This window comes from Tindallia texcoconensis (assembly GCF_055383815.1).
On sequence record NZ_AP042431.1, the window covers coordinates 980,124 to 1,095,466 of the forward strand.

Sequence of the window (115,343 nt, forward strand, 5' to 3'; positions counted from 1 at the left end):
TGGTAATTCCAAAATCCCGATTAATCTGTGTTAACAAGGCTAAGATAGATTCCGTGGTTTCTGGATCCAAAGCACTGGTTGCCTCGTCGCATAGCAATACTTTCGGCCGGAGAGACAAAGCTCTGGCAATGGCCACTCGCTGTTTTTGTCCACCAGATAGTTGGGCTGGATATGCCTTTTCTTTTTCCTCTAGACCCACTACAGATAGGTATTCCTTCACCCGTTTATTCATTTCTCTGAAATCCAGACCCGTTAGTTTTAATGGGATGGCAATATTTTCATACACGGTTGCAGTTTCCAGTAAATGAAATCCCTGAAAAATCATCCCCATATCCTGCCTTGTTTTTCTAAGATCCTTTGCTGAAAGAGAGGTTAAAGACATCCCGTTAAAAACAACCTGGCCCGACGTAGGCTTTTCCAGCAAATTCGCCACTCGAATTAAGGTGCTTTTTCCAGCGCCACTATGACCAATAATGCCATAGATTTCTCCTTGAGAAACCTTTAGGGATACTTGATCCAGGGCAATATTCCTTTGGGTCTCTGTTTTAAACTCTTTTGTGATATTTTGAAATTCAATCATTGGCCTTCTTCCCTCTCTTTACAAATGATTTCTGTTACCACCCAGGAACAATGGATCCCTGAAATCTCTCCTCAATAAACGCTTTAATATCTTCTTGATAATAGTATTCCATCAATTGTTGGATGGCTGGGTCCTCTTGATTCTCTGCTCTGGCAGCCACTACATTGACATAGGGAGAATCACTGGCTTCCATCAAAATAGAATCTTCCGTCGGTACAAATCCATATTCAATGGCAAAATTCGAGTTGATGACAGCCGCTGTTACCTCTCCTAATTGCCGTGGTAGTTGTGAGGCTTCTAGCTCAATGAATTCTAAATTCAGCGGGTTTTCTGCAATATGGTTGACGGTTGCTTCCACGCCTACGCCTTCTTCCAACCTAATAAGTCCAGCACTTTCCAATAAAATAAGGGATCTGGCTCCATTGGTCGGATCGTTGGGTATGGCTATTCCATCCCCTTCCTGTATTTCCTCAATGGATTCTAAGGATTCTGCATACACACCAATAGGAAAATTAATGGTATATCCTACATCCACAAGATCAAGGTTTCTTTCTTCCCTGAACTTTTCTAAATATGGTTTATGCTGAAACATATTTAAGTCCAATTCACCTTCTGCCAATGCAATATTAGGCATTACATACTCTGTAAACACTTGGAGTTCGATAACCATTCCATCTTCTGCAGCCTTTTTTTTCACCTGCTCCATAACTTCTTCATGGGGTCCTGGTGTCACCCCAATAGTTAAGTGAGCCGGATCCAAGGTGGTTGTTTCTTTCGATGAGCCACAACCACTGACCAATAAAATCAATATAACCAACCATACGCCACTTAATTTTTTCATTTTTATCATCCTTTTCCATTTAAATTTTTTCTGAAACCCTAGCCATGTCCTACCCTTTTCTCTCATCCCCCTTTTGAACAATAAAAAAACTCTCTGTATAAGACAGAGAGACAATTTAGTAAGTATATTGACTCTCTCATCTTCCGGAAATTCCGCAGGATTTAGCACCTTTAGCTGTTATCCTTGGGATAAACAGTTATGGTTGCCGGGTTTCATCGGGCCAGTCCCTCCACCACTCTTGATAAGAGTTTGATATTATTCGATTGTTGGTATTGCTCTTAAAACGCTTTCTATTTGGAAATTTTTAAATCTGTATAGAATAATAATACGGATTTTCTGCTTTGTCAACTATTTTTTAAATTTTTCTTTTTAGAATTTTATCCTTTTTGAAAATAGGCCCTTAGATTTTCATCTGAAAGAGGGCGGCTCACGAAATAGCCTTGAACCATATCGCATTCATAGGATTTTATCCTATCAAGCTGTTTTTCGGTTTCGATGCCTTCTGCAATCACATCTAAATCCATTTTATGAGCCATGGCTATAATGGATTGAATCATGACTTTTGTGTTCTGATCTTTTTCCATTCCTTGGACAAAAGCTTTATCGATTTTCAAGGTGTTGATGGGCAAATTTTTCAAATAGGATAAGGAAGAAAAGCCCGTACCAAAATCGTCTAGAGATGTTTTCACTCCTAGAGTTCTTAATTTCTTTAGGATGGTCACTGCTTCATCAAAAGAATGAATAAAGACACTCTCCGTTATTTCCAGTTCTAGCAAGGCTGGGTTAACCCCAGATCCCTTTAATTGCTGTTTCACCATCTCAACAAATCCACGACTTCGCAACTGCAATGTAGAGACATTAACCGAAACCACTAAATCACGGAGATGGGACTCTTGAAAAGACGCTATTTTCTCACAAGCTTTAGATATCACCCATTCTCCAATAGGGATAATGAGTCCAGATTCTTCTGCCACAGGAATAAACTCATAAGGAGATACCGCCCCCAACACCGGATGTTCCCAGCGTAAAAGACCTTCGATGCCTCTTGTTTTCAATGGATGCGTAAAGACTTGAGGTTGGTAGTTAAGTGTCATTTCGTTATTTTCCAAAGCCCTTCTCAAGCCTTTTTCCAGTTCCATTTTTTTCATCAAATCAAATTTCATGGATTCTTGAAAAAATGTATGCCGATTGTTTCCTTGCTTTTTAGAAGCACAAATGGCTGTATCCGCATGTTGAAGCAAGGCTTCCACCGTATGGCCGTGATCTGGGTACACCGCAATACCAAAACTTGTATTTATATATACTTCTGTTTCTCTACAGGAAAAAGGATATTCAAAAATATGGCGAATCCGATTGATTTCTTCCAACACCATTTCAGGATTTGTCATTTCCGACAACACACTAACAAAGTCATCTCCGCTCATTCGAGCCAATAACCCGGTGTCTTTTTTTAAATAAGCCATTTTTTCACCAATCTGGGCTAAAATTTCATCTCCAAAACCATGACCATAGATATCATTAATGCGTTTAAACTGATCTAGATCAAAATAAATCACCGCTAGCTTCTTTTGCTTTTCCCTGTGGTTCTCCAGGGTTTTGCGTAAGGCTTCCTTCAAATAACTAACATTAGGAAGTTTTGTTACCTCATCATAGTAGGCTAATTCCTGCAATCGTTGGTCTCTTTCTTGAATTTTATCTACCATCCCATTAAAACTATCCGCTAGTTGATTAAATTCTTCAAAACTATCGGTTTTCACTCTTTCTTCATAATTACCCTTGGCAATTTCTCGAGTTTGAGCCAGCAACTCTTGAAAAGAACGGGTAATTCTACGGATATTCCTTCGAGTGATGCTGGTTGACATCAAGAAAAAGAGGAGTAAAATGACAAAACTAAAGACCACCATTCGTTTCACTGTATCATAAAGAATATCAACAGATTGATAGACAATGGTATACCAGCCTGCGTTTTCAATGGGATATGCTGTTACCCATTCTCCTTGGATTCTCCCTGTATAATAATCTTTTTCCTGAAGGGTTTCTTTGATGGTATCTACATTAGGATCCAGCTCCCGTTGATACACTTTTTCTAATTCTTTGTATGAAATATAGACCCCTCGACGGTCGGTTACTGCCACCATCATGTCGTTGCCATAGCTATGGCTTAATTGTGCCGATAACATGCTAATTTGCTCTAAATCCAAATATGCCACCAAAACAGAGGATTCATGTTTCATCGCAACGCTTAAAGCTGGACCTCCTGTTTGTTGAGAAATAAAACTAGTAGAAAAAAAGGGATCCTCTTGATTTTTAGCCGCTTGATAATGGCCTTGATTCACTCGACTAATGCCCAGCAAATTGGGATTCGCTGGTGCTATATACTGGACTCGCCCGTCTTCATTAATTATTTCTAATCCTTCTAGATAATCCGCATGAGTCACCACGGTTTGTAAATAAGCGGGGATTTTTTCTGCTTCCAAGGTCTGCTGCTCCAACAGGGCTGCGATCTCCTTTAGATCTGCCACGGGTTTATCCAACATTTGGGTAATTCGCTGTGCAATGGTAGAGGCAATAATATGATTTTTTTGCTGCATATCCTGCTCATTGTAGTATAAAATCATGGAGACCACCAACAGTCCCACCATCAAAATAGGAAATAATACGGCCATGGCATTGCTTCGAATAATGTAATCACGCAATCTTTGGCTTTTTTTCATGGCTTTTCCACCTTCACAAATTCCCCATGGATAATGGTATATTCGTAGAGTTCACGGCGGGCATCGCCATACTGGTCTATTTCAATGTCGCTTTGCAATCCCCGAAAAGTGCCTATGGAAATTATTTTATCCTTCACCTCCTGAGGCGTATGGTGTTCAGCCTCTAATGCCAACAAACTTTCAAATAAAACCGTAGCGGCATCATGGGCAAAAATCGCAGAAAAAGAAGGTTCTTCTTCATAACGATCTTGATATTCTGCTGCGAATTCCAGATAAGCCTTGTCTTGACTATCTCGATTCATCAAGCTAACCATATGAACCCCTTCCACAGCCGTTCCACCATGAGTAATTAAATCCCTGGTCATGGACCAAGCGGATAGCAACACTGGTAAATCGACTTGAGCTTGCTCCAATTGCTGGCAAAACATGGCTGCATCGAAGGCAGAAGACAGAATCATCAGCCCATCTGGTTCTGTTTCCACGACCTTGCCAATCCACTCCCCATAATCCATGATTTCACTGGAATGAAAGGCCAAGGAAACAACCTCTTTCCCTAAATCCCCTTGGAAAGACTCTGTAAAAAAATCCCGTATTACCTGGGTATAGGCCGCATTGGATTCATCATAGAGAATTGTCACTCGCTGAATTTCAGGATTTTTTTTGTAAATCTCAGCCATAAAAACAGCTTCTTCCTTGTTGGAAGAAACCACACGAATTAAATGATCGTCCTTGCCTGTCAGATCATGAGAACTCATGGTTGGCGTAATCATTAATAGGTTGTTTTGGTTGATAAATGGAAGGGTTTTTTCTGCCATATTACTGGTCATATGGCCAATGATAAATTGAATCCCTTGTTGATAGTGGGCTTTATCTACTTCCAAGGCTTTTCCCACATGGTTTTCATCATCCCGAACTACCAATTGCACCTCTCTGCCATGGATGCCACCTGCCTCATTGATGCTTCCTACGGCCATCATCAATCCATTCCGACCACTAACCCCCAGTTCCGAAGCCGTACCTGTCAATCCAGCAGAAAATCCTATTTTCAAAGGTTCCGTAGTCCAAGTAATGCCCTGCCAAATCAACCCCAGAATCAGCACAAGGCTAATGACTCCTAGCATTTTCCATTTTTGCTTTTTCATCCTTAGCCCCCCTACAGTTTTCCACCTACCATCGATCCTTTATTGATAAGTACCCTTTCAAAAGATCTATAAACCTTTGCCCATCACCAAATAACAATCTCCGTCTTGGTTTCAATGCATTTTTCTAGGCACAGATTTCTTCAATTTCCTTTAGGATAAAACAAGATAAATCTTTCATTAAATCCACTTCCCCCACAGGCTGATTTTCTGTATTTAAAACTCGAACCAAGGGCCTTGCTGGATATTCTCGATTGTTTTTTACCACCATGGCTTTGTCCCCAGTAGATAATTGAACCAATTGGCCTGGAGGATATAAGTCCACATTTTGGATAAACGCCCGAAATACCTTTTCCTCATATCCTCGATGGACCTGAGCGGTTATGATTTCCACAGCTTCATAGGCTGGTACCGCTCTTCGGTAGCAACGATGACTCGTCACCGCATCAAAAACATCTGTCATGGAGACGATTTGGGTCAGCAGATGAATTTTATCTCCTTGAAAACCATTGGGATATCCGCTTCCATCTATTCTTTCATGATGAGACAAAATTATGGCTTTTGTATAGGCACTAATGGCTAAATTATCTTTTACCATTTTATACCCTTCTTCTGGATGTTCCTTCATCTTAACCCATTCCGCTTCCGTTAATTTTCCTTGTTTATTGAGAATCTCATCCGATATAGCCATCTTGCCAATATCGTGGAGTAAGGCTCCTACTCCCAATTCTTTTATTAATCCTTGAGACAACCCTAAAGACTGTGCCGTTAACACAGAAAGCACCGCCACATTCAAACTATGGGTATAGGTATATAAATCCGTAGACATGAGCTCCGCCATATTCATGGTGGCTCCTTTATTGTTTTGGAGATTTTTCATAATCTCATCAAAGGTTCCTTTTACTTGTTCATAATGATGATCACTGATATAGCGAGTGGCCATTTTCTTTTTTTGATCTCTTACCTCTTCAAAAATATCTTTTATCTGCAAAACCGCTTTCATACGCACTTCATGATCAATGACATTGGGCGCCTCAATACCTCGGGACAATTCATCATCCACATAAACCGCTGGTATATTTTTCTGTATCAACTGAAGAATATAGGCATTGGTTAGGCATACCCCTTGTCGCAACAAGGCCAACCCTTGTTCGTCGTATACGGTTTTTCCCAATTTCATTCCTGGAACTGCTCGATAAACATTTACTACCCTCATGACTACGTCTCCTTATTCACAACCCAACTTCTAATCGTTTCCTTTATATACCTGTAATTATATCATGGATTTCCTTGTTCAACCAAAAAAATCATATCTGCCAAGGCTTTCTTTGAAATTAGGCAAAATGTCATATGCTTATATCCTTTCAAGAAAAAGACCCTTTTAGAAAAATGCTTCTAAAAGGGCGTCTTATTTGTATATCTTATTTATCCATAGACAGCCGCAGGCTGATGGTTTGTAAAGGCACCTCCAATGGCTTCAGCACCTTGAACCAATTGATCTGCTGTGTAACGGACAGACTGGCCGATGTCTTGACCAATGCTAATGGCAGCAGATTTTATTTCACTGGCTTCCTCTCTTACAATTAAATAATTACCCTTAATCGCATCCATACGAGAACCAATTTCTTCTTTTCCAGTTTGGAAGGTTTCCGAAATATTGCTTAAAGGCTCAAAAGCCGTAGTCATGGTTTGAATTCCCTGGGATAAGTGACCTACTCGCTGCCCAAGGCTTTGGTCTTTTCCAAAGGCCCCACCAATTTGTCTAAGACCTTCTGCAATGTTGGCTCCAGTCTTTACTACATCCTGACCAATGGAAACCGCCGTACCCACCCCTTGGGAAACGATGGCCGTAGCATCCTTAACCATGCCAGCCGCCGCCGCTTTTAATTCTTCCAGACTTTCAGAGGCTTGCTGTGCTTTTTCCCCTACCTTGACAGCCGTTTCTTTCACATTAGAAGCAATGTTGGAAGCCGTTTGTTTCACGGCACCTGCCACCTCTTTTCCCATGGATACCACTGTTTCTGCTGCATGCTGAACACTTTCGCCAGCGGAAATGACTCGCTCTTTTACAGAACTGAAAAACCCTCTTAATCTCCCGTTCCCTGAAGCTTTACTATCTGAAGTTTCGGCTTCCTGACGAGACGCTTCTTGACTCTTTTTTGCCATATCGACTTTAATGCCGGTTCCTTGCTTATGGTTTTGATTGTGGACCCCTTCCTTCTGTGCTGGATGGTTGATGGGTTGATTTTGTTGCTGATTCAAATGAGAAACATTCAGCTGATTCATCCCAATTTTTGTCATGATGATGCCCCCTCTGCTTATACATTTACTTGTTAAATGGACCATAGACAGATTCTTCGTGGATCATAAAACTATCTTCCAGTATATAACGACCATCTATAAACAACCGCAAGGTCCACTTCCCTATGGATACCTCTCTTTCGGAACCTTTTAAATCCATCCAAAACCACAAATGTATCTTTTCGTCTTTGGTTTCAGGCTCCACTAAATACTGTTCTGAAAAACGGTCTAACGTGTTATCTGGCTTGTACCAGGCCACGGTAACACAATGAAGGCCTGTCACTTCCTTAAAAGTAAAACCAGCTGCCACTTTAGGGTCTATTCGCTTGTTAAAGACTTTTTTGCTCCTTCCTGAAGGAGTTTCGGATAAAAAGGAGCTTAACAGGTAGGCGTCAATATGCAACTGGTATTCTTGATTGTTATATAGCCGTTGTCCTGCTTCATCAATCAAGAGAACAGACCATATGGTTTCATGATCATCTGGTGCATACATATTTGCTTTCGGATCATTTAGCCTTAAGTTGCCATTAATTAAAAAAGCATAGCGATGCTCCCCAGGCGGCAGATTTTTTTCCAGCAACCAGTCCTGACCCTGCCTCTTCATAGGAATGGTTTCTTCCACGGCTTTCTCTTTACAAAGAATACAAGCAACTTCATGAACCGTTATTTTTTCTGGATTTTCATAACGCAACACAATCCCCATTTGTTTCTCCTTTGTCCTCTGATTGGATCTATACTCCATCAAAGAATATTCTTTATGATTCTTTTACCCTATAGAACAATATTATAACATATCCCGAAAAACTTTGGTAATTTTATAACAAAGTTTTTCCCTGTCTCCAAAAACAAGAACAGAGAAGGCATGGCCTTCTCTGTTCTTGCTTCCTATAATTTAAATCTAGCTACTTCATTTTGTAACCTAGTTGCAATTTCATTTAAAGACTCAGCACTTTCTGTAATGGCTTCCATTCTCGACAACTGATCTTGAGCAGATGCTGAAACTTCCTCTGTACTAGCAGATGTTTCTTCGGCTGAAGCAGAAATGTTCTCAATGGCTGCTACAATTTGATCTTTTCTTTCTCGCATGCTTTCTGATTTAGAGGTAGTTTCCCCTCCTTTTTGTGCAGCTTGATCCACTTGTTTTTTTATCTCATCGAATATCGCCTTGGTCTCAACGGCTACCTCTGAATTCTTTTCTACTACCTCCAAGGTATTTTTAATTTCTTCTACGGCTTCTTTGGAAATATCTTGGATGCTTCCTATTTTTTGTTTGATAAATTCTGTTGCTTCTCCAGTTTGTTCTGCCAGTTTTCTAATCTCCTCAGCTACTACGGCAAAACCTCTTCCCGCTTCACCTGCTCTCGCTGACTCAATAGAGGCATTTAATGCCAATAAATTGGTTTGGCTGGCAATATCGGTTATGGTATTAATGATCCCTGAGATTTCATCAACGCTTCCATCTACATCGGACACTATTTTAGACACATTTTCAGATGATTGTTTGTTTTTCTCTGCCCATTCTTCTAAGGTAGAAATAGTCGTAACGCCTTTATCGCTGTAGGATTCCACAGTTCTTGTCATCTCTACGATATCTTGGGTGCTGCACAATACTTCGTCTATATCCTTTGATAGTTCATTGACAAGCTGTGCTCCTTTTTCCGTATCTAATGCTTGTTCTTCGCTGGCTTTTGCCATTTCTTCTACAGCTTGTGTCACTTCATTGGTAGATTGATAGCCTTCTTTGGACACTTTGTCTAATCCACTAGAAGCTTGGAACAGGTTATGGGTTGTTACGTTCACTTCGTTCAAGGCTTTGGCCACGGTGGTATTCATAAATTGAATAGAGGTGGCCATTTCCCCTATTTCATCTTTGCTATTTCCTAACTCGTCCATGGACTCATCCATGGTAAAATCTAGGTTTCCAATTTTATCCACCACGGCGGATAATTTTCGTATTTTTTTGATGATAACGCCTACGATCATGTAAATCAATACGGCAATCAGGATAAAACTGGTGACTGCTATGATCACTTGCTGACGTAAAACAGATGACACCACTGACTCAACGCCACTTTCAGGCATACCAACGTCCAGCATACCAAAATATTCTCCGTTTAAGTAAATCGGTTCAAATATATCTATAGTCCAAATCCCTTCAGCATCTGCATACCAGCGGTCTTGCTGCCTTACGCCTGTAGAAGCACCCTCTACTGTATATTCATCTTCATAAACTCTTCCTATGCGATCAATGTTACTATGAGCAATAGCTTTCACTTCAGAACTAATAATAATTGCATAGGTTACATTCTCTTGGTTTGCTTTAGTCTCTACAAACTCCTGTAAATCTACTATTGGACGCTGCGATGTATTTAATATTAGTTCTGCATGTCTTGCCATTTCGTATACTTGCTCTCTTGATTGCTCAATCATTACTTCCTGCATGGTATTGCTAACAGTTCGATACGTCATGATATTGTTGACAACATAGGATAATAGCAGAACTCCCAGTAAGCTTAGTAACATAAATTGACGAATACTTCTTTTCGGCATAAAACCTCTCCCCTTTTTTATTCAATACAAATAGTATACCCTAGATACCCTGCCTGTTATAGGATATTCACTCTTTTTATAGAGGCGTCCATAAAAATAGGCATAATGACCTGGTAAGGGGCACGGCCTTCAAGGTATTGGTTTCTCTGCTTATAAGGGGTTTAAGGTTTTTTGCATCACAAAATCCGTATCTGTGATTTGGAATCCTTCCTTTTCGTAGAGGCGTAAGGCTGCCTTATTCTCTCCAGCCACCAATAAGGAGGCTTTTTTCATCCCAGCTTTTTCTAATTCAATCTTGGCTTGTTTCAGCAAATAACTTGCCAGTCCCTGTCCTCGATGCTCCTTCAATACGGCTACATCATAAATATACCCTAAAGACAGATTCCTTCTAAGTTGCATGGCTACGGATCCTATGATCTCTCCCTGATTCTCCAAGAGATATACGGCTATGGAAGGATCTTTCAGCAATCGTCTCAGTGAATCCTCTTCTACTGAGTCTCCGAAGCATTCATAAACTATAGATGCATAGGCTTTCCCATCGGATGCCTCTGTCCTTCGAAAGGCAACAGATTTCATTGTTTCATATGGCGTTCCTGTTTTTTTCAATGATAATTCCATTTGCCAAGAATAAAGCACTACCTGAAAGCCCTTTGTCAGAGCAAATCTCACAGCATTCTCTAATCGCTTCTTTACATAGGCTTCTACTGTCTGAACATGCTTTTGTCTCGCATATTCCAATAGGCCATGGTAAAGAGCCGTCCCAAAACCCTGATTCCTCATCTCAGGGTGAATTACCACATTAAAAGTGGCCTGATTACTGTCTTCAGGATTTATCATGCAGGTTCCTAGGCCTACCAGCAGGTCACCACGATACCCTACCATTAGGCCTTCTCCGGCTTCATCCATGACATAATCAAGCCACTCTTCTGTAATGGAGTAATGCAGCTTATCTCCTCGATTTACAGCGTCTATGAGCTTAAAAATTTCCTCTTTATCTTTTTTAGCCATTCTATTTATCTGTACCGACATCTTCGCTTTTCTCCCTCATTAAGCTTATAGTTTCACATCCAAACTTCCACCAATATGAGGGGCAAGGGATTGCTCCATCATTTTCTGACTTGCATCCATAGCCTCTAAGGATTCATTCATTAATTTTTCCATTCCACCACCTTGAGCATCCATAGCCATTTTCATAACCGAAGTGCTTACTTCATTTTGCAATTTCATTTGGCTTAGTCCCATTGATAATGCGGCAATATCCATAAATCATGCTCCTTTCTTCCATCTTTTATCCAAGTCTTCTAGTCTTTTATACACTCGTTTTTCAACTTCTTTTGTATCTAGCTATTATAAAACTACCCATTCTATTGGCAGTATACCATTTTCCTCTGTAAAAATCTGCCCTTTTAAAGCAAAAATTCGTTGACATTCGGATCTATGATTTCTATCATACTCCCTGGAAAACCTCTATATTTTCCAATGAGTTATAAGGAAGAGATTTTTATCTCCTATCATCCTATCATCGCCATAAGTTGACTCATATTAAAATAAAGGCCATGTTTTTTTATCAGCTCTTCCATTAAAGGCTTTAAAACTTCATAGTCTTTCTCATAATCAATGCTTAGTCTTATCTCTTTATGATTGAAGGGATAGGGGATTTCAAAGGCATTTATTATGTGAAGGCGTTTTTTAAAATAAGGTAACACGTGTTCCCTTTCTTGATGAGATGTAGACTCATTATTCGCCCTCTCAATCATGTCTCTTGTAAAGCACATGGTCCCTAACCCAAAAGGTAAGTTCCTTCCACTTAAAGACGGAGCTACAAAATCATTTTTATATAACCCTCTCAAAAGAAATGCTAAATCCAAAATTTCTGACATAACAAACGGATTATCCGCCGTTACCCTTGCAATGTTTTCTATATCAAATTCCTTTGCCGCTTGATAATACCTATTAATCAAATCACATTCCAAACCTCTAAAAACATGGATGTTATTCTCCAGACACCAATGAACGATCGTATCATCTTCTTTTTTCCTTGTAGTAGCAATCACTATTCTATCCGAATATTTCGCATGAGCGCTTCTTTTATATACATAATAAAGAATAGGCTTTCCCATTATTTCTTTCATTACTTTTCCTGGAAACCTGTTAGATCCCATTCTGGCTTGAATGATAACTCCATTCATTTTCACACCCCTGTATCAATACGATCCTTTACATTCTAAAATCCTATCTGCTATTTCCCTAAGAGCTCCCTTACCACCCTTCGCCCTCGTTATGATATCCGCTTCTTTTTTTAATAATTCCGCTCCATCCTGAACCGTTACGCTTAATCCTACTATTCTCAACGAAGCATAGTCATTAATATCATCTCCCACATAAGCGATTTCATCCAAGGATACATGATATTTTTGAGATAACTCTCTAACAATTGGTTCTTTATTCGCCACACCTAAATAAATCTCTTTAATCCCTAGTTTTTCACCTCTTCTTCTAACTAAATCAACGTTTTCTCCTGTAATAATCACCGTTTCTATTCCGTTTTTCCGAAGAAGCTTTATTCCCATTCCATCTCTTGTATTAAACTTTTTTAACTCGTCTCCACTTTCTGAATAGTACATGCCACCATCCGTTAAAACACCATCGCAATCTGTGATGACAAGTTTGATTCGTTTTAACTTTTCAATTAACTTATTCTCCGCTTGATGATTCTCTCTCTTTTTTAAGAGTTTCTCTACCATCATCCAATCTGACATCTCATCTATTTCTGCATATGTTTCTTCAGGCATTTCCACAATTCCTATTTTTCCAGATAGCCTATTTTTATGTTTTTCCAATCCTTCTTTGGTCGTTATATAAAAGGCCCCATTTTCTACCAAAAAACCCTCAAAATCTTGTCTCCGAGGTCGTTGATTGATATCATAGTTCAAAGCCACAGAGCCACCTTTTTTTTTCTCCCAAATAAACCTCTTTTGCCTAACAGCAGATAAGACGCTATCGTACTTTTCGCTTAGTAATAGCTTAAAGCCTTCGCTTATGTACTTTTCTTCTAATAATGGAGATGTGGCCTGCACTAAAACCATATGATCAAAATCATATTTGCTACTAAATTCAAGCATTACAGCTTCTGTTGGCGAGTGATCTCTGGCATTTTCTTCCGATCTGTCAATAACAGTAATTTTCTCTTCCCCATAGGCCTTGACCACTTTTCTAATTTCTTCGCAGTCAGTAGCCACATAGATTTCATCTAAGTACTTGCATTTCACTAACTGATCTAACACCCAATAAACTAGGGGCCTTTTATGAATCCTCTTTATATTTTTCTTTGGAATAGATTTACTTCCACCTCGTAAGGGGATGAAGGCTATATTTTTATGCTTTGTTTCTATGATTTTATTTGAATGTTTTAATGACTCAACGTACATTTTGTTATAATAATTAATATATTCACCAGATACAATCGTTTCTATCCAATGCCTATAATCCAAATACCACTGTATTGTTTCCTGTATTCCTTTTTCAAAAGAATACGCTGGTTTCCACCCAAGTTCTGTTGTTATTTTAGTATTATCGATTGCATATCTTCTATCGTGGCCTGGTCTATCTTGTACAAAGTCAATTAAACTTTCAGTCTTTCCAACCGCCTTAATAATCAATCTAACTACTTCAATATTTGTTTTTTCATTATTCCCACCAATATTATATACCGCTCCGTCTTCCCCTTTATGAAGCACTACATCAATAGCCCTACAGTGATCCTGTACATGCAACCAATCTCTTACTTGTAACCCATCTCCGTAAATAGGTAGTTTTTTTCCTTTTAAGGAATTATTGATCATAAGCGGAATGAGTTTTTCTGGAAATTGATATGGACCATAGTTATTGCTACACCTTGTTATATTTACGGGCAATCCATAGGTTTTGCCATATGCTCTAACAATCGTATCCGCACTTGCCTTCGATGAGGCATAAGGACTATTGGGCATTAATGGCGTTGTCTCTAGAAACTTTCCATTTGAACCAAGTGCTCCATATACTTCATCCGTAGATATTTGAACGAATTTTACACCATGTTTATACATTTTACAGTATTTATCTTCAGGATTAATCTTCCACCACTTCCTAGCCGCATCTAAAAGAATTTGAGTCCCAATAACATTAGTAGTTAAGAATACTTCTGGCTCCTCTATACTTCGATCAACATGAGACTCTGCTGCAAAATTAACAACACAATCGATTTTTTCTTTTTCAAAGATATTGTATACGTCTTCCCGATTTCTAATATCCCCTTTTATGAATTTATAGTTCGGTTCCGTTTCTATATCATGAAGGTTTTCTAGATTGCCCGCATAGGTTAAACAGTCCATATTAATGATTTTATAATCCGAATAGTGTTTTAGCATCATCTTAATGAAATTACTTCCAATAAATCCTGCTCCTCCTGTTACTAAAATCGTTTTCATGTTTGATGCTCCTCACATTAATAACTATTATTTTTTCCCACCTATCAGTCTCCATTAGTATCTTAGAAAATAATCATCAAACCTCCCACCCATAGAAACATAACCTACATTCATCTGCAGTGATCAAAACGTATCAGAAGTATGCATACTTATAGTCACCTTGCTTGCCCCCATAAATAGTGTGCTTAATAATAATTAAGCGTATGCCAAGATCAAGAGGATTATTTTGCGGAACAGAAATTAGACCGATCTACTAAAAATGAACTTATACGACTTTCTATCCATCAAAATATGCTTTTCAAAAGATTTAGACCGATTCCCCTCATTTTCTGATACTGAATCCGCGAAACATTTCTGCGTTTTGTCACTTTCAACTCCTTAATAATAGTAGCTATAACACACCGATGAGTGTTTTGCAATTCAATGTCAGTCTCAATAACCATGCCTTGATTCGCCATCTCCTTCACAATCCATCTCTGATTCTCTGCCATTACAAAAGAAATTATTGGCGTACCACAGGCACATAGCTCATACAAAGTGCTTCCGCCTGCCGAAATAGCTAGATCTGCTTTCAACATAATTTTTGACATACTCTTCACATTTTTATGTAAGATAACATTTTGATGTTGTTTTGACATCTTTTCCAACAAAAATGTTTCTCTAAAGCCCTGGCCAATAACTACGTGATAGGTTATCTCCATCAGCTCCTCATCATATAGGCAAGATGAGAGAATCTTTTCACTCATCTGATATGGATCTGAGCCTCCTGTGGTGATCATGATGTGTTCGATCTTTTCTTTAATGGTTCGTTCTGGAAGGTTGTGGAATTCATCCCTTAAAAGGTTATATGGTAGCCCTAAAAGTAGCTTGGTATGGGGATAGTATTTGGTGTAATGCATTTTTTCAGCTCCGATGTTACCGTTTAGCACCGCGTCCACTGGATAAGGGAAACGGTTTATATCATCGATGTAAACCAGCTTTTTGACGTGAGGTTTTATGGTCAGGAAGTATTCTTGATTCACATGATAGCTGTCAATAATCAGTATGTCGATGGCGTAATCTGAAAGTATCACCACAATTTCTGAGGCTTCTTTTTCCAAAAGTTCCTGGCTGTCATAGTCAAATCCTTCTTTATGCTCTCGTTCTGATAAAGCTGCTTCTGTATTTTTTTGAGTAGAGTCTAACGAAACTACTGAAAAACCTTCCTCTTGAATTTTTTGAATACCATTATCTTCTCTTGAAAGAAAAAGAATTTCATGACCCTCTTTGCGTAGCATCGAAGCAAGAGATAATGTTCGAATAATATGCCCCATTCCAATGGATGGTCCGCCATCAGTTCTCATTGCAATTCGTTTCATGATACCTATCTCCTAATCTACCATATTCCAAACAAGGGGTGTTCCACGAGCAATTGCCTTTGAAGCTTTTTTTCCCAGGACTTCATCTATGTGTTTCGGTGCCAAGCCATAACCCGGACGAATAATCCGTATGTTTTCTTCTGTAAATGTCTCTCCTGCATGGATTTCTTTCACGGCAAAAATGGATCGCCTAAACACATGACTGGATTTTTCTTTTTCCGAGACATCATAATTGATGCTCCCTATGGCTCTTTCTGCCGCACGGATTGCTTCAACCATTTCTTTAAATTCTTTCGGTTCCATTGAAAAGGATGCATCTGGATTCTTAATTTCCCTACTGATGCAAAAGTGTTTCTCAATGACTTTCGCTCCCATAACTACTGCCGTCAAAGCCGCTATGGAGCCTAAGGAGTGATCCGACAAGCCCGCTACTACACCAAATGTCTCCGAAAGATGTCCGATTGATTTCAGATTCATATCCTCCGGGATCGCTGGATAGGCACTAGAGCATTTTAACAGACACAACTGATGATTGCCCTGTGCTTTAACCGTTTTTACCGCTTCATCGATTTCGCCTAAAGTTGCCATTCCGGTGGACATAATAATTGGTTTTTGTTTAGAGGCAATATAGGTTACAAGCGGCAAATCTGTTATTTCAAAAGAGGCAATTTTATAGAAGTCTATATCCAAGGATTCCAGAAAATCAACAGCAGTTTTGTCAAAGGGTGTTGAAAGGAAATCCAGACCGATTTTTTCGGCTTCTTCTTTTAACTGTCCCTGCCATCCCCACGGTGTATAGGCTTTGCCATATAAACTATATAGGTTTTCACCTTCCCACGTGCCTTTTGTAATCTGAAACCATTCTTTGTCGCAGTCGATAGTCATGGTATCTGGTGTGTATGTCTGAATTTTGATGCAGTCGGCACCAGCATCTTTGGCAGCGTGGATAATTTCGATGGCTCGGTTAATGTCTCCTGCGTGGTTAGCGGACATTTCTGCAATCATATAAGCAGGATGATTTGAACCGATTGTTCTGCTGTTTAACTTTAATACTGGTTGATTCAATATTTTTTCACCCCTTTTTTATTTTCAGGATATACTTTTGTCCATTTTTCATAAAGTAAGCTGGGTATCGGTGGTTATCTACAACTCGAAGCAAGTTAAACTGTTCGTCGATGGTTTTACTAATATCAAGCTCACTATCCTCTGGCGTTCTCTTTGGATAGAAAGATTCTCTCCCTTGCTGTTTTGCTGGGTGAACATCAGGGTATTTCAGCAAGAATTCCAGTATTAATTCTTGTGTGATTTTAGCTTGAGCCTCCTTAACCTCCGTGTTCAGCTCTGTACCATTAAGCAACAATTCTTTTTGAATGTAGATATCACCCGCATCAACAGATTCATCAGCTTCAAGGAGAGTCACTACGATTCTATCTTTTCCTTCTAGAACCTGCCAAGTAACAGGACTCCATCCTTTTCCACTTGGGAGATCACTAGCGTGAACCACCAAATTCAAGTTATGCTTCTTTAGGTGATTTGAAGGAATGACTTTTTCATATGATAAAACAAACAAAACATCTCCGTAGCCCATTTCATTGTGATTAAATCCAATACTCACACGATTATCTCTGCATTCAATCTTTTTTTTTAACTCACTGGCATGAGGTAAATACCAGCCTTTTTTTTCAGTTAAAATTGTAATGTTCATTTAAGTTCATCCTTTTCAAGGTGCATTTGCTACTTTTTGATTGCTATTGCCCACATATGAGAAGACAATTTATTTTTTGCTAAAAAATCCTGAAATCCATCACCCAACTCATCCCATCGATCCACCAGTACATGATATGCAAAGGACCTATTATCAATGTGATGTTCTCCTTTCAGGATTTTATTTCTCACGATGTCCGCATCCAGTTTTCCTGGTGTGAAAATATTTTGAACATGGAATCCATGAGTTTCTAAAAAAAGTGAAATGGATTCTGGATTGAAATAGTTTAAGTGTTCTGGATCTACTGCATCTGACTTTTCACCCAGTTCTAAAATGTCAAACCCAAACCCATTTGGGCACGTTATTAACAACAACCCTCCCGGTCGAAGTACTCTGAAACATTTAGCAATAAATTCTTTAGGGTCAAACAGATGCTCCAATACTTCAAAACTTACAACAATATCTATTGCAAGGCCTATCTCCGACACTGATTCAATAGGCTTTTCCAAAACTTCAATACCTTTTTTCCGGCAAATCTCAGCTAATTCAGGTACTGGTTCCACAGCTGTTACCGAGCTAAAAAACTCTGATTTTTCTGCTAGTTCACAAAATGTACCAAACCCAGCTCCCACTTCCAACAAAGAGGGGTTTATCATATTATTTTCCTTGCAGATTCTTATTATTTCATTTACCCTTGGCTGAAACACTTTTTCTTTTCGTGTCAATTCTGTTGCAGGAAAAATATGTTTCGCCCAGAACTGGTAGTTCTCTGAGTGAGAATAATATTCTTCCAGCATGCATGGTGTCGGTCTCGGATCAGTGTACACTGTTTTACATGCTTTGCAAGCTTCGTAGGTAAACCCAAATTTTTCGTACACAGTTAGGCTGGTATTGCAACCACATGCCGGGCAGTTAACTCGCTTAAATTCATTTTTTTTAGAAATCAATTTTTCAATGTCCTTCAAATAATAACTTCGTTGCTCTTCCATCAATTCTTTAGGCCTAATTTCATTTTCGCTTAAACTCATCGTTTTTTTGTTCTCGTCATTAAAACCTCTTTTATTCTTAATCATAATCATACCCTACCTTAAACTTAGGGATCCACTTAATCTTACAGTCCCCTTTTCTGAATAATTTTTTGTTAACATAGTCCTCCGCAACTCTCCAAAATTCTTCAATGCTAATCTCAATATAGTCACAAAACTCTTCGATGTATCGATCTGCACACTTGCCATCATATTGTTCGACGAGCCAAACTGCATCCTTCCTAGAAATCCTACCTTCTCGAATATCATAACAAGCTTCATCCGTAGCAAATCCAAATCCAAATTTAAAATATTTTAGCATTTGATTAACCATCTGCATGTCAGAATCAAGGGCACTGTATCTTCTGTAGCGACCAATTTCATGAAGACTTTCTTCGGTCCTCCCCTTAAGTCCCTTAGAGATAGCAAAGTCTGCATTACTCACTTGGGACCATTCTTTTGCGTAATACTGCAAATAAATAGCCTTTAAGTTTTTCTGTTCAAATTCTTCTTCCAACGGAAACTGATACCAATATAGCTCTTTTTCAGTTATGCCGTCTATAAGTAAATCTTTGGCATTACCGCCCGCCAATGTATTGCCTTTGTTAACGTTTAGTGCATTTCCATCTGCCCCTAAACCATTTTCCAGCCCCAGGGTCAGTGCAGCGTTTTCACCTTGAATAATCAGCGGAATTCCAAATTTCAATGCAATTCGATAGGCCGACGTCCACAAGGGGTATTCAGATGGTTTGATGGGGTTTCCATATTTATAGAAGGCGTCTTTTGTTAATGCTTTAAGCACCTTCGGGTTCGGCCTTATTTTTATGATATCAAACCCGTGGTTGATCAGGTTTTCAATGTTGTGCTTCCCGATTTCCGTTATTTGATCAGGTTCACAGTTCACCAACAGAACATTCAACCCTAACTTTTCTTTTGCATAAAAAGCTTGAAACGTGCTGTCTTTTCCACCGCTTACCCCCACCACACAATCGTATTCAGCATACTGATCTTTCGCCCATTGTGCAATGCTCTGAATTTCTCTTTCTCGAATTGACCAATCAATTGTTTTCTTTTTATCTTCATAGAGACACGCATAGCAAACCCCCTTTTCATCAAAGCGGATATCTGGTCGTGTATCTGGCTGTAAGCATCTTTTACAGTATTTCATTTCTCGAGCCCCCTTATTCATTACTACTTGTCTAAACTTATAATACCATGATGCTATGTATGTTTTTCATAGCATCAAAGCTATAAAAGCGATTTGCCTTTGTTGTTTCATCAAAAACATGAATTCCACAGTTGATCTGTATATTGTGACTGATTCCAGCCATTCTATCTAAGTACCTGTGTTCGCTTTGACCAATATAAAAATACCTACCGTCATAGGCAATCCCACGTATAAATCCGTTGGATTCAAACAGTTTTTTCTTGCTTGTCTTAAACACAGTGCCCGTCATGCTTTCAGCATAAGTCAGCTCACCGTTGATAAACATAATGGAATGGGGCATCCATTTGTCCTCAACTGGATAACTTATGATTTTCTTTTTGTCCAGGTCCAGTTGTGCAATACCTCCATCATAACAACCTTTTTCCCACAGGCCGCTGAAGGAAAACATTGAGATGTATAGATGTTTTCCGTTTAAACACAAATCATTGATATGATGGCGATCAAGCTGATATTGACGCATGTCATCAGATACATGAATTTCTTCAATATGTGTGCCAGTTTCAGCATCCATCACTGTGATCGAATCAATTCCTGTGTTAGCAATGTAAAGAACCTTTTTTTCTTCATCTGCAGCTAGACCATGAGGAACTGCCCATGGAAGTATCTTGAATTTATTTACTACCTTAAACGTCGAATCCAATACAATGATACCCTCTATTTCGTCAACAATGTAATACTTATCACTCATTTTGACAAGCTCATGAAATTTCCCGTTGTACAGTTTTTCTAATTCTTTTGTTTCAAAGTTGAATTTGTAAAGACCTCCTCCGCTTGTATCGCTTCCCGGGTCCGGCGTGTCGCCGCAGGTAAAAAGGATTGTTTGGTTCACGGATTTTAGCTCATTTATCTTTTGAAAATTATTTAATGCCGGAGAGCAAAAATAATGTTTTCCCGCTTCAAACCCCATTTCATCCAGTTGTTTTGCCACGCTTTCAAAAAGGGGGGTTGTGATGAGTATGACGGAAGTTTCTTTATGGGGAAGTAACTCTTTGGGTTCTTTGATAATAACATCATAAAAAGTGGTGTTATGCTTGTCCTGGTTGTTATCTGCGATCATCAGGGGGGATTTACCGGTTTTGTTCAATGTGTAACGAACAGGGTGACCTGCTCCGAACAGGATTAGGTCTTTTTCTGCTAAAAGCCTATCCAATTCCTGCCATGATATCCATGCATTATCCATTTTATAACCTCCAAATAAGTAATGAAATTACTTTCTTTTCTCTAATAGAAACCAAGTTATGTCATCTTGTTTAAAATAGTTATCCCTATGATAAACAAATCCATAATCTATTAGCTGCAGATCGGGATATATGTCCAACATTTCTCCTGCAAAGTCTCTTTTGAAAAGCTTTCCAGTTTGTCCCCGGTAGGTAAGTTCTACCGGGCTAGGACTATAGTACTCCCCTATGCATATATACTTCTTTGTTGAGTTGTACATTTTCTCATAAACCTCCGTCAAATCATACGGAGATATATGTATAAGTACACCTTTTGTGAAAACAAAATCCCTTTGATAGTCAGGAATATAATCAAGAATAGACATATCATATACGTTCACTTCCTTCATGGCATAAAGACTCTTGACAGCTTCGTTATTGATCTCTACTGCAGATAATTCGATAGAAGGAATTAAGGACCTCAGCGCTCTTAAATTTAGACCCACGTTTGCACCAAATTCCAACGCAGAACATACTCCGTAAGTATTTCGCATTACTTTTGAAAACATGGCTATTCTAGAGCTAATTCGCTCCGAAGTAGAACTTCCATTTCTATCAGTATACTCATCCCCGAACTCACCTTCCCAGAAACGCTCTTGCTCATTCTTTCTTGACATGACTAACCTCTCCAATCCTATTCTATTCATTACAAACTAATCATTCTTTTGCTTAACGTTCTCATTCAACCTCATAATCCATGGTTCACGTATGCATACGTCTAGAATATCTGTAAGTGAAAATCTGGAGTTTGTCCGGTATAGTCTTTTATAGATTTCCCTTACCACCATTAAATCCTCTTCCACGTCCACTGTTAATCTCAAACTCGAGTAGTCTTTTTCGCAAAAAAAGTATTGCGGCGTTCGATTCTCATACATATAGGGTGTTACATGTTCTTTTTGGTATTCTGTCACAGACTTCTGAAAAGCTTCTGTGAGTAGTTCATTGGAAAACACTTCCACATCAAGACCTCTAGGGAAAGTTCTTTTTGTGCTAATAGGTCCAGCATTTGTGACAAAATCGCTGCGCGATGAACTGTAAATCCACAACATTTTCTCTATAACTTGCGGATCTATCAGAGGGCAATCTGATGTTATTCTAACGACAATATTTGCTTCATGTTCCTTAGCTGCTAAATAATACCTCTCCAGAACATTGTCCTCGCTGCCTCGGAACACTTTAACTCCAGTCTTTTTTCCTTCTGTTACAATCACATCATCCTGGCTGTTTGTTGTTGTGGCAATCACAATTTCATCAATTGACTGACTTTGGCTTACACGCCCAATCACATGGGCTAAGACAGTCTTACCGCACAATTTCATCATAACCTTACCCGGCAGCCGTGTGGAACCCATTCTAGCTTGAATAATAACTACAATTTTACCCATATGCATTCTCCTGTTCAAATCGCTACATAGCACTGGCATCCTAGAAAACATTCTTATTAAAAACACTTCCTATAAAAGCTAATTACTTTTTTGATTGCTTCCACTACATTCAGAACATCCTCATCTGACATTGCAGAAAAGAGTGGCAATGTGATGATTTGCTCATAGAGAGCTTCCGCCTTTGGACAAAGTCCTTTTTCGTATCCCAACTGCTGATAGTATGGATGCCAGTACACTGGAATATAATGGACATTGACGCCGATGTTTTCTGCCTGAAGGGCTTCGTAAATCACTTTGCGATCCGTTGCCAATTCTTCAAGGTTGAGCTTCAGAATATACAGATGCCAGGCTGAATCCTTCAGATTCTCGATTTGAGGAATGCTGACTCCTTCCATTGAACCGAAAGCGTCCTGATACTGAGCTACAATTTCATGCCTTCTTTTCAAATTTTCATCCATACGGCTTAATTGACTGATGCCCAGAGTACATTGAATGTCGGTAATCCGATAATTATATCCCAGGTCTAACTGTTGATAAAACCAAGGTCCTTGGTTTTCTGACATTTGAGATGGGTCACGGGTGATCCCATGAGTAACAAAACGCTTTAGTTTTTCATAAAGATCTTTTCGGTTAGTGGTAATCATTCCGCCTTCACCAGTAGTGATATGTTTTACTGGATGAAAGCTAAATTCCGTCATATCAGCGATGGATCCAACCTTTTGATTATTGTAAATGGCGCCCAATGCATGGGCAGAATCCTGTATCACTATGAGGCTGTGTTTTTTTGCTATTTCATTGATTTCATCCATTTCTACCGGCTTGCCTGTAAAATCCACAGGAATGATCGCCTTGGTTTTAGGTGTTATTTTTTTTTCTATTTCTATCGGGTCGATGTTCCAGGTGGTTTCGTCGATATCAGCGAATACCGGTACGCCTCTTTGATATAAAACACAATTGGCAGAAGCAGCAAAGGTCAACGGGGAAGTAATGACTTCATCTCCTGGTTGGATATCTGCTGCAAAACATGCTGCATGGAGGGCGGCGGTTCCATTCGCAAAAGCCACCGCATAGTTAGCACCAACGTAATCTGCCACGGCTTCTTCAAAGGCGACTACTGCCGGACCAGTCGTGAGTAAATCTGATTGTAACACCTGCACTACAGCATCGATATCTGCTTGTTCAATCTTCTGTTTCCCGTAGGGAAGTTTCGTGCTTCGTACTGGTTTTTCACCATGTATCGCCAGTTGACTCATCGTTTCCCTCCTGTCCTTTTCTATTCTTCTAAATTGAGCTTTAATAACTTTTCCTGAAGCTGTTGAGCGGATAACCATTGATCATTTTTATGGGAACTGTATTTAAATCCATTCTTAACTAACTTTCCTCCGTGAGTAAAATGCCGCTCACTCTTCCACCATTCGGTATGCGGATAAATAATATAATGATCCTCATATTCATAGGTGTGACGAGAATCGTCTCTAGAAACCATAACTTCATGAATTTTTTCCCCTTCACGGATTCCCACTTCTTTCAAGATAGCTTTTGGTGCCATAGCTTGGGCTAAATCTGCAATTCTAAAGGATGGTATCTTTGATATATAAGTTTCGCCTCCCTTAAATTCTTCGAGCGCTTTAAACACCAGATCTACGCCCTCTTCCAGAGTTATCCAAAAACGCGTCATTTCCATATGTGTGATTGGAAGCTCAGTACAGCCTTCCTCAATGAGCTTTTTAAAAAAAGGAATGACAGATCCACGACTACCAGCAACATTACCATAACGAACCACAGAAAAACGAGTTCCCTCCTGACCTGAATAAGCGTTAGCAGAAACAAACAATTTGTCCGATACTAATTTTGTGCCACCATATAGATTTACAGGACTGACGGCTTTATCTGTAGAGAGAGCTACTACTTTTTTTACTCCTCTGTCTAAAGCAGCATCAATTAAGTTTTGAGCTCCATGAATGTTAGTTTTAATGGCTTCAAAGGGATTATATTCGCAGGCCGGTACCTGCTTCATAGCAGCGGCATGGATCACATAATCTACAGTGCGCAGAGCACGATATAAACGATCCTTATCCCGAACATCACCAATAAAAAAGCGGAGCCGTTTAAATTGATCCAAAGTGAGTAGTGCAGAAAATTTCCGTTTCACAGCATCCTGCTTAAATTCATCTCGAGAATAGATAATTACTTTCTCTGGTGTATAATTTTCAAAAATCATTTCAATGAATTTTTTTCCAAAGGATCCAGTACCACCTGTAATAAGGATAGTTTTATTATTAAGCATCTTTATTCCTTCTTTCCATCCAGTTTATGTAAAACATGACTAGTATAAACCTCATTGCACCAATGAAAAGTAATGTATTCAACGCTAACCACTTTAACAGACGTCTTAAAGCGATATCTCTCAATTCTCCGTTCTGGCATGTTTATCGGATCGTTATGATTTTCATGGTTTCATTTTTATGAACTGCGAAAAGCCGAAACACATTTTATTTTTCCCATACTCAACCTATTTGAGACCATGAAAATAGCAAGAATCGAATTAATATAGATGGCCTAATAGTGGCTCATGCCACAACGCTTATCTTAATGGCTAAAGGGTTTTGGTTTTTCCTCTTAAGTGATGATCTCAAAGTTGTTTTAGTCACTTGGTTTCATAGGCTTAAATTGTTGCTTATCAGTCATTACACTTGTGATCCATCGTTGTAAAGCAATCTTTTTTTCAACGCTGGAATATTCGATACAGTCAATGATCTATATTTTTTTCCTTTCTTTTCACCATAATTAATTATATCTCCTAGGTATTCTTCATGCTTATCAAAATAGTTATATTTCATAGCCTCGCGTCCGTTTTCGTAGAAACTCTTTTGCATGTTTAAGCAAATTCTTTCTTGGTCTTTATAATTATAATAATCTAACCTCCTGTAGTGATTATTATTCCACTCCTTAGATTTAGTATTATTCGATCCATCACACCCAATTATATATACTTCCTCTGCAACTGAAGAGGCAACAGGAAGCATTATGTTCGTCAGTACATTATTGCTAACTATCGTCTTAGTATAAAAATTGCTCATTGTTGGAAAGTTTATTTCGGTAGCATCTTTTTTTTCTTCCAAGCCGATGACATAGTCTCCAATATCTGGATATCTATTTAGTATAACTGGTATGTTATGCAATCTTGTTATAAAGTAAAATTTATACTTGTTGAACATTTCTATTGCTTTTTCCATGAAAATAATATTATACTCATCATTATTGAAAAATTTATTATCTATCAAAGCTATGGCTTTTGGCTTTATATGGTCTAACGCTGCTTCATTGTTCGCAATTCCATTACAAACAATTGCAAAACCATCTTCATAATCAAAATCAAACGCCTTTTCTATTGACGGACCCGTTCCAAAAATATAGGCTATTTTCTTATCTGAATTTTCTTTCAGCATCCTGTTGTAGTTTTCTTTTGAAATATCTATAAAATGCTTTTTCCCATCTTTAGATAAACCTAAATAGCTAAGTTTAGACCATGCGCTGTCTCTAGCCCAAAAAAAATTCGGGTCAATACAATAAACTTTCATTTTGTTTTTAATTATGATTTCATCTGATAGTTTATCTTTATCCCAAACCAAAATCATATCGCTTCCTACTATGTGATCTTCCATGTCTTTGTCCAATACAGGAATTATATTAGCTTCTTTACTAGAGTATGCATAGTGATTAGAGCATATTTTTATTTTCACATTCATGAATTTTGTTTTGGGTAAATTCCACTTAATTTTTGTAATCAAGCTATTTAATTGACTATCGCTTTCAATTTTCGGATAAAAACAAATGCTCTTTATCTCGTTTAGTCCGTCTATGCTTTCATGTAACTTGAAATTGCAATCATCTTCATTGCGCGTTAATATGTTTCGCTTTTTTACTCCTTTAGAAACCAATGTATCAATCATTGCATTTTTACTTTCTTTCGAAGTGATCAAGTATTTATAATTATTTGCTTCATTTTTAGTTAAGTATTCAGGGTTGATTACTTTTCTCCCCATAAAGTGCTGTTGTTTAGGTTTGCTTTCCATAAAAAAAGAGATCGAATCATTTCCATGCTTTTCTTGAATTTGGAGGTAAAAATCTGACGCTGCTCTGCTTACTCCATAAATAATATATTTATCGCCTTCTTCGTGTCTTAATTCAGGTAGTTCATACAAGTACATATTCATGCCTCCCTATATATCCTTCGTTCTCTTTTTAAAAAATATCATTGAAAGTCCCACCTTTTTGACATTTCAAAAAACATGACTGTTTCGTTCCACAGCCCTTATGCACTTATTTTTTAGCGGTGCAGTTTATTTGATAATCAAATAGCTTCTCAATAAAGAATACCTTACCTTTATCAAAGAATATCTTTTACGTACTCACCCTTGGTACCCTTAAGCAAATATCGATGATGTAATTTCATTGTATATGTTATTTGATGCTGATGTGTTTTTATTAGATCTTAACACTTTAGAATAGAATTTTTTTCGTTCAAGTTTTTTTGAATCTTCATCATTACAAACGTTTTCAATAAAACTAATAATATCATTCGTGTTGAATCCATGATAATGATGTTTTAATGCCATTTTCCCGAAATCATTCAACTGCAGTATGATTTCATTGTAATTGTCGCTAAATGTAAAAAGAGAAGGCTTTCCTGTTGCCAAGTATTCTGCTGTAAATGACGCACTATCAAATATCAGGCCATCTGATGAATTAAATAAATCCGTATAATTATCATCATGTAAAAATGTATTAATTCCTTTATCCCATTTTTTATAATAATTGTCTGTCCGACTTTTCCCCCAATTCACATGATTGTACAGTTTAGACTTCAAAATAGGGTGTGGCTTAAATGCAAATAAAACTTTTTTATTAAACATTTCTGTTATTCTTAACATTTCTTCGCAATAATACAAAAAACTCGAAAAATCTAACCATCCCTTTTTTTCAATTGAATGATGCGGCGCCCAAATAACTCTTTTAAAAGATTTGTTTTCCCACAATTTGCCCTCTATTCTTGTTCCGTAAACGAGGTTATCTAATACCGGATATCCAGTGTTGATAACATTTTCCCCGCAATTTCTAGCTGTCTTTTTTGCAATTCTCACGTGGGTCTCCGTAGGATAAAATGCTTTCCACAGTAAATTATGGAACGTAAGATCATACATTTCTCTATTAATATTTACAACATATAGTCCATATGGCACATAACAAGTTAACCGGTCCAAAAAATTCATTATAAAATAACTATCATGAATTAATCCTTTATAGGGACTTGTGTAGAATATTATATCTGGATTCACTTTTTTATTTATGTCCAAGTACTCATCACGGTGTTGATCGTAGGTCCTTATTGTGTTGTAATGATTTTTTTTGAAGTACATATATGTTCTTTCCATTTCTTCCAACATGTTATCTCTACCACTGTTTTCAATCGGACATACCACTACAATAGGTTCAAATCTTTCATCCTTATCAAGAAGTCGATATACTCCTTCATACTTCCACACAGAGGCATGAGTCGCAAAAAATGCTACCTTAATCTTCAAACCATTTAAAGCTTTTTTCTTTACCTTTTCAAGAGCCCTCCTATGAAGTTCTGGTTGTTTTTTTATAAGTAAGAATTCTTTTATAGGATTTGTATATTCACTTGCAAAGTATTTTTTTGTATTGATTCTTTCCTTAATTTCAGCTCGATTTATCATATTTTTACAATTACTTACTATGTTTTTCAATTCATTCAAAGCGTGCTCCGGAATTGCTAGTCCTAATTTATTAAACTCCTCCTCTGCTATTATACATGTTTCTATATAAAACCTATATCTGTCCTTTAAGTCCTTGTTAAAATAAAACGGTGAATCGTATTGGAATTTTTCATACAAGTCAATGGTTCTGCAGTTATAGAAAACATCCTTTATCTCCGATGCTATTTCTCTTCTTTTATTATATGAGGAAATAATTATTGTATCAATCAATAACTCTTTAGCTTGTTTAGGAGAGTAAACATTTATATTATGATATTTTTTCCCGCACTTGCTTTTGTCAGAATCTATTATACCCTTTATGCTTATTATGTCTGTCTTAATCAACTTCAGTAAGTTATTTGTATGCTCTCCTGCCCCCCAAATCGCTATGTTTTCAGTTTTTTTCTTTAACTCATTCATTAAGTAATTACTTATATCTTTTTCTGTTACACCAACAAGGTTCTCAAGTGTTTTACATTTATTTATGAAATCATACACTACTGATATATGCTTCATCCAAATTATCCACCCCTATAGTAGCCTCTCTTATTAAATTACTTCGCCTTATCTAAGTAGGCTTAATATGTATTTGCCATATTCATTTTTATTATTACCAAAGGATTTTAGCTTATTTTTTGTAATCCATCTGTTTTTATAAGCTATTTCTTCTAAACATCCCACATATAAACCTGTACGCTTTTGTATTGTTCTAACAAAATCTGTCGCATCGGCTAATCCATCATGGGTTCCTGTGTCTAACCATGCGAATCCTCTTCCTAGCACTTCAACCTTTAGTTTGTTTTCTTCGAAATACATTTTATTCAAATCAGTTATTTCAATCTCACCTCTTTTAGAAGGTTCCAACCTTTTAGCTTTATCTATTACAGAATTATCATAGTAATAAAGGCCCGGAATAGCATAATTTGTTTTTGGCTCAATTGGCTTTTCTTCCAAGGATATGACTTTATAATGCTTATCAAACTCAACTACACCAAATTCTTCAGGATTACTTACATAATATCCAAATATTACTGCACCCTCTTTCACCTTCGATGCAGATTCTAACTTCGGAACAAATCCTTGTCCATAAAAAATATTGTCACCTAATACCAAGCATACATTATCCTTGCCTATAAATTTTTCTCCTAGAATAAACGCATCCGCAAGACCTCTAGGATTTGCCTGCTCTATATACTTTATCTCCATTCCCAAATCAGAACCGTCGCCTAATAAGTTCTTGTAAAGCTCTAAATATTCAGGATTCGTAATGATAAGCACCTCTTTGATTTTTGATAACATCAACACACTTAATGGGTAGTAAATCATTGGCTTATCGTATATTGGTATTAACTGTTTACTCATTCCTTTTGTAATTGGATATAGTCTAGAACCACTCCCACCCGCTAAAATTATTCCTTTCATCTTCCTGCCCCCCCTACTGAGGCACTATTAAATTTGCAATACCAATACAGATCTACAAACTCACCGTTTATAAAAAAGTGTTTTTTAAAAACACCCTCTTTTTCAAAACCATACTTTTCATAAAACTTATTCGCTCTTAAATTAATCGAAGGGACATTAAGGTAAACCTTATTTAAGTTTAATCTCTTAAAGGCATATTCGAGAATTTGATCTGTGGCAACACTGGCAAATCCCCTATTCCAATAATCTTTGTGTATGATGATAGCGTATTCAGCATTCCGATCAATATAGCATATATTTTTCAAGCTAATTGTCCCAAGATACTTATCATTAGCATCCGCAATAGTAAAATGTATGTTTTTTTCATCTTTACGACTCTTGGATATAAATTCATAAATACATTCAATTGATTTCGGATATCTACCTAGTGACAATAATCCTGAAACCTCAGAATCTGTTATGCATTCATGCATTTTCTCCGCATCTTCTATCTTCAATTCTCTTAACTTAGACATTTAAATATTATCCCCCTTCGGCTTAAAGCTATTGACTTTTAAAATTACATACTCTATTTCTTCCTTTGTCATTCCTTCAAATAGTGGCAAGCTAAGAATCCGCTTAGCATAATTCTCCGTAACTGGATGACTCCCTTCCTTCAGACCAAGATGTTTATATGCTTCAGACAAGTGTGGTGGTATTGGATAATGAATTTGCGTTGCTATTCCACTATCACTAAGATATTGTTGGAATACATCTCTTTCATTAACCTTAACCACAAATAAATGCCACACATGCTCTGCTGTCTCCCTAGTTCTAGGCATTATTATATAAGGATTTTCTATTTTGTTTAAGTATTCCTTAGCTATAATTTCTCTTTCTGCTCTTAGTTCATTATATTTCCTTAGTTTTACAGATAGTAAGGCTGCTTGTATTTCATCCATTCTAGAATTTAATCCCATAACTTCATTTCGATACTTAACTTTGCTTCCATAATTTCGTAACATTTTTACTTTTTCGAAAATATCTATATTGCTTGTCACAATGGCTCCGGCATCACCGAATGCACCTATGTTTTTAGTAGGATAAAAGCTAAAGCACCCTATATCTCCCCACGAGCCTGTAGCTTTACCAGCAAAGCATGCTCCATGGCTTTGAGCACAGTCTTCCACTAAGTACAATCCATATTCATCTGCGATTTCTTTAATCCTCTCTAAATTAGCAGCTTGTCCGTACAGATGGACTATCAAAATAGCTTTTGTTTTATTTGTAATTTTCTCTTCTATTTCTGAAGCATTCAAATTATAGAATTCATCTGGATCAACAAAGACTGGTGTTGCTCCATTTTCGGTGATTCCTAAAACCGATGCAATATATGTGTTGGCAGGAACAATTACTTCATCACCCATTCCAATATTAAGAGCTCTAAAAGCAAGAATTAAAGCATCCAAACCAGAATTCAACCCCACACAATAATCAACTCCCAGAAACTCAGAAAAATCATGCTCAAATATATTCAACCTATTACCTAGCACATACCATCCTGATTTTAAAACTTCTAAAGCTGCATTATTATACTCGTTTTTATATTTTTCAAACCCTCTGTCTAGCTGATTGAAATTAACTTTCATTGCTCCAATAACCCCTCTTAACATATTCTATGAAGTCATCATAATTCCTTATATAATCATCTTGATCGTAATACTCTGAGCCTGCAACACATAACACCGAACCTTCTTTTCTCCAGTACATATCTCTCCATACACCTTTAGTAATTAAGAGGCCTTTTTCTGGTGTATCTAATAAAACAGATTCTGTTTGTACTCCATTATCTAATACGACTTCAATTTTTCCATAAGGGCACCATAATAATTGATCTAATTTTTTGTGTGCATGCATCCCTCTTTTAGTATTTAGCGGAACATCATATGTATAATATATTCTTTTAATTTCAAACCCTATGTCTTTTTTAGATTCAAAAAAAGATAAATATCCTATTGAATCATCACCTATTTTTTTAAAGTTTAGTATTGTTCTCACTTTAAGCAAACCATCCTCACAATAAATATTTTTATACTGAATCTCCCCAAAATAGCTCTCAATGCATTTTTGAGTCTTTGATGAAATTAATATTTGTATAATGGGTGTTTTCTATAAAACCTAAATCACTGAGCCATTTTCCTATTTCAAGATATGCATCACAACAAATAATAATAAAAACATCATCCTTTTTTTCCTGATCAACAACGTGTGGTGGATAAACTTTTTTTTTGTCAATAATTATTCCTTCTTTACCTTTATCACTGTCAATGAAATATTCAAATCCTATTTTCTGAAGTTTGCTTTTATTATCTGTATATTTTGAACTAGTCCCCCATACAATAAATTTTTTAATGTTTTTAGGTATTGATATTCCCCAATATGGATACACTTCTTTTTCACAAAACAGCATTCTATCTTTTTTAAGAATTTCATTTGTTTTTCCTGGTCTTGTTATTCCAGCTAGTCTATATTTTGAAACTCTACTATTTATAAAGTGTATTTTACAACCGCTCCTAATAGCCCTTGATACTAAAGGTTTATCTTCGAGTAATCTATACTGCTCATCATATAAGCCATACACTTCAAAATATTCTCTTTTATAAAACCTACCAGGAGCTGGCAAAAAACCGCCAGATACACAAATCATTTTATGAAGTTGTTTCCTTTCGGCTTTTTCAATAAGACAAATCTCTTCCTTAGATGGTTTTATTCCTTTTTCCGTTTTTAGGAATTCATCATACAACACAACCATCCCTACCCCTATGTTGCAATCAGAATTTTCCAAACTTTCAATGGCCTTGCTAATAGAATTCACACAGTAAAACGCATCATCTACGGCTAATATTTTCAGGTACTCTCCTTTTGCTTTTTTTATAAGCTTATTTAGATGTTTAACTGTCCCTACATTAAACTCATTATCATAAACATGATACTTTATTATGTTGGATGTCTTGTTTTTTTCTATGTAGTCCTCTATACCTCTTTTATCAAATAGGTCACTACCATCATCACTAAATATAAGTTCTATATTTTTGTAATTTTGAACAAACACTGAATCCAGGCATTCTTTGTAATAATTCGAATTGTTATATGATATAATTATAACAGATATTAGTTTTTGCAAGACGATTCTCCTAAACTCTTTATATTCTATTTAATCCTATCTCCTCTTTGATTCTTGTTGTAGAAACCTCTGGAGTTCTCTCCAAGTATTTGACCTCGCAATGCTCTTTCAAGTAATCAAATTCACCTTTCCAATCACTCCCCATGACAAAGATATCAATTTTAAACTCTTTTATATCATCTTTCTTTTGATCCCAATTGTTTTCCGGTATGACCAGATCAACATATCTAACGGACTCCAAAAGTTGTCTTCTCTCATTATAAGAAAAATAACATGTCTTTCCCTTGATCTCATTAAATTCATTTGTGGAAAGACCTACAATCAGGTAGTCACCTTCTGATTTTGCCCTCTTAAGCAAATTTATATGTCCATAATGAAGTAAATCAAAAGTTCCGTATGTTAGTATTTTCTTCATAATTCTATGCTTCCCCTCTAGTAATCGATTTTATTTTTTCAAAAAGTCTCTTCGAAGCATTTCCATCATGAAAATCAAACATTTTGTTTTTTATTACTTCTCTGTGTTCCTTAAACGGATCTTCTCCCTTGAGGGTTCTGCTTATCGCTTCAATCAACTCATCCATATTTTTTGCTTTATACCCAGGGGTTACTAGATCATATTCATAATAGAGCTCTCTACTTTGGCTGATATACGCTTCTAAATCGTAGTTGAAAAAGATAATAGGTCTATTCGTTAGTAGAAAGTCAAAATATATAGAAGAATAATCTGTTACTAAAACATCTGACAAAGTTAAGAATATGTAAGGGTCCTCTTTGGCATTCACATTCATTATGCTTGAAAGTTTTATCTTGCTAAGCTTTTCTTGGATTTTAGACATAGGGTGTGCTTTTACAAGTAATAAGGCATTGTTTTTTTCTAGGTATTGGTTCAGGTATTGAAAATCCAGTATATTCAATAAATGATCCTCACTGTTTCTAAAGGTGGGCATATACATTAATACTCTTTTCCCCTTTTGCTTATTTAATGCCAGAGCATGAAATACTTCTTTGTTTTTAATGCTTAGCTTTTTATTTAGTCCTAAGTATTCATTCGTATAAAAAACATCATTTCTGGGATATCCACAGTTCAACTCTTTATCCTTCGTGGTTCGAAATGCTCTTTTAAAAATATCCCCTACATAATCTGAGGTGGTTAAGTAATAATGATCTGGTCTTTCGTTCTGAATTCTCCTAATCAACCATCGAAGCCGTTTTGCCAGGTTCGGAGGGTTTCTAACTTCATCAAATTTATTGTCTCCATGTATTTTTTTCAGGGGAATCCCATGGAATAAATTAATTTTTTTGGCTCCTCCTGAAAGCCAGAAGGTGATATCTTTTGTATGATGATCGAAGATGTATATTCCTGCAACAAGGGAGTATATCACTCCCTTGACAGAATATATGGTGTAACTTTCCATACCGTTTTCCCTTAAGGTTTGTATTATTTCATCCTCCTCGGAAATCCATATGGGTCTTATCTTTTCTTTTTCTTTCAATTGATTCACATATAAGTAGAAATATTTTGGATTGTCGCCAAAACTCTTCCCCATATTACTTCCAAATACCCATATGTTTTTTTTCCTTGGGACAATATGTGTCAACCCGTAGAATGGAAGAAACATAAATGACAACAGATCTGTCATTCTTTTTATCCAGTAAAAGAAATTCACCTTACACGCCACTGTACCTTCTTCCCTTCATAAATAGTGAATTGTACTATTTTTTATCCACTCTCCCATAGATATCTTCGTATCTTATAATATCATCCTCGCCAAAATACTCTCCAATTTGAACTTCCGCCATCATCAAAGACTGGTCTTTCGAAGGATTGGTCATTTTATGTTTGCACCCCTTGGGTATAAAGACATAATCGCCAGCTTTGAGTTCTTTAATTGTCTCACCAATAACTAGCCTTCCTCTTCCATAAATGATCACCCAGTGTTCTTCTCGTTTTTTATGTTCTTGTAAACTCAGAGAAGCCTCTGGATTCAGTTTTAATATCTTTGATTGAGAATAATCATTTAGAAAGGTTGTTTTATAGAATCCCCAAGGCTTATTATAAATCTCATGTTCTAATAAACTATCATCCAGAGACAGAAACTCAAAATCTATTGAGAATTTCTGGTCTTTAATGAGCAAAACATGCATGTTTTTCTTGGTAATAATATTTATCAGCTTATGTTGCTCATCTAAAATGGGCAAAAAATCAAGTTTATCTGATTTGAATAACTCTACTACTTCATTGAATGTCTCCTGTCCATTGCTATTGATATAGGAAAATTTCCTGTTTATGATATCCAATATATAATCATCAACAGCATAACCTTCTAAAAGTCCTCTCCGTATATCTCCATCCGTAATCGTCCCTACAACCTTCTCTTCATCAGACAAAACTATGATGAAACGCTTTTTATTATCTTCTATTTTTTTTAGTGCATCTATAATTTTCTTGTTTTCTTTGATGATATACTCTTCTTTTACCACACTTCCCATCCCTTTAGTGTTTATTTTTCTTTCTCCCTTCCATATTTTAATTTTTTTCTTTGGACTTTTTCAATTTCTAACACATCTTCCCTTTTATGGGTTAACGCTTTAAAAGTGCTATTCAGGCCATCTACCAGTTTTTTCATGTCTTCAGGTTCCAAAGATGCTGCATGGTCGGTTCCCTTCCATGTTCGATCCAAAGTATAATGTCTTTCGATATATTCTGCTCCCAGAGTATATGCCGCCATATCCGGCGCCGTTCCAATATGATGGCCAGAAAAACCAATGGCCTTCACATTATCTTCATATCGATCCTTTAATAAATTTATGTCTAGTAAGGATATGTCCTCATAGGGCACAGGGTATCCAGAAGTACAATGATACAATATTGTCTCTTTGTTTCTACCTTTTTCTATACTGAAATTGATAATCTCTTCAATTTCATCCTTGGTGGTCATGCCCGTAGAAATATGAATATCTCCTTCATAATGATCGTATAACCACTCCATCATTTCCCAATGAGTATTCATTGCAGAAGGAATTTTAATAAACTCCGGATGAATGGATGCTATCTCCTTTGCCGACGTCATGTCCCATACAGAAGTGCTATAGGTAATCCCTAGGGTTTCGCAGAATTCTTTCAATTCTTCATGCTGTTCCAGGTTAAATTCTAAAAATTCCCTGTGTTTTCCGTATGTTCCTGCGTAAGCATTGGATTTATCTGGATGCGGGGCATTATATTCTTCTTCTGATAACAGTTCCATATTATTTCTCTTTTGAAATTTTACAGCATCCGCCTTGCAATAGATCGCTGCAATTTTAACTAAATCTTTAGCAATTTTCATGTCCCCTTTATGATTGCACCCAATCTCTGCAATAATATAAGGCTTCTTGTAATTTTTTTTCATATTAGATGCCTCTTTCCTGTTTTTTGACTTTACAAAACTTTTGATTTCATCTCTCATGGACCAATACTCTTTCTCTATCTCTTTAGATATGGAAGTGCAATTATCCACAAACTCTGTGGTTGCACTAATAAATTTATTACATTTTTTATTTTTGTTATTTTCCACTTTTATATCTCTGTATTTATTCATTAACACACTTACCTGTACCCTATTAATCGGTTGTACAAACGTTCTGAAATAACCGTTTTCATTCATTCCATTAAATTCTTTGTCGAATTTCGAATAGTTTTTTTCTATTTCTTGATAATTTTTATTCCTCAGCAAATTAGGCATATCCTCTAAAATGTGTTTTATTCTCTTTAAATTAAATTTAAACTTCTCGAATTCCTTTTCCATCACCCTATTCTGTTCTTCTAAGTATGCCAGATCATAGGGAACTTCTTTCTTCCTCTGTCCCATCCAGTCTTGATCAATTACCTTGTGAATCAACTCTTTTTTTATTAATTCTTCCAACTCAACAAAGGGAGCTCCTTTAATACTCGCCCCTCCTTTTGTGGTGTTAACAACCTTCGTATCCTTAAACAATGCGATGAATTTTTCTAATTCTTCTCTCATTGTACTATATATCCTAGATGTTTTTACATCTTTGCCATAAACATCCTTAACAAACATTTGGTTTTGTTTGCTACCAATATTTTTACTTTTTCCACCCTCTCTGTAACTAATCCCTCCAGCATAGTCTCTATCACCTATAAACGCCAGGTTTTGACCGACTAAAACAATCTGAGAAACATTTAACTGGGCAAACATTTGGAGGGTGATGACAGCAATTGAAGGCGAGTCCATGACGCCTGTTATGTTCTTCCCATCATTTTTTTTCAAAAAAAAGTTGGCTGCTGTATCCTGTGTTGTTAATACATGAACCTTTCCACCTTTGTATACTCTCAACAGCTCGTGCCCTACACTACTGCCATATACTAATGGAATATCTTGAATCTTGGCATTAATTAACTTTCTAAACACAAAAACATTCGTTTCCTTAGGGTCGTAAGAAGTCATCATATCCGGGTAGATCCCATGGTAAAGCAAAGTGTTGATGGCGGAACCAACGGTTACTATAAATGCCAAACCCTCTTCCTTAATAGTCTTGATATTTTCAATTTCGTATTCTAAGGATGGTCCTGCTGCCACAAGAATCACTGGTTTATCCTCAAATACCTCTTTCATATTAGTAAGAAGTCCAGGTGTGTTTAAAACATGCTTAAAGTTTTTAATACTGTTGATGACCCATCGTTGTTGAAATTGTATGTTAACGCTTAAATCCATTCTTTTGCTCTGGATGATTTTTTTTATGATATCCGCAAACTCTCTAAACTTGGTCTCGAATACTCTTTCGTAGCTTGGAAGTGTAATAAAATCAATGCTCTGTATGTTGTAGGATGTCAAATCATTTCCAAGACTTTTTATTTCTTCTCTGGCTTTTTGCGGATCTTTGTTTTCTAGATAAATATTCATAAGCGTGTTGTTTTTTAATGTGCTAAGATCAAATTCACAGAGAAAATAATAGAATGCCTCTGGTACAGGTTCGTAAATAGAAACCTTAATCCCTGGATTATTTTCAACAATTTCTCTTAAATGATATCCTAGACCATTTCCATAAAAAACTAAATGAGAGGTCTGCTGCACATTTTTGTATCGAAAAAGAATGGCATCTGCCTCTCTCAGGGGATCGTATTTACTATGAATAAATACTTCTTTTCCCTGTATGCTAGCCAACAAAGTATTTTTCCCTTTTTTCGCCTCTACCACTTTGAGCTTGCTCTCACCATTTTCGATGTCTTTTTCCACTTCTAAAATTTGTTCATAAATCTGCGGAAAATGTTTCTTTAAATAATTCACATTATTGATCAGCATATCGCTCACCTTTTTTCTCCAAGACATCCAGACTCTTAATAATGATTTCCACTTTTTCCTCTAAACTAGCAAGGCTTTCCGTCAATTCATAACTAATAATATCCCCTACTAAAATATGATCTTTATTATTCATAGCCTCTTCTAAGTCTGGAACTGCAGTGCTTAAACCTTCTACACTCTTCTGGTATTCTTTCCAAGCTTCTTCGTTTTCAATAGTATCTTTTAGTTTTTTGTTTTGTGTCAATAAAACGTAGGACTCTATGATCCAAAGCAGCCCTCCTGTCAGATCATTAACTCCCTGCCAAGACGAAGCCACGGGGCTAACATAAAAATCATTGGCAAGTTTATCCATCTCAGGCATTGCCCGGTGGATGTATTCTTTTTTAGAAATCATTATTTCCTTTACAAAGGCTTCTTTGCTTAGAGTCATCACTTGTATTTCCTCAACATTCCCAATATTCCCCTCTATAAAGTCGCCATGATTTTCATAAACCGCTTTCCCATCAATCACCAAATGAGAAAACACCTGATTAGATTGTTCAACAATTTCATTAATCTCCTTCAAAAGCCCATCAACTTCTTCTATCTCATTTTCATAATTTAATGTTTTATCTAATACAATAACGTTCATAGCACCCTCCAATCCCTTCATGATATGTAAATATCCTATTATATGTAAATAGAAGAGGGTCAGAAGATTAAATCCTCTGACCCTCCTTTAACCCTAGCTTCTAACAAATTCAGAGGTCTTGGCTATACCTTATTAAAAGTAACGCTTTAGCCTAACAACTGAAGCACTGATTGAGGTGCCATGTTGGCTTGAGCAAGCATAGCCGTCGAAGCTTGCTGTAAGATGTTTTGCTTCGTAAATTCCATCATTTCATTGGCCATATCTACGTCTCTGATTCTTGATTCTGCAGCTTGTAGGTTTTCAGATGAAGTATTTAAGTTTGCAATAGTGTATTCTAGTCGGTTCTGGATAGCTCCAAGCTCTGCTCTTTGAGCTGAAACTTGCTGAATAGCTCCATCAACCATAGAAATAGCACCTATTGCTTTTCCTGAATACCCTGTAATTTCTTGAATGTTAATGGCTTTTCCATCATCATCTCTTAATCCAAGATCATCGGCCTTCATCGAACTAATGCTCACAAACATATTCTGTCCTGTATTAGCCCCTATTTGAAGGTAAATTGAACCTGAAGGATTATATTCTCCTTCATGCCCACCTGCAACCACAAGAGTAACACTTTCTCCCGCTCTCATTCCAGATAGATTTTTACCTAAATCAACTTCAATGGTATTATCACCATCTACAATCGTAATCGTGCTCGAGTCAGCAGAAATACCGCTAAAGGTTAACTCCGATCCTTGAGATGTAACGTTTAACGTTTGATTCCCGCCTGATCCTGTCATGGTAATGGTGACAGATCCAGCACCAGTAATTCCAGATAGATCACTTCTATCCAAACCTGTTATCTGGAAATTCACATTACTGTTGTTATTTAGCGTAATAGAAGCATCTCTCGGTCTTACAATTCCTTCGTTACTACCGTCCAAAAGGTTGATCGTGTTAAACTGAGTAGTGTTTGCAATTCGATCAATCTCATCAGTTAACTGATCTATCTCTGCTTGAATCTGTGTTCTATCTGCATCTGTATTGGTATCATTTGCTGATTGTACTGTAAGTTCTCTCATTCTTTGCAAGATTGCATGAGTTTCATTAAGAGCGCCCTCTGCAGTTTGGATTAAAGAAATTCCATCTTGAGCATTTCTAGAAGCTTGATTAAGGCCTCTGATCTGCCCTCTCATTTTTTCACTTATTGCCAAACCTGCCGCGTCATCTCCAGCTCTGTTGATTCTAAATCCGGAAGATAGTTTTTCCATCGACTTGGCACCACGGGTTTGAGCTATGCCCAACTGACGATGGGTATTCATAGCCATTAAGTTGTTGTTAATTCTCATGATTAATTCCTCCTTGAATTTTAGTTGCCCCTTTTTGGCATCCTTGCCATATGGGGTTCTTGTTGCCTGCCCTGTCTTCGGCCGAATAGGATTAGGCGTACTTACATTAATTTGTTGCTTATTACTATTATCGGAAGAGCTTTAAAAAACTTTAGAGAAATTCCGTTGAAATTTTTAACTTCAGTTAAGAGTGAGCATTAAGGTCAAGAACAAAAAACGATTAACAGCCACGGATCCCAAAAGCCTGGAAAAAACCATTATTTTTCCATGACTTTTTTTAGTGCCCCTGCATCAATCGAGAAACCAGCAGCTTCTTTATTTTCTTTCTGGATTTCCAAATAAATCTCTTTTCGATGAATTTCTACGTTTTTGGGAGCTTGAATCCCCAGTTTTACTTTTCCGTCTTCGATGCCTAGTACTTTTATTTCAACACTACTGCCTAGAACAATACTTTCTTCCAGCTTCCTTGTGAGTACTAGCATCTTATTCCCCCTCCTCTTTAGAGAGTTCTTCATTTCGCCTAAATTCCTCCACTACTCGGTGGCGGGTATGGTACTGATTTTCATTCAATACCACCTGCTGAGCTTGGTTGTTCTTCTGATTGATCACAATGGGCGCAAGTAGATTAATGGTCATGTCCTCAATCTTTTCAGGTACTTTAGCAATAGCATACAGCTTCAAATCTTCTGAAGATTCGATTTCCAACTTATCTACCACGGATTGAGGCAGTTCGAATTCGTAGTCAATGCGACAGATAAATGGATTAATGACGACAAAAGCTAGTTCACCGTCCTCAACAGACTGAAGCCAGTGAAAGGGAACGCTTTCTTCTGGGTTTTGGATGAAAACATAACGGGTCTGTCCTTCAAAACCAGGAATTCCTTCTGGAAAACGGATGATATTTTCTTCTTTCACTTCCAATGCACCAAAGTTTTTGGTCTCAAGATGCATCAGTCAACCTCCTTTAGGCAAAAGGCGCTGGGCGCATTTTGCGATTGATAGTATAGAATTGATAATTAAGCTCCAATTCAAGACCAAGGTCAAGATGGAGCAAGGAAACTACCCAGGGCCTAAGTAGTTTTTACCTCAAAAAGTCCAACAAGGATGGTTGTATAATTCGGGCTCCCACGTTCAGAGAGGCTCTATAGACGTTTTCTTCGTTCATCAGGTTCATGCTGACTTCTGCCATGTCCGCATCTTCTATTTTAGACATCAATTCTCGAAAATTAAGAGTGTCGTCTTCGATACGATAAAGGATAAGCTCTGTTCGATTGGCTCTGGCTCCTGTAGAAGAACGGGCGGTTAACATAGAATCCATATGGTTATCGATATCTCCCAACATATTGCTGAGGGCTTCTTGGTTGCCTTCCAGCATGTTTTTTTCCAGATCGTCTAGTAGTTGAAACAATCCAGCTCGCTGGCCTTCTTCAACATACTGATGTTTGGCTTTTCCCGTTGCTACTAACTGGTCTTTCTTGAAATCTTCCCGATCCTCAGGTGCTACTGGGATCAAAGAGCCACTGAACCGTTTTTTGTTATGAAGGGTTCCGGATTTTTCTGGTGCCATGGCTTTAAGTCCAGTGCCATCAGCGGCGAAGGTAAAGCCTTGGACTTGAGAACCTCGTTGGTCCGAGAGCTTGTTAAGGGCTTCTGCGTAATCTTCCATCGTTGGTGTAGGAGCAGGAGTACCGTTAAGGGTTAATACAATTTTATCTTTGCTGGCCAGATCTTCTGGAATGACCACTTCCGCTGGAACCGCAGCTGGATCTCCTTGGACCACCACTACCTCTGCACCGCCAAAACTGAAGCCTTGAGGCGTACTATTGTCGAAATCCGGGGGTGCAAATTGGTCTTCTCCTAAACTCCAAGCTGCCTGGTTTTCGTAGGAATCTTCAATGACACCACTGGTTGGAATGGCTTTTAGATAGGTAGTCGTAGTCGTAGTAATTTCTGTTCCATCAAAATCGGCTTTATTAACTACCTCTTGTTCAAATTTGTAATCAAGGATCTTCTCGCCTTCTATGGCTTTTATTTCTTTCATGGCTTCTGTTACAGAGTCTTCCAAGGAACCTTGCCAACCAGCTCCTACGGTCCAGTTTCCATCGGCATTAGGGCCGTTCGGCCCAGCATCACTTCCTGCCACAATATTTAATTCCAAGTTTCCGCTACCATCGGTATAGGGAAATTCTATTACAGTTCCACCTGCATCAATCTCGGCCCGCAGTACTTCATTGGATTCTGCTTCAAAGACTTCGAAGCCCAGGGTGTTCACCTGTATTTTTTCTCGAGAGCTGGTTTCGAAGTTCCATACGTCATCGTTCATGGCTGGATTTTCATATTTTTTCAGTTCCATTTGATAATACCCTTCGTTGTCTAGCAAAGGTTGATTGGTTTTGGTGCCCGAGAAAACATGTTTGCCAGAATACGTATAATTTCCCATGTCGATCATTTGCTTACGGATTTCTTCGATTTCTGCTTGTATTTTAATGGTTTCGTCTTGGGTGAGGGTTTCGCTAGATGCTTGTACCGTTAGTTCTCTGATTCGATTCATGCCTTCTTGTTGCATGTTGCGAATAGCGGTTTCTGTCGTATCCATAAAGGAGTAGGCATCGTCTACGTTTCGTTTGTATTGCTCCATGGTTCTAATGTCGCTACGCAGCCGCATGCTTTTGGAAATACCACTAGGATCGTCGGAGGGTTTGTTGATGCGTTTTCCCGTAGCATATTGAGTCTGAGAGTGATTGAGCCGGTTCACATTTCGTTGCATGTTATTTAATACGGTTTGAACCATCATATTGTTGGTTATTCTCATAGGATTCACCTCGATTTTATTTTCTCGCTATCTGCCTACCAACTATCTGCTTACCAACTATCTGCCTACCAAGCCCACTCTGTTGATGATTACATCCAACATTTCATCCATGGTGGTAATCATTCGTGCCGAGGCGTTATAGGCATGCTGATATCTCACCATATTGGCCAGTTCTTCGTCTTGAGACACACCAGAATAACTCATGCGTTGGTAGTCGATTTGTTGTGTCAAAATTAGTTGATTTTCTACATTTCGGTTGGCTTGTTGCTGGTCTACCCCCAAATTAGCCACCATGGTACGCAGAAAATCTTCTGGACGGCCTTCTGCAAACATGCTGTCTTTGTTCCTCAACTCCAACATGTCCATCATGACAGAAGCATCCCCTGGATTGGCTTCTTTGGTCCCAGCGGCTGGAATTTTATTAAGATCTTGCATGTCCATGGACACTCCAATGTTTTTGGCATTGATGGCGGTATGCATAATATTGCCATTTTCGTCATACATTTCTGCAGAGGACTGACCATTGGCAGTAAACATCAAGTAGCCAGCTCCATTGTCATCGTCACCCAAGGGGTTTCCGTCAGCATCATGGAGTATTTCTCCTTTTAGGCCATAACCAGTTTTAGCCACTTCATTCATTTCTTTTGCAAAGGTTTGGGCAAACTCATTGAGCTTGCTAATATAATAGGGAATCCCCTTTTTCTCAGCTGTGGTTCCATCGCGAAGTTCGATGAGGGCTTTAAGTTCCCCTTCCAAACTATTTGGATTTAAATAACTGCCATCTGCCCATTGAACTCGGTTAATTTCTAGGTCAACGCCCATTTCATCAAAAAAATCACTTTTCTCTTTTTCCGATGCGTCCAATTTATAGGATTTATTATGATATACCAATGGTTGCCCTGCAATCTGCAGAACCATTTTTTGTGGGGCATTGGGAGATGTATTTTGGGGATCTGTAACCATTTTTACATCTACTTTCACCAACTCAGAAAGCTCATCAATCAAAAGATTTCGCCTATCTTTCAAATCGTTGGCACTACTACCATCTACTTCATATCGAAAGATCTGTTCATTTAAACTGGCGATCTGTTCTGAATAAAGGTTGATGGTATCTACGGTGGTTTTTATCTCTTCGTTTACGTCTACCACCATTTTTTCCAATTGATCGTATTGATGAGAAATACTTCCTGCCATGGCTTCACTTTGATCATAGACAAGGGCTCTATGGGTCAGCTCATCGGCGTTTTGTTCTTTGCTTAATTCTTGCATAGAGTCAAAATAGTTGTCTAGATTTGATAGCATCCCCGTTTCTGAAGGTTCGTTAAAGCTAGCCTCAATAAAAGAAAGACCATCTCTTCGTGCTTCCCAATATGCTAGGTTATTGACTTCGTACCGATATCGAAAATCCAAAAACTCATTTCGAATTTGTTCAATGCCATCGGTCTGAACCCCAGTTCCTAATATGCCAGCTCCGCCTCCTATACGCCAGCCATCAGCGTTGGACTGCTCCACCCGTTGCCGAGAGTAGCCAGGGGTATTGACATTGGCAATATTGTGACCCGTCGTATCCAGTGCTCTTTGGGAGGCAAAGAGGCCAGACGTAGCGGTGTTGAATCCTAAAAAAGTTGAGCGCATTGTTTTCACCTTCCCGTTTAAAATCAGTTATGAGTTGTAAAAGCAGTTATGTAAAGGCTATAACTTTTAACTTTTAACTTTTAACTGTTAACTTTTAACTGCTATCTCTTAACTGTTAACTGCTCTATCAGCATTTTGCATCAAAAATACGTCTTGTTTCCTTGCTTTTAGGGTCTGCTTTGTGGCTGTAAGGGTTGCCTGTTTCTAGTTCTGTTAAGGCTTCTAAATTTATTTGAATAAAATGAAGGCTTTGCTCAATTAATTTTTCGTTTAGTTGGTTTTTTTCGCTAATTTCTTGAATGGCAGACACTAGTTTTTCCCGAAGGGTTTCTATGGCTTCTGCTTCTTCTTGGGACAAAAAAGAAAGAAGGGCAGACAGATTTTGAGGCACTTCCGCCAGCTCCTTCTCTTGGGCAAAGTGGCTAAGCAATGATTGACGTATTTGTTCAAAACGTCCCATCTCTCGGATAAATTGTTGCTCTTTTAGCGTAAGTTGCTCCAAGTCCTGCACTTTATTTCGAACCACCATCATGGTTTTTTGATCTGCTAGTTCTAACAAAACTACGTATAGATCGTATTCCTGTCGGAGGGCTTCCTTTAATTGTTGTATGGCTTTAGACATAGGCTCTCTCCTATCAATTTTCCAACATGACTTTATGCCATGTCAAGACAAGGGTTTTACTGTCTTCCTGACAACGGTTTAAGCCGCACCACCTTAATAACCTCTCTTTAGAGGGTGCTCCGCAGATTAAGATCCGCAATCATTTTATCGGCGATTTCCTCTGCTGTCGCTTCTTCTCCCTTAGCCATTTTTTCTTTCACTGCTTGGACTCGGTCTTGTCGAATTTCCGGCAGCTGTCGAAAAGCTTTCAAGGCTCTTTGAAAATCCATAGCCGTTTCCGAAAGTTCGATTTTGTCCTTGGCAGAAGCTGCCTGGCCGCTCTTTTCCGAAGACTGTGTCTTGTTTTTGTCATAGCTGCGCATGGCTTGAATGATCTGTGGATGATTTTGAATTTTCATAAAAAACACCTCTTTCTAGCCGTTTTCATCCTTCTAAGAAGAATATCGGCAGAAAAAGGTGTTTCTTAAGGCTTGGAGCAGGTTTTCCTTTTAATATTTTTTATTTCTTACGCTTCACATTAACATGCATCCGTTGACTTTGTTTGGTTTTTACCACTTCTTTAGGTTTTTCTTTTTCCTTAGGTGTAACGGCAGAACGAAATTCATTGGTCATTTCATGGGTGCATTTGTCACAATAGCGGCCAGATTTAATGGGGACACTACACCTTTCACAATCCAAAAACATATTGTTTTCGTCCTTTATTTCCAGCCTACCTTCCCGTAGAAATTTTAAGATGGTTTTTTCGTTTACCTCTGTAGCTTCTGAAACTTCGCCAACGCTGGCGCCTGGGTTATCATAAAGGTATTCTTTAACTTTTGCGTATGCTTCGTCGGAATTTTTTCGACAACGGGTACATAAGGTCACTCCATCATATTGATACGCACGTCCACAGCTTTTGCAATTTCTAAGATCTAAGGACATTGGCATTCCTTCCCCTTCCTGGTTCACGTATTTATTACTGGCTATATATCCGCCACAGCAAAGGTGGTGACGGTAACTTCTCTGGCTCCTGCCTCCATTAGGGTCTGTACACAGGCCTGGGTGGTGGCGCCAGTGGTATAGACGTCGTCCACCAACAGAACTTTCTGATTTTTCACTCTGTCTATATGCCTGCTGGGGATCTTAATGCTGCCCCACATATTCTGAATCCGCTGCAACCGATTAAGCTTCACCATGGGGGCTGTTTCTCGAATTCTCACTAAGACGGCTGATTCGTATTCTAATTCTACCATGGCGGCAATCTGTCTGGCAAGTAAATCTGCTTGATTATACCCTCTCTGTTTCTGCCTCTTTGGATGCATAGGCACTGGTAAAACCAGATCCTGAGATCCTAGAACTAATTCTTTCACCATGAGCCTTGCCATGGGTTTTGCCAAGTAGTGGCCTTCTTTGTATTTAAGGTGATGGATCAAGGATTGGGCACTTTGACCATAACGGGCTAGGACTTCTAGGTTATGAGGCTTCTCTTCTGGTCTGAGAAAAGGAAAATCAGCAAAGCATCTAGGGCATAGGGCGGTTTTTTCTCCCTCTATGGGAGTTCCTTTTTGTCTGCAGTGGGGGCAAGGATGAAAAGGAGGATAGATTAGATCCAAGAAGGCATGAAAAAAAGAGGCTTTCATGGCTTTTCCTCCAAAAATTCTAGCAATTGGTTCAACCTTTCTTCTAATCCTGAATAGCGTTCTTGGGTCCGGTTATTCTGGATCATTCGGTAAAGTACTTGTTTATGCCCCACTAATACCACTAAACTTCTGGCTCTGGTAATGGCGGTGTATAGGAGGTTACGGGTCATTAGAACCCTTGGTCCTGGAAACATGGGTAAAATTACGGCAGGAAACTCACTTCCTTGGCTTTTATGAATGGTGATGGCATAGGCTGGTTCTAGTTCATCCATGAGAGCGAAGGGGTATGCGACTTTCCGGTCGTCTTCATAAAGCACCGTCAACAATTCTCGCTGTTTATTGATTTCAGCAATATGGCCAATATCTCCGTTAAAAACGCCTCTTCCTTTGTCTTCTTGGCCTTCTGGATCTTTCCGTGTCCATTCCAGGCTGTAGTTATTACGCACCTGCATGATCTTATCCCCTTCCCGAAAGACCCGATTGCCATGGTTCTGTTCCCGTCTAGAAGGATTTGCTGGGTTAAGTACTTCTTGCAGATGCTGATTCAGGTTCACAGTTCCTGTAATACCCTTTTTCGTTGGGGTTAACACTTGAATATCTTTAATGGGATCGAAAAGATAATGATCTGGTAACCGCTTTACCAGCAATTGTCGAATGGTCTCCAAGGCTTTGTGAGGGTTTTCTTCTGACATAAAGAAAAAATCCCGATCTCGGTGGTTCAACTTTGGTTCTTCCCCCACATTGATCCGATGGGCATTCATCACAATAAGGCTCTCTTGTGCCTGGCGAAATATTTCTGTTAAGCGGATGACATGAATCATGCCGCTGTTGATAATATCTTTAAGGACAGCTCCAGGCCCCACGGAGGGTAGCTGGTCTACATCGCCTACCAACACTAAGGTAGTGGCAGGTCCAATGGCTTTCAGCAAATGACGCATCATCAGAATATCCACCATGGATACTTCGTCAATGATGAGAAAGTCTGCTTCCAAAGGAGTCTCTTCATCCCGACCAAAATAATGCTGACCTGTTTCTTCGGAAAAACCCATTTCCAAAAGACGGTGAATGGTACTGGCTTCTTTGCCACTGGTTTCTGTCATACGTTTGGCAGCTCTACCCGTAGGCGCCGCCAACAATACTTCCAGTTCTTCTTCTTGGATAAGACGTATCAAACTGTTGATAAGAGTAGTCTTACCCGTTCCAGGGCCACCGGTGATCACCAACCCTCGGTGGTGAAAGGCAGCTTCTACGCCTTCTAGTTGGGCCTCGGCTAATTGGATATGCTGTTCTTTCTGAAGTATCTCTAGCCGCTGGCGCAGGTTTTCTGGTGCTGGCAGTGGAACGGTGCAAGCTAGTTCCATTAATTTTTTACAGGTATCGGTTTCGGCTTCGTAGGAGGGGCGCCCATACACTCGATGTCCTTCAGGTCCTGTGGTCATTTGAATCTGTTGCTCCATGGCTTGGCCTTGAATAGAGTGAAGCACAACGGATTCTCCTACCTCTAAGAAAGCCTGTACCCGTTGCACTAAATCTTCCTGAGGCAGATAGGTATGGCCTTCGTAACTGGCTGCTGACAGGGTGTAAAGAATGCCACTGCCAATCCGCTGAGGATCTTCCGGATCTCGCCCTAGTTTTAACGCCATGCGATCTACGGCTTTAAATCCTATTTCCGGCATACTGTCCAAAAGCTTATAGGGGTTTTCTTCCACAATAGCCTTGGCAGCACCGCCAAAGGCGTTATGAATACGAAGGGCAAATCGGGCTTCGATGCCTTTTTCCGCCAGCCAAAGGATCAGTTCCCGTAGCTGATTGTGCGTTTGAAAAGCTTCCGCCATGGGCCGCCAACTCTTTTTTCCAATGCCTCTGACTTCCTGAAGTCTCTCTGGAGTTTTTTGCATAATCGTGAAAATTTCAGTTCCAAAGACCTCTAGCATTCGACGGGCCATGGCTTCACCAACGCCTGGAATCAAGCCAGATGCCAGGTATTCCATGATGCCTTCCTGACTTTCTGGCAACAAAGGAACGTATTCATCCACTTTTAGCTGTTCTCCGTAGCGTTGGTGCACTTGTTTTTTTCCACGCACACGAATACGCTCCCCAATGTTAAGGCCCGGCAAAATACCTACGACGGTTAGCACTTGATCTTCGCATTCCAGAATGCCTACCCGATATCCATTTTCCTCGTTCTGGTAGATCATTTCTACCAGTTTCCCTTCATATTGCTCCACTTCGTACCCCCCTGAAAGACAATTGACGATTATCCATTATCCATTATTTTTTTATTAATAAACTCATGCTGCACAGCTGCCACATCAAACCTAAAGAGTCGAAAGGTTCCTTGTATCATGGGACCAATAGAAAGGACGATGAGAAGCGTCCCCCATCCCACATAGCCCCCAAGCAACCATCCCACCAAAAGAGCCAATCCTTCCATGGATCCTCGAATGACACCTACCGGTCGTTTAAATCTTTTTACCAAGGCTACCATTAAACCATCCCTAGGCCCACACCCTACTCCAACGCTTATATAAAGAAAGCTGCCTACGCCGATGAGAAAGAGGCCTAGGAACACTTGAATAGCCCCCATCCAGAAAACACCCTGTTCTGGAATGAGGCCATTGAGCATATAAAAATCAATAAATAGGCCAATAAACAACATATTGCCTAGGGTTCCCCATCCAATTTTTTCTCCAAAAACAAAATTCAGCACTAGGATCACAAGGCCCATGCCAATACTAGCCTGGCCTATGGTAATGCCCAAAGTCTTTGCTAATCCTTGATGAAACACATCCCACGGCGCAAGGCCTATATTGGCATTGATCGTCATCACGATGCCAGCGGCAAAAATAAAGAATCCCATCAGCACTCTTATGATCCGATATACCCTATGGCTTTCTGTTGGTGATTTCATCTCTTTCCATTCCTTTCTAGAGGTTTCTTCTTTCCCCTCATTATACCATGGAGATCCTTTATTCCAAAACCTATAAAGAACCAACTCTAAGCTGGCGGAAGAAAGGGTCCACCTTATGGAATTTTTGTTGTATACTTAAGAAACAAAGACTGAAGACAAGGATACTGGAGTTCTGTTTAGGATTCCATGGAAAGGAGATGTGGCTATGTATTACATTGGTATAGATTTAGGTGGTAGTTCGATTAAGGCAGGTCTCGTAACGGAACAAGGGAGCTTGGTGCTAAAAAAACAACAACAAACCAGGATAGCTGAAGGAGCGGATATGGTCATCAACGATATGGCTTTGTTGGTGGAGGAAATCTTAGAAGAATCCGAACTGGAGGGGGGAGAAGTGGGGACTCTTGGGGTGGGTATTCCTGGAGCGGCTGGTGAAGATGGATTGGTTTACTTTGCCACGAATCTCTTTTGGACCAATGTAGCCTTAGGAAAAAAGTTAGGGCATCTAACGGGCAAGCCAGTGGAGGTAGCCAACGACGCCACCATGGCCGCTGTAGCCGAACATACCTTAGGGGTGACAAAAGATGCCGCCAATTCGATTTTCCTTACCTTAGGCACAGGCATCGGCGGGGGTGTCATTCTCAATCATCATGTTTACAGCGGTAGCCATGGCATCGGCACGGAACTGGGCCATATGGTCGTGGACACCAACGCCTATAATGACTGTACCTGTGGCAACAATGGATGCTGGGAAACCTTCGCTTCTGCTACGGCCATGAAGAAACATGCCCTCCGCCTCCTAAAACAAGGGGAAAACAGCCTCATAACCCAATCCATAGAAGGAGAAAAGACCTCCATTGGCATTAATCTTATTTTTGACGGAGCACGTCAAGGCGATGCCCTTTGCCTGAAGGTGGTGCATCAAATGACGCATTACTTGTCTGTAGGCATTGCAAATCTCATCAATATTTTTGATCCGCAGGTGATCGCCTTGGGTGGCGGTATCTCCGGCTCTGCAGACTTCTTTCTAGATGATTTAAAAGCCCGGGTAGCAGAACGGATTTACGTCAAATCCATGAACAGCACTAGCCTCCAAGTATCTGAACTGGGGAATGATGCTGGTATTATTGGCGCCGCCATGTATGGGAAATCTAAGTCTTAGAGGCTTTGATAGAGGAAGGTCTTTTAAGAGTGAAATAGAATTCAACGCCCTTCTCCCGATTTTCTACGCCATAGTGGCTATCATGCAACTCTAATACGCCTTTGACAATGGCTAGTCCCAGTCCAGTACCAGTGGGTCTTTGGGTTCCTCGATAAAAACTTTCCCAAATCAAGGCCTTTTTATCTTCAGGAATAGGCTGGCCTTCATTATACACCCGAACCATTACTTGATGTTTTTCTTCTTCCAAGGATAGGCGGATTTTTCCCCCGACAGGGCTATGCCGAAGGGCGTTTTGAAGGAAGTTGGTCATTACCTGTTCCAATCGACGGCCATCCCCTTCTACCTCCACCATCTCCTCAGGAGCGTTTATTTCTGTGGCAACCTCTTTTTCTTTGCAAAGAAGGTTAAAATGATCCGCTGTGTTCTGCAAGACCTGGGTTAGATCTACCATTTCTTTTTTGACACCAAAGACTCCCGATTCCAATTGTTCCAAATCCAATAAGTCTTTTACCATATGACTCATTTGCTGGGTTTCTTCCTGAATAATGTGTAGGTATTCTTGCCGATCCGCTTCCGTTGGTGCTACTTGATCTTCCAAGGCTTCTGCATAGCCTTGAATAAGGGCTATAGGGGTTTGAAGTTCATGAGAAACCCGAGCCACAAATTGTTTTCGAAGCTTTTCCAAGTTTTTTTCTTTGTTCAATTCTTGCTGCAGAGCTGTAATACTTTGTTCCAATTGGTCTGTTAATTCCTGAAAAGATGTTCCCAACTGCCCTATTTCATCCTGAGGTACTTTTTCCCAAGGCAATCGAAATTTCTCCGAATCTTTTTTCTGTACGGCTTGGTTTAGCTGAATAAGAGGTTGGGTAAGGCTTTTTGAAAAACGCAAGGAAAGGATTAGGGCTATGCAAAGGGCCATTGCTGCCAACATGATATTAAACCGAGCTGCAATCCCAAGCACTTCTTCCATGGGCTGCAAGGGCACCTGAAAAAAAAGATAAAAATCTCCAGCCGGCGCCATTAGGGTTAAATAGTTAAGGGGACCACTCTGTCCTTGGGTTTGGTGGGTAGTCATTCTGCCGGTTTCCATATGCCGCATCATGGAGTGATGCATTCTTCCGGATCGACCAGTTGTTCCATCCTCCGCTTGATACACTACTCGGCCTGTCTGACTGATCAAAACAATCCTTCCGTGTAACTCCTCTGCCATTTTTTCCATTTCCTGCTGAAACCCATCTCCTGCACCCTTTTCCTGAAGGTATTTAAGAAGGCTCTGCTGACCGCTTTGAATCTGTCCTGTCTTTTGGTTAATATAGTAGGGTTCCAATAAAAAGTTTTGAGCTGTCCAAACCAATCCCAGAATCAGCAATGCAAATACAATAAAAAGCAGGTTTAATCGTTTGAAAATAGAAGCTTTCATGATTCTTTCCCCTCCAAGACATAGCCTACTCCACGAAGGGTCCGTATTAAGCCCCCAGCCTCGCCCAGCTTTTGACGAAGCCGCTTGACATGGGTATCCACGGTTCTAAAATCACCGTAGTAATCGTAGCCCCAAACACGATCTAAAATAACCTCTCGTTCCATAGCCTGATTGGTATGTTTCAAGAACATTATCAGCAGTTGGTATTCCTTTGGCGTTAGATCCACAGCTTCTCCTTTTACCGTTACCTGATGGCGGGCTGTGTCCACCCTAAGACACTGCACGTGATAATGTGCCTCCTCTGGTTTGATGCCACTACGCTTTAACAAGGCTTTTGTGCGAGCCATCAGTTCTTTAACGCTAAAGGGTTTGGTTACATAATCGTCGGCACCCAGTTCAAAACCTAAAAGCTTATCATTTTCTTCGCTACGAGCTGTCAGCAAAATAATAGGCACTTGACTGGATTCCCTGATTCGACGGCAGACCGTCCACCCATCGTAGCCTGGCATCATAATATCTAGAATCACTACATCTACGGAATGATTTTCGAAAAGAGCGATGCCTTCTTTACCATCTGCAGCTTCCAGTACTTGAAACGCCTCTCTTTTCAAGTAGGTTGCCACCAGTTTACGTAGTTTTCCCTCGTCTTCTACCACCAAAATCTGTGGATTGGTCATGGAATACCCCTCCTTTTCCCCCTCATCCTGACCAGGCTTATCAGCAGGAGCCAGAGGGATTGTCATTAGTCTTTTCATTGTAACATGAAAAAGACCCGCTTGTGTCTGCAGGTCTTTTTCGAGATTCCTCTTCACTGAATAGTTCTATTTAACAAATAGATCTATCGCTGTGCTTCAAATTGCTTTAAGAGTTTTACAAATAGTTCTGGAACTTTTTTCATGTTTTCTTTGGATTCCACAAAAGAAATCCTGAACTGAGTACTGCCTGGGTTGGGTTGACCTTTTTCGATATCGTAGAAGCCTTTCATGGGTGCTACCAGTAAGGTAGTTTCTACGCCGTCAATTTCTGCCGATCCTTTTCCAGCACAATAAAGCACAAATTCTACGGCATCAAAGCCTGGCTTTACAACGTTTCGAACGTCGATAACCGAGTAGATAGACGCATCTGGACTGGAAACAATCAGGCCAGGTTCATTTTCCTTCAAGCCTTTATTCACCATAAGAATCTGCTCTTTATAGTAATCTCGCATCTCTTTGCACCAGCCTAGAATACCATCTTTGCTTTCTTGTGCTAAGGCACCAAAAATATACTGGCCAATGGCGTTGGCACAAAGGTTGGCAGTATATTCAGCCACAGAACGAGTATGGAACTCTTTGCTATCCGTGATCAAGGCTCCGATGCGAAGACCACAGGCATTCCAAACTTTAGAGGCGGTTTCTATGCTGATTCTTCGGCCTTCAATGCCAGGAGCTTCTTTATCGGTTACGCCCCAAATGCTGACTAGTTTCTTGCTTTCATCATAATATAACTCCCGATATGCTTCGTCGCTGATCATCCACATATTATATTTCACACATAACTTGGCCAACTCAATCATGGTTTCATGCTCATACAGTTGTCCCGTTGGGTTGTCATAAGGGATTACCAACATACCGCCAGGATTATTGGTTTTAATCACTTCTTCAATTTCATCCAGCTCTGGCAGTGTAAAGTTGCCATCTTCTCCAAGCTGTCTTTTCACCGTAATGGTTTTTCTACCCACACGCTGTGAAAAAGAAATGTAGTTGGTGTAAGCTGGGTCAATCATCATTAATGGTTTTTCATCGGAGGCGGCTGGTCCGCAAATTCCCAGAATCGCCAGTTCCATGGCAGCAGAGCCACCATCTGTTACCTGAACAAACAGATTGTCCACATCAAATCCTTCGCATTTCAAGATGTTCGTAAAGGCGTTTCGACATTCTTCTGTACCAGCAGTACCCGTATAGCGAACAACTCCTTTTGCAAAGGGACTTTCTGGTGCATCTAATCCAAACATTCTTTTCATCATGGCTGGATTAGCTGGCAGGGAAACATTCCCAATTCCTACGTTGATGACAGCTTCCGGCTTTACGGCACGCTCATCGTACTTCATTTGAGCCAATCGCACGTCCGAAGGCTCTCTGGATTCAAAATGGGCTGACAAAACAGGTTTGCTCATTATTAATTCTCCTCCCCATTCTCTACTACCCTCCATCGGGCAGATTTATAATTTCTTATACCAATTTTCATTCTAACATATTCCCAATTTCTTTTCATGTGTTTTCCAACAGATTATAGAGAAGGGTTAATAATCGCAATAGTCTGTGATCACCGAGAGGGAATGCAGTTAAATAATTCTTCGTTCTACCATATGAAGTTCACATATTTCATTAATTTTTCTTTGTTTTTAACAATTATTTTATTTCCATCCAACAGAATGGAACCCTCTTCCTGAAAGCTGGAGAGTGCTGTTGAAACCGTACTTCGATCGCAAGACAAGTATTTCGCAAACATTGTAATGGATTTAACATTGTTAATAGTGGCACCATTAAATAGATCTCCCTCTTCAACAATTGCGAAGCGGATGATGGTACTGGCTAGTTTCCCTTTGAAATCATTGAAATGATTATCTGCTATTTTCAACATCAAGATATTATGTTTTCTTGTGATACTATGAATAAAATAATGGTATCCTTTTGGATGATCAGTGAACTCCCGATTTAATGTCTGCCTTTCGACAATCGATACTTTTGTGCCATGATACATAGAGATGTTAACGGAACAGGTATTCTCCTGTTGTTCAAAATAGGGCATCTCTCCAAAAATAGTGCCCGGTCCCAATAAAAACAAGGTTATCTGTTTGCCATCTTGCCTAAAAATCTCTTCGGAAACCATTCCACTCGTCACTATATAGATACAATCCGAATTCGTTTGAATAATGGTATCTTTCCTTAAGTTCATCACTTTTCCCTTTTGCGCCAAATCATTCAAGAAAAAAGTAGTCATCTCTAACTGTAGTTTCCTGTTAAAAAGTTCTTTAAGCATCATAGACCTCCCTTTTAACTAAGATGGTACACAATCTATCCTACCTAGAAATCCTTTCTTTTCTCTCTTTCAGCCATAGGCAAATCTAGTTTTTACCTCATGTCTCTTCTAGGATTCCGACATCATATGCTTTCTATCAATTATATGAGATTCTTCTATACTTTACCAGCTTCTGAAAGTAAACCCTTTCCTGTTACCCTTTCCCGTTTGATTTTCCTGTTACATTGAGCTCCCCCTATAAAAAACTCAAAAATAGAAAAAAGCCCTGAAATCATTCTTGTTGAATGATCTAGGGCTTCCTTTGTACGGATATCCTTTTTACTGTATTGTTCCTCCAACTGCTTTGATGTCTTGATCTGTTGTTGCTATGGTTTCGATAATCACTTCTAGGGCTCGTGTTATGTTTTCAAGTGACATGCTAGGCATGTTGGCCTTCTCTGTTACTTGTTCTGGCAAGAAAGGCACATGGACAAAACCAGCTTTGACCTTTGGGTATTTCTTTTCTATTAGATACAAAGCACCATAAAGAATACAATTACATACAAAGGTGCCCGCCGTATTAGACACAGATGCAGGGATCCCTTTTTCCCTCAAAGCTTTTACGCTGGCTTTGATGGGGATTGTTGAAAAATAAGCATCTCCACCATCATTAAATATTTTTTCATCTACTGGTTGATCTCCATCATTGTCTGGTATTTTAGCGTCAATGATATTAATACCGACCCGTTCCATGGATATATCAAACCTGCCACCAGCTTGGCCTGTGCACACAACTACGTCTGGCTGGACTGATTCTATGGTTTCATCTAGCACCGCTATGGATCTTTTAAAAACTGTAGGTAATTCTTTTTTTATTATTTCTATAGATGGATTGTTCATACTGATTTTTTTTATTGCCTCATACGAGGGATTGATATTTTCCCCACCAAAGGGATCAAATCCTGTTATCAATATTTTCATGGGTATCCTCCTCCTAAAATCCTAATGTATACATCAACACTATATGCGTAATAAGCATCGCAAAAGCCCAAGGAGCTTGTGCTATAATGACTCGATTGCTATTTTTGGTTTCCAAGAGGGCGGCTGGAACGATATTGAAATTTGCTGCCATCGGCGTCATTAAGGTTCCACAATAACCAGCTGTAAGGGCTAGAATACCAACTACCGTAGGATTCGCACCATGGGCATACACAAATGGCATGCCAATTCCTGTTGTAATAACTGCGAAAGCCGCAAAGGCATTTCCCATAATCATCGTAAAAATGGCCATTCCGAGACAATACGCCACTACACCAGCCAATAGATTTCCCTCAGGGATAACGCCGCCAATGCCTGAGGCAATCACCTGACCAACCCCTGCTTCATTGAATAACGCCCCCAAGGCTGCTAACAGTTGTGGCAGTATTGCAGCAGTACCAAGACTCAATAATAGTCTGCTTCCCTCAAAAGAAATATGATTCTTTTTAGATTTCGTCATTATCATGGCCATCACTGTGGAAATCAATGCGCCTAAGCCTAGTCCCACCAAAGCTCCTAAAACTGGCACAAACTGGCCTATCACAAAGGCAATCACTCCTATGGCTAAGGCTGGTATGAAAATCTTGTTCCCAATTTTTAAAGCACTGGCTTTTCTTTGATCTTCATCCGCAGTTTCCATTCCACCATTTGTAACTCTATTGATTCCTGCCAAAATTCCCATTGCTAGGATCAGTACCCCTATCACATATCCGGGCATGTAGGGTCCAAAAATGAATGTTATCCCGAAAATCCCCCAGAATACTGCCGTTTCCTTTGGATGAGGATGATCTTTATCTTTTAATGCACTGTAGGCACTGCTGATACCCACTAACCCAGCTAGAATATACATCACTTCCAATAAAGTACTTTGCATGGCTAGGCTCCTTCCTCTGTTTTCTTTTTTTCCAAGGTTCGGTTCAAAGACCTATCAAACATAATGCTTTGGACTATGGTATACATAAATGCAATCACCGCTACAGGAATAGCCGCTATGGCTACTTCCATGGGAATTACTTGAATTTCAAGGGCTGCAAAAGTTCCTACTACCAACAGGACGCCACCAGACGCTGGAAAAACATTCTGTCCAAAAAAGTTTCCGTAGTTTTCTCCTGCGGCGGATATTCCCTTGATCTTCTCATCTGCGTTTTCATTGACTGATTGGTAGTTCTTTCTTGCAGCTCCAATGGCCATGGGATATAACAATGGTCTAACAAACTGTACATGTCCTCCAAGCCTTAGCCCAAAAACAGATGCTAGTAATCTAAAAAAAGTATAAATAATGATCACTCTTCCTGTTGTTGCCGATTTCATGGATTGGATCAACATAATGGATCTTTCCTTCAATCCGTTTCTCTCTAAGATGCCGATAACTGGCAACGTTAGCAAGAAGATAGACATATACCTGTTGTTGACGAAGGTTTTTCCCAATATGTCCAAAATTGCAACGATCTCAATACCACCTACTAAACCTGTTGTAATTCCAGCTACCAGAACTACGGCTATTGGATTATATTTTTTATAAAATCCAATAAGAATAATAACAACACCAATTAAACGAAACATATCTTACCTCCTATCCATTTTTTGTATTATTATACAATGTTCACGTTTGAAAAAACGTTGTCCAGAAAACGTTTTTTGACTTTTTAGACTCTTAAGTGAACCTATGCAACACAAATTAAAATGAAAAGGCGGTACTAGAAGGTTTTATTCTGGCAAATTGATAAACAAAGCTACTAATGCTGGATCAAATTTGCTCCCAGCATTTTTCTGGAGCTCCTCCAAGGCTTCTGTTCTTGTCATGGCTGCCTGATAAGGCTGTGTATTCGTCATGACATCATAACTTTCCGCAATAGCAATGATACGGGATTCTATTGGGATTTCTTTTCCTTTCAAGTTTCTGGGATATCCAGATCCATCCCAGCGTTCATGATGACTTAAAATAATTTCGGCTATTTCCTTGTACCCACTGATGCTTTCAAGAATTCGGTATCCATTCTCTGGATGACGTTTGATTTCCATCCATTCTTTTTTGGTTAAGGAGGTGGGTTTATGAAGCAAGGTTTCATCAAAGGTTATTTTCCCCAAATCGTGGAGTTTTCCTGCCAACATAAGCCGATTCCTCTTTTCTTCAGAAAAGGCTAATTGTTTGGCCATTTTGCCGCACCACTCAGAAACCTTTTCTCCATGAGGAAGATAGGGTTTACTTGATGCAAAGAAGGTATCGATAATGGTTTGAACCGTGGTTTCCTTCATATTCTTGCTTTCTTGCAGTTTAACGGCATACATCGCTTCTTCGGCCTGTTGCATTACTTCCAAGATTGGCTCTTTAACCGTATATTTGGTTGCTACTCCAAAGGAAACCGAAACCTCTACTCGGCCTACTTTTTGTTGACTCAATTCACACTTAATCCCTTGCAACCGCTCTTCTACGTCTGCTCTCTCTGTTTCCGGCATCAACACCACAAATTCATCTCCACCCACTCGACAAATCACATGGGAAGTGTGGCACCCCTCTAACAAAACTGTGGCTACTCTTTTCAAAAGTTTATCTCCCTGTGCATGACCAAAGGCGTCGTTCACTAATTTCAGTCCATTTACATCCCCCATCATAACGCTTAAGGGGAGGTATCGTGGTGTATCCAATCGAAGTAGTTCTTCTTCATACAAACGTCGATTTCCAATACCAGTTAATTGATCCGTTACGCTAAGGTTTTCCATTTTATCTTGAAGCGTCTTAAGTTTACCAGCCATTATATTATATGAATTGGCTAGTTTTCCAATTTCATCCTTTGTTTTAACTTGAATGCGATGATTCAAATGGCCTTTTCCATATTCTTCTGCTCCTGCCAGTAGTTCTTCAATGCCTCGAAAACTATACCGAGTACCTAAGATCATTATGATATTTCCCATAGCCATCAAGCATAAGATCATCACTACCACATAGCCATACATGTTTACATAGGGGCCCATCACTTCTTCTTTGTCCATGGTCACCAGTACGCCCCACTGTTTGTCTGGTAGATGGATGGGATGATAACTGGCTAAGACTTGGTGACCTAAGGCGTGGTAAACCCACTGGTTCACATCCTCTCCCTGGTTAAGCTCCTCTTGCATTCCCATTTGCTGAATATGAAAGGCACACTCGCACTGGCCTAAAGGACTCAAACAACGGATATTCTCCGCCTCCAAAGAGAGTAGGGTCACATTCCCAGTATTCCCCAAGCCTGTTGTATCTCCCAAAATAGAGATCATTCGATCTAAAGCCATCTCTACACGCAACACTCCAATCACAGCCGGCGGCATCCCCTCTATCTCTCCTGTATGAAAAAGTGGCATGGCTAAATGGTAATAAGGCCGTTGCTTGGCATCGAGTTGTATGTCGCTAAAATAATAACCTTCTTTCCCATGGATAAACCACTCATTGCCTTTGATTGGAGGATCCGTAGGGTTGTTTGCTTCTGTAGAAGCCACCACCTGTCCAATGAGATTGGCTATTTCTACGCTTCGAATGGCTTCTACAGAATGAGCCGCATCCACCACGATTTCTCTCATTTTAGCGCTTTCGGCTTCTTGTGTCTCCATTTCTTTTTCATACATCCGCAAACTATCTCTCATCTGTGTTCGTGAAGCAATCAGACTAACCCGCTCAAAATCCTGTTCCACTAAGTTGAAAATTTGAGTGGCTTTGGAGGCTGCTAAGGAAGAAAGACGCAGGGTAGTCTGCCGTTCTACAATGCTGGATCCCATCCATTGCATCATAAAACTCACCAGTCCAAGAATGGCGATCATGGTCAGTGTATACAACAGAAGGATTCTTCTTCTCATGTTGATTAACTCCTTTTCAGAGCTTCATGAGGATTTTGGGAGGTAGTTGATTGCAGGATTTGTTTTAGGTTTCTTTCTTATATGTATACACCTATGACTTTTTCTCAAACCTGAAATTCCTGTGAATCAATTGAATTTCTAAGGGTATAATCTGGTTGAATCCCCTTGTTTCTTCTCCATGAAAGGAGCTTGTTCATGTCTAAACCTACAAAAATATATCAATATCTTGTTGCTTTTTATTTGCTGGTCGGAGTTGGCATCCTATCTGTTGCCTATGTTTACCTCCCAGGCTTTTTACAAGATCCTAATAATGGGTTCTTTTGGTCAAATCTTGTTTTTGCTGGGCTTACGGCTCTTATTTTAGTGGCTTTAGGCTTCCATTACCACGCTTGGTTCCTTCTGATTCGGCGTCAGGATGGCTTGGTTCTTTTTTGTGGCCTTGGTTTTATGTATTGGCATGGTGTTTTTTCCTTTGTCCTTGCTTCTGTTCCTCCGGAACAAATAGTACCCCTTGCGGTGGGAGCCAATGGCCTTCTAAGGGTGCTGGCTATATGCCTGGTTTTATTTGCCCTAATGCGGTGGATCTACCACCTGCAAAGCAAATACTCGGAGCTTCGGGTAGTTCGTCAGCGTTTTTCCGATGTGGCGGATGCAGCCGGCGAATACATATGGGAGATAGATCCCCAAGGCCATTACACCATGATTACCTCTCCGGCAGAGGCTTTGTTAGGAAAAAAAATCCAAGACATTCTAGGCACAACCCCTTTTGATTATATGCCTGAAGAGGAAGCAAAACGGGTATCCGGCCTGTTGGAGCAATGGGCTTCCCAATATGAATCCTGGACTGGTCTAGAGCATCAAACACTGGGGCCTGATGGTAAAATCCTATGGCAGCGTGTTAGTGGATTACCCATTTTGGACGAAGCCGGAACTCTCCAAGGCTTTCGAGGCACAGGGCTGGATATCACCTTGGAAAAAGAAGCCGAATTGTCTCAAGAAAAATTAACAGAGCGTCTTCAATTAGCCATTGAAGCAGCAGATGCCGGCATATGGGAATATTGGGTGAAGGATGGGTATTTAGAATGGGATAAAGGGATGTTCACGCTTTATGAAGTAGATCCAGCCACCTTTAGCCATGACTTGGAACAATGGACAAATGTCATAGTCCCAGAAGACAGAGCCACAGCTCTCTTAAGCTTTGAGAAAAGCATAAAGGATGGAAGCTCTTTTCAGACGGAGTTTTCTATTCTTCGAAAAAATGGAGAAAGACGAAGTATTCGAGCCCAATCCAAGATCCTTCGGGATCAACATGGTGAGATCCACCGCATTGTAGGCATCAACGAAGATATTACAGATCGTAAAAAAACAGAAGAAGCTCTTAGCATCAGCGAAGTTCGTTTTCGTAGTCTTTTTGAGTTGTCACCGGTGGGCATGGCTATGAATGATTTTCATACAGGGGATTTTATTGCCTTTAACCAAGGATTACTAGATTCCACAGGGTATACTGAAGAGGAATTTCGCCATCTTAGCTATTGGCAATTAACGCCTGAGGACTATGCCGAAAAAGAAAAAGAACAGTTGGAGAAAATGAAAAAAACTGGTCAGTATGGCCCCTATGAAAAAGAATATATTCGAAAAGATGGTAGTCGGTATCCGGTTCTGCTTCATGGATTTAAACAGACAGATCCAGCGGGACGCCAGGTAATTTGGTCTATTATTCAAGATATCTCCCAACAAAAAAGTGCTGAAATCCAATTGACAAAAGCCAAAGAATTAGCAGAAGCCGCCAATCAAGCGAAAAGCGGTTTTTTAGCCAATATGAGCCATGAAATCAGAACGCCTATGAATGGTATCATTGGATTTAGTCATCTAGCGCATCAACACAATAAAGATCCAGAAGTTGAACGCTACCTCCAAAAAATTCAGAAATCTTCACGTAGCCTTCTTTCTATTATTAACGATATTCTGGATTACTCCCGCATTGAAGCAGGTAAATTAACCATCGAACCTCGTGATTTGGATCTGCACAGACATTTACAGGATGCTGTGGAGCTTTTTGATCTGCAAGCATCGGAAAAAGGACTTCTTTTACAATTAGAACTCGATGAATCTCTTCCAGCATACGTTTCTACAGATCCCTTACGACTTACTCAGATTCTGACGAATCTTCTGGGAAATGCAGTGAAGTTTACGGAAAAAGGCCATGTTCTTCTGAAGGCATCCTTAAAAAGCCTTAGACAAGACCAGGCTGTGCTCCTTTTTACAGTACAGGATACAGGCAAAGGTATTCCGAAGGATAAACAGCATCTTCTTTTTGAGTCTTTTTCTCAACTAGATAACTCAATCACCCGCCAATATGGTGGCACTGGCCTTGGCCTTAGCATCACTAAGGGGCTTTTAGATAGAATGAACGGAAGTATTTGGTTGGAAAGCCAGGAGAACAAAGGATCTTCCTTCTATTTCACCCTTCCGGTAGTCCTGATTCATGCAGCCCCCAAAACCATCGCAAATCCTCCTGAAGAGATTCAGCAGCAAAAGGACTCCAATGACTTGCTTATATGTCCACAGCCACCCCAGACCCCATTCCATGTGTTGCTGGCGGAAGACCATGCTGCTAATCGAGAAATCGCCGCAGAGTTGTTAAAACAAGCAGATATTCGTGTTACCTATGCTTCGGATGGAGAAGAAGTGGTTGAATTATTCAAAAAACAATCCTTTCACGCTATTTTAATGGATGTACAAATGCCAAAATTAGATGGTTTAGCAGCTACTCGAGCCATACGGAAACTCGAAAATCCTTTGGATGCTCCAATACCCATTATCGCCATGACGGCCCACGCCATGAGAGGTGATCGAGAAAACGTGTTAGCAGCAGGGTTGAACGATTACATCGCCAAGCCCTTCGACCCAGACGAGTTTATTGGCACCGTATCTAGATGGCTTTGTCCTATGCCTTCTATAGAAAACAAAAATGAAATTTCTGATGGGATATCGACACGTATGAGTAGGGAAACAGATTTTTTCCCAAGCCAAATGCCAGGTCTTAACCTGGCAGAAGGTCTTTCTCGTATGGGCGGAAATCAGTCTGCTTATATGAGACTACTTCAGCGGTTTTCATCCGAAGCCCTGACATTATTAGATGCATTAACGCCTGCCACTCTTCATCAGCTGAAAGGATATGCCGGTAACCTAGGGGCTTATGAAGTAATGGAGCTATGCGGATCCCTTGAACCATCCATAGCCCTCGGTGACGTTCCAGAAAAGCAGATCAGAGAAATCCGACAAGCTCTTGCAAAAGTGGAAGAATCCATTGACCTGCTCGCTTCTTCTCCTAAGGCAGCTCCTTCCACGAAAGAACCTCCCTTCTTTAAAAACCGAGAATGCCTTGAATCCCAACTATCTAACATTTCTCGGATGTTAAAAGCCAGTGAGTATGTGGATCTGGAAATAATGGTTGCCCTTGAAGAGGCATTGCCTAAAGACGAATCTTTTTCCCGTATTTTCAACACCCTTAAAAGTTCTCTAGAATCTTTTGACTATGCTACGGCACTGGAACAAATTCAGCAATTAGAAAAATCCTTGTCTCTTACTCCACCGGCCCCCCATAGTAATCTGGAACAAAAGTCTGATCTGTAATAGGAGGGCGGACATAGGCTAAATCGTCTTGCCGAGGCGGTAAGTCAATGGGTTCTGGCGTTAGATCCTCATAGGGGATTTGATCTAGCAGGTGATGAATACAGTTAAGTCTGGCATGACGCTTAATGTCTGCATCTACCACATACCAAGGAGCCTGTTTAATATCTGTATGGGCAAACATCTCGTCCTTAGCCTTAGAATACTCCATCCATCGTTTTCGAGATTCCAGATCCATAGGACTTAATTTCCATCTTTTTGTCGGATCTTCTATCCGGGCCTGAAAACGCCTCTCCTGTTCTTCATCCGACACAGAAAACCAATATTTGATAAGAATGATCCCCGAACGAACCAACATTCGCTCAAATTCCGGACAAGACCTTAGAAACTCTCGATGCTCTTCATCCGTACAAAATCCCATAACCTTTTCTACGCCGGCTCGGTTATACCAACTCCGATCAAAAAGAACCATTTCGCCAGCAGCCGGCAAGCGGCTTACATACCGTTGAAAATACCACTGGGTTTTTTCTCGTTCTGTTGGCGTTCCCAACGCTTCCACCCGACATATCCTAGGATTAAGGCTTTCGGTAATGCGTTTGATGACACCGCCTTTTCCGGCGGCATCTCGTCCTTCAAATAGGACGACTACTTTCAGTCCTTCCCGCTTAATCCATTTTTGAAGCTTGACCAATTCTTCCTGTAATCGTCTTAACTCTTTTTCGTAAGGTTTTCGTCTTAGTTTCTTTTGTTTTTCTCCATCAATCTTTACAATTTGATAGTCTTTCTTTTGTTTTTGAGGGGCTTTTTTCTTCGGATGACTCATCTGCATTTCTCCTCTCCTAACAAGAATTGATTGGATTCTTCTCCTCTGTTTTTTCTAGTATACCCTTCCCTTCCTTGTTTTACCCTAGGAGATTAGGATTCAGGATGCTTTTCTTCTATTGGCCATATCCTCGATGCAAATTCACTAAATCTCTCAATACAGAGGCTGCCGCTGGCACCAATCCAGATGCACCGCCCATGATGGTTAGCTCACCCAAGGTATCTGTCCTATAAGAAATTCCTTTGTTTTTTCCGTCCACTCCGTAAAGAGGGTGATCTGGCAACAGCACCTCTGGCTTCACGGTTAAGACAGTGGCTTTGGCTGTCTTTTCAGCTCTTCCCACTAATTTCATTTTCCCACCTCTCCTGGAAACGTGTTGAATTTCTTCTGGTCTTACTCCCGTAATTCCCTCCACCTCTATGTCCCTTAAATCTTTGTCTTCTTTCATTAATACCTTGGAGAGAATAAGGAGCTTGGCGGCTGTATCCCATCCTTCCACGTCCAACGTAGGGTCTGCCTCAGCAATCCCTGCTGCTTGGGCTTTTTCAAGGGCCTCTTGATACACGCATCCAGATGTTTTCATTTCTTCCAGTATGAAATTAGTGGTTCCGTTTAGTACCCCTTCAATAGCATTGATTTCCGCTCCAGCCAAATCTATGAGGCCACCATTTATTGAAGGCAAGGCTCCTCCAGTGGTACATCCTATCCACAACTGTACTTGATGGACTTCTGCTATTTTCTTTAACTGGTGATAGGCCTTCATAATCGGCCCTTTATTGGCCGTTATGACATGTATCCCTTTGGCTAGTGCCTTTGTGATATGGGTCAGTCCAGGCTCTCCGGTTTCTTTGTTGGTTGGTGTCAATTCTATTAACACCTCTAAATCCTTGATTTTTAATACTTCGTCCAATCCAAGATGTGGATTTCCACCCTTGGAATACGCTTTTAAAGGAAGCTGATGCTGGTTATGGGTGATAAGAGAAGGAAGATGGATCCCGTCAGGATCCCATATACCACCTTGACTATCCAAATGAGCACAAATCTTTACATGTAGGCCTTCCATCCCCAAAGCTTCTTTTTTCTTTTCCAGTAATTCTATGAGAGTTTTTCCAATTCCACCATTCCCAATCACTGCTATGTTCATTTTATGCCCTCCTCGCAATTTTACTATTGAATTATTCCTCTTCTTTGCATACAATAAGGATGGATCTGTGGGTACCAGAATACTCCTGTATGAAGATCAATCCCTCATAGGGCTGTATTAATGGTCCTTCCGATCAAATCTGAATCACAAAAGGGGTGTGACCTCCATTATACCAATTTTTAAGGCCATGGGGTTTTTGGATGTTTTTTTACTTTTAATTTCTATTTTGCTTGTTTACTGGCTTATCCAGGAACTAAGTCGCCATCATTGGGCTGGCCAGTTGCTTAAAAAACCCTCCACGCAACAACAAAATATTTCTTTTTATCTCTGGTTGTTATTGCTATTCTTCTGGATCTATTATGCTGGAGAGTTTATTCGATCCCTTGCTTCGACGCTTGCGGATTCATCACCAGCTACTCCAGATGAAGTTTCAAGGCTGGTAACCCGTGGTATTACCAGTGCTTTCTGGATTCTTTTCAGTTGGCTTAACAGCTTACGTGCCAAAGGACAACCTGAAATTCGTGAAAAAGGTTTTTTTGTCTCAGAGGGTTTTGTGCCATGGGAAAACTTGCGTTGGACTCAGTGGAATGACCAAGGCCACTTAACACTGGTCTATCGTCCGACATTGCCAACCCCTTTTTCCAAAGAAGTGCGACGACTTTGGAAAATTCAGCCTGATGAAATTGAAGACCTTCAACATCTGCTCGAAGCCTATGCCCCGGAAGGGGTAGGACAAGTATTAATCGACGAAAAAGGAAAGCCCTTGCATTCGACAAAGCAAAAAAAGAAAAAATAAGCGTATGGACACTATGTCCATACGCTTTTTTGCTGGCTTTACTTTTTGATTTAACCAAGAGTTTATCCTTCTACCTAAGGATTACTCCCTTTATTCTAAAGAAATACTTATTTCTCTGTTGCCACTTCGCCGGCTTCCTTGTTCATCATTCCCGCTCGCAACATGGTAGTCGCCGTGTAAAGGATAATTGCAATTACTAACCAGGTTAGTACATTAATAGGAAGCGATGTTACCAAGTACGCAGCAATAAATACGGCTGGAATTCCACCTAAGGTTAAACCAAGGGCTGCTTTTCCATCAAAGGCTTTGTTCTTAATAAATTTGGCGCTTCCTACTGGCATTAAGTATGCGCAGGATCCCATCATGATTGGAAATGCAACTAATGGACTCATTCCAAGTGTGTAGACCAATGCCATGCAAGGTGCATAAAGACCAATTCCAAGAGTCATTAAAGCTCCTAAGAAAAAGTTAACTACCACACCAATGATAAGAGGCAATCCTGAAAGGCCCATGGCTTCTCCGCCACCAGGCATAATGCCTACTTGTCCAGCAAACATAAAGGCTGCTGTTACAAATAATGCAAAACCCATTCCTAATTGAACTTTTTTCTCTGGTAGACCAGATACGATATCCGCACCAAAGAATGCGCCTGCCGCTGCAGCTAAAAGCATTGGTACCAATGTCATTGGCTCAACTTCTACACGCTGAATAAAGATAAAAGACATTACTACTACTGGTAAGGTGTGACCTACATTCAAAGATCCTGGAATCACACGGTCTGGAGCCAATTTAGCACCTTTTAACCAGGCTGTGGTTGGTGCAAAAGATCCAATTCCCAAAGTGTCGAAAAAGTTAGTAACAAAACCAACTGCTATACGATGAAGATCTGGCATGCCAGATGGATCTTCTTTATACCCTTTAACCCACAGTACGACAAACCCTAATGTCATAACTCCCAAAACACCTAATACAACATTTGCTAACATATGTTTCCCTCCTTAGTATATACATTCATGAATAACGATCGTTTTTATTTAAAGGGCAAATCCATGCTTTAATGGATCATCTGGATCGATGACAAAATGATTGAATCCAGTGATATAAGCGCTTCCAGTAATTTCTGGAACAATAGCATTAAATTCCCCTACTTTGGTGGTCTCCAATATTCTTCCTTTAAACATGGTTCCTGTAATACTTTCATACACAAATTTTTCGTCAATTCCTAATTGTCCTTTGGCATGAAGTGTTGCCAGTTTGGCGCAGGTGCCAGTTCCGCATGGAGACCTGTCTAATTGACCTTGTCCAAAGACAACCACATTCTTATAGTCGGCATCTTTATGAGTCGGTTCGTCATAAATTTCCACCAGGTCTACGGTCTTAATATGTTTTTGCTCTGGATGTTGCATTTCCACTGTATTGTTTACGATATCTCTAATTTGAAGGCCTAGTTTTAGAAGCTTATCTGCCTGTTTTACTTCTACTTTAACGCCTAATTCTTTTGCATTGATGATGGCAAAAAAGCTGCCTCCAAAGGAAATATCTAATTTAACATCGCCAATTTCCGGAACATTTACTACTACATCTTCTTTATACAGGAAAGAAGGAACATTTACAATAGAAACTTCTTTCACTTTTCCATCTTCTACGGTTACCTGTGCTTTAATTAAACCAGCAGGCGATTCCATGGTAATATTGGTATATGGCTCTTCTACCTTTACCATTCCGGATTCTACTGCTACGGTGGCCGCACCGATGGATCCATGGCCGCACATATTCAAATAGCCGCCACCATCCATAAAGATAATTCCAAAATCAGCTTCTTCTACCGTGGATGCGGTAATGATAGAACCAAACATATCGTTGTGGCCTCTTGGTTCATGCATTAAAGAAGTTCTCATATAATCCATGTTGTCTTCCAGATAAGCTTTCTTATCCGCCATGCTAGCTCCTGGAATTTGAGGTATGCCGCCTATGACAATCCGGGTTGGCTCTCCCATGGTGTGTGAATCGATTGTGTGTATCCCTTGTGCGAATTTCATTATTTTGCCTCCCTCATTTTTAGTTTCAGAAACGCTAATGCTTTTTTAGCATCCAAGGTAGTCATATTATTTTCCCCTACGGTTTCTGTTTCAATACCAGCTTCTGATTTATTAATATCAACAATTGCATCCATATATTGGTTTTTTACCACAAAGTTTGCCTGTGTTCCAATAAAACTAAGGCCAGTAACAGGAATGCCACGTTTTCCAATTTCTTCTATGGTATTGGCATAGTCTACATGACTATTTCCCCAGCCGTCCACGGATACAATGGCTCCATCTACTCGCATCGCTTCTAACCATGCGGCGGTTCTTTTTCCAACAAAATACTTTTCTTCGTTGCTTTGTGGTGTCCCCACAATGATAATGCCTGTTAAATCCACATCATCATCGGCTGAAACAATATCCAACAACGGGTCTCGAAAATGGTGCAACGTTGTTTCTTTAGTGGATGGTCCTACTCCCATATGATCACCTACTTTACGTCATAGCTCGAAGGGCACCATCCCGGTACTCGTTGGGAGATAAAATAATGGGAACGTTTGCCAGATCAATGATGGATCGGCCTCCCGCCACACCGGATGGCTCCTTTGCCAATAACTGATTATCATACATGGCACCTTGTCCTGCTACTTGCTTGACAATTGCCACTTTTTTCTTTCCTGGTTTATTCCGATCATAGAATTCATGCTTTTCCGTATAGGATCGGCTCTCTTTTTTCTTTAATTTTTCCCGAATCTCCTGAACAAATTCATCGCAGCATCGGTGGGCTTCCAAAATTGCAGCTCGGTTGGTTCCCTGTTTTTCCTTCAAGGTCACATCAAAGGATATAATATAATCTTTATCCGATGGTGTTCCTGCTCGGTTAAGCTGAAGTTTCTCTTTAAGGATACCTTCAGAGGAGCCAAATTCCGCCACCTGATTGCCTGCTTCATCTATGCCAGTCAGCATGACATAAACCCCTGTCATGGTATGGGTTGTCCCTTCACCCAAACTTCCTAGGACTTTTGTAGAAATAGGTATGATGTCCATTATACTATTGGTCCAACCATGATGGTTTCCTGGCTCAATAATATTTATATTTATACGTTGGATAAGTTCATTGGTTGATAATTTTTTATCAAATTCAGGTACAGAAAACCTTAGGGTCGAATCCTCGATTTTTGTCTGATGACCCTTTTCAACCTTTTTTATATGGAATGTTTTAATGACCAGTCTTCTGTATGTTTTTTCCTTCATCTTTTATCACCTTATTCGTTGGAAGTGATCCCAGTTGGCCAAAGGCCAACTGGGTCTTCTTTCTGATGATTATACTTTTGCGATATATTCGTAAGGCAGTGGCACAATTTTTCCTGTGCTTGGTATTTCAATTAATTGATTCAAGGTGTCAATGCAGATGTTTCGTTGCATTTCTTTATCGTTTGGTGCCCCAGCATTGGCCCCCATAGGTACCAGTGGTGCAACGGCTCTTGGTGTTCCATTTTGTCTAACAACTGGTGGTAACGCTGCAATAATAATGGTAGGAATCCCCGATTCCTCTATCGCTCGCTGTACAATAACAGCGGAACGGTGGCAGGTACCTCAGCCAGCAGTTAGAAGAACTGCGTCTGCGCCTTCTTCATTAAGCTGTCGAGCAATTTCTGGACCAGTTTCTTCCCTGAATTTAGTCTGGTCGCCTCCACCACCCATGAAACCATAGTTGACGGAAGAAATTTCCTTAATAAATCCTTCTTCAGCCAGTTCTCGAATACGGTCGATCGGGAACATGCAGTTAATATCCTTGTTCACGTCTGCATTATCGTATCCACCATGAGAAACCATCATGTCTTCCACTGGAGCATCTCCTGGCACCACGCGGAAAGAAAAATCTCCTGCAAGATTAAACCTCTTGTCGGACTGCAAGTGTACACCTGCCGCAGTTACAAGAGCCACTTTCATGTCTTTCAGCTCTTTAGTTACTGGTGTCCAGACTGGAGGAGGTGTGATCGGTACAAATATTTCTGACTGTAGATTGTTGACGATAGTCATATCAGCCATTATTCTGCCTCCTTTTTTTGTTGATTTCTTTTATCAATATTACTTACATAACTTTCGTTTACTTCTTCACTTAAGACTTCCACAAAGCTCATGTTCAAGCCTACTTCTTGCCCTACTTGTAGGGGATGATCGTTGATAATCATCCGCATAGGCACCTTCAAATACCCAAGCCTTCCCTTCAGATCCATGGAAACGGCGCCATCTTTTAGCTCTACGATGATGCCTTCAATATAAATGATCTTATCGCCATACTTCATTTTTTCACCTTCAATCTGCATGGGCTCTTTAGGCTTCTGGCTCGTAGATTTCCAATCTCTTTTTACTCTTTGGAAGAATTTGCTCGTTTGGCACTAAATCCATTTCTACGCCAATTTGTTGCTCTATCATGTCGATATTGTTTTCTTTTACTGTTGGATTAAACTTTCTTTCTGGTTCTTTAATTTCTTCTCCAGCCATGACTGCTTTCAACATCAATGTTGCTCGAATAGCATCTTCTTCGCAAAGCGTGTTGTTAGCTAGGATTTCGTTTTCAATGCCTTGGTCTGATTTATTGTGGTCGATCATGTATTTCATGTATTCGTTTCCTACTACCAAAGCTCCTTGCTGTGCGCAGAAGGACATTCCCACAACAGAAATTTCTCTTGATCCTACTTGCTCGTGGTGAGTAGCAAAATCGATATGGTTGTTTCCAAATCCTTCGGTGGTAATGAAGGCTCCATCCAGATCCATGGCTTCTACTAGCATTCCTAATCTGTCGGATACGTAGAACTTTTCAGAGTTAGCCTGAGGCGACCCAACAAATACAACCCCTGCTAAATCTAATTCTTCGTCTTTCATCACATGCTCTACCAATGGCTCTCTCCAGTAATGACGAGAGTTTTCTTTGGAAGCTGGACCGATGCAAGTCAGGGCATGAATTCCTCCGTCTAATACTTCCAATGGTGATAATACTACTGGTACGTTGCCTAAGTCAACATTTGGCTTTCCACCAACGATTCCTACTGGCTCTACAGGAAGAATCAAGTTGTCGTGCATTGCTCCCTGACCCATGATTTCCTTGATGATTAAGACTTTTTTCTTACCAGGTCTTCTGTACTGAACAAATTCTTCTTGTTCTACAGCCAGGTTTTCATCAAGTTTTTTCATAGCTTCACGGATTTCTTGAACAATGAAGTCATTGGCTTTATGAGCGGCTAATGGCCCTGGTCGTTCCATGTTCATTTTTTCTTTAATAACAATTTCTGTTTTAATCAGGATATCGCCCTTATCTGGTGCTCCTGGACGTCCCCACATGATGTTCTTTTCTAACTCACCTTCTGAAGAACCAAACTCACCAATCTGTACCCCTTTTTCATCTGTTCCAGTAACAATCATTACCACGCCGTCTAGTACTCGAGTAGCTCCAAGTCCTAACTTGCAATCTTGCTCTTTGGTTGCAATAGGCTGAACATCCATGATGGTTTCAGAATATTGGTTGTAGTTTTCTTCTGTAATAATATCCACTTTAATAGAGGTTACGATGTCGCTTACCTTTACCGCATCGTCACAAATATTATTTCGAAGGTACAAGGTAGTGCCATCGATTTTTGTTTCTTCTGCCATTTCTACTTTATCAATCTTGAAATGCTTTTTCACCAAAGAACGCATTTGTTTTGGTTCTTGGGCTGCTTCTACCACTCCAGCTCCTGCTTCAACGGCTTCTGAAGGTGCGCTTGCAGCAACAGGTGCTGCTGGTGCCGCAGCTACGCCACCTGCTAGGCCAATCGGAAACTCTAAATCGATGTTTTTTCCTTCTCCGATGTGAATTTTCACAACGCCACCTGCATTTTGAACCACTGGTTGTTGCACTCCTTGGCTTACGGGTGCCACTGCTGGCTGAGCCGCTGGAGCTGCTTCTTCTTTAGCTGGCGCTTCAACTTTTTCTTCAGACTCCATTGCCTGAATGCCTTCCACCATATCTGGTGTTAAGGGAGTCAGTGAGTCAACGGTTTTGATTACTTTAGCCCCTAATACTTCTCCAATTTTCAGGCAGTTTTCCGGTACGGTTAACAAACCTGAATCTTCCAAATCCGGAAAAATTGCCGGATCTTCAAGGTTGCTTGCTTCCAGAACGGTTCCTTCTTGCGTTCTGCAACAAACAACTGCAACTTTGTTCATGTTCTTCTTAGCAGCTTCTGCTGAGATTGCCATGCGAATCGCCTCCTATTCCTTTTTATGTGCTTTATTCTTCTTCACTTCTTCTGATTAGTTTTTCACCGGCGGCTCGCAGAACATGATCCGTACTGTGGTATGTTGGAACTCCCAACCTGGGAGCTACAGTCATCACTGTGTTCGTTCAGTCTCCGCAACTACCGGTAAGCAAAACTTGTATGCCTTTTTTCTTCATGGTCATAACAGTTTCTGCCTGTCCCGGGCATTCGCCGGGTTTATCGCAACGGTATCGACCGTTGACTTCCACCATTCTCTTGCATTTTTCTTCTGCTACTACCTCAGCTCCCATGGCTTCTGCAATTTCACGAAGTCGTGGTTCCTGAGCACCGCATTCACAGGCCAAAAGACCAATTTTGCGGGTCTCCTGAGGAAATGGCATGGAAACCAATATGCCTCCCAGAGTCTTAATGATGGGGGATTCTTCGGTTCCAGCACTACCTGTAAAGGGTCCACCCAAAGTTATTTCTCCATAGGGTTTCACAAATCCTCCTGCCAGCTCAATATACTTCCCTACTGGCTCGCCCAAAGGAACATCCATAAACACGCCGCCTTCTTTCACACGGCCTGCCACGGTAATATCTTTAGCAATATAGGGCTTGCGTTTTTCAATGGCATTCACAATATGCTTCACAGTCTCTACGTTTTGAACCACGGTCTTTGCTTCTAATGGCAATTGACCAGGCTCTAGAACCACTCCAAGAAGTTCTCGGACTACCACCCGTTCATCTCCTGATGGATAAATGTCTGGAAGATATGCAATTTCAATCCCTTTTTCCAAGGCCGCTGCTCGCTTCATGGCTCTAATGGCTTTTTTATACTTAGCCTTCACGGCAATATACGCTTTTGGCGCTTGGGTGATTTCCATCATGTACTTAGCACCACGAACCACAACCTGAGGACTCTCTTCCATCAATTGAAGGTTATGGGCTAGAATTGGCTCACATTCAGCCCCATTGATGATGACACATCCATCTTTCAAGTCAGCTTTCAACTTAATATGCGCTGGGAATCCGGCCCCACCTGCACCTACAACGCCTGCTTCTTCAATAGCCTCTAACAAGGTGGCCGTTTCTTTGATGGCAACATATTCTTCAGGCTGATCTGCCTGGGGTTTAATAACAATGCTTTCCTCTGTTACTGCTTCTATGGTTCCATAAACACTGGCATGAATATTGGCACCCAATCCTTGTGGCTTTGCGATGAGCTGTCCTTTTTGTACAGAATCTCCCACAGATACAATTGGTTCACATGGTGCCCCTACATGCTGTCTTAATGGTAATACTATGTTCATACTCTTCACCTCCTTTTGCTACACCTATATAAATGCAAACCCCATGCCAAGTTTTGATATTTTTTTATCATATTTTTTTGTTTCCATTTAACCCCTTGCGATTAGACGTGTTCAGCTCTTTATTGTTTTTCATGGATAGATTTCCTCTATAGTCCTATCCTAAATATTGATAAGGACTTAACAAAAAAACGTTGAATAACTGACGTTTTTCATAGGCGTTTTTTTGAATTCGTCTATTCCAATATCTGTCTATGGCTCAACAGTGCACTCTTTATCCATTACGGTAAAAAAAAAGAAAGCGTCAAATTTCTGACGCAATGTCAAAAATCTGACGCTTCTTTTGGTACACATTTATCAAGCTTTACAAATACTCTTTCATCTTGTAAAACTTTAATTTATAATACAAGGTGCTTCTAGGGATATGGAGAAGCTTTGCAGCCTTCGCTTTGTTTTCGTCGGCGGCTTCCATGGCATTTCGAATGGTTTTCATTTCAACCTGTCTTATGTTTTCCTGCAAATCTAAACTATCCTGCTCTCTTTCCAGAAAGGTTGACGGGCTTTTTTCCTTAATTCGTTCTGGAATGCTCTTTTTGTTAATAACATTTTTTTCCGAGAAAATCACTAAATGCTCAATGGTGTTTTTAAGCTCTCGAATATTACCTGGCCAGCTATAATTCATCAGGGCATGTAAGACTTCTGCATCAATTTGCGGGACAGATACGTTATTTTCTTTACAAAACTCTGTAATAAAATGCCTTAAAAAGATAGGAATATCCTCTTTCCTTTCTTTTAACCCTGGCAGGTAGATATGCACCACATTGATCCGGTAAAACAAATCTTCTCGGAAGCTTCCATCGGAGACCATGGCTTGCAAATTTCTATGGGTTGCAGAAATTAATCGAACATCTATGTCGATGGGATGTTCTCCTCCAACCCGAAGGATTTGTCTCTCTTGTAAAACCCGCAGCATTTTTGCCTGCATATACAAAGGCATATCCCCGATTTCATCTAAGAACAGGGTTCCACCCTTGGCCAACTCCACTTTCCCTACTTTCCCTTTGTTAAGGGCACCGGTAAAGGCACCGCCTTCATAACCAAACATTTCACTTTCAAAAAGGTTTTCTGGTATGGCACTGCAATTAATGGCTACAAAAGGACCTTTTCGACCACTGGCTTGATGAATAGCCCTGGCAAATACTTCTTTACCAGTTCCGCTCTCCCCACCAATCAAAACACTACTGGTGGCAGCTGCTACTTGACGAGCTTCTTGAATTTTCTCCTGAATAATATGGCTTTTTCCCACCACATTATGAAAAGAATACTGTTCTTCATTGATTTTTTCTACTTCTGTTTGCAGCAAGTCTAATTTTTCTTTGGCTGTTTCCAGTTGTTCTGATAAGTTTGTTGTTTCTGTCACATCACGATCTGTTGAAACCGCGCCAATCATTTCGCCGTTAACAAAAATGGGAATGGCACTAATAATGGCATAACTACCAGGGCGTGGGCTATGGTACACATTCCGAATGGCCTTCTGGCTGTAGAGTGTTTTAAGCAACAAGGCTGTTGGAAATAGTTCTTCCAGTTTACGTCCCACTATATCCCTAGGTTTTACATGATACAATTTTTCCGACCCTTTGGACCATAAGGAAACAATTCCCTCTGCATTGACAACACATACGCCTTCATAAAGACTGTCTAATATTTTTTCCAAGGCCATATGCATTTCATCGATTTTTGAATATACTTTATTTAATATATCATGGATCCGAACCATCCCAACAACCTGACCATTACGCAATACTGGTAATCTGCCAATCCCATTTCGTCTCATTTGATTTCTTGCCTCGATTGCCCCAGCTTCTTCTGTAATGACGATCATTTCTTGTTTCACCAGATCTGAAATGGGTCTGGACAAATCTGTTTCGGATTCCATTTGCTTCATTAAATCCTTTAATGTCAGCACAGCCACTGGCTTATCTTGAGAATCTATCAAGATAACATCATCTAAATTGAGACGACTCATGGCATGGATTGCCCTTCGACTATCCGCAGTTTGTTCCAGAGTGATCAGCCGATGGTCCATAATATCTCCCACTGTATAATGATCTAGTTGATACAAGAACATCTAATTCTCTCCCTAATTCTATCCGTTGACTTTGTCTATTGCTTCTTTGATAAGACGTGCGGATTTTTTGCATTTTTCTGCAGATACTGCGCAGACCGCAAAGCGTATGCCTCTCCCTAAAGGAAGCAGGAAAAGGTAGTCTTTTGCCAATTCCGCCGCTACTTGATCCGGGTTTTCACAAGGAATCGTAATAAAGAAGCCTGCCCGATAGGGGAAAATTTCCAGGCCTATGGCTTCCGCCTCTTCTACAAATACTTGAGCTCTGTTTTCCAACAGTTTTTTAAAGGAATCTCTTTCTTGGTTGACAGACGCCAACAATGCTTCATCTCCATACACTTTGGCCAATAGCTTTTGTGCCCCTCGGGTTCCATTGGACCAGCAAGCACGACTAGAAAAAGTAGCTGCCGCCATAAACTCATCTGCCACTTCTTGGCTGCTACTAAGGCATACCAAAGCGCCACTTCTCAATCCATAGAAGGTAAATGCTTTTGACATACTATAGCCGATCAATACCATCATGGTTTCTGGCAGGTTTTCAAACTGCTTCATAAAGCCTCTAGAGGCTTTCATATCGCCGGCAAAGTCGATGTAGGCTATGTCTAAATAAAGAATGATCTTTTTCTGCTGATTTTCCTGCACATCCTTCAAAAATACCAAGACTTCCTCCCATTCAGCTTCTGTCAAGCTATATCCTGTAGGATTATGGGCAGGGGTATTCATCATAATCAGAATTCGTTCTTGTTTTTCAGCCAACTCTTGGACTTTTTGCTTAAAAGAATCTATATTAAAGGCTTTATTCTCATCAAATAATTCGAAGGTGGTGATCTTTCTACGGTGTTCTTCGGCGATGGTCTTATAAGGTGCCCAGTACCAATCTGCTGTTAACATGGACTCGCCTTCTTCCATGTAGTTCCAGACCGCATGACGAATTCCACCAGAACCGCCAGGCGTAGCAACGGCCCGTACATGTCCTTTTGGCCTATAGTCTCCAAATACAGCTTTTTCTGCCGCATCTTGAAAATCTGGAAGGCCTGCAATAGGTGCATATGCAGCAATTTCTGCATCCGGCAGATTTTTAAACTCTTTCATGACTGTTTTCATAACCGAAAGGCTTCCATCGTCCTCCATCAAGGCACCGATGGTGGAATTAATTACCTGTTCTGCTCCTACTTTTTTTGCAGCTTCCTGTGCTTTTTTGTTGGCAGCAAATACCTTATCATCTGCCACAGGGCGTTTGGAATGTGGTGCAACCATAGTTGTGCTCATCATTATTCCTCCTCATTTCAACTTTATTTGTTTTTAAGCTGAAGACCATCCTCTCTATTATTTCACATTTAGAGGAATTTTGCCATATCTGTCTCCAAAATCTTTTTGTTGAAATGTGGAGCGTTAGATTTTAAACTGTGCCATTAACTGCTTTAACTGATTGGCTATTTCTGCCAAGTCTCCAGCGGCCTGGCTGCTTTCTGTAGCACCTTCTGCCGCTTCTGCCGCTGCCTGATCGATTTCCTGAACGTTTTCAGCAATATCCGATGACCCAGCAGCTATTTCGCCAGTGGCTCGAGAAACTTCTTTCATTTGCTGTGTCGCATTGTCACTGTTTTGGGCTACTTCATCAGCTGCCATTGTTAATTCAGAGGCGGATCTTGCTATTTCATTAACTCCCTTCGAAGCTTCCGAAGAACTCCGGGACACCTCTTTGGCTTTTTCTGTTACATGGCTGATGCTGGAAGAAATATTCTGTACTCGTTTAGAAACGTTTACTGCATTTTCGGATATATTCCCAGTGGTAGCAGATTGTTCTGTCACTGCGGCGGCTATTTGCCCCGTGATCTCTTTTACCTGCTTGATTACATTGGTAATCCCATCTACGGCTTCAACGGTTCCTTTCATATCTTTTTGCATAGATTCAATTTGTTGGGCAATTTCTTCTGTTGCATCTCCGGTCTGCTTTGCCAGTTCTTTTACTTCGTTGGCTACCACCGCAAATCCTTTTCCAGCCTCACCAGCTCCAGCCGCTTCAATCGCCGCATTAAGTGCTAACATATTGGTTTGATCTGCAATGTCATTGATCACTTCTACAATTTTATTGATTTGAGCAGAAGATTTACTTAATTGATGAATGGCTTGAGAGGTATGCTGTACTTCCTGCTCTGCCTCATCGCTAATAGCAATGGATTTTTCACAGTTTTCACTGACTTCGCTTAAAGATAAGTTAATTTCCTTCATGGCCGTTGTTATTTCTGCCACCAGGCTATTGACTTCTTCTGCATCTTCCGACACTACGTTTAAATCTCCGTTGACTCCTTGGATCAACTGGGTTACATTATTGACTTCTGAAGAAGTCTCTTCGGAGGCAGATGCCAAGTTTCGAATGTTGGCAGACATTTCCTCCACGGCTGAAGCAATGGTACTCATATTGGTACCAGTTTCATCTGCTGCTTTCCCTGTCCCTTCAATACTAGCATTAATCTGCTCTGTGGCTGCGCTAACAACACCAGTTTTGGCACTCATTTCTTCGGTACTGGCTGCCAGATTGTTGGAAACATCCAACACGCTACTAGCGGCGTTTCCAACAGAATCCGCCTCCTGTCGGATTTTTTTAATAACATTCCGAAGGGTTTCTAAGGTGGACTTTAATCCCGTGGCCATTTCCCCTATCTCATCTTTTCTACTTCCCATTTTTTCCAGTATGTGGTCTTCTTCTGCCGAAAAATCATACTGGGCCACTTTCCCAATGGCATTGTTAATTGTCCTCATAGGACCTGACAGTCCTTTGGCAGTAAACATAGCCAGCACCACGCTAATGCCCGCCACTACAATCGTAAGAATCCCTAGCATAAGAAGCAATTGTCTAACCGGCGCCATGGCTTCAGCCGCATCTAATTCAATGATCATCCCAACAGGCGTATTACCAATAAAGGTGACTCCGTAGCCTCCCAATACATGATTGCCCAAATAATCTGGGTACACACCGGAACCAGAAAATTCATTCTCTCCTTGTTGAATCGGCTCTACCAACGAACGGGTTGCCTCCGTATCGATCTTCACATTAAAGGCTGATCCCGTTGCATATTCTCCCAACAAGGTATCCGTCAAAAGCATTCCTTCATGGTTCACCAAATAGGCATCCCCTGTTTCTCCTAGCAATGGAATGTTGCGGTGCAACATATGTTGGATGGTTTCCATGGGCAACAGCCCATTGACGGTTCCTGGCACCTGCCCTTCTTCATTGCTTCTCAAAGGAGCGGCTATGGCAATAAAATTTTCATCTAACACTTCTGAATATTGAAATTCAGAGAGATTAATATTCCCCTGCATAGCATTTTGAAAATAAGGGCGTTGATTAATAGAGGCCCCTTCTAAAATGTCTTTGTATTCACCACTGGCAAAAATGATATGTCCTTCTTTATCGGTTATATAAAGGCTATTAAATCCAAATTGATCCGCATAGGTTTGAGCAAAATCTTCTACCACCCCGTAGGCTTCTTGCCACTCTTCACTTGTCTGTCCAAATAATGCATAATCCTGAGCCAGGGCTGCCATTTGTCTATTGATAGACATCACGTACCCATAGGACCGTTTTTCATCAAAGTAAGCATCAAAACTTTCCTCAACCATTTCTGTAAAGATCTGAATTTCATGGATAACCTCCTCTTCAATAATCGAAGAGGATTGCTGATATGCGATGCCCGCAATTAAGATCATGGGGATCAAGCCTGTTATCACAAAAATGGTGAGCATTTTACTCTGAATCCTAAAATTATTAAACATCCTATTCGTCCACCCTTCCCTTTTTTGTTTCTTTCAACTAGCTATGCATCAGAAAAATTATGGCTTTTTTCTAAATACCCACAGAACACCTTCTCAAACCAAAGGATCACCGTAAATCGAGACAACAAAAGCCGCAATAAATGCGGCTTCAGATTGTAGACATGGTCATTTTTAATGTGACTATAGGGTTCTTATCCCAACTCTTTTTTCAAGGCTTCTGCTTTATCCGTTCGTTCCCAGGATAAATCCACATCCGTTCTTCCCATATGCCCATAGGCGGCTATTTTTCGATAAATGGGCTTTCTCAGGTCTAAATCCCGAATAATAGCGGCTGGCCGCAAGTCAAAATGACGACGGATTAACTGAATTATTTTTTCTTCTTCTAAGTTGCCAGTACCAAAGGTTTCTACCAAAATAGAAACTGGCTCCGCTACGCCTATGGCGTAAGCAAGACCCACTTCGCAACGAGTAGCCAAGCCAGCGGCTACCAAATTCTTTGCCACATATCGAGCTGCATAAGCCGCAGATCGATCTACTTTGGTTGGATCTTTCCCAGAGAAGGCACCGCCACCATGACGAGAGTACCCACCATAGGTGTCTACAATAATCTTTCGACCTGTAAGTCCAGAATCTCCCTGAGGTCCACCAACCACAAAACGGCCCGTTGGATTAATCAGGTAGCGGGTGTCTTGGTCCACAAAACCCTCTGGTAGGATGGGCTTGATCACGTGGTGAATGATGTCTTTTTCGATGGTAGCATGATCCACCTCAGGGCTATGCTGAGAAGAAATCACAATGGCATCCACCCTTACGGGTTCATCACCCAAATATTCAATGGTTACTTGTGTTTTCCCATCTGGACGCAGATACTTCAAAGTCCCGTTCTTTCGGACTTCCGCCAACTGTCGTGCTAGTTTATGAGCCAAAGAGATGGGCATAGGCATCAGTTCTGGTGTCTCTGTGCAGGCATAACCAAACATCATTCCTTGATCTCCTGCTCCAGTAGCTTCTAATCCATTCTTGTCTTCTCCTTGTTTTCTTTCCATGGATTCATCTACCCCAAGGGCAATGTCGCCGGACTGTTCGTCAATAGCCGTCATCACGGCACAGGTATCGCTGTCGAATCCAAATTTAGCTCTCGTATACCCAATCTCTTCTACGGTTTTTCTGGCTATTTTGGGTATATCCACATAACAATCCGTTGTAATCTCTCCCACCACCATGACCATCCCCGTAGTGACAACGGTTTCGCAGGCTACTCTTCCCTTAGGATCTTTTTCAAAAATAGCATCCAAAATAGCATCGGATATTTGATCACAAATCTTATCTGGATGTCCTTCTGTTACAGACTCTGAAGTAAAAAATCTTTTTTCCATTTCAACGCCTCCTCGCTTCTTACAGTTCAATTAAAAAGACCTCTTCACAAGAAGAGGCCTCACGTTTTACCAAAGCACTAGCTTTCGGTTCCCCATCTCTCAGAATCCACATTCTGCAGGATTTAGCACCATACTTTCATCTACTATGGTTGCCGGATTTCATCGGGCCCGTCCCTCCATCACTCTTTATAAGGTAGCATATTTCATTGTCTTGTCCAAGCTGTTTGGAACATCTATAATTGTATCATTTTATTCCTGATACTGTCAATCAGCAAATGAAAACCCTTTTCAATCAATCTCTAGTTCTATTAAACCCTGCTGTTGCACCCGATCCAATAGAATTGCCATTTCCCCTCTTGTTAGGTTCCTATTTGGACTCAAGTCCATTTCCGCAGAGGGTTCAAGAACCTCCTTTTCCACTAAGGCATTGACGGCAGGGACTGCCCATTGGCTAATTTCATGGGCATCTCTATAGAGTGGTTCTATCTCCTCTTCCATTTCTAGATCTAAGGCTTTTACCAACATTACAAGTCCCTCTTCTCGAGTGGCATGATCCTTAGGACGAATGCCTCCATCTGAATGGCCTGTAATAATGCGATGCTCCAAAGCTATTGCCATGGAATCTTGTGCCCAAGAGCTTACTTCCTCCCAGTCTTGAGGCTTTTCTTCTACTATATATTCTACAGATCCCTCTTCTAAATCCAAGGCTTTTCCAAAAACAAGGACCAACTCCTGCCTCGTTACTGGTCGATCTGGATCGTATTGATTTGGTGAAGTGCCACTCACAAAACCTGCAGCATTTAATCTCTCGACTGCTTCTTGAGCTGGATGATCGATCATATCTTGAAAAACAATTTCTTCCAGGGTGTCAGACTCCTCTAGATGCTCTTCTCCATGGGTAGGTTCCAGGGGTTCTTGGAGTGGATCCAACAACAACACTTCTTCTTTAGCCTTGTGCATGGTTTTAAAAACATCCGCTTTCTCTTCTTCCCCTACTTTAATCGGGATAAGGTCCAAGCCCCTAGCCCATCCTTGGCTTCCATTCTGAAGCGACTCTAGCCTATACCAATAAACGCCGTCTTCCAATCGAGGATTACTGTCAACTCTTAGTACAGATCCTTCAGGTGCCCAGCCAGAATGAGGTTCCCCAGGGGCTTCTAATAACCACAAATCTTCTGGTGCTGCTTCCACTTGGTCTCCCGGCTGCAGAAACCTTAAGTGACCCCGACTTACCGTATCTGGATTCGATAGATTGAAGCCCCTAGGCGTCGTCTCTCCTGCAGGAATCCGGCTCCAATCCAAGCTAGAAACAGGCGTCTTGTATCGGCTACGGATCAGTTCAAAAATTCCGTCCTGATAGGTATCTCCATTGTGATCCACTGGATTGTTTCGCCCTAACCATCCATTGTATCCCCAAAGAGCAAAATACCAGTTTTCCAAAACATCTGGATCTCGATCACCAACCGTAGCAATGTCTTCCAAAAACCAACGGCCAAGCAGAACATCTGCACCCACTTCAATATTATATCGAGCGTCGTGCAACAAAGCGTCTTTATCCAAACGGCTGTTATGTACCCTGTTGATTTGCATAATTCCTTGGTTCCCTGCATGAACAAAAGGTTCCCCGTTCATGAACTGATTTTTTCGACTCTCTTTCCAAGCCACGGCTTTCAAAATAACCGGCGGTATGTGTTTTTCCAAGGCCACCTCTTCAATAATTTCATTTATTTCCTCTGGGGTTGGCTGGTGATGGCCAAACACTGGTATTGCTGCGGATGGAAACAGTAAGACTACCACTACTATCATTAGCATCCATTTTTTCATATTTCACGGCTCCTTCCTTTCCTCATACCCCTCCATTATCAGGGCCTACCTTCCACTTTCCACTTTCCACTTTCTGCTTTCTGCTTTCCACTTTCTGCTTTCTGCTTTCCACTTTCTGCTTTCTGCTTTCCGCTTTCCGCTTTCTGCTTTCTGCTTTCCACTTTCCGCTCTCCACTTTCTGCTATTAACTCGTCCCTCTTAAAGGTTTATAAAATACTTGCCCAAATAGGGATTGTAATCATGGATAATAAGGTGGTAATGAAAACGGCTTTAGAAGCCAAATATTCATCGGAATCGTACAGGTTGGCAAAAGCTCCTGTAACCGCTCCCACGGGCATCCCAATAATAATCACTGGAATTCCTAGCATCATCCCTTCCACGCCTAGAGACCGAAGTATTCCATAGGCCATTAAGGGCATCAGAACAAGCCTCGTCACCGTCAGGAGGTATACGCTCTTATCTCCTAAAATGCTTCTCGGAGAAACATCTCCTAACAAAGCACCAATCACGATCATTGCCAATGGCGTTGTCGTCGCTCCTAGCATGTCAACGGCTTGAGAAACAGGAGCTGGTAATCGAATGGAAAAAATAAAGAAGGAAAACCCTAATACCAATGCCACAATGCCCGGACTCATAAGGGCTTTACGAATACTCATACCTGCCTTGGTTTGATCCCTCCTGCTTCTTGACATAATGGCTACCCCTAAGGTCAACAACACTAGGTTGAAGGGCATATTATAAAGAGCCGCAAAGAACACACCCATTTCTCCGTAAAGCACATTGACCACTGGAAATCCCATAAAGGTAACGTTCGAGAAAATAATGGAAAACTGAAGCACATCTTTGCGCTGTTCCGTCTCCTTGATGACTTTATAATAGCCAAAGGAAAAAGCGATAATGCCACTATAGGCTCCTAGGGAGATGAGGATGATTTGAAGGCTAGACGCAAGAACTTCTTCATCAAAGGGAAACTGCATGGCACCAATGATTAATGCTGGAAGGGATATGTTCATCAACATCCTACTCAGCACTTTCACATTTTCCTGATCAAATACCGAAGTTTTACGAGCCACAAAGCCTACAAAAATCATCAAAAACAACACTAAAATCTGACTTACTACCCTTAAAAATGCCTGATCCATCTTAATTTCTTCCTCTCTATAGAAAAAGCCTCTTACTCAGAAAAAGTAAAAGGCTTTTTTATTTTACCATTAATGACGTACCCTTCTGGTTTTGTTACAAAATTGTAACTCATTTGAAATAATTTCGTCATATAAGCAGAGTTGCTATATTGTCTCTATGATGGATTCCGTTTGTGCCACCCACTGTCTCAATACCTCATCTACTGCTTCTGGATTTTCCCCTTGGGCCGCTGCGTATATTTTTAGTTTTGGCTCGGTTCCAGAGGGCCTCAAACAAACCCATCCAATATCTCCTATTATGAGTTTCACCACATTCGAAGAAGGAAAGCCTTCTTTATTTTTATAATCTTCTAAGGCTGTCACCCTATGACCTGCCATATCCTTCGGTGGAGACTTCCGGAAATGGTTCATAATCGCATGGATTCGATCCATGCCTTCTTTGCCTTTTAACGCCATGGATGTCAAGGTTTCCCGATAGGTCCCATAGGTTTCATAGAGTTTTAGCAACGCCTCGTAAAGACTGATTCCTTCCAAAGCATACACCGCTGCCATTTCTGCAATTACAAGGGCCGCTACCACTGCATCCTTATCTCTGGCATGGGTTCCCACCAAATATCCGTAGCTTTCTTCATATCCCATGAGAAACTCTTTTTCGCCGGTTTCCTCGTAATGCTTGATCCGATCCCCAATATACTTAAACCCTGTAAGGGTGTTTTCCACGGCTACATCATAGGCTTCTGCAATTTTAGCTCCCATTTCACTGGTCACAATGGTCTTTATAATCAAGCTGTTGGATGGAAGTGTTTCCAACTCTTTTCTCCTTCGAAGAAGGTATTCTACCATCAGGGCTCCTGTCTGATTCCCTGTTAAGACAACGTAGTTTCCTTCTTTATTTTGAACAAGGACTCCTATCCGATCCCCGTCTGGGTCTGTTCCCATAATCAAATCTGCTTTTTCTTTTTTCGCCAGTTCTATGGCCCATTTAAAAGCCTCTTTTTCTTCTGGATTAGGGGATTTCACCGTTGTAAAATTAGGATCTGGCTTGGATTGCTCTGGTTGGGATATTACCTGCTTAAAGCCTGCTCTTCTAAGGACTTCCGGCACTAAATACGTCCCCGTCCCATGAAGTGGTGTGTACACCACCTTAAAACGATCTGCCATCCTTTGAATAGCATCTGGTCTTAAACTCTGACTCAATACGGCTTCGATATACCCTTGATCCATCTCGTCCCCCAAAATCTCTAATAAGTTTTTCTCTTGGGCCTTCTTTTGCGTCAAGGTAGGAATCTGGCTCATGTCCTCTACTTTTCCAATGGCCGCCATAATAGCTTCTGCGGTTTCCGTAGCCACCTGGGCCCCATCCTCCCAATACACTTTAAAGCCATTGTATTCTGGTGGGTTATGACTAGCCGTCACCACAATGCCTGCTATGGCCCCCACTTCCCGAAGGGCGAAGGATAACTCTGGCGTGGGACGCAAGTCATCAAAAATATACACTTTGATTCCATTGGCGTTTAATACGGAAGCGGCCTCCAGGGTAAACTCCCTGGAAAAATGTCTGCAATCATGGGCAATGACCACTCCTTGGGCTACGGCTTTCAGCCCATGGGTATGAATATAGTCCGCCAGTCCCTGGGTGGCTTTTCGAATCATATACACATTCATCCGATTGGTTCCTGCCCCTAGAACGCCACGAAGACCTCCGGTTCCAAAAGTAAGTTCTTGATAAAAACGGTCTTCAATTTCTTTTTCGTCCCCGGCTATGGCCGAGAGTTCTTTCCGAGTCTCTTCATCAAAATAGGGGTTATTTCTCCAGGTTTCATAACGATGCATGGTTGCTTTATCCAAGATCACCACTCCTTATTCTATGTAGTCAGGAATTTTAAAAGGCCTTCCTCCCTTGCATATGTGTATTATATACCACCCCAAGGAGTTGATAAACCAAAAGCCGTTATTCTAATCTTTTCTCCCCTTTATAAACATCTTATCTTCTGAAGTTACTCGAATATCAACTCGTTCATTCAGCTTATATTTTCGGCCTTCTTTCCCAAGGAGTAGTGCTTCGATTTTCTGCTCTCCATCCCATAGAATTACTTCCGTTTGATGTCCCAGAAACATTTTTTCCTGAATCACATAGCTTCCTGTAACACTTTTTACTAGCTTCACTTCTTCAGGGCGGATAAAGTATTCCTCCCCCTTATGATTATACATGCAATTGGTTTTTCCCACAAAATTAGCCACATAAGCATTTCCAGGATAATCGTAGATCTCACTGGGACTTCCAACCTGCTCTATTTTACCCTGATCCATTACTACGATTCGGTCTGATAAACTTAAAGCCTCTCCTTGATCGTGGGTAACGAAAATCATCGTGACGCCAGTTTTCCGTTGCAGTTCCTTTAACTCACCCCTCAATCGTCCACGCAATGCGGCATCCAGATTGCTTAAGGGTTCATCCAATAAAAGGACCTCTGCCCCCGTAGCAATGGAGCGGGCAAGGGCTACTCTCTGTTGCTGCCCTCCACTTAAATTCCCTATGGAACTTTTCTCATATCCACCAAGGCCTACCAAGTCCACAAAGTCTTTTGCATGTCCTAAGGCCTGCTTTTTATTAATTTTATTATAAAACCGAATTCCATACGCAATGTTTTCCAGCACCGTCAGATGCGGGAATAGGGCATAGTTTTGAAAAACAGTGGAAACTGGACGTTTTTCAGGAGGCAGATGGCTTATTTCTTGGTCATTCATGAAAATCTGTCCCCCATCGGCCATGATGAATCCACCGATTAGATTTAAGGTGGTGGTTTTCCCGCAGCCAGAAGGGCCCAAAAGCGTAATAAATTCCCCTTTTTCTATCTTCAATGAAAAATCTGTAACGCCTTTGTCTTGTTCATACCTCTTTGTGAGATTTTTCATCTCCAAAACCATCCCTATTTCCCCCTTTCTCCCCCTAATAATTTCATGGCAAGGAGATTCAGACTAAAAGTAATGACAATTAAAGCGCTTCCCATCACAGCACCCTGACCGTATCTGCCGCTATTAATTTCATTAAACATCAGAACACTCGTCACAAGATTTCGAGGGGATACAAGCAGTAATAAAGGACCCACTGTTGTCATTGAGGCGGTAAATCCATTGATAAAGCTTACCAGAGATGTGGATCGAAGCATCGGAAAAGTAATGGTCCATAGGGACGGTATTTTGGATGCCCCTAGATCGTAAGAAGCCCATTCGATTTTGTGATCCATATTTTCAAATGCAGCGTTGGCCGCTTTATTTCCTACGGATATATGACGAAAGCCACAGTTTAGAATCAGAATTGTCAGGGTGCCTGTCAATGCCATGGGGCCTCTATGAAAGACCACTATATAAGCCAAACCAAAAAATATTCCTGGAATGATGTACGGAAGGGATCCAATAAATTCCAATACTCCAAATCCCTTGATGTTTCGTCTTCGATGATAATATGACAATAATATTCCGATTACGGTTGATATAAACGCCGCCACTCCGGACATATAAATGGTTCTTACTAATGCGTCCACATGTCTGCTTTGAAACACCCCAAAATGATCTAGGGTGAAGACCAAGCTTCCAGATACATTTCTGGAAAGTGCCGTAAGAAAAATATTCCCATATTGCACCGCATTGATCAGAAAAAAACCTACTGTCAACGCCCCTGTGAAATACTCCACTCCTTTGGGTAGCGAAAAACCTAAAGAATCCATCTCCACCATTTTCGCCCGTTCTGATACGGTGTTGATTTTTTTCATATTCCTTCGATAAAAGTAAAAGGCCACCATTGCAGGCGGAAGTAAAAGTACGGCCATGGCTGCTGCACCGTTTAAATTTGCTTGTGCATACACCCTCAGATAAGCTTCCGTGGCTAAGACTCGGTAACGACCACCTATGATAATCGGAGTTGTAAAATCTGATATGTTCATGGTGAATTGCAAAAACAAGACGGAAAGGATCGTTGGAAACATAGAGGGAAGTACCACTTCTTTTAAGGTGTCCCAAGGGTTGGCCCCCAAATCCAAAGAAGCAGAAAATAGCCGGCTATCCATTTGTCCCAGGCCGGTCATCATCATGATGGCTGAGAGTGAAACCCCACTTAGACTTTGCAAAAGAACAATTCCATGCCAGCCATAGGGATTTAGCGTCGCACCAAAAATCCCATAGCTAATTAATCCTCTACGACCAAAAAGAGTTAACAGGGCGATGGCAGAAATAAAAGGCGGAGAAATCATCGTCATCATAAGACTTCGATAGATGGTATTCCTTAGGCTCCGTGTTTTAAAATGAGCGAAGACGCCTATACAAAAAGCCAGCAAGGTTGCATTGAATGAAGAAAAGGATGCCACAAAGACACTATTCCGTATCAAGATGAGGTTACTCATGCTTACAAGACTCCGATAATGGTACAAAGACCAGGAACCATCCTTCGTCAGACTTCTGAGAATAACCCCCACCACTGGATATAAAATGAAGAGCAATAAAGATACGGCGATGACCAGCATCAGGAATTTATCTATCCATAAGCTAAAGGAAAGAGAAGTCTTCGCTTCTCTTTCCTTTAAAAAACCCTTATTCACCGATAACACGCTTCCATTTCCCAAGAATCTCTTCTCTTTCTCTTCCCATTCTTTCTAAGTCAAAATCAATTAACTGATCCATGCTTAAGGTATCCATTTCTACGGGAGGTGCTACCTTCCCATTTGCCATAATACGAGCATCCGCCTCCATCAACTGTTCCTGTCCATACTCTGATAGATACCAGTCCACCAATACCTTTGCTGCTTCTTTGTTTTCTGAGTGCTCAAAAATGGCGATTGGTGCTGGTATCCATGGAATATGCTCTGCCGGAAATACCCCTACAACAGGTGCGGTTTCCATTAGTCCAAATGTTTGGCCATGAATCGCTGTAAGCCCTATGGCAAACTCACCAGCTGCTACTTTTTGTTGTGGCTCTCCACCACTTTGGGCATAAAAATCAACATTTTCATTGACGGCTTCCCAGAATTCCCAAGCCTCTTCTTCACCCATAACCTGGATCAAACTACTGAGAATTGCGTATTGACCTCCTGAAATACTTGGATCTGCCATAATAATTTCTCCGCTGTATTGAGGATCCATCAGATCTTCCCATTTTTCAGGCATATCAAGACCCAAGTCTTCTATTAATTCTTCATTCACAATAAAGCCGAAGGGAACCAGCGATAATGCCCCGAAATACCCCTCAGGATCCAGATACTTATCATCAATATTGGCAAACTCTGGAGATTCATACTGATAAAGATACCCTAAGTCCCGTGCAGCAAAATAACTGTCTACTCCACCGCCAAACCAGATATCCGTTGTGGTCTCTCCCTCTTCAGCCTGAAGCTGGGAAAGCTTTGCTCCCGTGGATACACTTACCCACTCAATTTCTATGCCTGTTTCTTCTGTAAAGCCGTCAAAAGACCCCTCTGCACCCCCATAAGCCACAGATAGTTCTAATACGGTGCCTTCAAAGGGTCGATCTTGATCCTGCTCCTCTTCCACCTTTGCTTCTTCCACTTCTTCGTGACCCATTACTTCTTCTTCCCCACTATCCCCACCACAAGCAACAAGGGAAACGAGCAATGCTAAAATAAGCATGATCTGTAAAGCCTTTTTCATTGTTAAGTCCTCCTCTTTCAAGTTAGTTTACATCAACAATGCTCCTAAAGATGCATTTCACTCCTTATTATAGAGATGGGAATTTCATAAGTACAATAGCTTTTATCAATGGAATTTCATTTTCCCATCGATAATCTTAATACTCATACTCCAGTCTTATACTTTTGGACCATCAATTCATTAGGCTACCACTATTTTGATCTTCACTTTATTTCAGGTCAACTTCTCCCACACAGGATTGGCGATCTATTTTTCAAGGACTTTCGACCCTTTTCCTTTAGTGTCCAAGAAGCCCTTTGTAAGAGGCTGTACCTCTTGAGAAAAAAGAAGTATAATACCGTTAGAAGGGAAGTGATGGGCATACAGAAACAATTCATCCTCTTATACACATCCATCTACTTTGGACTTGGAGCATTAACTTCTTTGCTGGTGTTACACTTGGAGACCATTGGTTTTTCTGGAACTCAAACTGGAGTCGTTATGGCTGCCGGTTCTTTGGTTCTTATTTTTTCCCAACCATTCTGGGGTATTGTATGCGATAAAACCCGAAAAACCGTAACCGTCCTGAAGTTTACCCTCTTAGCCGCTGGAATCCTGGCATTGCTTCTAGCTGGCATTCAGTCTTTTTATGCTTTTTTAATCTTCTATTGCTTGATGCATTTTTTTCAGGGTGCTAACGCTCCCATATCCGATACCTTAGCCATCAATGCTTCTAATAAGCTGGGGTCCGACTTTGGAGCTTTACGTCAATATGGCGCCATCGGTTTTGCTATGGCGGTTTTTATTGTGAGTAATGTCAGCGAATATGTAGGTTTGAGGGTGATCTTTGTTTTCTATTTCTTAGCCTACCTGATCCCTGCCCTCTTTTTTCGCCCTACTTTTACCGTAGACGAAAGCATCAAAGCCAATATTTTAGGCGGCCTGAAGGATCTCCTTAAAATTCCTGAGTATCGATGGATTCTACTAGGCACTTTTTTTACTTTTGGCCCTGTCGTGGCCAACAACAATTACTTTAGTCTGCTCTTTCGCTATAGTGGCGGCTCCTTAGCCGGCATCGGTTTGGCCTTTCTTCTGTTTGCCGGAAGCGAAGCACCCTTTATGAAACTTTCGAATCGAATTATTAAAAAATTCGGTATTGAAAACACCCTTATCCTCGCAGCCACCGTTTCTATGATCCGATGGTTTTGGTACAGCCGAGGCCCTGCTCCAGTGCTAATGCTGGTCTTCTTTGTTCTCCAAGGCCTCTCCGTAGGCCTTTACATTGTAACAGCTGCTCAGTACGTAGCAGAAATATCCTTGCCCTCCTTAAGAATAACCGCCATGACCATTTATGCCTCCGCCGGAATAGGCTTAGGGGGTATTGCTTGCCAAATGGCCGGTGGTGTCCTCCTAGATTATTTTGACGTTCTAGGGATCTATTTATTTTTCGGCCTCTCCACCATGGTTGGAATCGGTTGTTTGCTACGCCTAAAGTCAAAAAGGCCTTCAGCAAGTATCCTTCTTAAGCCTTAATACCTAGAAACCACAGTTTACAAAAGAAAGGGATGAAGCCATGCGTAAAAAAAAGTCTTTCTTGTTGGTGCTATTGCTTATCCTCTCCCTGTTGGTGTCTTCCTGTGCTAGCAACCAACCAAAAGAAGAACATAAAAATGAGCCTATCCCCAAGGAAGAGACTCAACCCCATTCAAATAAAATTATTACGTCTGCCAGCGATCCATGGGCACCTTTTGCTGACCCAGATCATCCAGAACAAGGAGTTGTTATCCATCTTGTGAAGGCGGCTTTTGAAAGCCAAGGGTATACCCTCCAGCATGAATTTATGCCTTGGTCTAGAGCTTGGGTCCATATGCTCAGCGGAGACATTGATGTTGTACCACAAACTTGGTATACCCAAGAGCGTGCAGAAAAAGTGCTGTTTTCAGATGCGATCCTTCATAGCCAGTTAAAGTTTATCATGCTAAAAGGAAAAGATTTTGAATATACCGGCATCGACAGTTTGCGTGGCAAAACCATTGGCACTGTCATCGATTACGGCTACACCGATGCTTTTATTCAAGCCACTCACTTTGAAAGACACGAAAACTGCTCCTTCCTCGCCAATCTTAAAATGCTAAAAAACCACCGTATCGATTTAGTAGTGGAAGACAGCCTCGTGGCTAGCTATTCCCTATGGCAGGAAGCACCGGAGTTAATAGCGGAACTTGAATTCCTTCAAGAACCGCTTTCCACCAACCCTTTATACCTTGTGTCCAGTTTCGAAAACCCCCGCCATCAGGAAATGATCACCGCTTTTAATAAGGGACTGGCTGAAATTAAAGCCAATGGCACCTACGACAAGATCTTGTCCGAGTTACGCCCTTATGGAAAAGATTTCCCCCCCCTGTAGCAAGACTTGCACCTGATGAGCCCCTAATGGACGACTGAAGAAATACCCCTGGCCCCAGTGGCACCCTTCCTGTTGAAGGAATTCCAGCTGCTCTCTGGTTTCGATTCCTTCTGCCACCATATGGAGTTTAAGGGATTTAGCCATTGCGATAATGGCTGTAGCAATGCTTTTGGCATGGTGATTTTTTTCTGCATTCATTACAAAGGAACGATCAATCTTAATGGTGTCGATGGGTAGTTTTACTAGATAACTCAAAGACGAATAACCAGTGCCAAAATCATCGATGGCAATCCGAATCCCCATTTCCCGAAGAGCGTTCAACTTAGCAACACTCTCTTGAACCTTGTGAATCACCGCACTTTCCGTCAACTCCAATTCTACCTCTTGGGCTTCAACTCCACTATCTTTCAATTGCTGCTCCATCGTGCGTAAAAAATCCTTCGCTTCAAACTGTTCCATGGATACATTAATGGATATGGTTTTATTGGGATATCCATGATCTTTCCACGCAGCCTGTTGACTAAGGGCTTCTTTGATTACCCACTTGCCCAAGGGATGAATAAGACCTGTTTTTTCTGCCAGTGGTATAAATCGATCCGGTGGTATAAAGCCCTTTTGGGGATGTTTCCACCTAGCCAAGGCTTCCATTCCACGAATAGCACCTGTACTCATTTCTATAATCGGTTGATATTCCAAATACAACTCTTCTTTTTCCAGGGCTTCCAGCAATTCTTCTTCCATTTCAGTTTCTGCCATTTTTTCTTTGCGAACCGCATCATCGTATACCAATACACCAGTATTTTTCCGCTCTCGAACAATGTTTTTCGCAAAACCTGCGTTTTTCAAAAGACTATCTAATTCTTTCCCATGGGCTGGATAGGAGCTAATTCCTACTGAAAAATTCAAAACGAAAAACTGCCCATCCATTTCATAAGGTCGATTCATCTCCGCAATCAATTCTTTCATAAACCCTTCTATCGCTTCTTTATTTTTGAAAGACCTGGTGCACATCACCAAATCATTGCTCGTGCCACGATATACCCTTGTCTCTTCCATGCCGAAAGAATTCATCCGACGGGCAGCTCCTCGTAAAAGCTGATTTCCCTTCTGGTAACCATAATTCTCATTAATATTACGAACGCCTCCAGCTTCCACTACCACAATAAACAATCCTTCTTCCTGATCTATCCTTCTTTTTTCTGATGTTAAGTGGATAAAATGCTGATAAAGGGCCCGGTGATTTGGTAGGTCCGTAACGCTGTCGAAATAGGTTAATTCTCTAATTTTATCTATGGATTCTTCTAGTTCCAGTGACGTATCCGTCAACTCTTTAATTTTTTTCTGTAAGGTATCCGCCATTAGGTTAAATCCTTTGGATAACTCGCCCACTTCATCATTGGCAGTAACAGATGCTCTTACATCCAGGTCTCCATCGGATAAGGCCTCGGCTACCAGAGTCAGTTGGCCCAGTGGTTTGGTAATGTGCTTGGAAATAAACGTGACCACCATCATCAACACCGCCATAAGAATGACTATCTGAACCACCCCTCCCACTACATGGGCAGCAAGCTCTGCTTTTATGTACTGGGTTGTTAACCCTAGCTGGAGACTCCCTATTGCTTCCTCATTGTGAAAGATCTCTTTTGTTGCATAGACCATTTCATCAGAATCCCTTGGAGAATTTGAAACCAAAACCTCGTCTGTTGCATAGTCCCGAACTACCAAACTCCCAACTTCCCGATCTTGAAATAAAGCTTCAACTGCGGACTCAATGGCTTCGTCGTTGTAATTCCAAACCGGATTGCTTAATGAAATAGAAGCTACTTTTGATAAAAAAGCCACCTTTTCTTCTAAGGCCTTTAGGTTGTTTCGGTACTCATTTCCCATGGTGATGAGCATATAAAGAGACATGACCACCACTAAACTTATGGAAACACAAAGGACTATTTTACCAGCAATGGTGTTGCGTTTATAAAACCTTCCCATAAACTCCACCGCAATGCCTCCTTTAGAGTGAAAACTGATTTGTATTTTATTATACCAAATGGATTCACTCTACCGTCCATTTAATGCATCTATTCTAATGATTGATGATTAGATCGCTTCCAAAGTCCCAAGAAGAAACTCCAAGATGTCAGGATGTCAGGATGTCTTAATAGATCCTTTTTCGCACTTGTTTCCCCATGCATCGATTAATTCATGGTCTCGATACACACACATGATTTCACAGCTATTGGCACACTTGTCGCAATCTACTCCCTTGGTTGTAAAATTCATTTCTGTAATGGCAAAGCTAAAGGGCTTTTCCTCTTTAGATTTCTGGGCCAGAATAGCCGTGCCTAAAGCACCAGTCAAGTGGCCGTTTTTATCCACTAATATTTTATGGCCGGTTATTTCCTCAAAGGCTTTGATCACTCCTTGATTTTTGCTGACTCCTCCCTGAAACACAATAGGCGGAAGAATTTTTTTCCCTTTTCCAACATTGTTTAAATAATTGCGTACCACGGAATGGCATAATCCAGCAATAATATCTTCTGTCTGATGTCCCATCTGTGCTTTATGAACCAAGTCAGATTCGGCAAATACCGTACATCGAGCTGCTAATCGTGTGGGTTGAGAAGATGTTAAGGCCAATTTACCAAAATCCTCTACTTCTACGCCAATGCGGTGGGCCTGACTGGCTAAAAAGGAGCCGGTACCAGCGGCACACAAGGTGTTCATGGCATAATCTACCACCATCCCATTTTCAATGAGAATAATTTTAGAATCTTGTCCGCCTATCTCAAAAATAGTCCGAACTTCTGGATACAAAGAGGTGGTTCCAATGGCATGTGCCGTTATCTCGTTCTTCACCACAGCTGCCTCCGTCATGGCGCCAATCAGTTTTCGAGCGCTCCCAGTAGTCCCAACGGTCACCACTTCATAGGCCTGTTCTTCCATCTGACTTTTCAAGTTATCCAGTAGTTTCGTCACGGTTTCTATGGGTTTACATTCTGTCATCAAATAGGCTTGTGCCACTATCTGTCGGTCTTCATTGATCACCACGGCTTTGGTAGAAATGGATCCTATGTCTATGCCTAAATATGCTTTTTTCATCTCTCCACCTCATTTCTCATAACAATCATATCGTAAAATGCTTCTAGGCGTGTCTGTATCCCTGTATCGCTAGTTTGCGTATCAAAACTAAAATACAGAATAGGAATTTTATAGTCTTCGCTGATGTTTTGCAACACAGGAATGGCGTCCATCTCTGGCGTACATCCAAAGGATTTCACATGGATAATGCCATCGTATCTTTTTTTAGCAAAGTCTAGGGCTTTATGAATGGTATACATAGCCGTTGCCCCCATATCATATTTCACATAGGGTTTTATACGCTCTTTTACTTCTTTTTCTGGTGGGTGAATGACAGAATTGGTGATATTCATCCACCGATCCACGACAATCCCCATTTTTGCCAGTTCTTTTTCAATAAAATGGTTGCTGAAGGGCTCCATAATGGTGTAGTATTCGCCTACAATACCTACTCGGTATGGTTTATGGGGTTTTTTTAGCTCTACTTGTTTAAATTCTTTTTTGCAGGCATTAAACAACGCCTTTAGCTGACGTTTGCCTTCAACCCGTTGTAATTCATCCAGGTATTTTTCATAGATGGCTTGTAGGGACCCTTCTTCCTCTTCAAATCCACTATTTTTTCGTATATAATCTTCCATTTCATCCGTATATTCCAACATTTTTAAAAACACTGGCACTACTTTCCCGATTTGCTTCATGGTCATTTCTGGGTTAATATCTTTAAACAATTGATACATGGTTAGTGGTTTTGGAAAACTGGCTTTTGCTGTATTAATAAATTCTACGTCATAGCCTAAATCCCGAAGAATCTGCTCATGTAGTTCTCCATAATAGCCTAATCGACAAACCCCTCCGGTTTGCACCAAAGTATTGGCGCCTGCTTCAATGGTTTCGATGTAATTCCCCAGGTTATATTTAAAAGGGGTGCAGACATAATCTGGGCTATGCTGACTTCCAATTTCCAGTGTTTTTTTGGTGATGGCTGGCGGAAGGACATAGTCCATTCCCATGCCTTCCGTAAAAAGATATTTTAAAGGTGCCCAATAGTTTCCAATATGAGGAAAGCTGATTCGGTGGTTAGACATAGGTTTCACCTCTCTTGAAGTTAATAATATCCACAAAGCTCTCTAGTCGGGTTTCCATACCAGCACTGCCTTCTTGGCCATCCAAGGTTAAATGAAGCATCGGAAGGTCTGGAAAACGACGGCTAACCATCTCGTTCACTAAGGAGTCTGGACCACAGGGAAAAGAACTGACCAAGATGACTCCGTCCACTCTATCTTGATACAAGGAAACCGCTCCCACCAATTCTTTATTAAAAGCCCAAGGCAATGTTTCGGATACTTTTTTGGACTCTGCAATGGCTTCTTTTCGATTTGCTGCTTCCGCCATCAAAGGGATCACCCCCAATTCCCTTAGGTAGTAAAGAATAGGCGTTCCAATATAATGATCATCGATATTATATCGATGTGCCACCAAAAGAATTTTAATACCAGAAGCCCTAAGCTGCTCTTCCTGTTTTTTTGTCTCCATAATTTCAACGGATTTCTGAGTTTGTCTGGCAATAAGGTAGGCTCTCATGCTGGAAGACCGTTTTTTTCCAAGTCTCTTCCCCATCTTTACGAAGCCTCTAAACTCTGCATCTGCATTTTTAAAATCCAGATTATAATCTAGTAGCTGAAGGGAATCACTTCTGAAGGTATTGTGCACCAAATCATAAAGTGCCCTAAATTTCGTGCAGACGGTTCCATCACTGCCATAATTGGCAATCCTTGGAATTAGGATCATATCGCAGCGATGAATGAGCCACGCCACATGACCAAGATAAATTTTAGAAGAAAGACAGGCTTCATCAATCCCATAGGTATTTCCCTCTTCCAGGATTTCACTTGTGGTTTCTGGACTCACAATATATTCAATATCTAGTTCTTCAAAAAATGTTTTCCATAAATGTTGGTATCGATGATACAAAAAAGCCCTGGGGATCCCAATCACCATAGTAACTCACAGCTCCTTCAGTAGGTTATATTTCAAATCAGTATTGGCTCTCCAATTGTTTTCTACCCTAAATCCCTTGTCTTTATCGGATCTCAAGCCAGCTAGTGCTCAGGAATCATTTGCCTTGTGCCGGCAGTTTCATATCCCCTGCCTTAATCCATCCTTTGCTTCGCATAAACCTATACATTAAATAAGATACCAATACTGGAAGCAGTAAATGAAGCAGACCCATTTTTATCCATACCTGGCTGCTCATGCCCATGGCTTCAATGGTACCAAACTGCCCCACCAATCCACTGGTCCCCATACCAGCACCAGTGGCCACGTTCTCCATGGGAAGAATGGTGGTAGCCAAGGGGCCAAGGATGGCGGCTGCCAAGGTAGGAGGAATCCAGATAAGGGGATTTCGAAGAATATTAGGTATCTGGAGCATAGACGTGCCCAATCCCTGAGACAAAAGACCACCCCATCCATTATCTTCATAGCTTGTAACTGCAAATCCCATCATTTGGCAGCAGCAACCTACGGTGGCAGCTCCTGCTGCAATCCCACTGAGTTCCAGCATAATACAAAGGGCGGCACTAGAAATAGGTAAGGTCAGGGACATGCCTACAATAACGGCTATCAACAGACCCATAGGAAGTGGATGCATTTCTGTGATCGCCATAATAAGTCCACCAAGTTGTATCATAAAACCACCGATGATGGGTCCAATAAACATGCCAGTTAATACACCAGTGATCATGGTTGTTACTGGTGTCAGCACAATATCCACTTTGGTTTCACCTGATACTAATTTGCCACATTCCGCCCCAATCACTGCTGCCACAAAGCACCCGGCTGGTCCTCCCATCTGATACCCAGCCATGCCCGTCACCGTAGAGGTAAACATTACCAACGCTGGTGCCTTGAGGCCAAAGGCCACCGCCACGCCGATGGCTGGCCCAGCCATACTCATAGCCATGCTTCCCATTTCTTCTAAAAGATCCATGCCCAACTGTTCTCCCAACACCTGAAGAATCAGTCCCACAATCAAGGAGGCGAAGAGACCAAGTGCCATGGCTCCCATGGCTTCGATCCCATAACGCTTCAGAGAAAATACAAGGTTTTTACGTTTTAAAAAAGAGTTCATCTTTGGCTCCTTTCACACTCCTATTGTTTCCACAGGTTGATACTTATGACTATCTTAGCAGAAGTATCCCCCAAATGGGGTTCTTGTTAAAATTTAATCAACCTATTTATGTTTGCTTTGGTTTTTTTGCTTCCGATTCTGGAAATATGGGCTTGACCTTCTGCTCCTATCGTGATATCCTAAACAAAATATGAATGAGCAATCCCTTTAACCTGGTCCCGTGAGGCTAGAAAGGCATGCAAGCATTTGACCGGAGACGTGTCTGCCTTTTTGTTCCCTTGGGAATGAAAAGGCTTTTTGTTTGCAGGAAAAGGGACTCAAAGGAGGCATTTCTTTTGGAATTAAAAGGAAGACATCTGATTGATCCCCACGATTTATCCCTAAAGGAATTAGATGCATTATTGAATGTGGGCCTTAAAATGTATGAAAACCCAGATCTTTTTAGCCAATGCTGTAACGGAAGAATTTTGGGCACTTTATTCTATGAACCCAGTACCCGTACCCGATTAAGCTTTGAATCAGCGATGCTGAGGCTTGGGGGACGGGTGCTGGGTTTTTCCGATGCAGGGAGCAGTAGTGCTTCTAAAGGAGAAAGTTTGGCGGATACCATCCGAGTACTGGATGATTATGCAGATGTGTTGGTTATGCGCCATCCCCGGGAAGGGTCTGCTAAGCTGGCAGCAGAGTATGCCACTGTACCTGTAATCAATGGAGGAGACGGTGGGCATCAGCATCCTACCCAAACCTTAACAGATTTATTAACCTTAAAAAAGTATGTTGGTGACATTCAACATTTAAAGGTAGCTTTTTGTGGTGATCTTCTTTTTGGTCGAACGGTTCACTCACTGATCAAAACCCTAAGTCGCTTTCCGGGCATGGAGTTTTTTCTGGTTTCACCACCAGAACTCCGTATTCCCTCTCATTTAAAAGACGAACTGCGACATGAATATGACGTTTCTCTCACAGAAATCGAACAGTTGGAGGATTGTGTCGAAGAAATTGATTTGCTCTATATGACCCGAATTCAGAAAGAACGTTTTTTCAATGAAGAGGACTACATTAAGTTGAAGGATAGTTTTATCCTTTCCAGAGAGAAGTTGGCCACAGCTAAGGAATCTCTTTCTATTTTACATCCATTGCCTCGAGTCAACGAAATTCAATACGATGTGGATGAAGATCCAAGAGCTCGTTATTTTGAACAAGCAAAAATGGGGGTTTATATTCGAATGGCACTCATCTGTGCCTTATTGGGGGTGGAATTACCATGTTAGAAGTAACTGCACTTAAAAAAGGAATTGTTATTGATCATATTCCAGCAGGGAAAGGCTTGAAAATCTTCGAGAAACTTCGATTGGATCGGCATCAGGCTCAAGCGGTACTTTTAATGCATGTGAAAAGTCGCAAACGTGGGGCTAAGGATATTATTAAAATTCAAGACGACTTAACGGTGGATCTGCGGATTTTAGGCCTTATCGATCCTGGAATTACGGTGAATTACATTGAAAATGAGGAAATTATTGAAAAACAATTAGCCGGCCTTCCCAAGGTGGTAAAAGGATTGTTTCAATGCAAAAATCCCCGGTGCATTACCGGGGTAGATGATTGCGCTATACCTGAATTCACACTGGTTCCCAACGGGAAGATCCAGTATAAATGTTCTTATTGTGGGACTCTGACAGAGTACAAGTTATAGAAGGGTAGGCTATACAATAAACAGTTTCCGATGGTATCTTTTTTTGAATTCCTTGCCGAAAGTCATAGCACTGGTGACTTCCAACTCCGGTGGATTTTCGGCTTTCACCATCACCTGAACGTCTTCTTCTGTTACATAGCATACCAAATCTTCTACACTTCCATATTCACTGCGATCCAGTTTTTCTGCTATTTTTAGGAAGAGACTTAGGCTTTCTACCTTTTCCATATCTTCTTCCGTTACCAACATGTCAAACTGTCTCCAGTCTTCTTTCAGATTGGTTTCCCGATGTGAACCTACTAAAAAAGCTACCATGACTCGTTCATAATTTCTCAGCCCATTTATACGAACATTCAAAGCCATGTAAAAACCATGCTTATGATGGTTGTAATAATCGATGCTCATTCCCAGATCATGGAGCAGTGCCGCCACTGCCAATAATTTCCGCTCGTCTTCTCCCATACCATGAAGTGCAAGGGTTTGATCAAATAGGGCTAGGGCTAACTTTTTCACTCGATGGCAATGCTTTTCATTCATGCCAAAATTTTTAATGATATTGTCTGCCGAATGAAATAATACATCTTCCAGAACTGGATTGGGATAGTCTATTTCCTGAAGATATCGTTGAAAGAAAACCCCTTCTCTCAGGCCATGACCACTGATCACCAAGGTTTCAGTTTCCAGTTTTTTCATGATGGCATGGACTGGTGCCAACCCAGCGGCTATAATATCCGCCCGATCTTTGTTGATGCCAGGAAGCTTCCTTATTTCTGGCACGGTTCCTTTTGTAACCTTGCTATATGCCTCTTCTACTTCGGCAAAGGTCATTTGATAGTTATGCAGACTTTCCATGGGATAGCCAATTTTATGCTTATCCATCTTAGCCAAAGTCCGAATCGTACCCCCCAACCCAATAATAGGATACTGTTTCAAGGGTTGAAGCCATTCTAATTTTTCCAATTCTTTTGTGATGCAGGCTTCTACTCGCTCTACTTTTTCTGGTGTAATGCATTCTCGTCCAATAAATTTTTCTGTTAAGGTCACGGCACCAAAATCCAAGGAAACCGATTCTTTCAGTTCATTGTTTTCAATCCAACCTATTTCCGTGCTGGCTCCTCCTATATCAATGGTGATCCCTCGCTCTACCGGAAGGGTATTCACCACTCCCAGGTATCCGTAATAAGCTTCTTCTTCTCCACTAATCACACGAAACTGAAACCCAGTTTCGGCTTCCACTTTTTCTAAAAACATTTGTTGATTGGCAGCACCTCGAACAGCGGCTGTGGCTATGGGAAGTACATGATCTGTCTGATGCACCTGAAGCAGTCTACGGAATAGTTTCAGGGTGTTCATGGTTCGTTTGATAGGTAGGGGCTTAAGAATGCGTTCCTCTCCCATACCTTCGCTTAAACGCACCATATCTTTTACTTGATCCAACATTTTGTAGGATCCATCGGCGTATACTTTCATTAACAGCATACGAATTGAATTGGATCCCAGATCGATAACCGCAATTTTTTTATCCATGGTTCATTCCTTTCAATGACTGGGAACATGAGTAATCAGGTCATTTCCTAAGGGCGTATAAAGGCTGCTCCTTGTTTTCTATCCCTCTACTTGTCCTCATTGTACCATGAAATAAGAAGCTTAACATAGAAGCTTCTCTTCTTTAGTTCATTATCCTTGAAGGGCATGAATCAATCGAGAAACCCCTTCTTCTAATGTTTGTCTGGGACAAGCCAGGTTCATCCTAAAGAACCCGCTTCCTCCTGTGCCAAAACCATTGCCATTACTTACTAATATTTTCCCTTTTTCTAAAAAGAGTTGGTGTAGGGTTTCCGGATCGTAGCCTGATTGACGCCCATCTACCCACGCCAAATAGCCAGCTTGTGCTTCCGTTACCCTAAGACAAGAAGTTTCTTTTTCTAAAGTCTCCTGCAGGTACTGATGGTTTTTTCCAATATACGCTATTACTTCTTCCAACCACTGATTCCCTTCCCTATAGGCAGCTTGTGCCGCTGTAACCCCTAACAAATTGGGTTTATTGTACCCGTCGCATAGCATTGCTTGGTAATAGGATTCTCGAAGATTCGGTGACGGAATAAAAGTGCTTGAAATTTCAAGACCTGCTACATTAAATGCTTTATGGGGTGCTGTACATAGTATTCCGTTTTGTTCAAAGGATTTATTCACGGATAAGTAGGGAATATGTTGATAGGCGGGTAAGGTTAAATCCGCATGGACTTCATCTGCAATAACCAGCACTTTGTATTTTTCACATAGTTTCCCTATGGTTTCCAACTCTTCATAGGTCCATACCCTCCCTACCGGATTATGGGGACTGCACAATAGAAAAATTTTAACATTTTCCTGAAGCTTGTTTTCAAAGTCTTCAAAATCTATTTCATATCCTCTATCTGTTTGAACCAACGGGTTTTCTACTACTTTTCGATGATTGCTAGCAATCAGATGTGCAAAACTTCCATACACTGGTGGCTGAATTAATACCGCATCTCCCTTTTGACTAAATACCCGAACCAACCTTGTAAGAACAGATACCAGATTCCCTCCATGTATTATCCACTCTTTCTCCGCTCTCCATCTATATTTGACTTTCATCCAATCAAGTACACTCTGATAATATGCCTCATAATCACCTGCATATCCTAAAACTCCATGTTGTAGTTTTGCTGCTATTGCTTCTCTTACGACAGGGGGACTTTTAAAATCCATATCGGCTACCCACATAGGCAGTAATCCTTGGTCATTAATGCCTAGCCGTTCTTGAATTCCATCCCATTTAAGAGAACCCGTATTCCGACGGTCTACTTTTTCATCAAATTGATTGGTCACTGGAATCCTCCTCACAAGTTTATTTTGAGTATACTTGAAAAAAAATAATACATAACCAAAGCGGTAGTTCCACTTATCCCAATTATTTGAATTGGTTTAATGTATCCAAAGCAGATTAGTGCTGCCATTATACCTCCACTTGTAAGGATTCGATAGTCTACCCTAGGCATCAAAAAAACAAATCCACACATGATTCCCATCAAGAGTATCACCTTCATATTTTCTTTCAGCAATGTCTTACCATGAGATTTTTTAATGGATTCTTCCACCTGGCTTCCTTTCTTTTGAACAGCGTGATACAGGATCCCTACAGAACTAATGAAGATCAAACCAGTCCAAAGCTTGGGAGTGAACTGTGGATCCCTGAAAAAATAGTGAACTTCGCCTCTCACAATCACCGTTCTAGGTATAAAACTTAACCAAAGATACAGAGATGTTATAATCCCCAGGATCCCAACCATAAAGTCTTTATTTGCAGTGCTCATGAATGCACCTGCCTTTCAGCTTTATGCTTATGTTTGATTTTTTGACGTGCTACCAATCCAATAGCAATTAGACACAAAACAAATCCAGCCTTACTAATATTGGATTCAAGAAAAATGCTCCAATCTCCTGTTGTTGTTTGCAAGGCTCTTCGAAACCCTCTTTCAAGCCGACCTGCTAAGATAAAGGACATGGCCATCGGCGCTACTGGAATCTGACACTTTTTCATTCCATAGGCAAAAAATCCTATGCCTATCATAACGGCTACATCCAGCATTCGATTGTTGATGGAGTACACCCCTGTTAAACATACAAAAAGTACAATCGGATAAATGATTCTAGGATCTCTTTTCAACGTCCAAATCAGCGGTTTTACCAACGCCCCAGCAAAGAGCATATTGATGATATTGGCTATTATAAGGGCAAAAAAAATGGCATAAATCACATCCCCGTGATCTCTAAAAACCCCTGGCCCCGGTGCAATACCCTGCAATCGCAAACCCGCCAACAATAAAGCAGCCACAGAGCTTCCTGGAATACCAAGCAGGAACATAGGCAGCATATTGGCACCAGAAACAGCGCTATTACCTGCTTCTGCCGCTATAACTCCTGGCAAAACTCCTTCCCCAAAGTATCCATCTTTTGTTTTTCCACCATAGGCAGATTTACTGACACTATAACTAAGAAATCCCGCAGCAGAAGCTCCTAAACCTGGTAGCACTCCAACTGCTGTGCCAATGCCAGTTCCAATCCAAAAGGATTTTAAACTTTCTTTAATATCTTGCTTGGTTAAAGAGCCTCCACTCATGGAGTGATGGGAACTTCTCCCTTTTTGATTATCTTTATCCAATGAATTTAGATTGATTAGGATCTCAGAAATGGCAAATATCCCTATTAGCACCGCTACCATCTCTAGGCTTTGTAAACGTCCCATAGTCGATCCAATGCCAAGTCGGGGAGTTCCAATAACAGGATCTACACCGACAGAACCAATTAGAAGTCCTATGCCCATAGAAAGAAAGCCTTTCCACATAGAATCCCCTGCCAGAGTTGCCGTCAGAATCAAGGCTACGGCTATAATCCAAAATAACTCCGGCGGTCCAAAAAGGAGGGCTAATCTTGCCAAGGAAATTGATCCAGCAATTAAAAATAAATCGCTGATAATATCCGCAAATCCAGAACTAAGAATAGCTCCTTGCAGCGCTTTTTTCCCTTCTCCTCTTTGATGCATTGGATATCCATCAATAACTGTAGCAGCTGCTCCTGCGGTTCCAGGTGTATTTAAGAGAATAGCTGAAATAGACCCTCCCAATAAAGAACCTTTATATAAACCAATCAACAGGATCATAGCGGCCACTGGCTCTACTCCAAAAGTAATCGGAAGTAGCACCCCAATCCCAATGGAAGGACCAAGGCCCGGGATTGCTCCTAATGCCAACCCAACCCCAACTCCCAGACACATAAAAATAAGTGCCTGCCACGTAAAAACCATAGATGCTGATTGTACAATAATTTCTAACATGCTGACACCTGCCTTTTTAGTTTCCTATAAAAAGGGTCATTTGATATTTTCATTATCAAATGACCTCATCCATTTCCATTTATTCGTGATTAACTCCCAAAGTTCTGAAGTACTTCTTCAAACCTAATGGCTTGTTCACACATTTCTTTTAGGGTTCGTTGAAACTCTTCATGACCTTGGTAATAAGCCTTCATTCCTTGATCTTCTAGCATGGAAACAAAGCCTTCATTTGTAAACATTTCTTGGAAGCTGCTATCCAAGTAGTCGACAATTTCCTGTGGCGTATCTGCTGGTGCATAGATGGATACAACGCCATACTGAGACATTCCTAAAGCATCACTTACTTCAGGATATTCTTCTATAGATGGAATACCATCATAGAAAGCATAGGGCAATGTTGAAAGAACAAGGACAGAACCATCTTCGTGATAAGGAATAATACCAGGCATAGCACCAAAATACACATCTATATGTCCTCCAGCTGTCTGTGTTGCTGCTTCGCCACCACTATCTTGATGAACCACCGTCATGTCATTACCTATATCTCTTAATACTTCACGCCATACATCAAACAAAACGCTGGAGTATCCAACGGTAAGTTCTCCTGGGTTTGATTCAGTATACTCTAGTAAATCTCCAAAATCTTCAATCCCCAAGTCTTGAGCCGTTTCAGCATTCATTGCAATGGCAAATTGATTCATTGCAATTCTAGATACACCTACAATATCTTCGTATGTATAGGTAACATCTTCTGGCATGGCTAAGGGACTATATCCAAAAGCTGAATCTGTTGTAGCCAATAACGTGTATCCATCTGGTTCGCTATCAATCACATGCTGAGCACCAATGGTAAAGGCTGCGCCAGGCATATTCGTCACTTCTACAGAGGTTCCCAGATAGTCTGAATGGGCTGCAATAGCACGAGCGGTAAGGTCTATTGATCCACCAGTTCCAGAAGACACTACAATTTGTATTGGCTTTTCAGGAAAACTATTCTCCTCTTCTGTTTCCTTTATTTCAGAGGTTTTAGATGTTTCCGTACTTTCACCAACCTCCTCTTCAGTCCCATTAGAACACCCTATTATAAGACCTACCATCAATAACAGTGCCAGCAAGATGCTTCCATGTCTTTTTAACATTCACTTTCCTCCTATGCTTATTTATGTTTTTTCTGAAACACCTTGGTCATTATAGCATAGGCCTTCTCGTAATAGAAATTGATATTTTCTATCAGATTTCAGTTTCTCATAAAGAAATTTCATCCTATTGAGGCAGATCTTCACTGGAGGTAATGGGATCGCCTATGGGTTGGGTCTCTTTCTTCTTTTGAGCCGCCTTATTTGTTTCTTTAGCACGTCCACAAAAGTATTCTTGAGCATTCAACTTCATTTTACCACGACGGTCTACCCTTTTATACAAGCCTTCCGAGGTGAGGACTCTTGTTTTCTGAGTATCCGAAAAAATAATATGCAGGATTTCTTCCATCCTTTTTTTCAAGGCTTTGTCTTCTACTTCAAACATTAATTCAATGCGTCGATCTAAATTTCGGGTCATCCAGTCGGCACTGGAAAGATAGACGTTTTTCTGCCCCTGATTATGAAAGTAATAGATTCTGGGATGTTCTAAAAATCGGCCCACAATGCTTCGAACTTCAATGTTTTCGCTGACCCCTGGAACCCCTGGTCTTAGGCAGCAGATGCCACGTACCAAAAGGTTGATCTCTACGCCAGCACAAGAGGCATCATACAGTTCGCAAATAATATGTGGGTCTACAAGGGAATTCATTTGCCCAACAATCTTGGCTTTTTTGCCTTGGCGGGCATGTTCTGCTTCTCGACGGATCATGCGAACAAAGCTTTTCCTGAGTTCTAAAGGGGCTACAATCAGCTTGTATAGATCTGGTGGTTGAGAATATCCTGTCAACATATTAAAAAATGCTGAAGCTTCTGCTCCATAATATTCATTACAAGTGAACAGCCCCATATCCGTGTAAAGCTTAGCCGTATTGTCGTTGTAATTCCCAGTACCCAAATGAAGGTATCGCTTAATATGATTTTCTTCTTTTCGCACCACCAAGATTATTTTTGAATGGGTTTTGAGTCCTACCAATCCATATATTACATGGCAACCAGCTTGTTCCAGTTTCTTGGCCCAAATAATATTGTTTTCTTCATCGAAACGAGCCATGACCTCTACCAATACGGTGACTTGTTTTCCAGCTTCTGCGGCTTCTGCCAAAGCTTTAATAATTGGCGAATCACCACTGACTCGGTAAAGGGTTTGCTTAATCGCCATTACACGAGGGTCTGCCGCCGCTTCTTGAACAAAACGAACTACTGGTTGGAAGCTTTCATAGGGATGATGCAGTAGTTGGTCTTCTTGGGAAATAATATCAAAAATACTCTCTTCTCCTGTAAAGGATTCTGGCATCACTGGTTGGGTATCTTCGAACATCAGATGATCAAAGCCTTTGAGTCCATTGATTTTCATCAGAAAGCTTAAGTCTAATGGCCCTTTAATGAAGTATATTTCCCCCTTATGTATTTCTAATGCTTCCTGTAAGGTTTCCCGCAAAACTGGATCCATGGATGCATCTACTTCCAATCGGATAGCTGCTCCCCAACGACGGCGTTTAATCGATTTTTCGATTTCCATCAGTAAGTCTTTGGCTTCTTCTTCCTCAATGGTTAAATCTGCATTTCGGGTAATTCTATAGGGAGATGCAGCAATCACTTGGTGTCCGGAGAAAAGTCTGTTGGCAAAGAGCATGATAATTTCTTCCAACATTATAAAGGCACGGCCAGATGTTTCCGAGGGAAGCTCGATGACACGAGGAATCACAGCAGGTACTTGAACCGTTGCAAAGGTTGGTTCTAGGCTTTCTTTGGCTCGCACCAACATGGCAATATTAAGGCTTCGATTTAAAATGAGCGGGAAAGGCCTGCTGGAATCTACTGCCATCGGCGTAAGCACTGGATAAAGTATTTTTTTAAAATAATCCTCCAAAAAATCATATTGAACTGCCGAAATCTTATCCCGCTGCAACAATGTAAATCCCTGTTTTTTAAGGAGTGGCATCAAACTTTTATTAAATGTATTATATTGGTCTTTTACCATTTGATGCACTCGGATAGAAATATATTTTAACTGCCGCTTAGGACTCATCCCTGCTGGGTCTGGCTTATCATAGCCGGCATTTACCTGATCCTTTAGAGAAGCTACCCGAACCATAAAAAATTCATCTAAATTTGAAGTGACAATGGCTAAAAATTTCAACCGTTCAAAAAGTGGATTGGTTTTGTCTCGGCTTTCTTCTAATACACGATGGTTAAATTCCAGCCAACTTAGTTCCCGATTGATAAAATGTCCGCTATCGTAGCTGGTAGAGGATTTTGAATGTTCTTGTGGCAGTTTAAGTTCCATGGGTCAGCCTCCTTTTGATTTTCAGAGAAGGTTTTATTCCAAAAACTTCCTGAAAAAATTCAGATTTTATTTCAAAGGTCCATTCTTCCAATAGAGTATCTACCTCCGCACTCCCGGTAATGATCATTTCTTTTTCTTTATGCCGTACTTTCACCTCATCTATCTTTTGGCGATGACTTCGATCCATAGCGTCTGCAAGACGTAGAATGGCTACTAACTTTGCTGTGGTTACTCGGTCTTTTCCTTTTAATCGAAGGTAAGAATCGTGGTTTTTTTGTGGGGCTCGACTACTGTGGTATTTAGAAACATTAGCCACTATTTCCAATTCTTCTTGGGAAAGACTAAGGATAGGCGAGGCTTTTATTAATGTATATGAGTGATCATAATGTTGGTTTAAGTTGACAAATTTCCCAATGTCATGCAGCTTACAGGCTAATTGCAAGAGAAATTTTTCTCGATCTTTCATGCCATGGGTTCGCTTCAATGCATCAAAAAAAAGGATGGATTTTTCTTCTACATCTCGTGCATGATTTTCATCTCCATGATATTTTTTCAATAAGTTTGTGGCTTGATGCTGAATGTCATCGTTGAATTCCTTGAGTCTTTGGGTTTGAAAACGTTGATCTATAAAATCCGATACAATCCCATCACTCAAAGATACCAGTGGCGTATAGTATTGTTTTGCCTCTGTCATTTGAAAAAATTTCTTCATGACCATCAATGAAGGAAGAAGGATCGAAGCCAAATCGATAGATATTTGGTAGGTTTCTGCCAAATAATCAGCCGGCTTCTCCTGTACTTCTGCAAATAGCGCTTCTAGGGATTGGCTGGATATGGTATTAGAGGCATCCGAGGCTTCAGAGCCATTGCAAAGTCTGTTAATTGCTTTCATTTCGCTTCCCAGTACTACCAAATGACCTATGGTATACTCCTGATGAATATAGTCGATGGCATCAAGATGACTTTCGATATACTCTTCCAGCAAACGAGGAAAATCCAGGCTTCGTTTTTCTAAGTCCGCTAATACTTCTCTTAACCGCAGATGGCCTAATTTGATATTATGGGTTAGTTGCATCCTTCCCTGATGATAAATGGTCATTTCGATGCTCCCAGACCCCACCTCTACCACCATAACGCCTTCTTCACGAATATGTTGATGATCTGGCAGATTTTCTCGGATGGCTTTATAGGTCAGGTACCTTTCTTGAGCATTGTTTATGACCTCTACTTTCATTCCGGTTTTAAGTCGAATTTGGTCAATCAGGTACTCTTGATTATCTGCTTCTCGAATAGCACTGGTGGCCAAGGCTCTATAATGTCTAGATCCGTACTCTTGTTTTAACTGTTGAAACCCTGTCAAGATTTCACAGATATGCTCTACGGTTTCGTAACTTACCTTTCCGGTAGAGAAAGTGTCTCTCCCTAATGCAGCTGGTTTGGTTACCCGATCTAACAATTTACAATTCCCAACTTCATCTACTTCAACAATTCTCATTTTCAAGGAATAAGAACCTATATCTATGGCACTCATCACCGTTGGTTTTCGTTGTTTGTTCACAAATTGCCGCCCCTTTCTTTATCCAGACAGGCTGTGGATTATGTCTGTATCCTCCCTAAGCCATGGGTTTTCCCTTTATCTCTTGAGACTTTTTTCGTGTACAATGCCTGAAATTCCCTTCTGGTTTATGGTTATTATACGGTTTATACCCTTTTATGACGCAAACTCCTTGTGAATTTTAATTTTTTTCTCCATGGAATTTTACATACTAATAGAGCTAGGCAATGATAACATCGCCTAGCTCTTATAAAAGGGAGGGAATTAGCTAATTTATGCAGTTCTGGTTTCAGTATATTCTTCTCCTAACATGCCAATAAGCAGGTTAAGTAATTTTCCATAAGCGCTGTCTCCCCGATCTCTTGGTCTAGGAAGATCTACTGGTATAATTTCCTTGATGCTACCGGGCGAATTTTTCATCACAACAATTCGATCCGATAAGTATATGGCTTCGTCTACACTATGGGTTACAAACAAAATGGTTTTTTTATCTCTTTCCCAGATATCTAGCAATTCTTTCTGTAAAATCATTCGAGTATGTGCATCTAAAGCACCAAAAGGTTCATCCATTAAAAGAAGAGACGGATCTTTTACTAAAGATCGGATAATCGCTACCCGCTGTTGCATGCCTCCTGATAGCTCATAAGGGTATGCCTTAGAAAATGATTCCAACCCTACTATTTTAAGATATTCCATGGCTTTTTCAAATCGATGCTTCTTATTCATGCCCTCAAATTCCAATCCAAGCATCACATTATCTAAAACAGTTCTCCAAGGCAACAGTGAATAATCCTGAAAAACCATGCCTATTTCTGAATGTTGTTTTTTTATCTCTTGCTCTTTATACATTAAAGAACCTTCGTTCATGGTTTCCAAGCCAGCAATCATCCTTAGAAAAGTGGATTTTCCACAGCCAGAAGGCCCTAAAATCGAAACAAATTCATTTTCTTTCACAGATAAATGGAACTGTTTGATGGCTGTTACAGACAATCCTTTTTCACTTACATAGCGTTTTTCTAGATTATCTGCTTTTAGTACTACGGATTGCATACACCCTGCTCCTTCCCTAGCTTTCACTTTCTCTTATGATCCGGACCGATAGAGCCACCGAAATTTATATCGTTCAATGCTTCGGAACATATAATCTAGTGTAGCCCCTACTAGTCCTATGGCAATCATGCCAGCAATCACAATGTCCGTTCTGGCAAGGGAATAGGCATGAGAAATCATATACCCTACACCAGCCACGCTGCCAGGAAGCATTTCTGCCGCCACCAAGCACATCCACGCTACTCCCATAGCTGTTCGCATCCCATTGATCACAGAAGGCGCTGCCGCTGGAATAATAATCTTAAACACCAGATCCTTTTCAGAGGCCCCCAAGGTTTTCGCTGATTCAATCAAGGTTTTAGGAACGCTTTGAACCCCATAAATAGTGCTTGTTAGTATAGGAAAAAAGGCTCCAAGAAAAATAATGAACAACATGGAAATTTGAATCTTTCTGAAATGCAGGTATAAAAACCCGGATTCCATGGGCATATAGTTTGCCAGACTGGTAATGCCAAACCAGGCTAATACCAGAGGGACCCAGGCTAAAGGAGGAATTGGTCGGAATATGCCGAAAAAGTGGCTGAAAAGGTCATGAAATATCGGCTTATAGCCCATTGCAACGCCTATGGGAATCCCAATCAACGCCGCTAAAAAATAACCTATTAAAACCCTAGAAAGACTTGTCGCTACATTGTTTGCTAAAGATCCCAGGCTTATCAGGGGTTCTGTAGGGTTCAATAAAATTTTTCCCACATTTTCTACTGGTGGCAACACCACCAAATTCCCCATACTCACTGCCAGCCATTGCCACCCTATGATAAATATTAAGGGGAGTATTAAAGGGATCACTGCTTTAAATTTCATATCTGACTCCTCGTCTTTCTCGGCTTGTTAAATTCTGTTGGTAATTATTCCTTACGTTTTAAGAAGAGGAGGAGGGGGATCCTCCTCTATCACCCTTTACTGGGTATATCTAAAATCAAATATTTCATCTTGGACTTCTTCAAAATTCATGCCCACAAGATTCCCTTCAAAATGGTCGCTGTCATCCAAGAAATGATATAAAATTTCTGTGCCTCTCATCCACCCTTCCGTTGGAATGGTGGTGTAACGAACCGTAGACATTTTAGCGGCTTCCTCTGGGATACCAATCCACTCTGCCACCACTATTGCTGCTTCATCCCTGTTTTCGTTGCTGAACTCTGCTGTATGTTCCATCAATTCAACAAAAACTGCCATGGCTTCTGGATATGCTTCGATGGCATTCTCACTGGCTACCAGGCAACAGCAGGGGAAATCGACCCAATGGCCTATGGGACCATAGTCTTTTGTATCCGCTGCTTTGATTCCGATATCCTCATGTTCTGCCACCATAGGGAACGGCGAAGGCCCTACCCATCCATCTACCTGACCACTGGTGAGTGCTGGCATGTAGTTAGAAGTGGCTCTTAAATTTACCAGGAGAACATCAGCCTCTCTATTGTCTGGATCTTCCGTGTAACTGATGTCATTTTTATCCAAGGCGCTCTTGGTAATAATGGTGACGGAACTGGTGGGTGAAAGATAGCCTAAGGTCACTGGTTCATCTGCGTTTTTCGTGTATTGGTGAAAATCTTCCCAGCTTTCGATACCCATATCTTTACGAAATACCATGGAGTTTCCTTCTGTATGGATAGGCCCTAATGCTTTAATTGGCACATCTCTATCCCTATTGGACATTACCACCGTAATAGAGAAAAAGGATATATCCAACTGTTCCTGGGCAAATAAGGTGGCGGCTTCTGAACCACTATTGGTAACCACCATCTCAATATTGGCCACAGCTTCTCCTTCGGCGGATATCAGTCGGTAGCGTTCTTTATCTATAACAGTTTCCAAGTAAGCGCCTCTTTCTTTAAAGGCTTCTGCATGATGTGCTGCTACCATAATGGGCAGGCTGTGATCATTGTAGATATAGCCTACGTGCAATGTTGGAATTTCTTTGTCTTCTTCTACCGCATTTTCTTCGTCCTGAACTTCTGCATTGGCTGCTTGTTCCGCTTCTTCAGGCTCATTATTGCCTCCACAGCCTGTTATGACCAGAACTGCTATCAATAAACCCATTAGTATTGCTTTCCATTTAGATGTCATGTTGTTGGCTCCTATTCCTTTGGTTCTTATTGATGATCGATTTGTTTTTGCTTTTGCTGGTTGGTTTCATTACTTACATCCAATTCTTAAGGAAATTTAATCATCCACGTTAAAAATCATTTCAGCAACGGTTAAACCATCATGGGCATTTAAACAGAAAATGTTTTCTTTATTAATATTCCCTGCCTCCACCCACTGATCATAATGTTTCTTCTTACAGAAGAAATTCATGATATTTCAGCAGCTACCTGACCAGTTTTCTATTCTATTTAAATCAACATGTAATACGTGCGTATCCTCTGGTAATACCTTTACTATTTTTCCACTTGCGATCTCTAAGGATATTTTTTCACCACATTCACTGCATTGGGATTCAATAGTAATATCCTGTTGAAAGGTAAAGGCTACCCCCATAGCATCAATGGCGCACATCGCATATAAGCATCTACCATCTTTTAGTGTCACTCTGTGTTGGGTAGGGAATGCGGAAACAGGATAAATAAAGTTTACTTTTTTTTCATCGTCTACTACAATCGCTTTTTTATCTAAAAGCCCTTCCATGACTTCATCTAAGTCTGTTTTTGCTATATTTATGTTTTGATCTATCTCTTCTAGCTTACATGGTTTTTTATGTTCTAATACATATTCCATCAAAGATGTTCTCAATATTCTTTCTTTCATGCATAATCTGGAATGAATACTTTCAATGGCTAATCTATCCCTAGGGTATTCGCCTATTTTAGAAGATACCTTGTTGTTATTTGTTAAAGGCTTCATTTTAACCTCCGACTTTTTTCATACTTCTGTGTTCACCTTTTGATTATTCTTCGTATTTGTTGCTCTCCATCAGGCGATAAGACGTTTTTTCCGATGTTTACCATCCGTTGATTATACATACTTCCATTTAACCAAAACTCGCTGAAGCTGCATAATAAGGCGGTCAATGATATAACCTACAAGACCCGCCATAATCATCAGGGCAATCAATCGATCTGTCTGCATCCTTGTCTGTGCCTGAACCATAGAGTAGCCGAACCCGGCACTCGTCGCAATGAACTCCGCTCATATAACCGACATCCAGCCGGCACTGATGGCCAACCGCATGCCGTTTAATATGTCTGGTAAGGAGCTGGGAACAATTACAGAGGTGAAAATACTTATTTTACCGGCTCCCATGCTTCTTGCTGCGTTGTAATAGTCCGGCGAGATGTTTTGCACTCCGTTAATGGTGTTAAGCACAAGCGGGAAAATTCCTGCCATGGCGATCAGGAAAATGGTTGGCCCATCTCCCAACCCCAGCCATACAATGGCCAAAGGAATCCAGGCCATAATAGGAACCTGTCGCATAGAGCTGATCAGGGGATCAAATATTTTCAAAATGGTGTTGGAATACCCCATTAAAAAGCCCATGGGTAGCCCAATAACCGTTGCATAAAGGAATCCCAGCAATACCCGCCGCAGGGTAATGGCCATATTAATCAAAACCGCTTTGTCCGTAATGGCGTCCCCTAAAGCAATCATAGTCACCATAGGGGATGGCAGCAGCAAATTGCTTTGATAATACATGGATGCCGCTTGCCAGATCACGAATAAAAAGCCTACGCTGCCTAACCAGTGAAGTTTCGTACCGCTGGTTTTCACACCGGCTTTATCGAAGCGCCCAATAATGGATGGAAACAGATCCTGCTTTACTTTTCCATCGGATTCATTAGTTTCATCCCTAAATTCATCCATTGTTCCGCCTCCTTTCCTGTTGTTTCGCCATCGCTATAATGATCAATGGCGTCTTGTAATACGTCTATATCCTTAAGTTCTTCCATGGATTCCTGCCAAAGCTGAAGAAAATACTGAGCTTCTGAACTATCAAGAATCCCTTCACGAGCGATTAAGACATAAGTGATTCGCTCTTTGTCCCGGTACCCCGGTAAATGGTCTCCAGGGAGATACAACCCTTGGGTAATATCGACGATAATACCTTGTACTT

At 40.6% G+C, this 115,343-nt stretch carries 99 protein-coding genes and 2 riboswitches (2 of these 101 cut by a window edge); of the genes, 7 read left to right on the forward strand and 92 right to left on the reverse strand.

What is annotated here, in order from left to right:
• The 45 genes from ACZ47N_RS04590 to ACZ47N_RS04810 all read right to left on the reverse strand — a co-directional run.
• A protein-coding gene (locus ACZ47N_RS04590; protein WP_464887958.1) for a methionine ABC transporter ATP-binding protein crosses the window boundary here: on the reverse strand, window positions 1–580 show its 5' portion. The gene continues 458 nt to the left of window position 1, outside the view; only the first 580 of its 1,038 coding nucleotides appear in the window; its start codon is at window positions 578–580; its stop codon lies off the left edge, out of view.
• 34 nt (window positions 581–614) lie between these two features.
• Complete coding sequence (locus ACZ47N_RS04595; RefSeq protein WP_464887959.1) at window positions 615–1,421, reverse strand: MetQ/NlpA family ABC transporter substrate-binding protein; 807 nt, start codon at window positions 1,419–1,421, stop codon at window positions 615–617.
• A gap of 133 nt (window positions 1,422–1,554) precedes the next feature.
• A riboswitch (SAM riboswitch) is annotated at window positions 1,555–1,669 on the reverse strand.
• Between the two features lie 129 nt (window positions 1,670–1,798).
• Window positions 1,799–4,135, reverse strand: a complete 2,337-nt coding sequence (locus tag ACZ47N_RS04600; protein WP_464887960.1) for a bifunctional diguanylate cyclase/phosphodiesterase — start codon at window positions 4,133–4,135, stop codon at window positions 1,799–1,801.
• A complete protein-coding gene (locus ACZ47N_RS04605; protein WP_464887961.1) occupies window positions 4,132–5,277 on the reverse strand; it encodes an ABC transporter substrate-binding protein in 1,146 nt (381 codons plus the stop codon). Before ACZ47N_RS04605 ends, ACZ47N_RS04600 begins: the two co-directional genes overlap by 4 nt.
• A gap of 124 nt (window positions 5,278–5,401) precedes the next feature.
• Window positions 5,402–6,490 carry an HD-GYP domain-containing protein gene (locus tag ACZ47N_RS04610; RefSeq protein WP_464887962.1) on the reverse strand — a complete coding sequence of 363 codons (1,089 nt, stop codon included), beginning with the start codon at window positions 6,488–6,490 and terminating at the stop codon, window positions 5,402–5,404.
• A gap of 209 nt (window positions 6,491–6,699) precedes the next feature.
• Complete coding sequence (locus ACZ47N_RS04615) at window positions 6,700–7,575, reverse strand: hypothetical protein (RefSeq protein ID WP_464887963.1); 876 nt, start codon at window positions 7,573–7,575, stop codon at window positions 6,700–6,702.
• A gap of 25 nt (window positions 7,576–7,600) precedes the next feature.
• The gene (locus ACZ47N_RS04620) at window positions 7,601–8,278 is read right to left on the reverse strand and encodes an early set domain-containing protein (RefSeq protein ID WP_464887964.1); all 678 of its coding nucleotides are present in this window, start codon (window positions 8,276–8,278) and stop codon (window positions 7,601–7,603) included.
• Between the two features lie 182 nt (window positions 8,279–8,460).
• A complete protein-coding gene (locus ACZ47N_RS04625; protein ID WP_464887965.1) occupies window positions 8,461–10,125 on the reverse strand; it encodes a methyl-accepting chemotaxis protein in 1,665 nt (554 codons plus the stop codon).
• Window positions 10,126–10,275: 150 nt separating this feature from the next.
• Window positions 10,276–11,154, reverse strand: a complete 879-nt coding sequence (locus ACZ47N_RS04630) for a GNAT family N-acetyltransferase (protein WP_464887966.1) — start codon at window positions 11,152–11,154, stop codon at window positions 10,276–10,278.
• 24 nt (window positions 11,155–11,178) lie between these two features.
• Window positions 11,179–11,388 carry a YjfB family protein gene (locus ACZ47N_RS04635; protein ID WP_464887967.1) on the reverse strand — a complete coding sequence of 70 codons (210 nt, stop codon included), beginning with the start codon at window positions 11,386–11,388 and terminating at the stop codon, window positions 11,179–11,181.
• 248 nt (window positions 11,389–11,636) lie between these two features.
• Window positions 11,637–12,314: a cytidylyltransferase domain-containing protein gene (locus tag ACZ47N_RS04640; protein ID WP_464887968.1), complete on the reverse strand. Its 678-nt coding sequence runs from the start codon at window positions 12,312–12,314 to the stop codon at window positions 11,637–11,639.
• Between the two features lie 15 nt (window positions 12,315–12,329).
• Entirely contained in the window at window positions 12,330–14,591 is a 2,262-nt protein-coding gene (rfbB, locus tag ACZ47N_RS04645; protein WP_464887969.1) for a dTDP-glucose 4,6-dehydratase, read from the reverse strand.
• 284 nt (window positions 14,592–14,875) lie between these two features.
• Entirely contained in the window at window positions 14,876–15,949 is a 1,074-nt protein-coding gene (gene pseG, locus ACZ47N_RS04650; RefSeq protein WP_464887970.1) for a UDP-2,4-diacetamido-2,4,6-trideoxy-beta-L-altropyranose hydrolase, read from the reverse strand.
• Window positions 15,950–15,961: 12 nt separating this feature from the next.
• Window positions 15,962–17,014, reverse strand: coding sequence for a pseudaminic acid synthase (pseI, locus tag ACZ47N_RS04655; RefSeq protein WP_464887971.1), 1,053 nt, complete (start codon window positions 17,012–17,014; stop codon window positions 15,962–15,964).
• Window positions 17,015–17,021: 7 nt separating this feature from the next.
• Window positions 17,022–17,654: a formyltransferase family protein gene (locus ACZ47N_RS04660; RefSeq protein WP_464887972.1), complete on the reverse strand. Its 633-nt coding sequence runs from the start codon at window positions 17,652–17,654 to the stop codon at window positions 17,022–17,024.
• A gap of 29 nt (window positions 17,655–17,683) precedes the next feature.
• A complete protein-coding gene (locus tag ACZ47N_RS04665) occupies window positions 17,684–18,727 on the reverse strand; it encodes a class I SAM-dependent methyltransferase (protein ID WP_464887973.1) in 1,044 nt (347 codons plus the stop codon).
• The gene (locus tag ACZ47N_RS04670) at window positions 18,720–19,847 is read right to left on the reverse strand and encodes an N-acetyl sugar amidotransferase (protein ID WP_464887974.1); all 1,128 of its coding nucleotides are present in this window, start codon (window positions 19,845–19,847) and stop codon (window positions 18,720–18,722) included. Before ACZ47N_RS04670 ends, ACZ47N_RS04665 begins: the two co-directional genes overlap by 8 nt.
• A 37-nt stretch (window positions 19,848–19,884) precedes the next feature.
• Window positions 19,885–21,087, reverse strand: a complete 1,203-nt coding sequence (locus ACZ47N_RS04675) for a YncE family protein (protein WP_464887975.1) — start codon at window positions 21,085–21,087, stop codon at window positions 19,885–19,887.
• A gap of 27 nt (window positions 21,088–21,114) precedes the next feature.
• Window positions 21,115–21,741: a pseudaminic acid biosynthesis-associated methylase gene (locus tag ACZ47N_RS04680; RefSeq protein WP_464887976.1), complete on the reverse strand. Its 627-nt coding sequence runs from the start codon at window positions 21,739–21,741 to the stop codon at window positions 21,115–21,117.
• Between the two features lie 36 nt (window positions 21,742–21,777).
• Window positions 21,778–22,509, reverse strand: a complete 732-nt coding sequence (locus tag ACZ47N_RS04685; protein WP_464887977.1) for a cytidylyltransferase domain-containing protein — start codon at window positions 22,507–22,509, stop codon at window positions 21,778–21,780.
• 56 nt (window positions 22,510–22,565) lie between these two features.
• On the reverse strand, window positions 22,566–23,762 hold the full coding sequence (pseC, locus tag ACZ47N_RS04690) for a UDP-4-amino-4,6-dideoxy-N-acetyl-beta-L-altrosamine transaminase (RefSeq protein WP_464887978.1): 1,197 nt from the start codon (window positions 23,760–23,762) through the stop codon (window positions 22,566–22,568).
• Window positions 23,763–23,782: 20 nt separating this feature from the next.
• Window positions 23,783–24,796 carry a UDP-N-acetylglucosamine 4,6-dehydratase (inverting) gene (gene pseB, locus ACZ47N_RS04695; protein WP_464887979.1) on the reverse strand — a complete coding sequence of 338 codons (1,014 nt, stop codon included), beginning with the start codon at window positions 24,794–24,796 and terminating at the stop codon, window positions 23,783–23,785.
• A 400-nt stretch (window positions 24,797–25,196) separates the two neighbouring features.
• Window positions 25,197–26,720 (reverse strand): hypothetical protein, encoded by a 1,524-nt coding sequence (locus ACZ47N_RS04700; RefSeq protein ID WP_464887980.1) that lies wholly within the window; start codon window positions 26,718–26,720, stop codon window positions 25,197–25,199.
• 216 nt (window positions 26,721–26,936) lie between these two features.
• Complete coding sequence (locus tag ACZ47N_RS04705) at window positions 26,937–28,805, reverse strand: hypothetical protein (RefSeq protein ID WP_464887981.1); 1,869 nt, start codon at window positions 28,803–28,805, stop codon at window positions 26,937–26,939.
• Between the two features lie 48 nt (window positions 28,806–28,853).
• A complete protein-coding gene (rfbA, locus tag ACZ47N_RS04710; protein WP_464887982.1) occupies window positions 28,854–29,711 on the reverse strand; it encodes a glucose-1-phosphate thymidylyltransferase RfbA in 858 nt (285 codons plus the stop codon).
• Complete coding sequence (locus tag ACZ47N_RS04715; RefSeq protein WP_464887983.1) at window positions 29,708–30,226, reverse strand: GNAT family N-acetyltransferase; 519 nt, start codon at window positions 30,224–30,226, stop codon at window positions 29,708–29,710. The genes rfbA and ACZ47N_RS04715 overlap by 4 nt, the downstream gene beginning before the upstream one ends.
• Window positions 30,227–31,339, reverse strand: a complete 1,113-nt coding sequence (locus tag ACZ47N_RS04720; protein ID WP_464887984.1) for a DegT/DnrJ/EryC1/StrS family aminotransferase — start codon at window positions 31,337–31,339, stop codon at window positions 30,227–30,229.
• Window positions 31,329–31,748: a sugar 3,4-ketoisomerase gene (locus ACZ47N_RS04725; protein WP_464887985.1), complete on the reverse strand. Its 420-nt coding sequence runs from the start codon at window positions 31,746–31,748 to the stop codon at window positions 31,329–31,331. The genes ACZ47N_RS04720 and ACZ47N_RS04725 overlap by 11 nt, the downstream gene beginning before the upstream one ends.
• A 58-nt stretch (window positions 31,749–31,806) precedes the next feature.
• A complete protein-coding gene (locus tag ACZ47N_RS04730) occupies window positions 31,807–32,874 on the reverse strand; it encodes a glycosyltransferase (RefSeq protein WP_464887986.1) in 1,068 nt (355 codons plus the stop codon).
• A gap of 19 nt (window positions 32,875–32,893) precedes the next feature.
• Entirely contained in the window at window positions 32,894–33,289 is a 396-nt protein-coding gene (gene tagD / locus ACZ47N_RS04735) for a glycerol-3-phosphate cytidylyltransferase (protein WP_464887987.1), read from the reverse strand.
• A 4-nt stretch (window positions 33,290–33,293) separates the two neighbouring features.
• Complete coding sequence (locus tag ACZ47N_RS04740) at window positions 33,294–34,514, reverse strand: CDP-glycerol glycerophosphotransferase family protein (RefSeq protein ID WP_464887988.1); 1,221 nt, start codon at window positions 34,512–34,514, stop codon at window positions 33,294–33,296.
• A 73-nt stretch (window positions 34,515–34,587) separates the two neighbouring features.
• The gene (locus tag ACZ47N_RS04745) at window positions 34,588–35,355 is read right to left on the reverse strand and encodes a CBS domain-containing protein (RefSeq protein ID WP_464887989.1); all 768 of its coding nucleotides are present in this window, start codon (window positions 35,353–35,355) and stop codon (window positions 34,588–34,590) included.
• Window positions 35,356–35,375: 20 nt separating this feature from the next.
• Window positions 35,376–38,177 carry an N-acetylneuraminate synthase family protein gene (locus ACZ47N_RS04750; RefSeq protein ID WP_464888412.1) on the reverse strand — a complete coding sequence of 934 codons (2,802 nt, stop codon included), beginning with the start codon at window positions 38,175–38,177 and terminating at the stop codon, window positions 35,376–35,378.
• Entirely contained in the window at window positions 38,164–38,808 is a 645-nt protein-coding gene (locus tag ACZ47N_RS04755; RefSeq protein ID WP_464887990.1) for a hypothetical protein, read from the reverse strand. The genes ACZ47N_RS04750 and ACZ47N_RS04755 overlap by 14 nt, the downstream gene beginning before the upstream one ends.
• Before the next feature lie 146 nt (window positions 38,809–38,954).
• Window positions 38,955–40,139 (reverse strand): flagellin N-terminal helical domain-containing protein, encoded by a 1,185-nt coding sequence (locus ACZ47N_RS04760; protein ID WP_464887991.1) that lies wholly within the window; start codon window positions 40,137–40,139, stop codon window positions 38,955–38,957.
• Window positions 40,140–40,396: 257 nt separating this feature from the next.
• A complete protein-coding gene (gene csrA, locus ACZ47N_RS04765) occupies window positions 40,397–40,621 on the reverse strand; it encodes a carbon storage regulator CsrA (RefSeq protein WP_464887992.1) in 225 nt (74 codons plus the stop codon).
• A 1-nt stretch (window position 40,622) separates the two neighbouring features.
• A complete protein-coding gene (fliW, locus tag ACZ47N_RS04770) occupies window positions 40,623–41,090 on the reverse strand; it encodes a flagellar assembly protein FliW (RefSeq protein ID WP_464887993.1) in 468 nt (155 codons plus the stop codon).
• A gap of 130 nt (window positions 41,091–41,220) precedes the next feature.
• Window positions 41,221–42,951 carry a flagellar hook-associated protein FlgL gene (gene flgL / locus ACZ47N_RS04775; protein ID WP_464887994.1) on the reverse strand — a complete coding sequence of 577 codons (1,731 nt, stop codon included), beginning with the start codon at window positions 42,949–42,951 and terminating at the stop codon, window positions 41,221–41,223.
• Window positions 42,952–43,008: 57 nt separating this feature from the next.
• Window positions 43,009–44,586 (reverse strand): flagellar hook-associated protein FlgK, encoded by a 1,578-nt coding sequence (gene flgK / locus ACZ47N_RS04780; RefSeq protein WP_464887995.1) that lies wholly within the window; start codon window positions 44,584–44,586, stop codon window positions 43,009–43,011.
• A 127-nt stretch (window positions 44,587–44,713) separates the two neighbouring features.
• Entirely contained in the window at window positions 44,714–45,208 is a 495-nt protein-coding gene (locus ACZ47N_RS04785; RefSeq protein WP_464887996.1) for a flagellar protein FlgN, read from the reverse strand.
• Between the two features lie 107 nt (window positions 45,209–45,315).
• Complete coding sequence (locus ACZ47N_RS04790) at window positions 45,316–45,606, reverse strand: flagellar biosynthesis anti-sigma factor FlgM (RefSeq protein ID WP_464887997.1); 291 nt, start codon at window positions 45,604–45,606, stop codon at window positions 45,316–45,318.
• Between the two features lie 100 nt (window positions 45,607–45,706).
• Window positions 45,707–46,135: a TIGR03826 family flagellar region protein gene (locus ACZ47N_RS04795; RefSeq protein ID WP_464887998.1), complete on the reverse strand. Its 429-nt coding sequence runs from the start codon at window positions 46,133–46,135 to the stop codon at window positions 45,707–45,709.
• A 35-nt stretch (window positions 46,136–46,170) separates the two neighbouring features.
• Window positions 46,171–46,827 carry a ComF family protein gene (locus ACZ47N_RS04800; RefSeq protein ID WP_464887999.1) on the reverse strand — a complete coding sequence of 219 codons (657 nt, stop codon included), beginning with the start codon at window positions 46,825–46,827 and terminating at the stop codon, window positions 46,171–46,173.
• Entirely contained in the window at window positions 46,824–49,055 is a 2,232-nt protein-coding gene (recD2, locus tag ACZ47N_RS04805) for an SF1B family DNA helicase RecD2 (RefSeq protein WP_464888000.1), read from the reverse strand. The genes ACZ47N_RS04800 and recD2 overlap by 4 nt, the downstream gene beginning before the upstream one ends.
• Window positions 49,056–49,084: 29 nt before the next feature.
• Window positions 49,085–49,738 (reverse strand): YczE/YyaS/YitT family protein, encoded by a 654-nt coding sequence (locus ACZ47N_RS04810; RefSeq protein WP_464888001.1) that lies wholly within the window; start codon window positions 49,736–49,738, stop codon window positions 49,085–49,087.
• 205 nt (window positions 49,739–49,943) lie between these two features.
• Here ACZ47N_RS04810 and ACZ47N_RS04815 point away from each other — a divergent pair, with 205 nt between their 5' ends.
• Window positions 49,944–50,897 (forward strand): ROK family protein, encoded by a 954-nt coding sequence (locus ACZ47N_RS04815; protein ID WP_464888002.1) that lies wholly within the window; start codon window positions 49,944–49,946, stop codon window positions 50,895–50,897.
• Here ACZ47N_RS04815 and ACZ47N_RS04820 read toward each other — a convergent pair.
• From ACZ47N_RS04820 to ACZ47N_RS04855, 8 genes are all read right to left on the reverse strand, one after another.
• Window positions 50,887–52,317 (reverse strand): sensor histidine kinase, encoded by a 1,431-nt coding sequence (locus tag ACZ47N_RS04820; protein ID WP_464888003.1) that lies wholly within the window; start codon window positions 52,315–52,317, stop codon window positions 50,887–50,889. The genes ACZ47N_RS04815 and ACZ47N_RS04820 overlap by 11 nt on opposite strands.
• Window positions 52,314–52,994 carry a response regulator transcription factor gene (locus ACZ47N_RS04825; protein WP_464888004.1) on the reverse strand — a complete coding sequence of 227 codons (681 nt, stop codon included), beginning with the start codon at window positions 52,992–52,994 and terminating at the stop codon, window positions 52,314–52,316. The genes ACZ47N_RS04820 and ACZ47N_RS04825 overlap by 4 nt, the downstream gene beginning before the upstream one ends.
• Before the next feature lie 161 nt (window positions 52,995–53,155).
• Window positions 53,156–54,472 (reverse strand): pyridoxal phosphate-dependent aminotransferase, encoded by a 1,317-nt coding sequence (locus ACZ47N_RS04830; RefSeq protein ID WP_464888005.1) that lies wholly within the window; start codon window positions 54,470–54,472, stop codon window positions 53,156–53,158.
• 185 nt (window positions 54,473–54,657) lie between these two features.
• Complete coding sequence (locus ACZ47N_RS04835; RefSeq protein ID WP_464888006.1) at window positions 54,658–55,338, reverse strand: Crp/Fnr family transcriptional regulator; 681 nt, start codon at window positions 55,336–55,338, stop codon at window positions 54,658–54,660.
• A 318-nt stretch (window positions 55,339–55,656) separates the two neighbouring features.
• Window positions 55,657–56,298 carry a pyroglutamyl-peptidase I gene (pcp, locus tag ACZ47N_RS04840; RefSeq protein ID WP_464888007.1) on the reverse strand — a complete coding sequence of 214 codons (642 nt, stop codon included), beginning with the start codon at window positions 56,296–56,298 and terminating at the stop codon, window positions 55,657–55,659.
• Between the two features lie 13 nt (window positions 56,299–56,311).
• Window positions 56,312–57,229, reverse strand: a complete 918-nt coding sequence (locus tag ACZ47N_RS04845) for a DUF979 domain-containing protein (RefSeq protein ID WP_464888008.1) — start codon at window positions 57,227–57,229, stop codon at window positions 56,312–56,314.
• Between the two features lie 2 nt (window positions 57,230–57,231).
• Window positions 57,232–57,918, reverse strand: coding sequence for a DUF969 domain-containing protein (locus ACZ47N_RS04850; RefSeq protein ID WP_464888009.1), 687 nt, complete (start codon window positions 57,916–57,918; stop codon window positions 57,232–57,234).
• 144 nt (window positions 57,919–58,062) lie between these two features.
• Window positions 58,063–60,183: an HD domain-containing phosphohydrolase gene (locus tag ACZ47N_RS04855; RefSeq protein ID WP_464888010.1), complete on the reverse strand. Its 2,121-nt coding sequence runs from the start codon at window positions 60,181–60,183 to the stop codon at window positions 58,063–58,065.
• 195 nt (window positions 60,184–60,378) lie between these two features.
• Here ACZ47N_RS04855 and ACZ47N_RS04860 point away from each other — a divergent pair, with 195 nt between their 5' ends.
• Complete coding sequence (locus ACZ47N_RS04860) at window positions 60,379–63,819, forward strand: PAS domain S-box protein (RefSeq protein ID WP_464888011.1); 3,441 nt, start codon at window positions 60,379–60,381, stop codon at window positions 63,817–63,819.
• Here the strand turns inward: ACZ47N_RS04860 and ppk2 are convergent.
• Window positions 63,770–64,639 carry a polyphosphate kinase 2 gene (ppk2, locus tag ACZ47N_RS04865; RefSeq protein ID WP_464888012.1) on the reverse strand — a complete coding sequence of 290 codons (870 nt, stop codon included), beginning with the start codon at window positions 64,637–64,639 and terminating at the stop codon, window positions 63,770–63,772. The genes ACZ47N_RS04860 and ppk2 overlap by 50 nt on opposite strands.
• A gap of 115 nt (window positions 64,640–64,754) precedes the next feature.
• Complete coding sequence (locus ACZ47N_RS04870; protein WP_464888013.1) at window positions 64,755–65,783, reverse strand: homoserine dehydrogenase; 1,029 nt, start codon at window positions 65,781–65,783, stop codon at window positions 64,755–64,757.
• Window positions 65,784–65,940: 157 nt separating this feature from the next.
• On the opposite strand from ACZ47N_RS04870, the gene ACZ47N_RS04875 reads away from it, so the two are divergent.
• A complete protein-coding gene (locus ACZ47N_RS04875) occupies window positions 65,941–66,579 on the forward strand; it encodes a hypothetical protein (protein ID WP_464888014.1) in 639 nt (212 codons plus the stop codon).
• Between the two features lie 107 nt (window positions 66,580–66,686).
• On the opposite strand, the gene ACZ47N_RS04880 is transcribed toward ACZ47N_RS04875, so the two are convergent.
• The 19 genes from ACZ47N_RS04880 to ACZ47N_RS04970 form a co-directional block, all read right to left on the reverse strand.
• Window positions 66,687–67,565, reverse strand: a complete 879-nt coding sequence (locus ACZ47N_RS04880; protein WP_464888015.1) for a permease — start codon at window positions 67,563–67,565, stop codon at window positions 66,687–66,689.
• A 48-nt stretch (window positions 67,566–67,613) separates the two neighbouring features.
• Complete coding sequence (locus ACZ47N_RS04885; RefSeq protein WP_464888016.1) at window positions 67,614–68,618, reverse strand: proline racemase; 1,005 nt, start codon at window positions 68,616–68,618, stop codon at window positions 67,614–67,616.
• Window positions 68,618–69,085, reverse strand: a complete 468-nt coding sequence (locus ACZ47N_RS04890) for a glycine/sarcosine/betaine reductase component B subunit (RefSeq protein ID WP_464888017.1) — start codon at window positions 69,083–69,085, stop codon at window positions 68,618–68,620. Before ACZ47N_RS04890 ends, ACZ47N_RS04885 begins: the two co-directional genes overlap by 1 nt.
• A gap of 13 nt (window positions 69,086–69,098) precedes the next feature.
• A complete protein-coding gene (prdD, locus tag ACZ47N_RS04895; protein WP_464888018.1) occupies window positions 69,099–69,857 on the reverse strand; it encodes a proline reductase cluster protein PrdD in 759 nt (252 codons plus the stop codon).
• A gap of 69 nt (window positions 69,858–69,926) precedes the next feature.
• Window positions 69,927–70,655 (reverse strand): D-proline reductase (dithiol) protein PrdB, encoded by a 729-nt coding sequence (prdB, locus tag ACZ47N_RS04900; RefSeq protein WP_464888019.1) that lies wholly within the window; start codon window positions 70,653–70,655, stop codon window positions 69,927–69,929.
• Window positions 70,655–70,912 carry a CBO2463/CBO2479 domain-containing protein gene (locus ACZ47N_RS04905; protein ID WP_464888020.1) on the reverse strand — a complete coding sequence of 86 codons (258 nt, stop codon included), beginning with the start codon at window positions 70,910–70,912 and terminating at the stop codon, window positions 70,655–70,657. The genes prdB and ACZ47N_RS04905 overlap by 1 nt, the downstream gene beginning before the upstream one ends.
• A gap of 28 nt (window positions 70,913–70,940) precedes the next feature.
• A complete protein-coding gene (gene prdA, locus ACZ47N_RS04910; RefSeq protein WP_464888021.1) occupies window positions 70,941–72,845 on the reverse strand; it encodes a D-proline reductase (dithiol) proprotein PrdA in 1,905 nt (634 codons plus the stop codon).
• Window positions 72,846–72,876: 31 nt separating this feature from the next.
• Entirely contained in the window at window positions 72,877–74,157 is a 1,281-nt protein-coding gene (gene prdC, locus ACZ47N_RS04915; protein WP_464888022.1) for a proline reductase-associated electron transfer protein PrdC, read from the reverse strand.
• A 361-nt stretch (window positions 74,158–74,518) separates the two neighbouring features.
• On the reverse strand, window positions 74,519–76,282 hold the full coding sequence (prdR, locus tag ACZ47N_RS04920) for a sigma-54 dependent transcriptional regulator PrdR (RefSeq protein WP_464888023.1): 1,764 nt from the start codon (window positions 76,280–76,282) through the stop codon (window positions 74,519–74,521).
• An 18-nt stretch (window positions 76,283–76,300) separates the two neighbouring features.
• Entirely contained in the window at window positions 76,301–77,548 is a 1,248-nt protein-coding gene (locus ACZ47N_RS04925) for a pyridoxal phosphate-dependent aminotransferase (RefSeq protein WP_464888024.1), read from the reverse strand.
• 123 nt (window positions 77,549–77,671) lie between these two features.
• On the reverse strand, window positions 77,672–80,056 hold the full coding sequence (locus tag ACZ47N_RS04930; RefSeq protein ID WP_464888025.1) for a methyl-accepting chemotaxis protein: 2,385 nt from the start codon (window positions 80,054–80,056) through the stop codon (window positions 77,672–77,674).
• 191 nt (window positions 80,057–80,247) lie between these two features.
• Complete coding sequence (gene metK, locus ACZ47N_RS04935; protein ID WP_464888026.1) at window positions 80,248–81,432, reverse strand: methionine adenosyltransferase; 1,185 nt, start codon at window positions 81,430–81,432, stop codon at window positions 80,248–80,250.
• Between the two features lie 89 nt (window positions 81,433–81,521).
• Window positions 81,522–81,627: riboswitch (SAM riboswitch) on the reverse strand.
• 93 nt (window positions 81,628–81,720) lie between these two features.
• Window positions 81,721–83,256, reverse strand: a complete 1,536-nt coding sequence (locus ACZ47N_RS04940) for an S-layer homology domain-containing protein (protein WP_464888027.1) — start codon at window positions 83,254–83,256, stop codon at window positions 81,721–81,723.
• A gap of 38 nt (window positions 83,257–83,294) precedes the next feature.
• Window positions 83,295–83,417, reverse strand: a complete 123-nt coding sequence (locus tag ACZ47N_RS04945; RefSeq protein WP_464888028.1) for a hypothetical protein — start codon at window positions 83,415–83,417, stop codon at window positions 83,295–83,297.
• A 45-nt stretch (window positions 83,418–83,462) separates the two neighbouring features.
• Window positions 83,463–84,398, reverse strand: a complete 936-nt coding sequence (locus ACZ47N_RS04950; RefSeq protein WP_464888029.1) for an AEC family transporter — start codon at window positions 84,396–84,398, stop codon at window positions 83,463–83,465.
• A gap of 144 nt (window positions 84,399–84,542) precedes the next feature.
• Complete coding sequence (locus ACZ47N_RS04955; RefSeq protein WP_464888030.1) at window positions 84,543–86,246, reverse strand: phospho-sugar mutase; 1,704 nt, start codon at window positions 86,244–86,246, stop codon at window positions 84,543–84,545.
• A gap of 108 nt (window positions 86,247–86,354) precedes the next feature.
• Window positions 86,355–87,314 carry an ABC transporter ATP-binding protein gene (locus tag ACZ47N_RS04960; protein ID WP_464888031.1) on the reverse strand — a complete coding sequence of 320 codons (960 nt, stop codon included), beginning with the start codon at window positions 87,312–87,314 and terminating at the stop codon, window positions 86,355–86,357.
• Window positions 87,315–87,328: 14 nt separating this feature from the next.
• Window positions 87,329–88,798, reverse strand: a complete 1,470-nt coding sequence (locus tag ACZ47N_RS04965; RefSeq protein WP_464888032.1) for an ABC transporter permease — start codon at window positions 88,796–88,798, stop codon at window positions 87,329–87,331.
• A gap of 187 nt (window positions 88,799–88,985) precedes the next feature.
• The gene (locus ACZ47N_RS04970) at window positions 88,986–90,059 is read right to left on the reverse strand and encodes an extracellular solute-binding protein (RefSeq protein WP_464888033.1); all 1,074 of its coding nucleotides are present in this window, start codon (window positions 90,057–90,059) and stop codon (window positions 88,986–88,988) included.
• A gap of 315 nt (window positions 90,060–90,374) precedes the next feature.
• Here ACZ47N_RS04970 and ACZ47N_RS04975 point away from each other — a divergent pair, with 315 nt between their 5' ends.
• Together ACZ47N_RS04975 and ACZ47N_RS04980 are read left to right on the forward strand one after the other, a co-directional pair.
• Window positions 90,375–91,571, forward strand: a complete 1,197-nt coding sequence (locus ACZ47N_RS04975) for an MFS transporter (RefSeq protein ID WP_464888034.1) — start codon at window positions 90,375–90,377, stop codon at window positions 91,569–91,571.
• 40 nt (window positions 91,572–91,611) lie between these two features.
• Window positions 91,612–92,445, forward strand: a complete 834-nt coding sequence (locus tag ACZ47N_RS04980) for a substrate-binding periplasmic protein (RefSeq protein WP_464888035.1) — start codon at window positions 91,612–91,614, stop codon at window positions 92,443–92,445.
• Here the strand turns inward: ACZ47N_RS04980 and ACZ47N_RS04985 are convergent.
• From ACZ47N_RS04985 to ACZ47N_RS05005, 5 genes are all read right to left on the reverse strand, one after another.
• Window positions 92,410–94,431, reverse strand: a complete 2,022-nt coding sequence (locus tag ACZ47N_RS04985; RefSeq protein WP_464888413.1) for an EAL domain-containing protein — start codon at window positions 94,429–94,431, stop codon at window positions 92,410–92,412. The genes ACZ47N_RS04980 and ACZ47N_RS04985 overlap by 36 nt on opposite strands.
• Before the next feature lie 156 nt (window positions 94,432–94,587).
• Window positions 94,588–95,541, reverse strand: a complete 954-nt coding sequence (locus tag ACZ47N_RS04990) for an acyl-CoA dehydratase activase (RefSeq protein ID WP_464888036.1) — start codon at window positions 95,539–95,541, stop codon at window positions 94,588–94,590.
• Window positions 95,538–96,605 carry a 2-hydroxyacyl-CoA dehydratase gene (locus ACZ47N_RS04995; protein ID WP_464888037.1) on the reverse strand — a complete coding sequence of 356 codons (1,068 nt, stop codon included), beginning with the start codon at window positions 96,603–96,605 and terminating at the stop codon, window positions 95,538–95,540. The genes ACZ47N_RS04990 and ACZ47N_RS04995 overlap by 4 nt, the downstream gene beginning before the upstream one ends.
• Window positions 96,598–97,518 carry an acyl-CoA dehydratase activase-related protein gene (locus tag ACZ47N_RS05000; RefSeq protein ID WP_464888038.1) on the reverse strand — a complete coding sequence of 307 codons (921 nt, stop codon included), beginning with the start codon at window positions 97,516–97,518 and terminating at the stop codon, window positions 96,598–96,600. Before ACZ47N_RS05000 ends, ACZ47N_RS04995 begins: the two co-directional genes overlap by 8 nt.
• A 115-nt stretch (window positions 97,519–97,633) precedes the next feature.
• Window positions 97,634–98,650: a PTS sugar transporter subunit IIC gene (locus ACZ47N_RS05005; protein ID WP_464888039.1), complete on the reverse strand. Its 1,017-nt coding sequence runs from the start codon at window positions 98,648–98,650 to the stop codon at window positions 97,634–97,636.
• Window positions 98,651–98,985: 335 nt separating this feature from the next.
• Between ACZ47N_RS05005 and pyrB the strand changes: the two genes are divergently transcribed.
• Both pyrB and ACZ47N_RS05015 read left to right on the forward strand, forming a co-directional pair.
• Window positions 98,986–99,921, forward strand: coding sequence for an aspartate carbamoyltransferase (gene pyrB / locus ACZ47N_RS05010; protein ID WP_464888040.1), 936 nt, complete (start codon window positions 98,986–98,988; stop codon window positions 99,919–99,921).
• A complete protein-coding gene (locus tag ACZ47N_RS05015) occupies window positions 99,915–100,343 on the forward strand; it encodes an aspartate carbamoyltransferase regulatory subunit (RefSeq protein WP_464888041.1) in 429 nt (142 codons plus the stop codon). Before pyrB ends, ACZ47N_RS05015 begins: the two co-directional genes overlap by 7 nt.
• Window positions 100,344–100,352: 9 nt before the next feature.
• Here ACZ47N_RS05015 and ppx read toward each other — a convergent pair whose 3' ends face one another.
• The 13 genes from ppx to saoB form a co-directional block, all read right to left on the reverse strand.
• Window positions 100,353–101,870, reverse strand: coding sequence for an exopolyphosphatase (gene ppx / locus ACZ47N_RS05020; protein ID WP_464888042.1), 1,518 nt, complete (start codon window positions 101,868–101,870; stop codon window positions 100,353–100,355).
• 150 nt (window positions 101,871–102,020) lie between these two features.
• Window positions 102,021–103,196: a MalY/PatB family protein gene (locus ACZ47N_RS05025; protein WP_464888043.1), complete on the reverse strand. Its 1,176-nt coding sequence runs from the start codon at window positions 103,194–103,196 to the stop codon at window positions 102,021–102,023.
• A gap of 11 nt (window positions 103,197–103,207) precedes the next feature.
• Window positions 103,208–103,681: a tripartite tricarboxylate transporter TctB family protein gene (locus tag ACZ47N_RS05030; RefSeq protein WP_464888044.1), complete on the reverse strand. Its 474-nt coding sequence runs from the start codon at window positions 103,679–103,681 to the stop codon at window positions 103,208–103,210.
• The gene (locus ACZ47N_RS05035; RefSeq protein ID WP_464888045.1) at window positions 103,678–105,201 is read right to left on the reverse strand and encodes a tripartite tricarboxylate transporter permease; all 1,524 of its coding nucleotides are present in this window, start codon (window positions 105,199–105,201) and stop codon (window positions 103,678–103,680) included. The genes ACZ47N_RS05030 and ACZ47N_RS05035 overlap by 4 nt, the downstream gene beginning before the upstream one ends.
• An 89-nt stretch (window positions 105,202–105,290) precedes the next feature.
• Window positions 105,291–106,340, reverse strand: coding sequence for a Bug family tripartite tricarboxylate transporter substrate binding protein (locus tag ACZ47N_RS05040; protein WP_464888046.1), 1,050 nt, complete (start codon window positions 106,338–106,340; stop codon window positions 105,291–105,293).
• Window positions 106,341–106,464: 124 nt separating this feature from the next.
• On the reverse strand, window positions 106,465–108,624 hold the full coding sequence (locus tag ACZ47N_RS05045) for an RNA degradosome polyphosphate kinase (RefSeq protein ID WP_464888047.1): 2,160 nt from the start codon (window positions 108,622–108,624) through the stop codon (window positions 106,465–106,467).
• Window positions 108,614–110,182 carry a Ppx/GppA phosphatase family protein gene (locus ACZ47N_RS05050; RefSeq protein ID WP_464888048.1) on the reverse strand — a complete coding sequence of 523 codons (1,569 nt, stop codon included), beginning with the start codon at window positions 110,180–110,182 and terminating at the stop codon, window positions 108,614–108,616. Before ACZ47N_RS05050 ends, ACZ47N_RS05045 begins: the two co-directional genes overlap by 11 nt.
• A gap of 270 nt (window positions 110,183–110,452) precedes the next feature.
• Window positions 110,453–111,229 (reverse strand): ABC transporter ATP-binding protein, encoded by a 777-nt coding sequence (locus ACZ47N_RS05055; RefSeq protein ID WP_464888049.1) that lies wholly within the window; start codon window positions 111,227–111,229, stop codon window positions 110,453–110,455.
• A gap of 33 nt (window positions 111,230–111,262) precedes the next feature.
• A complete protein-coding gene (locus ACZ47N_RS05060) occupies window positions 111,263–112,093 on the reverse strand; it encodes an ABC transporter permease (RefSeq protein ID WP_464888050.1) in 831 nt (276 codons plus the stop codon).
• A gap of 96 nt (window positions 112,094–112,189) precedes the next feature.
• Window positions 112,190–113,359, reverse strand: a complete 1,170-nt coding sequence (locus tag ACZ47N_RS05065; RefSeq protein WP_464888051.1) for an ABC transporter substrate-binding protein — start codon at window positions 113,357–113,359, stop codon at window positions 112,190–112,192.
• 237 nt (window positions 113,360–113,596) lie between these two features.
• Window positions 113,597–114,136, reverse strand: coding sequence for a MerB-like organometallic lyase SaoL (gene saoL / locus ACZ47N_RS05070; RefSeq protein ID WP_464888052.1), 540 nt, complete (start codon window positions 114,134–114,136; stop codon window positions 113,597–113,599).
• Window positions 114,137–114,247: 111 nt separating this feature from the next.
• Window positions 114,248–115,039: an ABC transporter permease subunit SaoP gene (saoP, locus tag ACZ47N_RS05075; RefSeq protein WP_464888414.1), complete on the reverse strand. Its 792-nt coding sequence runs from the start codon at window positions 115,037–115,039 to the stop codon at window positions 114,248–114,250.
• 8 nt (window positions 115,040–115,047) lie between these two features.
• Window positions 115,048–115,343, reverse strand: partial view of an ABC transporter substrate-binding (seleno)protein SaoB gene (saoB, locus tag ACZ47N_RS05080; RefSeq protein ID WP_464888053.1) — the final stretch only. The gene runs 538 nt beyond the window's last position; only the last 296 of its 834 coding nucleotides appear in the window; its start codon lies off the right edge, out of view; it ends in the stop codon at window positions 115,048–115,050.

Bases quoted from the DNA above. Each gene is read 5' to 3' on its own strand.
- ACZ47N_RS04595 (WP_464887959.1), bottom strand. From the start codon at position 1,421: ATGAAAAAATTAAGTGGCGTATGGTTGGTTATATTGATTTTATTGGTC.
- ACZ47N_RS04600 (WP_464887960.1), bottom strand. From the start codon at position 4,135: ATGAAAAAAAGCCAAAGATTGCGTGATTACATTATTCGAAGCAATGCC.
- ACZ47N_RS04605 (WP_464887961.1), bottom strand. From the start codon at position 5,277: ATGAAAAAGCAAAAATGGAAAATGCTAGGAGTCATTAGCCTTGTGCTG.
- ACZ47N_RS04610 (WP_464887962.1), bottom strand. From the start codon at position 6,490: ATGAGGGTAGTAAATGTTTATCGAGCAGTTCCAGGAATGAAATTGGGA.
- ACZ47N_RS04615 (WP_464887963.1), bottom strand. From the start codon at position 7,575: ATGACAAAAATTGGGATGAATCAGCTGAATGTTTCTCATTTGAATCAG.
- ACZ47N_RS04620 (WP_464887964.1), bottom strand. From the start codon at position 8,278: ATGGGGATTGTGTTGCGTTATGAAAATCCAGAAAAAATAACGGTTCAT.
- ACZ47N_RS04625 (WP_464887965.1), bottom strand. From the start codon at position 10,125: ATGCCGAAAAGAAGTATTCGTCAATTTATGTTACTAAGCTTACTGGGA.
- ACZ47N_RS04630 (WP_464887966.1), bottom strand. From the start codon at position 11,154: ATGTCGGTACAGATAAATAGAATGGCTAAAAAAGATAAAGAGGAAATT.
- ACZ47N_RS04635 (WP_464887967.1), bottom strand. From the start codon at position 11,388: ATGGATATTGCCGCATTATCAATGGGACTAAGCCAAATGAAATTGCAA.
- ACZ47N_RS04640 (WP_464887968.1), bottom strand. From the start codon at position 12,314: ATGAATGGAGTTATCATTCAAGCCAGAATGGGATCTAACAGGTTTCCA.
- rfbB (WP_464887969.1), bottom strand. From the start codon at position 14,591: ATGAAAACGATTTTAGTAACAGGAGGAGCAGGATTTATTGGAAGTAAT.
- pseG (WP_464887970.1), bottom strand. From the start codon at position 15,949: ATGAAACGAATTGCAATGAGAACTGATGGCGGACCATCCATTGGAATG.
- ACZ47N_RS04660 (WP_464887972.1), bottom strand. From the start codon at position 17,654: ATGAACATTACAATTTTAACTGAAAAAAAAGGCTGGTATTTACCTCAT.
- ACZ47N_RS04665 (WP_464887973.1), bottom strand. From the start codon at position 18,727: ATGATTAAGAATAAAAGAGGTTTTAATGACGAGAACAAAAAAACGATG.
- ACZ47N_RS04670 (WP_464887974.1), bottom strand. From the start codon at position 19,847: ATGAAATACTGTAAAAGATGCTTACAGCCAGATACACGACCAGATATC.
- ACZ47N_RS04675 (WP_464887975.1), bottom strand. From the start codon at position 21,087: ATGGATAATGCATGGATATCATGGCAGGAATTGGATAGGCTTTTAGCA.
- ACZ47N_RS04680 (WP_464887976.1), bottom strand. From the start codon at position 21,741: ATGTCAAGAAAGAATGAGCAAGAGCGTTTCTGGGAAGGTGAGTTCGGG.
- ACZ47N_RS04685 (WP_464887977.1), bottom strand. From the start codon at position 22,509: ATGGGTAAAATTGTAGTTATTATTCAAGCTAGAATGGGTTCCACACGG.
- pseC (WP_464887978.1), bottom strand. From the start codon at position 23,762: ATGAGTCAACTGGCGATACATGGTGAAAAACCAGTACGAAGCACGAAA.
- pseB (WP_464887979.1), bottom strand. From the start codon at position 24,796: ATGCTTAATAATAAAACTATCCTTATTACAGGTGGTACTGGATCCTTT.
- ACZ47N_RS04700 (WP_464887980.1), bottom strand. From the start codon at position 26,720: ATGTACTTGTATGAACTACCTGAATTAAGACACGAAGAAGGCGATAAA.
- ACZ47N_RS04705 (WP_464887981.1), bottom strand. From the start codon at position 28,805: ATGAAGCATATATCAGTAGTGTATGATTTCATAAATAAATGTAAAACA.
- rfbA (WP_464887982.1), bottom strand. From the start codon at position 29,711: ATGAAAGGAATAATTTTAGCGGGTGGGAGTGGTTCTAGACTATATCCA.
- ACZ47N_RS04715 (WP_464887983.1), bottom strand. From the start codon at position 30,226: ATGTCTAAGTTAAGAGAATTGAAGATAGAAGATGCGGAGAAAATGCAT.
- ACZ47N_RS04720 (WP_464887984.1), bottom strand. From the start codon at position 31,339: ATGAAAGTTAATTTCAATCAGCTAGACAGAGGGTTTGAAAAATATAAA.
- tagD (WP_464887987.1), bottom strand. From the start codon at position 33,289: ATGAAGAAAATACTAACATACGGAACTTTTGATTTACTTCATTATGGA.
- ACZ47N_RS04740 (WP_464887988.1), bottom strand. From the start codon at position 34,514: ATGACAGATCTGTTGTCATTTATGTTTCTTCCATTCTACGGGTTGACA.
- ACZ47N_RS04750 (WP_464888412.1), bottom strand. From the start codon at position 38,177: ATGCTGATCAATAATGTGAATTATTTAAAGAAACATTTTCCGCAGATT.
- ACZ47N_RS04755 (WP_464887990.1), bottom strand. From the start codon at position 38,808: ATGAACGTTATTGTATTAGATAAAACATTAAATTATGAAAATGAGATA.
- ACZ47N_RS04760 (WP_464887991.1), bottom strand. From the start codon at position 40,139: ATGAGAATTAACAACAACTTAATGGCTATGAATACCCATCGTCAGTTG.
- csrA (WP_464887992.1), bottom strand. From the start codon at position 40,621: ATGCTAGTACTCACAAGGAAGCTGGAAGAAAGTATTGTTCTAGGCAGT.
- fliW (WP_464887993.1), bottom strand. From the start codon at position 41,090: ATGCATCTTGAGACCAAAAACTTTGGTGCATTGGAAGTGAAAGAAGAA.
- flgL (WP_464887994.1), bottom strand. From the start codon at position 42,951: ATGAGAATAACCAACAATATGATGGTTCAAACCGTATTAAATAACATG.
- flgK (WP_464887995.1), bottom strand. From the start codon at position 44,586: ATGCGCTCAACTTTTTTAGGATTCAACACCGCTACGTCTGGCCTCTTT.
- ACZ47N_RS04785 (WP_464887996.1), bottom strand. From the start codon at position 45,208: ATGTCTAAAGCCATACAACAATTAAAGGAAGCCCTCCGACAGGAATAC.
- ACZ47N_RS04790 (WP_464887997.1), bottom strand. From the start codon at position 45,606: ATGAAAATTCAAAATCATCCACAGATCATTCAAGCCATGCGCAGCTAT.
- ACZ47N_RS04795 (WP_464887998.1), bottom strand. From the start codon at position 46,135: ATGCCAATGTCCTTAGATCTTAGAAATTGCAAAAGCTGTGGACGTGCG.
- ACZ47N_RS04800 (WP_464887999.1), bottom strand. From the start codon at position 46,827: ATGAAAGCCTCTTTTTTTCATGCCTTCTTGGATCTAATCTATCCTCCT.
- ACZ47N_RS04810 (WP_464888001.1), bottom strand. From the start codon at position 49,738: ATGAAATCACCAACAGAAAGCCATAGGGTATATCGGATCATAAGAGTG.
- ACZ47N_RS04815 (WP_464888002.1), top strand. From the start codon at position 49,944: ATGTATTACATTGGTATAGATTTAGGTGGTAGTTCGATTAAGGCAGGT.
- ACZ47N_RS04820 (WP_464888003.1), bottom strand. From the start codon at position 52,317: ATGAAAGCTTCTATTTTCAAACGATTAAACCTGCTTTTTATTGTATTT.
- ACZ47N_RS04825 (WP_464888004.1), bottom strand. From the start codon at position 52,994: ATGACCAATCCACAGATTTTGGTGGTAGAAGACGAGGGAAAACTACGT.
- ACZ47N_RS04830 (WP_464888005.1), bottom strand. From the start codon at position 54,472: ATGAGCAAACCTGTTTTGTCAGCCCATTTTGAATCCAGAGAGCCTTCG.
- ACZ47N_RS04835 (WP_464888006.1), bottom strand. From the start codon at position 55,338: ATGCTTAAAGAACTTTTTAACAGGAAACTACAGTTAGAGATGACTACT.
- pcp (WP_464888007.1), bottom strand. From the start codon at position 56,298: ATGAAAATATTGATAACAGGATTTGATCCCTTTGGTGGGGAAAATATC.
- ACZ47N_RS04845 (WP_464888008.1), bottom strand. From the start codon at position 57,229: ATGCAAAGTACTTTATTGGAAGTGATGTATATTCTAGCTGGGTTAGTG.
- ACZ47N_RS04850 (WP_464888009.1), bottom strand. From the start codon at position 57,918: ATGTTTCGTTTAATTGGTGTTGTTATTATTCTTATTGGATTTTATAAA.
- ACZ47N_RS04855 (WP_464888010.1), bottom strand. From the start codon at position 60,183: ATGAGAAGAAGAATCCTTCTGTTGTATACACTGACCATGATCGCCATT.
- ACZ47N_RS04860 (WP_464888011.1), top strand. From the start codon at position 60,379: ATGTCTAAACCTACAAAAATATATCAATATCTTGTTGCTTTTTATTTG.
- ppk2 (WP_464888012.1), bottom strand. From the start codon at position 64,639: ATGAGTCATCCGAAGAAAAAAGCCCCTCAAAAACAAAAGAAAGACTAT.
- ACZ47N_RS04870 (WP_464888013.1), bottom strand. From the start codon at position 65,783: ATGAACATAGCAGTGATTGGGAATGGTGGAATTGGAAAAACTCTCATA.
- ACZ47N_RS04880 (WP_464888015.1), bottom strand. From the start codon at position 67,565: ATGTTAGCAAATGTTGTATTAGGTGTTTTGGGAGTTATGACATTAGGG.
- ACZ47N_RS04885 (WP_464888016.1), bottom strand. From the start codon at position 68,618: ATGAAATTCGCACAAGGGATACACACAATCGATTCACACACCATGGGA.
- ACZ47N_RS04890 (WP_464888017.1), bottom strand. From the start codon at position 69,085: ATGGGAGTAGGACCATCCACTAAAGAAACAACGTTGCACCATTTTCGA.
- prdD (WP_464888018.1), bottom strand. From the start codon at position 69,857: ATGAAGGAAAAAACATACAGAAGACTGGTCATTAAAACATTCCATATA.
- ACZ47N_RS04905 (WP_464888020.1), bottom strand. From the start codon at position 70,912: ATGAAGTATGGCGATAAGATCATTTATATTGAAGGCATCATCGTAGAG.
- prdA (WP_464888021.1), bottom strand. From the start codon at position 72,845: ATGGCAATCTCAGCAGAAGCTGCTAAGAAGAACATGAACAAAGTTGCA.
- prdR (WP_464888023.1), bottom strand. From the start codon at position 76,282: ATGTTCTTGTATCAACTAGATCATTATACAGTGGGAGATATTATGGAC.
- ACZ47N_RS04925 (WP_464888024.1), bottom strand. From the start codon at position 77,548: ATGAGCACAACTATGGTTGCACCACATTCCAAACGCCCTGTGGCAGAT.
- ACZ47N_RS04930 (WP_464888025.1), bottom strand. From the start codon at position 80,056: ATGTTTAATAATTTTAGGATTCAGAGTAAAATGCTCACCATTTTTGTG.
- metK (WP_464888026.1), bottom strand. From the start codon at position 81,432: ATGGAAAAAAGATTTTTTACTTCAGAGTCTGTAACAGAAGGACATCCA.
- ACZ47N_RS04940 (WP_464888027.1), bottom strand. From the start codon at position 83,256: ATGAAAAAATGGATGCTAATGATAGTAGTGGTAGTCTTACTGTTTCCA.
- ACZ47N_RS04950 (WP_464888029.1), bottom strand. From the start codon at position 84,398: ATGGATCAGGCATTTTTAAGGGTAGTAAGTCAGATTTTAGTGTTGTTT.
- ACZ47N_RS04960 (WP_464888031.1), bottom strand. From the start codon at position 87,314: ATGAAAAATCTCACAAAGAGGTATGAACAAGACAAAGGCGTTACAGAT.
- ACZ47N_RS04965 (WP_464888032.1), bottom strand. From the start codon at position 88,798: ATGAGTAACCTCATCTTGATACGGAATAGTGTCTTTGTGGCATCCTTT.
- ACZ47N_RS04970 (WP_464888033.1), bottom strand. From the start codon at position 90,059: ATGAAAAAGGCTTTACAGATCATGCTTATTTTAGCATTGCTCGTTTCC.
- ACZ47N_RS04980 (WP_464888035.1), top strand. From the start codon at position 91,612: ATGCGTAAAAAAAAGTCTTTCTTGTTGGTGCTATTGCTTATCCTCTCC.
- ACZ47N_RS04985 (WP_464888413.1), bottom strand. From the start codon at position 94,431: ATGGGAAGGTTTTATAAACGCAACACCATTGCTGGTAAAATAGTCCTT.
- ACZ47N_RS04990 (WP_464888036.1), bottom strand. From the start codon at position 95,541: ATGAAAAAAGCATATTTAGGCATAGACATAGGATCCATTTCTACCAAA.
- ACZ47N_RS04995 (WP_464888037.1), bottom strand. From the start codon at position 96,605: ATGTCTAACCACCGAATCAGCTTTCCTCATATTGGAAACTATTGGGCA.
- ACZ47N_RS05000 (WP_464888038.1), bottom strand. From the start codon at position 97,518: ATGGTGATTGGGATCCCCAGGGCTTTTTTGTATCATCGATACCAACAT.
- ACZ47N_RS05005 (WP_464888039.1), bottom strand. From the start codon at position 98,650: ATGAACTCTTTTTTAAAACGTAAAAACCTTGTATTTTCTCTGAAGCGT.
- ACZ47N_RS05015 (WP_464888041.1), top strand. From the start codon at position 99,915: ATGTTAGAAGTAACTGCACTTAAAAAAGGAATTGTTATTGATCATATT.
- ppx (WP_464888042.1), bottom strand. From the start codon at position 101,870: ATGGATAAAAAAATTGCGGTTATCGATCTGGGATCCAATTCAATTCGT.
- ACZ47N_RS05030 (WP_464888044.1), bottom strand. From the start codon at position 103,681: ATGAGCACTGCAAATAAAGACTTTATGGTTGGGATCCTGGGGATTATA.
- ACZ47N_RS05035 (WP_464888045.1), bottom strand. From the start codon at position 105,201: ATGTTAGAAATTATTGTACAATCAGCATCTATGGTTTTTACGTGGCAG.
- ACZ47N_RS05040 (WP_464888046.1), bottom strand. From the start codon at position 106,340: ATGTTAAAAAGACATGGAAGCATCTTGCTGGCACTGTTATTGATGGTA.
- ACZ47N_RS05045 (WP_464888047.1), bottom strand. From the start codon at position 108,624: ATGGAACTTAAACTGCCACAAGAACATTCAAAATCCTCTACCAGCTAC.
- ACZ47N_RS05055 (WP_464888049.1), bottom strand. From the start codon at position 111,229: ATGCAATCCGTAGTACTAAAAGCAGATAATCTAGAAAAACGCTATGTA.
- ACZ47N_RS05060 (WP_464888050.1), bottom strand. From the start codon at position 112,093: ATGAAATTTAAAGCAGTGATCCCTTTAATACTCCCCTTAATATTTATC.
- ACZ47N_RS05065 (WP_464888051.1), bottom strand. From the start codon at position 113,359: ATGACATCTAAATGGAAAGCAATACTAATGGGTTTATTGATAGCAGTT.
- saoL (WP_464888052.1), bottom strand. From the start codon at position 114,136: ATGAAGCCTTTAACAAATAACAACAAGGTATCTTCTAAAATAGGCGAA.